This is a genomic window from Methanobrevibacter millerae, assembly GCF_900103415.1.
Taxonomy (GTDB): domain Archaea; phylum Methanobacteriota; class Methanobacteria; order Methanobacteriales; family Methanobacteriaceae; genus Methanocatella; species Methanocatella millerae.
The window spans coordinates 1-81,016 of sequence record NZ_FMXB01000002.1 but is presented as its reverse complement, the minus strand read 5'-3'; the positions used below and the strand labels follow the sequence as shown (position 1 = coordinate 81,016).

78 protein-coding genes and 1 tRNA gene are annotated in these 81,016 nt (G+C 38.4%); 54 read left to right on the top strand and 25 right to left on the bottom strand.

Features of this window, described 5'->3' with window-relative positions:
- Positions 1 to 48: 48 nt before the first annotated feature.
- Positions 49 to 1,551 carry a class I SAM-dependent DNA methyltransferase gene (locus F3G70_RS01555; RefSeq protein WP_149730958.1) on the bottom strand — a complete coding sequence of 501 codons (1,503 nt, stop codon included), beginning with the start codon at positions 1,549 to 1,551 and terminating at the stop codon, positions 49 to 51.
- Between the two features lie 8 nt (positions 1,552 to 1,559).
- Positions 1,560 to 4,586 (bottom strand): type I restriction endonuclease subunit R, encoded by a 3,027-nt coding sequence (locus F3G70_RS01550; protein WP_223165982.1) that lies wholly within the window; start codon positions 4,584 to 4,586, stop codon positions 1,560 to 1,562.
- 244 nt (positions 4,587 to 4,830) lie between these two features.
- Between F3G70_RS01550 and F3G70_RS01545 the strand changes: the two genes are divergently transcribed.
- The 11 genes from F3G70_RS01545 to F3G70_RS01500 all read left to right on the top strand — a co-directional run bounded on the left by F3G70_RS01545 (position 4,831) and on the right by F3G70_RS01500 (position 14,395).
- Positions 4,831 to 5,571, top strand: coding sequence for an SDR family NAD(P)-dependent oxidoreductase (locus F3G70_RS01545; RefSeq protein WP_149730957.1), 741 nt, complete (start codon positions 4,831 to 4,833; stop codon positions 5,569 to 5,571).
- A gap of 79 nt (positions 5,572 to 5,650) precedes the next feature.
- Positions 5,651 to 7,933, top strand: coding sequence for an MSCRAMM family protein (locus F3G70_RS01540; RefSeq protein ID WP_149730956.1), 2,283 nt, complete (start codon positions 5,651 to 5,653; stop codon positions 7,931 to 7,933).
- Between the two features lie 76 nt (positions 7,934 to 8,009).
- Complete coding sequence (gene gatC / locus F3G70_RS01535) at positions 8,010 to 8,222, top strand: Asp-tRNA(Asn) amidotransferase subunit GatC (RefSeq protein ID WP_149730955.1); 213 nt, start codon at positions 8,010 to 8,012, stop codon at positions 8,220 to 8,222.
- A 15-nt stretch (positions 8,223 to 8,237) separates the two neighbouring features.
- Positions 8,238 to 8,723: an amino acid-binding protein gene (locus F3G70_RS01530; protein WP_149730954.1), complete on the top strand. Its 486-nt coding sequence runs from the start codon at positions 8,238 to 8,240 to the stop codon at positions 8,721 to 8,723.
- Positions 8,724 to 8,730: 7 nt separating this feature from the next.
- Positions 8,731 to 9,750, top strand: a complete 1,020-nt coding sequence (locus tag F3G70_RS01525; RefSeq protein ID WP_149730953.1) for a homoserine dehydrogenase — start codon at positions 8,731 to 8,733, stop codon at positions 9,748 to 9,750.
- A 34-nt stretch (positions 9,751 to 9,784) separates the two neighbouring features.
- The gene (locus tag F3G70_RS01520; RefSeq protein ID WP_149730952.1) at positions 9,785 to 11,005 is read left to right on the top strand and encodes a cofactor-independent phosphoglycerate mutase; all 1,221 of its coding nucleotides are present in this window, start codon (positions 9,785 to 9,787) and stop codon (positions 11,003 to 11,005) included.
- A gap of 12 nt (positions 11,006 to 11,017) precedes the next feature.
- Positions 11,018 to 11,656: a flavodoxin family protein gene (locus F3G70_RS01515; protein WP_149730951.1), complete on the top strand. Its 639-nt coding sequence runs from the start codon at positions 11,018 to 11,020 to the stop codon at positions 11,654 to 11,656.
- 2 nt (positions 11,657 to 11,658) lie between these two features.
- Complete coding sequence (locus tag F3G70_RS01510; RefSeq protein ID WP_149730950.1) at positions 11,659 to 13,014, top strand: MATE family efflux transporter; 1,356 nt, start codon at positions 11,659 to 11,661, stop codon at positions 13,012 to 13,014.
- 9 nt (positions 13,015 to 13,023) lie between these two features.
- Positions 13,024 to 13,188: a hypothetical protein gene (locus tag F3G70_RS11955; protein WP_188118021.1), complete on the top strand. Its 165-nt coding sequence runs from the start codon at positions 13,024 to 13,026 to the stop codon at positions 13,186 to 13,188.
- Positions 13,189 to 13,197: 9 nt separating this feature from the next.
- A complete protein-coding gene (locus F3G70_RS01505; RefSeq protein WP_149730949.1) occupies positions 13,198 to 13,605 on the top strand; it encodes a GNAT family N-acetyltransferase in 408 nt (135 codons plus the stop codon).
- A 10-nt stretch (positions 13,606 to 13,615) separates the two neighbouring features.
- Positions 13,616 to 14,395 (top strand): alpha/beta hydrolase, encoded by a 780-nt coding sequence (locus F3G70_RS01500; RefSeq protein ID WP_149730948.1) that lies wholly within the window; start codon positions 13,616 to 13,618, stop codon positions 14,393 to 14,395.
- Here the strand turns inward: F3G70_RS01500 and F3G70_RS01495 are convergent.
- Positions 14,384 to 15,115: a hypothetical protein gene (locus F3G70_RS01495; RefSeq protein ID WP_149730947.1), complete on the bottom strand. Its 732-nt coding sequence runs from the start codon at positions 15,113 to 15,115 to the stop codon at positions 14,384 to 14,386. The two genes, F3G70_RS01500 and F3G70_RS01495, sit on opposite strands and share 12 nt — an antisense overlap.
- Positions 15,116 to 15,168: 53 nt before the next feature.
- Positions 15,169 to 17,139: a hypothetical protein gene (locus F3G70_RS01490; protein ID WP_149730946.1), complete on the bottom strand. Its 1,971-nt coding sequence runs from the start codon at positions 17,137 to 17,139 to the stop codon at positions 15,169 to 15,171.
- 111 nt (positions 17,140 to 17,250) lie between these two features.
- Here F3G70_RS01490 and F3G70_RS01485 point away from each other — a divergent pair, with 111 nt between their 5' ends.
- From F3G70_RS01485 to F3G70_RS01465, 5 genes are all read left to right on the top strand, one after another.
- Positions 17,251 to 18,867: a CTP synthase gene (locus F3G70_RS01485; protein WP_149730945.1), complete on the top strand. Its 1,617-nt coding sequence runs from the start codon at positions 17,251 to 17,253 to the stop codon at positions 18,865 to 18,867.
- A 127-nt stretch (positions 18,868 to 18,994) separates the two neighbouring features.
- The gene (locus F3G70_RS01480; protein WP_149730944.1) at positions 18,995 to 19,864 is read left to right on the top strand and encodes a prepilin peptidase; all 870 of its coding nucleotides are present in this window, start codon (positions 18,995 to 18,997) and stop codon (positions 19,862 to 19,864) included.
- Positions 19,865 to 20,290: a class III signal peptide-containing protein gene (locus F3G70_RS01475; RefSeq protein WP_149730943.1), complete on the top strand. Its 426-nt coding sequence runs from the start codon at positions 19,865 to 19,867 to the stop codon at positions 20,288 to 20,290.
- Positions 20,291 to 20,404: 114 nt separating this feature from the next.
- Complete coding sequence (locus F3G70_RS01470; protein WP_223165977.1) at positions 20,405 to 21,163, top strand: hypothetical protein; 759 nt, start codon at positions 20,405 to 20,407, stop codon at positions 21,161 to 21,163.
- Positions 21,163 to 21,843 (top strand): diphthine--ammonia ligase, encoded by a 681-nt coding sequence (locus F3G70_RS01465; RefSeq protein WP_149731066.1) that lies wholly within the window; start codon positions 21,163 to 21,165, stop codon positions 21,841 to 21,843. Before F3G70_RS01470 ends, F3G70_RS01465 begins: the two co-directional genes overlap by 1 nt.
- A 1-nt stretch (position 21,844) precedes the next feature.
- Here F3G70_RS01465 and F3G70_RS01460 read toward each other — a convergent pair whose 3' ends face one another.
- The 3 genes from F3G70_RS01460 to F3G70_RS01450 are packed head-to-tail and all read right to left on the bottom strand — an operon-like array spanning position 21,845 to position 23,522.
- Positions 21,845 to 22,384, bottom strand: a complete 540-nt coding sequence (locus tag F3G70_RS01460) for an AAA family ATPase (RefSeq protein WP_149730941.1) — start codon at positions 22,382 to 22,384, stop codon at positions 21,845 to 21,847.
- Entirely contained in the window at positions 22,381 to 23,127 is a 747-nt protein-coding gene (locus F3G70_RS01455; RefSeq protein WP_149730940.1) for a phosphopantothenate/pantothenate synthetase, read from the bottom strand. Before F3G70_RS01455 ends, F3G70_RS01460 begins: the two co-directional genes overlap by 4 nt.
- A gap of 11 nt (positions 23,128 to 23,138) precedes the next feature.
- On the bottom strand, positions 23,139 to 23,522 hold the full coding sequence (locus F3G70_RS01450) for a hypothetical protein (RefSeq protein WP_149730939.1): 384 nt from the start codon (positions 23,520 to 23,522) through the stop codon (positions 23,139 to 23,141).
- A 330-nt stretch (positions 23,523 to 23,852) separates the two neighbouring features.
- Between F3G70_RS01450 and F3G70_RS01445 the strand changes: the two genes are divergently transcribed.
- Genes F3G70_RS01445 through F3G70_RS01435 form a run of 3 tightly spaced genes read left to right on the top strand, consistent with a single transcriptional unit; the run spans position 23,853 to position 27,507 of the window.
- Entirely contained in the window at positions 23,853 to 24,896 is a 1,044-nt protein-coding gene (locus F3G70_RS01445) for a ribonuclease H-like domain-containing protein (RefSeq protein ID WP_149730938.1), read from the top strand.
- Between the two features lie 11 nt (positions 24,897 to 24,907).
- A complete protein-coding gene (locus F3G70_RS01440; protein WP_149730937.1) occupies positions 24,908 to 26,431 on the top strand; it encodes a HEAT repeat domain-containing protein in 1,524 nt (507 codons plus the stop codon).
- Between the two features lie 44 nt (positions 26,432 to 26,475).
- Positions 26,476 to 27,507: a M42 family metallopeptidase gene (locus F3G70_RS01435; protein ID WP_149730936.1), complete on the top strand. Its 1,032-nt coding sequence runs from the start codon at positions 26,476 to 26,478 to the stop codon at positions 27,505 to 27,507.
- Between the two features lie 40 nt (positions 27,508 to 27,547).
- Here the strand turns inward: F3G70_RS01435 and tsaA are convergent, their stop codons facing one another.
- Positions 27,548 to 28,033 carry a tRNA (N6-threonylcarbamoyladenosine(37)-N6)-methyltransferase TrmO gene (tsaA, locus tag F3G70_RS01430; RefSeq protein WP_149730935.1) on the bottom strand — a complete coding sequence of 162 codons (486 nt, stop codon included), beginning with the start codon at positions 28,031 to 28,033 and terminating at the stop codon, positions 27,548 to 27,550.
- A gap of 167 nt (positions 28,034 to 28,200) precedes the next feature.
- Here tsaA and F3G70_RS01425 point away from each other — a divergent pair, with 167 nt between their 5' ends.
- The 3 genes from F3G70_RS01425 to F3G70_RS01415 are packed head-to-tail and all read left to right on the top strand — an operon-like array spanning position 28,201 to position 28,866.
- On the top strand, positions 28,201 to 28,407 hold the full coding sequence (locus F3G70_RS01425; RefSeq protein ID WP_149730934.1) for a TOBE domain-containing protein: 207 nt from the start codon (positions 28,201 to 28,203) through the stop codon (positions 28,405 to 28,407).
- A gap of 27 nt (positions 28,408 to 28,434) precedes the next feature.
- Complete coding sequence (locus F3G70_RS01420; protein WP_149730933.1) at positions 28,435 to 28,641, top strand: TOBE domain-containing protein; 207 nt, start codon at positions 28,435 to 28,437, stop codon at positions 28,639 to 28,641.
- A gap of 18 nt (positions 28,642 to 28,659) precedes the next feature.
- A complete protein-coding gene (locus tag F3G70_RS01415; protein WP_149730932.1) occupies positions 28,660 to 28,866 on the top strand; it encodes a TOBE domain-containing protein in 207 nt (68 codons plus the stop codon).
- Between the two features lie 180 nt (positions 28,867 to 29,046).
- Here F3G70_RS01415 and F3G70_RS01410 read toward each other — a convergent pair whose 3' ends face one another.
- Both F3G70_RS01410 and F3G70_RS01405 read right to left on the bottom strand, forming a co-directional pair.
- Positions 29,047 to 29,484: a molybdenum cofactor biosynthesis protein MoaE gene (locus F3G70_RS01410; RefSeq protein ID WP_149730931.1), complete on the bottom strand. Its 438-nt coding sequence runs from the start codon at positions 29,482 to 29,484 to the stop codon at positions 29,047 to 29,049.
- A gap of 52 nt (positions 29,485 to 29,536) precedes the next feature.
- Positions 29,537 to 30,073, bottom strand: coding sequence for a nicotinamide-nucleotide adenylyltransferase (locus F3G70_RS01405; RefSeq protein ID WP_149730930.1), 537 nt, complete (start codon positions 30,071 to 30,073; stop codon positions 29,537 to 29,539).
- A 98-nt stretch (positions 30,074 to 30,171) separates the two neighbouring features.
- Here F3G70_RS01405 and F3G70_RS01400 point away from each other — a divergent pair, with 98 nt between their 5' ends.
- The 8 genes from F3G70_RS01400 (at position 30,172) to F3G70_RS01365 (ending at position 39,168) form a co-directional block, all read left to right on the top strand.
- A complete protein-coding gene (locus tag F3G70_RS01400; protein WP_149730929.1) occupies positions 30,172 to 30,825 on the top strand; it encodes a hypothetical protein in 654 nt (217 codons plus the stop codon).
- 1 nt (position 30,826) lies between these two features.
- Positions 30,827 to 31,348: a DUF367 family protein gene (locus F3G70_RS01395; RefSeq protein WP_149730928.1), complete on the top strand. Its 522-nt coding sequence runs from the start codon at positions 30,827 to 30,829 to the stop codon at positions 31,346 to 31,348.
- A 166-nt stretch (positions 31,349 to 31,514) separates the two neighbouring features.
- Positions 31,515 to 31,661 carry a 50S ribosomal protein L40e gene (locus F3G70_RS01390; protein ID WP_058739021.1) on the top strand — a complete coding sequence of 49 codons (147 nt, stop codon included), beginning with the start codon at positions 31,515 to 31,517 and terminating at the stop codon, positions 31,659 to 31,661.
- Between the two features lie 101 nt (positions 31,662 to 31,762).
- The gene (locus F3G70_RS01385; protein WP_149730927.1) at positions 31,763 to 32,515 is read left to right on the top strand and encodes a geranylgeranylglyceryl/heptaprenylglyceryl phosphate synthase; all 753 of its coding nucleotides are present in this window, start codon (positions 31,763 to 31,765) and stop codon (positions 32,513 to 32,515) included.
- A gap of 55 nt (positions 32,516 to 32,570) precedes the next feature.
- Positions 32,571 to 33,632: a DNA double-strand break repair nuclease NurA gene (locus F3G70_RS01380; RefSeq protein WP_149730926.1), complete on the top strand. Its 1,062-nt coding sequence runs from the start codon at positions 32,571 to 32,573 to the stop codon at positions 33,630 to 33,632.
- A 4-nt stretch (positions 33,633 to 33,636) separates the two neighbouring features.
- A complete protein-coding gene (locus F3G70_RS01375; protein ID WP_149730925.1) occupies positions 33,637 to 35,136 on the top strand; it encodes a helicase HerA-like domain-containing protein in 1,500 nt (499 codons plus the stop codon).
- 121 nt (positions 35,137 to 35,257) lie between these two features.
- Entirely contained in the window at positions 35,258 to 36,415 is a 1,158-nt protein-coding gene (locus F3G70_RS01370; RefSeq protein WP_149730924.1) for a metallophosphoesterase family protein, read from the top strand.
- Between the two features lie 2 nt (positions 36,416 to 36,417).
- Complete coding sequence (locus F3G70_RS01365) at positions 36,418 to 39,168, top strand: AAA family ATPase (protein WP_149730923.1); 2,751 nt, start codon at positions 36,418 to 36,420, stop codon at positions 39,166 to 39,168.
- 15 nt (positions 39,169 to 39,183) lie between these two features.
- On the opposite strand, the gene F3G70_RS01360 is transcribed toward F3G70_RS01365, so the two are convergent.
- Positions 39,184 to 39,585 carry a nuclease gene (locus tag F3G70_RS01360; RefSeq protein WP_149730922.1) on the bottom strand — a complete coding sequence of 134 codons (402 nt, stop codon included), beginning with the start codon at positions 39,583 to 39,585 and terminating at the stop codon, positions 39,184 to 39,186.
- 77 nt (positions 39,586 to 39,662) lie between these two features.
- On the opposite strand from F3G70_RS01360, the gene F3G70_RS01355 reads away from it, so the two are divergent.
- From F3G70_RS01355 to F3G70_RS01345, 3 genes are all read left to right on the top strand, one after another.
- Positions 39,663 to 40,946, top strand: coding sequence for a Mur ligase family protein (locus tag F3G70_RS01355; RefSeq protein WP_149730921.1), 1,284 nt, complete (start codon positions 39,663 to 39,665; stop codon positions 40,944 to 40,946).
- 67 nt (positions 40,947 to 41,013) lie between these two features.
- On the top strand, positions 41,014 to 42,264 hold the full coding sequence (locus F3G70_RS01350) for a hypothetical protein (RefSeq protein WP_223165976.1): 1,251 nt from the start codon (positions 41,014 to 41,016) through the stop codon (positions 42,262 to 42,264).
- Positions 42,265 to 42,286: 22 nt separating this feature from the next.
- A complete protein-coding gene (locus F3G70_RS01345) occupies positions 42,287 to 42,937 on the top strand; it encodes a nucleotidyltransferase family protein (protein WP_149731065.1) in 651 nt (216 codons plus the stop codon).
- On the opposite strand, the gene F3G70_RS01340 is transcribed toward F3G70_RS01345, so the two are convergent.
- Genes F3G70_RS01340 through F3G70_RS01330 form a run of 3 tightly spaced genes read right to left on the bottom strand, consistent with a single transcriptional unit; the run spans position 42,923 to position 47,277 of the window.
- Positions 42,923 to 43,603, bottom strand: coding sequence for a DUF169 domain-containing protein (locus F3G70_RS01340; protein ID WP_149730920.1), 681 nt, complete (start codon positions 43,601 to 43,603; stop codon positions 42,923 to 42,925). The genes F3G70_RS01345 and F3G70_RS01340 overlap by 15 nt on opposite strands.
- 26 nt (positions 43,604 to 43,629) lie before the next feature.
- On the bottom strand, positions 43,630 to 44,823 hold the full coding sequence (locus F3G70_RS01335) for a PD-(D/E)XK nuclease family protein (protein ID WP_149730919.1): 1,194 nt from the start codon (positions 44,821 to 44,823) through the stop codon (positions 43,630 to 43,632).
- Positions 44,824 to 44,835: 12 nt separating this feature from the next.
- Complete coding sequence (locus tag F3G70_RS01330; protein WP_149730917.1) at positions 44,836 to 47,277, bottom strand: UvrD-helicase domain-containing protein; 2,442 nt, start codon at positions 47,275 to 47,277, stop codon at positions 44,836 to 44,838.
- Between the two features lie 154 nt (positions 47,278 to 47,431).
- On the opposite strand from F3G70_RS01330, the gene F3G70_RS01325 reads away from it, so the two are divergent.
- Positions 47,432 to 50,332 (top strand): DEAD/DEAH box helicase, encoded by a 2,901-nt coding sequence (locus F3G70_RS01325; protein WP_149730916.1) that lies wholly within the window; start codon positions 47,432 to 47,434, stop codon positions 50,330 to 50,332.
- Here F3G70_RS01325 and F3G70_RS01320 read toward each other — a convergent pair whose 3' ends face one another.
- Positions 50,333 to 51,478 (bottom strand): aldo/keto reductase, encoded by a 1,146-nt coding sequence (locus F3G70_RS01320; protein ID WP_149730915.1) that lies wholly within the window; start codon positions 51,476 to 51,478, stop codon positions 50,333 to 50,335.
- A 150-nt stretch (positions 51,479 to 51,628) separates the two neighbouring features.
- Between F3G70_RS01320 and hypA the strand changes: the two genes are divergently transcribed.
- From hypA to F3G70_RS01280, 8 genes are all read left to right on the top strand, one after another.
- Complete coding sequence (gene hypA / locus F3G70_RS01315; protein WP_149730914.1) at positions 51,629 to 52,006, top strand: hydrogenase maturation nickel metallochaperone HypA; 378 nt, start codon at positions 51,629 to 51,631, stop codon at positions 52,004 to 52,006.
- 15 nt (positions 52,007 to 52,021) lie between these two features.
- The gene (hypB, locus tag F3G70_RS01310) at positions 52,022 to 52,672 is read left to right on the top strand and encodes a hydrogenase nickel incorporation protein HypB (RefSeq protein ID WP_149730913.1); all 651 of its coding nucleotides are present in this window, start codon (positions 52,022 to 52,024) and stop codon (positions 52,670 to 52,672) included.
- Between the two features lie 12 nt (positions 52,673 to 52,684).
- The gene (locus tag F3G70_RS01305) at positions 52,685 to 53,725 is read left to right on the top strand and encodes a DUF354 domain-containing protein (protein ID WP_149730912.1); all 1,041 of its coding nucleotides are present in this window, start codon (positions 52,685 to 52,687) and stop codon (positions 53,723 to 53,725) included.
- 271 nt (positions 53,726 to 53,996) lie between these two features.
- Positions 53,997 to 54,069, top strand: a tRNA-Ala gene (locus tag F3G70_RS01300).
- A gap of 42 nt (positions 54,070 to 54,111) precedes the next feature.
- Positions 54,112 to 55,194: a hypothetical protein gene (locus F3G70_RS01295; RefSeq protein ID WP_149730911.1), complete on the top strand. Its 1,083-nt coding sequence runs from the start codon at positions 54,112 to 54,114 to the stop codon at positions 55,192 to 55,194.
- Between the two features lie 13 nt (positions 55,195 to 55,207).
- Complete coding sequence (locus F3G70_RS01290) at positions 55,208 to 55,666, top strand: DUF1890 domain-containing protein (RefSeq protein ID WP_149730910.1); 459 nt, start codon at positions 55,208 to 55,210, stop codon at positions 55,664 to 55,666.
- Between the two features lies 1 nt (position 55,667).
- Positions 55,668 to 55,973: a DUF1894 domain-containing protein gene (locus F3G70_RS01285; RefSeq protein WP_149730909.1), complete on the top strand. Its 306-nt coding sequence runs from the start codon at positions 55,668 to 55,670 to the stop codon at positions 55,971 to 55,973.
- A gap of 8 nt (positions 55,974 to 55,981) precedes the next feature.
- Complete coding sequence (locus tag F3G70_RS01280; protein ID WP_149730908.1) at positions 55,982 to 56,923, top strand: methionine synthase; 942 nt, start codon at positions 55,982 to 55,984, stop codon at positions 56,921 to 56,923.
- On the opposite strand, the gene F3G70_RS01275 is transcribed toward F3G70_RS01280, so the two are convergent.
- Both F3G70_RS01275 and cobM read right to left on the bottom strand, forming a co-directional pair.
- Entirely contained in the window at positions 56,907 to 57,986 is a 1,080-nt protein-coding gene (locus F3G70_RS01275; RefSeq protein WP_188118020.1) for an oxidoreductase, read from the bottom strand. The genes F3G70_RS01280 and F3G70_RS01275 overlap by 17 nt on opposite strands.
- A gap of 72 nt (positions 57,987 to 58,058) precedes the next feature.
- Positions 58,059 to 58,811: a precorrin-4 C(11)-methyltransferase gene (cobM, locus tag F3G70_RS01270; RefSeq protein WP_149730906.1), complete on the bottom strand. Its 753-nt coding sequence runs from the start codon at positions 58,809 to 58,811 to the stop codon at positions 58,059 to 58,061.
- A gap of 180 nt (positions 58,812 to 58,991) precedes the next feature.
- On the opposite strand from cobM, the gene F3G70_RS01265 reads away from it, so the two are divergent.
- From F3G70_RS01265 to F3G70_RS01250, 4 genes are read left to right on the top strand one after another with little or no spacing between them, the layout of a single operon-like run.
- Positions 58,992 to 59,327, top strand: coding sequence for a hypothetical protein (locus tag F3G70_RS01265; protein WP_223165974.1), 336 nt, complete (start codon positions 58,992 to 58,994; stop codon positions 59,325 to 59,327).
- Positions 59,324 to 59,824, top strand: coding sequence for a hypothetical protein (locus F3G70_RS01260; RefSeq protein ID WP_223165973.1), 501 nt, complete (start codon positions 59,324 to 59,326; stop codon positions 59,822 to 59,824). The genes F3G70_RS01265 and F3G70_RS01260 overlap by 4 nt, the downstream gene beginning before the upstream one ends.
- A 27-nt stretch (positions 59,825 to 59,851) precedes the next feature.
- Positions 59,852 to 60,235 carry a carboxymuconolactone decarboxylase family protein gene (locus tag F3G70_RS01255; protein ID WP_149730904.1) on the top strand — a complete coding sequence of 128 codons (384 nt, stop codon included), beginning with the start codon at positions 59,852 to 59,854 and terminating at the stop codon, positions 60,233 to 60,235.
- On the top strand, positions 60,236 to 60,604 hold the full coding sequence (locus tag F3G70_RS01250) for a hypothetical protein (protein WP_149730903.1): 369 nt from the start codon (positions 60,236 to 60,238) through the stop codon (positions 60,602 to 60,604).
- Here the strand turns inward: F3G70_RS01250 and F3G70_RS01245 are convergent.
- The 3 genes from F3G70_RS01245 to mtxX are packed head-to-tail and all read right to left on the bottom strand — an operon-like array spanning position 60,601 to position 62,895.
- Positions 60,601 to 61,362: a TatD family hydrolase gene (locus F3G70_RS01245; protein ID WP_149730902.1), complete on the bottom strand. Its 762-nt coding sequence runs from the start codon at positions 61,360 to 61,362 to the stop codon at positions 60,601 to 60,603. The genes F3G70_RS01250 and F3G70_RS01245 overlap by 4 nt on opposite strands.
- Positions 61,363 to 61,364: 2 nt before the next feature.
- Positions 61,365 to 62,129 carry a polyprenyl diphosphate synthase gene (uppS, locus tag F3G70_RS01240; RefSeq protein WP_149730901.1) on the bottom strand — a complete coding sequence of 255 codons (765 nt, stop codon included), beginning with the start codon at positions 62,127 to 62,129 and terminating at the stop codon, positions 61,365 to 61,367.
- Positions 62,130 to 62,178: 49 nt separating this feature from the next.
- Complete coding sequence (mtxX, locus tag F3G70_RS01235; protein ID WP_149730900.1) at positions 62,179 to 62,895, bottom strand: methanogenesis marker protein Mmp4/MtxX; 717 nt, start codon at positions 62,893 to 62,895, stop codon at positions 62,179 to 62,181.
- Positions 62,896 to 63,067: 172 nt separating this feature from the next.
- Here mtxX and F3G70_RS01230 point away from each other — a divergent pair, with 172 nt between their 5' ends.
- The gene (locus tag F3G70_RS01230) at positions 63,068 to 63,343 is read left to right on the top strand and encodes a transcriptional regulator (protein ID WP_149730899.1); all 276 of its coding nucleotides are present in this window, start codon (positions 63,068 to 63,070) and stop codon (positions 63,341 to 63,343) included.
- Positions 63,344 to 63,353: 10 nt separating this feature from the next.
- On the opposite strand, the gene F3G70_RS01225 is transcribed toward F3G70_RS01230, so the two are convergent.
- The 5 genes from F3G70_RS01225 to F3G70_RS01210 all read right to left on the bottom strand — a co-directional run bounded on the left by F3G70_RS01225 (position 63,354) and on the right by F3G70_RS01210 (position 67,163).
- Positions 63,354 to 64,733 (bottom strand): 2,3-diphosphoglycerate synthetase, encoded by a 1,380-nt coding sequence (locus F3G70_RS01225; protein WP_149730898.1) that lies wholly within the window; start codon positions 64,731 to 64,733, stop codon positions 63,354 to 63,356.
- 79 nt (positions 64,734 to 64,812) lie between these two features.
- On the bottom strand, positions 64,813 to 65,100 hold the full coding sequence (locus tag F3G70_RS01220; RefSeq protein WP_149730897.1) for a UPF0058 family protein: 288 nt from the start codon (positions 65,098 to 65,100) through the stop codon (positions 64,813 to 64,815).
- Positions 65,101 to 65,343: 243 nt separating this feature from the next.
- A complete protein-coding gene (locus F3G70_RS01215; protein WP_149730896.1) occupies positions 65,344 to 66,054 on the bottom strand; it encodes a UPF0280 family protein in 711 nt (236 codons plus the stop codon).
- 60 nt (positions 66,055 to 66,114) lie between these two features.
- Entirely contained in the window at positions 66,115 to 66,279 is a 165-nt protein-coding gene (locus F3G70_RS11950; RefSeq protein ID WP_188118019.1) for a hypothetical protein, read from the bottom strand.
- A gap of 62 nt (positions 66,280 to 66,341) precedes the next feature.
- Positions 66,342 to 67,163, bottom strand: a complete 822-nt coding sequence (locus F3G70_RS01210) for a hypothetical protein (protein WP_149730895.1) — start codon at positions 67,161 to 67,163, stop codon at positions 66,342 to 66,344.
- A gap of 210 nt (positions 67,164 to 67,373) precedes the next feature.
- Between F3G70_RS01210 and comA the strand changes: the two genes are divergently transcribed.
- The 7 genes from comA to F3G70_RS01175 form a co-directional block, all read left to right on the top strand.
- Positions 67,374 to 68,144, top strand: a complete 771-nt coding sequence (gene comA / locus F3G70_RS01205; protein ID WP_149730894.1) for a phosphosulfolactate synthase — start codon at positions 67,374 to 67,376, stop codon at positions 68,142 to 68,144.
- Positions 68,145 to 68,166: 22 nt separating this feature from the next.
- Entirely contained in the window at positions 68,167 to 69,417 is a 1,251-nt protein-coding gene (locus F3G70_RS01200) for a methanogenesis marker 16 metalloprotein (protein ID WP_149730893.1), read from the top strand.
- Between the two features lie 11 nt (positions 69,418 to 69,428).
- A complete protein-coding gene (gene hdrC, locus F3G70_RS01195) occupies positions 69,429 to 70,031 on the top strand; it encodes a ferredoxin:CoB-CoM heterodisulfide reductase subunit HdrC (RefSeq protein ID WP_149730892.1) in 603 nt (200 codons plus the stop codon).
- The gene (gene hdrB / locus F3G70_RS01190; protein WP_149730891.1) at positions 70,028 to 70,969 is read left to right on the top strand and encodes a ferredoxin:CoB-CoM heterodisulfide reductase subunit HdrB; all 942 of its coding nucleotides are present in this window, start codon (positions 70,028 to 70,030) and stop codon (positions 70,967 to 70,969) included. Before hdrC ends, hdrB begins: the two co-directional genes overlap by 4 nt.
- A complete protein-coding gene (gene hdrA, locus F3G70_RS01185; RefSeq protein WP_149730890.1) occupies positions 70,966 to 73,266 on the top strand; it encodes a ferredoxin:CoB-CoM heterodisulfide reductase subunit HdrA in 2,301 nt (766 codons plus the stop codon). Before hdrB ends, hdrA begins: the two co-directional genes overlap by 4 nt.
- Before the next feature lie 212 nt (positions 73,267 to 73,478).
- Positions 73,479 to 78,542 carry an Ig-like domain-containing protein gene (locus tag F3G70_RS01180; protein ID WP_149730889.1) on the top strand — a complete coding sequence of 1,688 codons (5,064 nt, stop codon included), beginning with the start codon at positions 73,479 to 73,481 and terminating at the stop codon, positions 78,540 to 78,542.
- Positions 78,543 to 78,560: 18 nt separating this feature from the next.
- A partial coding sequence (locus tag F3G70_RS01175; RefSeq protein ID WP_149730888.1) for an Ig-like domain-containing protein occupies positions 78,561 to 81,016 on the top strand: 2,456 nt, incomplete at its 3' end.

The window sequence follows — 81,016 nt, the reverse complement described above, 5'->3', positions numbered from 1 at the left end:
TAAACTCAAATTTATCCCTCCATTTAATAAAAAATTCCAAACTCAAATTTAGAATTTAAATCCAATCTCCTTTAAACTTTGGCGAATCTTTTGTTCAAGCTCATTAGATTCTTTAAATAGTTCATCAAGCTCTTTAGTTAAATTAACCATTTTCACTTCAAATGGTATTCCATCATCTTCTTCTGGTTTAAATCCAACATAACGGCCAGGAGTTAAAATAAAATCATGTTTTTTAATTTCTTCCATGTCACTAACTTTACAGAATCCTTTTTCATCCTCTAAAGTGCCTTCTCCAAATTTAGTGAATGTATCAGCAATTAATTCAATGTCTTCATCAGTTAACTCACGTAATTTACGGGATACCATTGTTCCCATTTCACGTGCATCAATAAACAGTGTTTTTCCTTTTTGTTTTTTATCTCTGTTTAAGAACCATAAGCAAACTGGAATTCCTGTTGTATAGAATAATTGGGTTGGTAGAGCTACTATGCATTCAACCAAGTCATCTTCAACAATAGCTTGCCTTATTTTTCCTTCTCCTGAGGTTGTTGATGATAATGATCCGTTAGCCAGTACTAAACCAATTTTACCTTTTGGTGATAGATGATGTATCATATGTTGCATCCAAGCAAAGTTAGCGTTTCCTTTTGGCGGAATTCCATATTTCCACCTCACATCATCTTGCAATTGTTCTTGTCCCCATTTTTTAAGGTTGAATGGTGGATTCGCCATTACATAATCTGCTTTTAATGTTGGATGCAGATCGTTTAAGAAGGTGTCTTCTTGATGTTCTCCAAGGTCTGCTTCTATTCCTCTTATCGCTAAATTCATTTTAGCCATTTTCCATGTTGTTGGATTTGATTCTTGACCATACACAGAGATTTTTTTAATATTTCCTGCATGATTTTCAATAAAATTCTTGGATTGAACAAACATGCCCCCTGAACCACAACATGGGTCGTATACTCTTCCATCATATGGCTTTAATACTGAAACTAAGGTTTTTACAACACAGGCAGGTGTATAAAACTCGCCTGCTTTCTTGCCTTCAGTTTCTGCGAACATACTGAGACAATATTCGTATGTACGGCCTAAAATGTCTTTTTTATCTCCTTTTTCAGACATTTGTACATTTGTGAATATGTCAATTACAGCGCCAAGTTTCTTTTTATCCAATTCAGGTCTTGAGAAGTTTTTAGGTAGAATTCCTTTAAGTGATTTATTTTTATCTTCAATTGCTTTCATTGCATTATCAATAGTTAAACCATTTTCTTCAGTATTTGCTTTTTTAGCTATTTCTGACCAACGAGCTTCTGGTGGAACAAAGAATATATTTTCTGATGTGTATTCATCTATATCTTCTTCAAAGCCTTCTCCCTCATCTACAAGTTCCTGATATTTTTCTTCAAATTTATCGGATAAATATTTGAGAAAAATTAAACCTAACACTACATGTTTGTATTCAGCTGCATCCATTGAACCTCTAAGTTCATCTGCTGCATCCCAAATTTGTTTTTCAAAACCAATTTCTGAAATATTGTCTTTTGTCATTTAATCACCTAAGCTACTTCATCTACCCACAATTCACATTGTGCAATAACTTTATCTAAAGCGAAATCCATATCTTCTGGAGGATAATCGTATTTTTTAAGTAATCTTTTAACGATTTTCCTCATATTGGCACGGGAACTTTCTTTTTTCTGCCAATCGATTGTTCTGTTTTTTCTTAATGATTCGGTTAATTCTTGTGTTATTTTAATCAAAGTTTCATTGTCATAGAAGTCATGAATATTTTCTGGAAGTGCAATTGCATTATAGAATGCTAATTCTTCTTCCGTTAGACCTAGCTCTTCTCCTTCTAAATGTGCATCACGCAAACGTTTTGCAATTTTAATTAATTCTTCAATTACCTCATCATTAGTAATATGGCCATTAATGTAACTGTTCATTGTTTGTTTAATTAAATCGGAGAATTCTTCTGATTTAACGATATTTGTACGTTTATATCCGTTTATTTGGTCATTAAGTAATTTTTCTAAAAGAGAAATAGTTAAATTTTTAGATTCCATTGCACGTACTCTATCTAAAAATTCTGGGTCAAATAATGACACTTCATCACTTACATTAATGACATTAATAACACCGGTACTTTTAATGGACTGATTAAGCAGTTCTGTAATTTGTTTGTTTATTTCTGGAACTGTTAATGTATCTTTTGAAGATACCTTGACTAAAACTGTTCTCACGGCTTCAAAGAATGCCGCTTCAAATCTTTCTTCTTCGTTAGCCCTGCTTCTACATAATGATAGTGCTTTTTTAAGGAGTAATGATTCTTTTAAGTAATCTTTTTTTCTATCTTTTTGTGTTATGTCTTCCATGAAGTTTACTCCATCGCTTATGACTTTAGATCGCTCTAAATTACTTTCACCAAAGAATTTTGAGTAATCAAATCCATGGAATAAATCACGACATACTTCTAATTTTTCTCGGAATTTTGGGTAAGCTTTTTTATCAACATCCATGTCTCCATAGTTTTTATTATCTCTTTCTGTGTATTCGCTCATTGCTTTTTTAAGTTCTGATGCAATTCCAATATAATCAACAATGAGTCCTCCTTCTTTTCCTTTAAATACACGATTTACTCTTGCAATTGCCTGCATTAAATTATGTCCTTTCATTGGTTTGTAAACGTACATTGTTGCAAGGGAAGGAACATCAAATCCGGTAAGCCACATATCGACAACAATAGCTATTTTCATTGGGTCTTCATCATCCTTGAATTTGTTTTCAAGTTCTTTTTTGTAGGATTTATCTCCAATAATTTCATGCCATTCTTCCGGATCTTTATTGGAACCACTCATAACTACTTTTACTTTTTCATCCCAATCCGGACGTAGTTCTAATATTTTTTTATACATTTTTATGGCTATTGGGCGTGAATATGCTACAATCATTGCTTTTCCTGTTAATTCGTAAGCACGATTGTCTTCGTAGTGCTGGACAATATCTCTACATATGTCATCAATTATTTCTGGAGCTCCAAGCAATGATTCCATTTTACTTAATTCCCGTTTACTGCGTTCAATATTGTATTCTTCAGCTTGCTCTCGCAATTCCCAGTATTTTTCATCAATTTTTTGTAAAATTGCTTCATCTAATTGAATTTCAGCAATACGGCTTTCATAGCTTATTGGTACTGTTGCTCCATCTTCAACAGATTGTGTCATATCATAAATATCGATATAATTACCAAAAACTTCCCTAGTGCTTTTATCAGACCTTGAAATCGGTGTTCCTGTAAATCCGATGTATGTTGCATTTGGAAGTGCGTTACGGATACGGCGAGCAGCACCTATTTTAATTTCACCAGTTTTAGGGTCTACTTTTTCTTCCAGACCATATTGGCTTCTGTGTGCTTCATCAGAAATTACTATAACATCATCTCTATCGGTTAATGATTCATCATAATCATCAAACTTATGCATTGTTGAAAAGAAAATACCATTGGCTTTTCTATCATTCAATAAGTCTTTTAGGTTTTTCATGCTTGTGGCTTGTTTTGGGGTTTGTCTTAAAAAATCACTACATTTACTGAATTGTGAGAATAATTGGTCATCTAAATCATTACGGTCTGTTATAACAACGAAAGTTGGGCTTTCAAGTTCCTGTTGGAGTTTATTTACATAAAATACCATGGATAAGCTTTTTCCACTTCCCTGAGTATGCCAGAACACTCCTGCTTTATGGTCACTTTCAATTGCTTGGATGGTTGATTTAACGGCCTTATTAACTGCAAAGTATTGGTGATATGCGCCGAGAATCTTAATTTTTTTAGCGGAGTCATTAGAATAAACAATAAAGTTCTTTAATATATCTAAAAACCTATTTTTTTCAAAAATTCCTTCGAAAAATGTGGTAAAATCAGCCCATTGTGTTGATTCATAACTTCCATCGGTAGTTTTCCATTCCATGAATCTGTCTTCCGTTGAAGTTATTGTTCCTGCTTTTGAAATTGACAAATCACTCATAACGCAAAATGCATTATAATTAAATAAAACAGGTATCACTTGCATGTATTTTTTCAATTGTGTGTATGCATAGGAAGTATCGGCATCTTCTCTTGAAGGAGACTTTAATTCACATACAACTAAAGGCATACCATTGACAAAAACAACAACATCAGGAATTTTAGTTTCCTTATCTACAACAGTCCATTGATTAATAACACTGAATAAATTTGAGTCTAAATTATCAAAATCAACAAGTTTAACAAGAGTAGATTCTTCTTTTCCATCTTGCCAGTAATTCACAGAAACTCCATTTTGAAGATAAGACATGAATTTATTGTTAATATCTTCAAGTGAAGCAATACCAAAGTCCTGAATTACTTCAATAGCTTTATCAACTGCATTTTTATCTAAATTTCGGTTAATATTGTATAAATTTTCTAAATCCTGCATAAATAAAGGATTTTTATAGTCACGTTCAACGTCCGGACCATAATAATGGTTGTATCCCAAGGTTTCAAACAACTCAATTATTGATTCTTCATATGAATTTTCATTATAGAATGAAATTTTAACCACCCCGTACAATATTACTCACCTAGAGCAATATTGCTTTAACAATAGATTTATCACAACTTGTTATTAAGGTTAATTAAAAATACCTTAATTATTCCATTAAAAATAAGATTTGGAAGTATTAAAAAGTATAATTTCAATTGTAATTGAAATATGATTAGAAATATTCATTTTTCTAAAAAATTTTAAAAAATTTTATTATATTACAAAAACAAATATAATTATTACCAAAAAAAGGTGATAAAAAATGGCAAAAAATGCAATTATTACAGGCGGTTCCAGAGGAATCGGAAAAGCAATGGCTCTTAAACTTGGTGAACTCGGCTACAACGTAGCAATCAACTACAGAAGTGACTCATCCAAACAGTTGACCGAAGACCTCATTGAAGAAATCAAGTCCGAATACGGTGTGGAAGCTATTGCCGTACAGGCAGACGTAAGTAAATTCGAAGACTGCAAAAAGCTGGTTGAAGCAACCGTTGAAGCGTTCGGCGAAGAAATCGATGCTTTAATTAACAACGCAGGTATTACCAACAACTGCAACTTCATTGACCTTGAGCCTGAACAGTATGAGGCCGTTATCAACACCAATCTCGTAAGTATGATGCACATGTGCCACTTGTGCCTTCCATACATGGTTGACCGTGAAACGGCTATTGTATGTACGGCTTCCGTAGGCGGACTTACCGGTGTTATCAATCAGGCAGACTACTGCGCTGCTAAAACCGGCGTAATAGGTCTCTGCCGTGCTCTTGCTTTGGAATTCGCTCCAAGAAAAGTTCGTGTTAATTCAATAGCTCCGGGTATGATTATGACCGACATGCTTAGAGGCGTAAACCAGGATGAATTGAACGCTCTTGCAGCTACAATCCCTCTCGGCCACATCGGTGAAGTTGAAGAGATTGCAAGCGCTTTAGAGTACATCTTAACGGCCGATTATCTCACAGGACAAGTTATTTCTCCTAACGGAGGATTCGTTTTACAATAAGGTTTTTAAAACCTTATTCATTTATTTTTTTTTCAAATGCCGATAACTTTTTTATACAATCGCCAATAAAACAATTAATATGTTTAAAAGAGTACTCGTAATCTTATTATTTTTTTGTATAATACTATCTCCGGTTTATGCTGAAGATACAAATTTAACAGAACTACAGATATCACCGGAAGATATAATCACTGTTCAATCGCCCGACGATTCATCCACTTTCGTTGAGCTTGCAAACATGTCAAACTGCGAATGCTGTTCTTTTGTGATTCAGGAAAGGGATGAAACTGCTTTCGGATTTAGGCAGGACGGTCCGATGAACGGACACGGTCTGTTGCTTACTGCTACCCAATGGTACGGCGTTAACGTCATGAAACAGGAAATCGACACTCCATACGAGTACTTTTGCCATGCAATCATCACGGAAGACGGCTGGGTTTTCAGTGAAGGGGGAAGCCAATACAATGACTCTTCAAGGGCCATGGAGCAGATTGCCGCCACAATGCGTGCAAACAATGACATTTCAGCAGACTATCTCAATCAGGCAAAAAACATTCTTGCCCGTTATGGCTACGGCCATTTTCTAATCAAGGCTCCTGACGGACGATACGGTGTTGCATTTGCAAACACCTATTTCAAAGGGCTTTTGCAGGTCGGACAGTTCCTTGTGGTTCCCAATTATTATTCATATTACTTTTCAGGAAACTACAATAAATATTCATCAAATCCAATCGATGCAATAATCATCATGTGTTCCTATGAAAGCAGCGGCTATCACAGAAAGAATCTCATGACCTATGACTATAAGGTTCATGAATCCGAAATTGGGGTTTCCTATGGCATAGACATTTTCGCAACCAACGACAACGGACGCAATGTGGGAAGAAGCACTGGGAATATGGTAACTCACTTCTATTACAATGGACAGTACCATTCTCCTAATGAAATCCCTCAAAATCCCGGAAAGGTCTTTGTGGCAACCCATATCTTTAAAACTACCGAATTCAAAAATGTAATCCAGCTCATTTCAAGGCCGTATAATCTTGTAGTCGGAGTGCAGGAATCTATATACTACAGAATCAACTTTATCCATGCAGCAAGGACAATACTCTTTGATCTGGGCGATAACGTCGAGTTCATAAGTGCAGTAACTTCACACGGAAGCTACAAATTTAATCCACAGAATCATGTATTGTACTGGTATACGCCTGCTTCGGGAGATTCCAGGGATATAATAATCAACTTCTGTCCTTTAAGCGATGGAAATCATAAACTCCATGCAGAAATTGAGGCAATGGAGGAATCATATGATTTGGGCTATTACGTATCCCCGTACGGCGCTTACATTTCAACGTCCGACGTCACGAAATATGTTGGCGGATCCGAGGGTCTGGTCGTTCGCCTTGCGGATAAGAACAATTTCATTCCTGACGGTGAAAAGGTAGCTATATCCCTTAACGGAAAGACATATTATCGTGAAATAAACCATGACGGATACGTATCTCTGGCCATTAATTTGGCAAGCGGCGAATACAATGCAGTTGTCTCTTATGACGGGAAACTGGGTAAAAACAGGACTTCGGCTAAAATCACGGTAAAGCCAACTGCATTCGGCAAGGACATTGAAAAGTACTATAAAAACGGCACCCAGTATTACGCATCCTTTTTGGACACCAGCGGAAATCCGTTAAAAAACACTGCTGTCAAGTTCAACATCAACGGGGTTTTCTACACAAGAAATACCGATGCCAGCGGTGTTGCCAAGCTTAACATCAATCTGGCTCCGGGAAAATATGTCATAACTGCCATCAACACCAATAACGACAAGGTGAGCAATACTATTCTCGTCAGGCCGGTGCTCGTTGAAAACCGTGACGTTGTAAAGTACTACAGAAACGATACCCAATACACCTTAAAGGTTATAGACGGTGAGGGCAATCCCTTAAGCGGCGCGAAAGTAACCTTCAACATCAACGGGGTTTTCTACACACGAACGTCTGATGAAAATGCAACGGTTAAATTGAATATCAACCTTGCTCCTGGAAGCTATATAATAACCGCCACTTACGACGGGGCGTCCGTTTCCAATAACATTAGGGTATTGACAAGGCTGTATACTCATGATCTGTTCATGAACTGCAGGGACGGCACCAGATTCAGGGCTGTCGTTTTGAATGAAGGGGGTGGACTGATGCCTAATCAGAACGTAACATTCAACATCAACGGCGTTTTTTACAATCGCACTTCCGATTCAAATGGTGTAGTCAGCTTAAAGATTAATTTAGACCCTGGCAAATATCTTATCACTTCATCATGGAACGATTATGCAGTATCCAATACAATTACCGTAAAATCAAACTAATTTTTTTTAATCTTTAACTTTATTAATATTAAAAAACATAACTATATTTATTATTTACAATTAGGAGTAAAATTTTATGTCAATTGAAAAAGATGCAGAAAAGATTATTGATGAATTTTCAAAAACTTTGGATAATATTCCTGATTCAGAAGAAACCTGGTATATTACCGATAACTTAAATTTAACCCGTGAAGACGTACCTCACGAAAAAAACCCTGAAAAGATTTTAAGAAATGCTCACATTGACAAGGACGGCAATCTTAAAGTTAAAAAAGCGGATTGGGTATAATTAAGGTGATTAAATATGAGAATGAACTTAGTTCTTGAGCTTTTGGATGTCCCTGGACAGCTTGTTTCCGTTTTGGAACCTATAAGCGGCCTCGGTGCAAATCTTGTAACGGTCATCCATAAAAGGGATTCCAAAAATGAAAAAGGAAAGATTCCGGTTCAACTTACTTTGGAAGGCGAACAGGAAAATCTTAGCCGTGTAATCAAAAGATTCAATGATTTGAACATTACAATCATCGAAAAAGATGGCATGATCAACAAGGAATTAATAAGCACCATTCTAATCGGCCATATCGTTGACAATGATGTAAGGGACACTACCGACAGAATCAATAAGCTGGACGGCGTTTATGTGGTCGGATTTGACATCAAGCTTGACGGCGAAGATAAGTCAACTGCACTGATTAATCTGGAAATCGATTACGGCAAAAAACAGTTCGCTTTTGATGAAATAGCAAAAATAGCTAAAGAAAAAGATTTACTTATGATTAACGAGGTTTAGTGATATTATGAAGGAATGTAGAATTATTATAATGGGATTTGGTGCTGTCGGCCAAGGTATAGCACGCGCAATTTCATTAAAGAAGGCTATGATTAAGCAAGATTATGGTGTGGAACTTAAGGTTGTAGCTGCTGCCGATTCATCCTCCTCAGCAATCTGTCAGGAAGGTCTGGATGAAATGATGCTTGTTCACATTAAAAACAGCGAAGGCAGGCTGTCCGCTTACAGGGATTGCGGAACCAACATGAGCGGCCTTGACGTTTTGGATGCCGTTGAATACGATTTGCTGATGGAAGCTACTCCTACCAATATCGAAACAGCTGAACCCGCATTGTCATTAACGCTTAAGGCATTTGAACAGGGCAAGGATGTTGTCACCTCCAATAAGGGACATTTGGCATTGAAATTCTCTGAAGTAACTCAGGCTGCCGAAGACAACGGTGTCGAATTCAAGTACGAAGCCAGTGTCGGCGGAGCAATGCCTATCATCAACTTTACCCGCGATACCCTTTCATCATGCGGCATAGAATCAATCGTCGGTATCTTGAACGGTACCACCAATTACATCCTCTCAAGAATGACTTCAGAAGGATCATCCTATGACATTACTTTAAAGGAGTCTCAGGAATTGGGTATTGCGGAGACAAACCCTACACAGGATGTTGAAGGTATAGATGCAGCATGCAAGACGGTAATTTTAGCCAATTCACTTTTGGGCATTGACGCAACCTATGATGACGTTGAAGTGGAGGGAATTTCCAATATCACTTCACAGGCAATCGAACTTGCCAAAAAGGACGGTTATCTAATCAAGCTGATAGCTGAAGTTTCACCTAAGAATCTGAAAGTGGCTCCTAGGCTGGTTAAGATGGGAAGCTCATATGACGTAAGCGGAACATTGAACATGGCTACCATCAAAACGGATCTGGCCGGTGAAATAACCGTTATGGGACTCGGTGCAGGTTCTTTGGAAACCGCATCTGCGATGTTGACTGACGTAATTAGTATTTTAAAGACCAAATACTAATTATCTTTTATTCTTTTTTTGGGACTTTGATATTATGAAATATGTAATTTTTATTCCTGATGGCGCTAGTGACTTACCAATTGACGAATTAGACGGAAAAACACCATTACAAGTAGCGAAAACTCCAAACATCGATAAATTAGCTGAAAACGGATTTGGAGGTTTTACAAATAACGTTCCCGACGGCTACACTCCGGGCTCAGACGTTGCAAACATGAGCATTTTCGGATACAATCCTGCCGAGTACTACACCGGACGTGGACCCCTTGAAGCGGGAAGCGTCGGAATAAAGACAACGCCAAGGGACGTAATCTTCAGGTGCAATACCATAACGGAAAAGGATGACATGATGGATGACTTCAATGCAGGCCACATCACTTCCGAAGAGGCGGCCGTGCTGATGGATGCATTAAATGAATACTTCAATGAAAAATACGATGACTTCAGGGGAAAATTCTACGCAGGAATAAGCTACAGGCACTTATTCGTATACTCATGCGAGAGTGATGAGGACGCTGAACTGCTTGCAAATTTAGATACCGTACCTCCCCATGACATTTCAGGCAAAAGCCTGACGGAATACACTTCCTGGAGCGAAGATCTTGAAATCAAAATGAGGGACATCATGTATGAAGCCCAGGAAGTCTTAAAAGACCATGAAGTCAACCTTAAAAGGATTGATGAAGGAAAGGCTCCTGCAAACATGGTATGGTTCTGGGGACAGGGTCTGACTCCGAAACTGTCTGACTTCAAGGAAACTTACGGATTATCTGCTGCCGTAATTACAGGCGTTGACCTGCTTAAGGGAATCGGAATATTCGCCAATATGGACATTATAGACGTTCCGGGAGCAACAGGATTTTTCGATACTGATTATAAGGCCAAAGGTGAATATGGAATAGAAGCACTCAAAACTCATGACGTACTCTTTATCCATATAGAAGCTCCCGACGAAGCAGGACACGCCCAACTGATAGATGAAAAGGTAAAGGCAATCGAAAGAATCGACGAGTTCATTGTAGGGCCTGTCATGGAAAGTCTTGAGGGTCAGGACTTCAAGGCAGCTATTTTACCTGACCATCCAACGCCGATTTCAATCGGAACCCACACACGTGACGACATACCGCTGGTTGTTTACGCTTCAGGCAGGACAGGTGACGGATGCACTTCATTCGATGAAGAGGGCGTAAAGACAGGCTCAATCGAAAAGCAGGAAGGCTATAAGTTAATGTCAAGATTAATAAATGAATTTTAAGGAGATATTTTTATGAAGGTAATACTTGTTAATGGAAGTCCTCACAAAAACGGATGTACCTATACGGCATTATGTGAGGTTGAAAAGACCCTAAACGAAAACGGTATAGAAACGGAAATTTTCTGGATTGGCGTCAAGCCCGTATTAAGCTGTACTGCATGCACCAAATGCAGCGAACTTGGAAAATGTGCCTTTGACAACGGCAAGGTCAATGAATTTGTTGAAAAGGCATATGATGCAGACGGATTCATATTCGGCTCACCTGTTCACTATGCTGCAGCCACCGGTGCAATAACTTCATTTTTAGGCAGGTCATTTTACTCAAACGGCCACGGAAAAGGCGCAGACGCATTCAGATTCAAGCCTGCGGCGGCCATAGTATCCGCCAGAAGGTCCGGTACCACCGCAACATTTGACCAGCTGAATAAATTCATGACAATTTCCCAGATGCCCGTAATATCATCAGTATACTGGAACGCCGTTCACGGAAACACTCCTGAAGAGGTAATGCAGGATGAGGAAGGTTTATTCACGATGAGACAAATAGGCAAAAACATGGCTTATTTTTTAAAATGCATTGAAGCAGGTCGTGAAAAAGGTTTAAAACCGGATATGAGTGAGTCAAAACCAAGAACCAATTTTATTAGATAAAAATGAACATATTCAAGACTCCTGAAGGCTACCTGTTCTCAAATAAGGCACTGCTCTATCTCTTCATTCCATTGCTGATAGAGATGTCCCTGGAGTTTTTTGTCGGCCTTGCGGATTCGATAATGGTTGCATCATTGGGCGAAGCCGCAATTTCAGGAGTTTCCCTTGTTGACTTTTTAATGCAGCTTTTAATTTTCTCTTTTTCCGCACTTGCAACGGGCGGTGCGGTAATCGCCGGACAGTACTTGGGAGATAAAAAACCGGATAATGCACGTGACGCTTCCAACCAGCTCGTATGGTTTTCAGCCATTTCATCAGCCGTTTTCATGGTCATTGTCATTCTTTTAAGGTCATTATTCATAGGAGTTCTTTTCGGCCACATTGAAGCTGACGTATGGACGAACGCTGACATTTACCTCACGATTGTGGCATTATCAATACCGTTCATTGCAATATACAATGCAGGCGCAGCATTATTCAGAACCACTAACAACGCATCTCTTCCGATGAAGGTAATGGCGTTCTGTGATATATTAAATGTGATTGGAAATGCATTCTGTATTTATTATCTTGGCTGGGGCGTTGAAGGCGTAGCCATTCCGACCGTGCTTTCAAGACTTTTATCGGCGCTTATAATACTTCATTTCGTTTTGGATGAGAACTATGAACTGCATATCAAAAGGACGCTGAGACATAAATTCGACTGGAAAGTATTGACAAACGTGCTGAATGTGGGAATTCCCTACGGAATCGAAAACGGACTCTTTCAGCTGGGCCGCATTCTGGTGCTGAGCATTGTTTCAACATTCGGAACCATGGCGATAGCCGCAAATTCCGTAGGATACTCCATAGGGATATTTTCAGTTCTTCCAGGTTTTGCAATTAACTTGGGGCTTACGGCAGTCATTTCAAGATGTGTCGGCGCAAACGATTACGAGCAGGCAAAATATTACAACAAAAAGATAATTTTAATAGTGTTCATATCCCATATAATAATTAATGTAGCCATTTTTGTATTGCTGCCGTTTATTCTGGAAGTTTATCAGCTGTCTAGCCAGACGGCCGCAATGACAACGGAGATGGTTATTTGGCACGGCATATTTGCAGTAATAATCTGGCCGATTGCATTTACGCTTCCTTCAACCTTCAGGGGAGCGGGAGATTCAAAATCGGTGATGTACATAAGCCTTGCAGTAATGTTTACATGCAGAATAGCCCTTTCATATGTAATAGCCGACTGGATGGGCGTTGGAGTGTTCGGAACATGGATAGCGATGTTTATCGACTGGTATGTGAGGGCAGCCATTTACGTTTACAGATATTTCTCCGGAAAATGGATGGAATACAGGGCAGTTTGAGGTGAAAAAATGTTTGAAGAAAATGCTGAGGCAATAAACCAAAATTTTGAAACTATAGTGAAAAATCAGGGTTCTATAATCAGAAATCAGAACCAGATAATGAAAAATCAGGTAATCATGGACAAAAAATTAAACGAATTGAACGAAAAACTGGAAAAGTTGCTTAATGAATAAGGCGATATCATGGGTGAAATCGTTTATAAGGACTTTCATGACTTTAAAAGTGATGATTTAAAAGATCTTTTTTTATCTGTAGGGTGGTCTTCAGGACACTTTCCCGAAAAGCTAGTCGTTGCAATGAAAAACTTCGAAACGGTAATTTCCGCATGGAACGGAGATGAACTGGTAGGGTTAATATCAGCGATGGATGACGGAATAATGACTGCATACATCCATTACCTGCTTGTAAAGCCGGAATACCAGTCAAAGGGAATAGGACATGAACTGGTTTTAAAGGTAAAAGACATTTATAAGGATTATCTTCGCATAGTTATCGTAGCATACAATGATGAAGTGGAGTTTTATGAAAACTGCGGATTTGAAAAGGCGGACGACGCAAGTCCTATGTTTATAACCGATTTGTGGACATGAGGTGTTAATAATGGTTCTTTTTAGGGGAGACATCAAATGCAAAAGCCTTCAGAGAAGAACGTCAATAAGCGTTATTCTCCCGGCGGACAACATTCATTTTTTAAATGATACTGAAGAAATCGTTGAAAAGCCTTATAAGACACTGTATCTGCTTCATGGTTTATATGGAAGCGATGACATCTTTTTGGCAAATACTTCGGTTCAGAAATTCGCTGAAGATAATGGAATAGCCATTGTAATTCCATGCGGCGAAAACAGCTTCTATCTTGATGATGTAAAATCACACAGGCTCTTCGGTGAATATGTAGGCCAGGAACTTCTTGACATTACGCGAGGCATTTTCCCTCTTTCAGATAAGCGTGAAGATACCTATATTGCAGGATTTTCAATGGGAGGATACGGTGCCATCAGAAACGGATTGAAGTACTGCGACAACTTCTCAAAAATAGGAATGATTTCAGCTGCATTAATAACCGACGATATAGTCAATTACGGCGATAATACAAACGTTTTATACTCAAAAGACTTTTATGAATCAGTTTTCGGTGATTTGGATAATGTAGCAGAATCCGACAAGGATCCGAAATGGCTGGCTGAAAACTGCGAAAACGTCCCTGAAATATTCATGTACTGCGGACTAGACGATTTTCTCTTTGAAAAAAATGCTGATTTTTACAGGTTCCTTAAATCAAGGGATATTGATGCCACCTTCGTTGGGGCTGAAGGCGAGCATACATGGGAATTCTGTGATGAATTCGTAAAGGAATTCATCAAGACCCTAAAACTTTAGACTGTCGATTGCACGGATAAGCTCCAGCATATGGGAATCCTTCTCGTTTTGTGATGCAAAACTGTATTCCTCAAAGTAAAATGCCGGAACCCCATTCTCATTTAACGGTACGGTCAGGTAAGGTCCGCTTGTTGTTGATTCAGGTGAATAATAGGAAATGTTTTCACATTTGCCTGCAACCTCACTTCCATACTTTTCGCCAGGGCATTCATTGACCGGACTGAACACGAATGTCTTGTATGGATATGCTCCGACGTTTGAGTGAACGTCAACTGCCAGCTTGTATCCGCCCTTTACGATTTGCGGATATACGTATTTGTATGCCAGATTCTGTCCGTTCTGCCTTCCCTGGCTGTTGTCTGATGCGCCGTCACCGTAATAACCTACATCTTCTGTCACGTTAATTATATAGATGTCATAACAGTAATTAAGATTGTCAAGGGTTGGAAGAAGTTTTACCAGTGTTTCGTGGGTTTCATGTTCCAGAGGGTGAAGCCCGACAACGTAAGCTATCTTTTCGCCGTTGGGATTTCCAACGTTTCTTATTACTTCAACGCTTCCCGGATCATCTGAACTGTTTGCAATAACCTCTCTGACTGCTGAAGCACTGTTTACAGATTCAATTGGATTATTGCCTGACATTAAACTCTGATTGAATACAAAAGCTATTCCTCCGGCTAAAATCACGATAATCAGTAATAATATGAGAATTTTCTTCATTTTTAATGCTCCTATAAAAAAAATAAAATGTAAGATAAGTTGAATTATCTTACCTAAAGTTTCAATCCGTCCACAGCATAAAGGAGCTGTCTCATGTGAGCGTCCATGCTTCCCTGCGGTTCATGGCTGTATTCCTCGTAGTAGAATGCAGGAACCCCATGTTGGTTTAAAGGAATGGTCAGGGACGGTCCGCTTGACGTTGTACTTATCTGGTAATAGTTTACGTTTGGACACCTGCTTGCAACGTTTCTTGCGATTTTTTCTCCAGCTCCGCCTGTAACCGGAGAGAATACGAATGCAGGAACTCCATATCCTGTATTTGAGTGAACGTCGATTGCAAGTGAATATCCTCCGTTAACGATTTGAGGATATACGTAGTTACGTGCTATGTATTGTCCGTTCTGTCTTCCAGGACTGTTGTCTGATGCGCCGTCACCGTAATAGCCGATATCTTCGGTTACTGTAATTACGTAGATGTCATAGCAGTAGTTCAGACCAGGAATTGTAGGCAATATCTTAAGCAGCGTTTCGTGGGTTCTGTGTTCCAGCGGGTGAACTCCAACCACATAAGCTATTTTCTTGGCGTTAGGGTTTCCAACGTTTCTGATGACTTGAAGAGTTCCCTTTTCAACCAGCAGCTTATTGGAAATGGTGCTGCCGTCATAGCTTGCGGTAATCGTGTAGTATCCTTTTGTAAGGAATGACAATTGAAAAGTAGCTACTCCCTGTGAATTCGTAGTTGCATAGAATGTCTGGCCGTTGATGTTTGCGGTAATTGTTTTTCCAGCGTCAGGCTGTCCAACGTCATTGACCAGCGTTACAGGATAAGCCTTGCCTTCAGTACAGGTATTGACGTCCCTTCCAGTCAGTTTAGGCAATACCTTAATATTTGATGATTTCTTGAGATGGTTGTCAAGCCTTTCGGCAGTTAATCTGTAGTCTCCAGGCTGCAGGTTGATTGCAAGAGTAGCTATTCCGTCAGCGTTGGTCTGGCGGTTGTAAAAGATTCCGTTGATGTTGAATGAAATCATTGTGTTTGCCAGTGGCTTTCCTTTGTCATCCAATACCTTTACATTGACTTGGGAGCCGTTCCTGAAGTATTTGACTAAATCGTTACAGAAAAGCGTATTTAAAACAGTAACGTCGGATGACATCATAAGGCTGTTATCGTCACGCTGGGCGGTCAGCACGTATTTTCCAGGATCCAGATTTATGTTGAACTTAACTGTTCCGTTCTTATCGCTTGTGCGTTTATATTTAACTCCATTAATGTTAATGGTCACGCCGGCATTGGCTTGAGGATTTCCCTCGCTGTCAAGCAGCGTTGCCTTGAACTGGGTTGCGTTTTTGTAGTATTTCACCACATCTTCACAGAAAAGCGTATTTAAAACAGTAACCTTATTTGATGCCTTGAGGCCGGTGTCTTCACGCTCCAGGGTCAGCACGTATTCGCCAGGATTCAGGTTAATGTTGAAGTTAACCGTTCCGTTCTTGTCGCTTGTGCGTTTATATTTGACCCCATTGATGTTGATTGCTACAGGGACATTTGCTTCAGGACTTCCCGTGCCGTTTAAAAGCGTAGCATGGTATTGTGAAGCGTTCTTGAAGTATTTGGTTAAATCTGAAGAGATAATGGTAGCCAATACCGTGATGTTGTTTGTAACTGTGGCATTGTCATAGCAGCTTTTGGCAGTAATCTGGTATTCGCCGGGATTCAGGTTAATGTTCATCCGGGCTATTCCGTCGCTTACGTTTCTTATGTAGCTATTTCCATTAATCGTAAATTCAACTTGCGTATTGTTCAGTTTTGTATGGTTTTCATCGAAAACCTGAACTTCATATTGAGAATCGTTCTTATAGTATTTCACTAAATCATTGCCGATAATCGTGCTGTTGTCATCTGTTTCCACTTCAATGCCTGAATCATTGTCGTTAGTTAGGGTATCATTCAATTCGTCTGCGCTAACAGCGCTTATTGAAAAAATCAGAATTAACAGCAGAGTCAGCAGATATATCTTTTTCAAAAGAGTACCCCCATTTTTTATATGTTAATATTTTAATTTTTCATGTTATAATTACTTTCTATTTAATTTTATATATCATAAAAGACTAAAAGAATAATATAATATTTTACTATGGAGAGGATTTTTCTGACAAAATATATTATTATTACTGGAGGAGTTGTAAGTTCTATTGGTAAAGGAATTACTTCAGCTTCAATGGGTAGGATTTTAAGATCCTACGGTTTGAAAGTCTCAGCCATTAAAATCGACCCGTATCTGAACTGGGATTCAGGAACTCTCAATCCTTATCAGCACGGTGAGGTTTTCGTAACTCATGACGGTATGGAAACCGATTTGGATTTAGGCCATTATGAGAGATTTTTAGACGTTGAACTGGAAGGTTTTGCCAATATAACTACTGGTAAAGTTTATGAATCTGTTATCAAAAAGGAAAGGGAAGGCGGATACCTGGGCGAATGCGTGCAGGTCATTCCTCACATCACTAACCGAATCAAGGAAATGATAAGGGAAACTTCCGAGAAAAAGGATTATGACGTTGTATTGATTGAACTTGGCGGTACCGTTGGGGACATTGAAAGCCAGCCGTTTTTAGAGGCCTTAAGGCAATTGCGTAACGAGGAAGGCTCTAAAAACGTGATGTTTGTTCACGTTACTTTCATTCCGTACCTTAACGCCGCAGGCGAGTTCAAGACAAAGCCTACCCAGCACTCAACCAAGGAACTGAGAAGTATGGGTATCAATCCGGACGTAATCGTCTGCAGGTCACAGGTCCACATCGACGACGCCCTTTTGGGCAAGGTGGCTCACTTCTGTGACGTGGACGTTGACGCTGTCGTTAATACTCCGGATGCAGGTTCAATCTATGAAGTTCCTCTTGTTTTGGAAGAAAAGAAAATCGGCCAGCTAATCGTCAACAGAATCGGCCTTGACATCGAAGCGGATTCTTCCAAACTGGACGATTGGGCTCGCATCGTCGATTCTCTGAAAATTGACAGTCCAAGCGTAACGATAGGTATTGTCGGAAAATACGTTGAGCTAGAAGATGCCTATATCAGCATACGTGAATCTCTCCAGCACGCAGCAGCCAGCATAGGCGTCAAGGCGAATATCGAATATTTAAGCTCAGACGTTGATGAACTGGACGCTGATGCAATGGCAAACTTCGACGGCATTCTCATTCCAGGAGGATTCGGAGAACGTGGATTTGAAGGAAAACTGGACGCAGTCGAATACGCAATTCAAAATAACGTTCCCCTTTTCGGAATCTGTCTGGGTATGCAGTCAATGGTTACCCAGTTTGCAAGGCGCAACGGATACGCCGACGCCAACAGTTCCGAGTTCGATGATAATCTCACACATCCCGTCATTGACATGATGGAAGAGCAGAAGAAAATCAAGAACATGGGCGGTACCATGCGTTTAGGTTCCTATGACTGTAAGATTGTTGAAGGAACTAAAACGTTTGAGGCCTATGGTGAAACCGACATCGAAGAGCGTCACAGACACAGATATGAGTTCAATAACGATTACAGAAAAGAATTGCAGGATAAAGGTTTAATCATTTCAGGTACAAGTCCAGATGATTTCCTCGTTGAAATCGTGGAATTCCCGAACCATCCTTGGGCTATAGGATGTCAGTTCCACCCTGAATTCAAGTCAAGACCTAACAGGCCACATCCTTTATTCAAGTCATTTTTAGAAGCCATTAACGAGTATTCTAAAAATTAACTTCTTTCTTTAATCTTTTTACTTTCTTTTTGATTTTTACTTTTTTCTTGAATATTACCTTCTTTTTGAATATTACCGAGTTAATTTCTATCTAATTAATATACTAGTTTTCAAGAAACTTTTATTCATGATTTTAGATGATATTTATTTAATTCAGATTGTAACTACAATAACCTTTTGCATTGCCTTTTGCGTTTTTGACATCAAAAAGAACTATGTTCCCGATGAGCTGAACTATATGCTTATCGCATTCGGCTTCACGTCAAACCTGATGCTGACATTAATTACAAGTAACATTAAATTCATTTTGTTCTCGTTTATTTCATGGTTTGTAACATATCTCATCACTTTAATGATGTGGACATTAAACGTATGGGGTGGTGGTGACGTAAAGCTCTTTGCATCAATCGCTTCAGTCATACCATCTGGCATAAACAGTTCATTCTTTAACATTTCTCCCCTGCTGTCATTCTACCCCTTTTCATTTACGGTAATGCTTAACAGCATTCTGGTGTCATTTCCATTTCTCATGTTCCTTCTGGTATATCTCATCAACAAGAAAAACGTATTCAATGAGAATACGGAGATTTTCAAGGGTTTTTTCAACTATAAGAGCCTTAAAATCCTGATTGATTCGACCTTCAACGAGCACATCAACATCCGTGACCTGGAGGAGGGGATGATGGTGAACAACTATTACTTTGACGATGAGCAGATCAAGGAGCTTATCGAAAGCAGTGAGGACACGAACCTGAAGGTTTTCAAAAGCGATGATGACAAGTCAAGGTATTATTTCAAGACGCTGACTGCAGGAGGCGTGACCAAAAGGGACATGTACCAGCTCAAGATCATGAACGCCCAGAAAATAATTTCAAACCAGATTTCAATAAGGCTTGGCTTTCCGTTTGTCCCGGCAATTCTGGCGGGGCTGATAGTGGCAATCTTTTACGGAGATCTGTCTATGCTGATTTTAAAAAATTTTGTTTTGGTGAGTTAAATGGACAGTAAAGGACAGATTTCACTGGAATACCTGATGATATTTGCGGTTTCGCTGATTCTTCTGATAGCCTTTACCCTTCCGTTATCGGAAATTGCAATTCAGGACACGCTTGATGTATCGAACAGTTTAAATGCAAAATCCGAACTTTCTAAGCTTTCAAATGCCATAAATCAGGTCTACAGCGAAGGCCATGGATCAAAGCAGATCCTTTATCTGGACATGGATAACTCATTAACCGTTAAAATAGCTAATTCGTACCTTTCGGCTTCCGTAAGGCTTCATGACGGTAGTTATAAGCAATTGAAGATTTATTACAATTCAAATCTTGATTCGGGAAGTCTGTTTTTGGATAAGGGTATGAACAGGATAATTGTTGAATGGCCCATTAATGAGGAGAATATGCAGTTATACAAGCGATATTGAACCCAAAAGTATTTTTAACCATGACTCTAAATATTTAATATATATTTATATTAATGAGTTGGGTATATGGAAATTATAACTACAATTATTTACATTGTTTTATTTATTATTTTGATGGTGTTTGTTTTTTCTATAGCCATGCTGAAGCCTTTCATGTCTAAAAAAGAGACGCTGCTTATTCTTATTGTTGCTTTTTTCATTGGAGTCATCGGAGGAGCATTTTTCCTAAGTCCGATTTACTCGGATATGCCGGAAATTGCAAGTTCGGTGGGAAGCTTCATGCCAGGCAATGAAGAGACGTTATATCTTGATTTGTCATCATCAACGGACATTAATGCACTTAAAAACGACTTGTCTAAAATTGACGGATTCAAATCCTTTGAAGAGACAGGAATCACGATACCTCTGTGGTCGTTCAATGACCGGGAGTATGAATACTTCAAGTTTGCTGTAGGTAACATTGATTCACACTTTAAAAACTACACGGTAAACAAGACCACAGGTGAGATTTACATCGCTTTGGATAACTATTCATCTTCCGAAGCCTTAAGCTCATTTGCAAACTGGTATAAGCTGGTTTATGGCGGACCAATCTCCTATGCGCAGATTCATGCAAAGATGGTTATATCCTCATATTCCTTAAAAGAAGTACAGGATTTATTGCTTAAAAAGGGTATTGTGGCTTCAAACATTGAAGGAGATATCCAGAACAGTGTTGACAACACTAACTCTTCAATGCTACCTAATTGGGAGTTCACTCTTCTCTGCGGAGGAATTGGAGTTGTCGTTGCAATCATAGGTATTTTCTTTGACACTTTCGCTGTGGGATCAAGAAGATTCAACAGGGCCATGAACAAGAAAAGGAAAAGATGATGAAGGTCGCAGTATTGTTTTCCGGCGGCAAGGACAGCACCATGGCTGTCTACAGCGCTTTGGAAAATGGAGAGGATGTCGAATATCTGCTTTCTGTGAAATCGGCGAATGACGAGTCATACATGTTTCATGTTCCGAACATTCACCTTACCGATTTGCTTGCAGAGGCGATGGATATTCCTATCATCAGCGTTGAAACCGATGGGATTAAGGAGGCCGAACTTGAAGATTTGAAGGAAGGCTTTCAAAAGCTTAAAAGTTTAGGCGTTGAGGCTATCTATACCGGTGCACTTTACTCGGTTTATCAAAAATCAAGGATTGAAAAGCTTGGAAGCGAACTCGGACTTGAAATAGTTTCACCCTACTGGCATGTTGACGAGCTGGAGTACATGCGGATGATAGTTTCCCTGGGTTTTGAAGTCATAATCAGCGGAGTTGCCGCATACGGGCTGGATGAGAAATGGCTTGGCCGCAGAATAGATGACGAGTGTATCGACGATTTGGTTAAGCTCAACGATAAGGTAGGCCTTAATCTTGCCTTTGAAGGAGGGGAGGCTGAAACCCTTGTTCTCGACGGACCGATTTTCAAAAAAAGAGTCAAGATTCTTGAAGACGAAAGGAAATGGCATGTTGACAGTGGTCTTTATATAATAAAAAAAGCAGTATTAGAAGAAAAATGAGTTAAACATCATATTCTTCCATAAATTCATGAATTTCTTTAATGTATGAGTCCAGATCGGACTCGTTAATGAGGAGCTTGTCTGAAAGTGAAATGACATTGCCTATTCCAAAGCCTAATTCATTTTCATCCCTTTCCTCGAATACGGCATAATCATCGGTGTCGTCTTCCCGGTTTCTTGCCTTTATTCTTTCGAAGCGTATTTTTGAATTTGCAAACACCGAAACGATAATGAAATCTTCAAAGTTTTTTCTGAATAATTTGACTTCATGGTGGCTTCTGATGCCGTCCACGACAATTGATGAGTCAACGCCTTCTTCAAGCAGTTTCTTGATTTTTTCGATAGTCCGTTCAGCAACGATTTCGTTGCCGAATTCCTTTCTTAAGTTTTTAGCAGTTTCTTTACTTGGTTCGCCACGTTTTTTAGCTTCTTCACGTATGATGTCGCCCATGCTGACCATAATGGCTCCTCTTTCACAGGCAATATCAGAGATAAAGCTTTTCCCGGAACCAGGCATTCCGGATACTCCCATTATTCTCATTTTACTTCCTCTTTAATTTTAAATAATTCCAAAGATTCCTTCAGATTAATGTCATTGTCAAATTCTTCAATAATTTCCCTTAAAAGCTCTTCATCCTGTAATTTCAAATCGCGAGCTATCTTTGTCATGAATGGTATCGCACGGACCAGATTGTCAACGATTGAGACATCTGACATCTTGGACGTTCTTGAAAGCGGGTTCAAATCAATAGTGATTGTGTTCTTGCCACTTCTGGACAGTATTTCTGCCCTGTCTCCGTCTTCGAGAGGCACAAGCACAGTATCTGCGCTGTAAATTCCATTCTTGCTTGCAGAAGCTCTAGGATTTTTGATTTCATTGATATGCATCATCTCATCATTGTTTGTACCGAGTATTTCCGGATAGTCCCTGTCGTAGAACAGCTTGGCAATCTTGTTTACCCTATCGTCGGTTCTGTAAAACAGGTTGATTTCAATTTTTGCATCTATCTCTCTTGCAAACTCGATTATCTCATCAATTGCAAGGGCTACAGTGTTTCCGTTAACTGAAATCACCGGATTTTTTGATAAAAGCATTATGGCTACCGTCACATACATTGCCCTTTTGGCCGGAAGCGTGGTTTTCTCGCCCAAAAGATAGTCAAAGGCTTCACCTCTTCCGTGAGCAATCATTGCTGAATCGGCCAGATAGCCTGCTTTTGAAGCTTTTACGATTTTATCTCTCAATACTAATGATTCATAACGTGGATGGGACTTTGATAACATATATTACCTCTTTATTTTAACTCTATATTCATCTGCGCTAGATATCCGAGCATCGTGGTTATTATCATCACGATAATTAACATTGAAAGAACATGTGTGGGATAATTGGCCACTAAGTGGTTTTCATTATGGGGAATGATAAATACGATCAAATCCATAATGACGTCGACGATTACGAATATTATTCCAACGGTTATTCCTTCGATTACTTCGTTTTCGTTGATTTCCCTGATATAGAGTATTCCAAAAAATCCTGTAAAGATAATTATGCTTATGGGTGTAACCAGATTGATATACATTACGTTATCCAGAATTATCGGCTGCACAAAGGTTGAAACCAGATACGTTAAAAACCAGATTAATACTCCGTAGACAACGCCTAATTTAATATTCATCAAATCTCCCCAAAACTTTAATTATCATTAATATTATGTTTAAAAATTAATATAAACTTTTCTTAAAAAATAGCAAATATCCAAAAATAGTTATTAAAAGGATGTTAGGCAGACAATGGGCATTATCTGCCTAAAATACTTGTTTGACAAGCTTTTCTAGAGAAATGAATTTTAAAGTTTGGCTGTTTTAATCTACATCTCTAAGCTACTTTTACGTAGCTAAATATTATTATGAATGTTATAATATATAAACTTATTTATAATTTATAAAAATTCAAGTTTGTTTTATTGACAATTTTTATATTTGATGGCTTATATAATAATAAAACAATGCAAAACACAGAACATGAAAATTACTTATTTAAATCAATATTAAAAGATTCACCAAGTTGTGAAAGCTTTTCTTTCGATGAATACAAGAATGTTTCACATTCATATTATAATGATTTCAAGGAAAAGCTTCTGATTGAATATCGGGACAAGGAACTCACTGATATTAAGGGAAGCGAAATAATTGATACTCAATTTGGTCAGACTTTAAGGATTGTTCAAAAGGAAAAGATAGATTTTGAACTGGCAGAAAACAATTTCAAAAGTCGAATGAACCATAATCTCAAGCTGCTTCCGAAAATTGGAATCAAAACGGAAGAAAACCTTAAAAGGAAAGGTTTCAATACAATAGAATCCCTTCTCGACCACGATTCCCACAGGAAAAACGCTGAAAGATTCCTTGAAGATATTGATTCCATGTCATTTTCAGAGATTCTGGACTTGCTGAACAACAATAAGTACGGCAAGGACTGTAAGGATAATCTGATTAGATGCATCAGCTTAAATGATTGCGAAGACTTCAAGTTCATGGATATAGAGACCCTGGGCCTTTCAAACGTTCCAATCATATTGATAGGCGTTGCGGAAATAAAGGACAATAACATTATCTCCTCACAGTATTTCCTGAGGGACATTGAAGAGGAAATTGCCGTAATGGACGCTTATTTCACGCATCTGGATGAAAATTCCGTGCACGTCACCTTCAACGGAAAGACATTCGATGTGCCGTTTATAAAAAACAGGATAAATTACCACCGTATGGACGTTGATTTCAGCTATCCGCATCTGGATTTGATGTATTTTGCAAAGTATCTCTGGCAAAATGAATTGCCGAACTGTCAGCTCCAGACAATTGAGAAATATAAGTTTGGAATTGAAAGGGTTAATGACGTGCCGGGACAGTACATTCCTGGCTATTATAATACTTATCTCAGTCAAGACAACATTGGACCTATGATTCCAATAATTGAACATAACAGGCAGGACATCATCTCTCTTGCCGATTTTCTTTTGAAAATGTATGAAGAGGTTAATTACGAATAAGGTGTTTTAAAATGGGTTTATTTGACATATTTAAAAAGGATAAAAAGGAAAAAAAGGATAAAAAGGAAAAACCTAAGGAAATAAAGGAAATTCCTGAAGACCATAAGGTTTCAGACGTTGAACTGCAGCTAAAGGAAATTGCAATGAACAGCAAAAACAGAAACGAAAGGGCGATTGCAGTCAACAACATCACGGACCAGTACGTTGCCCTTGATTTGGCCAAAAACGTAAAGGACCGTGCAATCCGGCTGATGGCGGCCAACAAGATTGAAGATGAAAAGCTGTTGTGGGACGCCGCACGCAACTCCAAGTTCTATGACGTGAGAAGTTTTGCATACGAACGTTTGGGGGAAAACAACAAATCTATTGCTGAGATGGTAATTAACCAGAAAAAATCAAAAGAGATAACCGAAATATTTGAAAAGATTGAAGATGAAAACACCTTAAAGGACATAGCCCTCGAAGCAAAGGACAAAAGATACAGAAAAGACGCCCTGGAAAAGATTAACGATGAGGAAATCCTTAAGGAATTGGCGTTCAAGGCAAAAGACAATTCCATTCGTAAAGGAGCTGTCCTGAAGGAATCATTTACCGATGAGGAATGCCTACAAAAGATTGCGCTGAATGACTCCGACGGTGAAGTGAGAATCGAAGCCATAAAAAAGATTTCCGATGAGGACAAACTTGTTGAAATAGCCAAAAACGAGGGAAACGCCAAAATCAGAAACGTCATTTTTGAAAAGATTACAAACAGGGATTTATTAAAGGATATTGTTCTGAACTCAGAAAAGTCAGACGTAAGACTTGATCTGGTCAAGATAATTGATGACGATGACATATTAAGGGAAGTCGTCATCAACGATTCTGATAAAGTCGTAAGATCAGAAGCAATCAAGAAAATCGACGATGAGGAGACATTAATCATGGTGGCCAAAAACGACTCCGACAGGTTCGTTCGCCAAACCGCAGTCAATAAGATTAAAACGCCTGAAGAGTTAATAGACATCGCATTAACCGATGAAGATTCATTTGTCCGCACCCGTGCGGTTTCAAATTCGAATCTGACTGAGGAAGGGGACTTCGTCAAGATTGCAATAAACACCTCCCATGAGGACATCGCCCTTGAGGCCATGAAAAACATCAAATCCGAAGACTCATACGAAAAAATATTGCATGAGGCCAAGCTGGCGTCTGTTAGAAAGGATACCCTTGACAATATCAACGACTTGAGGGTTCTAGTTCAAATCATACTTGAAAACAAGGACCTGGAATTCAGCCTGAGGGCTCTTGACAAGATTGATGATGAGGAAATCCTTCTTAAAATCTATGAAAAGGATATTCATGAGGACATTTCAGTCAAGTGCGTTTCAAAAATAAGAAGCCAGAAAGAGCTTACAAGAATTTTGGAAACGGACAAATCATGGAGAGTAAGGGAAGCCTGCGTTAAAAAGATTGTCAGCAAGAAAGTCCTCAAGGACGTTTCCATTAACGATGAAAGTGAATATGTAAGAAACGTTGCAAAAAATAGGATTTAAGATAATTAATATATAATAAGAAATTCAAAATTTAAAACGGTGATATGATGCAATTAATGAGAGAACTCTCTTTGGCACCTGGAGTATCCGGGTCTGAAGAGGAAATCGCTAAAATTATTGAAAGAGAATTAAAGGATGTAGCTGACTCCATTGAAAGGGACAGTATGGGAAACTTGATAGCCACTAAAAAAGGTGCAAAAAAAGCCCCTACTGTTATGTTGGCTTCACATATGGATGAAATTGGTTTAATGGTCAGATATATTGATGATAAAGGTTTTATCAAATTCTCAAATATCGGTGGAATTAATGATCAGATGCTGATGAATCAAACCGTAACCATCCACAGCAGCGTAGGAGAGCCTGTGGTCGGCGTTATCGGTTCAAAGCCACCTCACGTTACCAAGCCTGAAGAGAAAAACAAGGTTGTCAAAGCCGATGACATGTTCATTGACATCGGTGCAAAGGACAAGGAAGATGCGGAAAAGATGGTTCGTATCGGGGACAAGATGACCTTCAACGCATTATTCGAGGAATATCCTAATAACTTGATTATGGGTAAGGCTCTGGATAACCGTGTTGGCTGTTATGTAATGATTGAAGTCCTCAAAAGGGTAGACACCAGAGCTACAGTTTACGGTGTCGGTACCGTACAGGAAGAAGTCGGCCTTAAAGGAGCTAAAACATCTTCATTTAAATTGAATCCTGACTTGGCCATCGCCCTTGACGTTACCTTATCAGGTGACCATCCTGGAATCAAGCCTGAAGAGGCACCTGTTGTAATGGGAAAAGGTCCGGCAATCATTTTGGCTGATGCAAGCGGACGTGGAATACTCACCCAACAGTCCGTTAAAGATTTGCTCATTAATGCAGGGGACGAAAATGACATTGACTACCAGCTTGAAGTCAGTGACGGCGGAACCACCGACGGTACAGCAATCCATCTGACCCGTGAAGGTATTCCTACCGGTGTTTTATCAGTTCCTACAAGATATATCCATACTCCTGTAAGCGTTTGCAGTATGGATGATATCGAATCAACAATTCAATTGATTGTTGCTGCCATTAATGGCTTATAATATTAAAAAAAGAGTTTAAGGGAAGTTTTTTAAAACTTTCCTATTTAAATCTGTCATCTGATTTTTGGGATTTTGCCTTATTGTGTTTTGTTTCAAACCATCCTATTTTTAATTCATCTATGGTATCTTCGTATAATTGAGGTACATAAGGTTTTATATCCAGAAGTGGTGTTTCGTCCAGTACGTCGATATTTGATACGTATACGGTATTTCCTTCAACCTTATCTATTTTGACAACGGATGAGCCGATTCTATTTGGCCTTTTCGGTGATCTTGTTGCGAAAACTCCATGCGTATCGTTATCCATGAATGGTTTCACTTCAAGCAAGTAGCCTTCGACCTTATGAAGCAAATACAATATATTGATGTGTGAAAAATCTTCCAAATCCTTTAAGCCGTCAACATATTTGTCTTTTATTACTAATTCGCCCTTAACACCTTTAGCTCCTGTTGGCTGGATGGGCATTCCCTCAATTTCTGTAAATTCTGTATGAATTGTTCCGATTGATTCAAGTTCTACTTTCATGTTATTATTTTATGTTTTTACTCTTTAATATATTATTTCATTTCGTGTTTAGCGATATGAATGATTTTCGGTAATCGTTTTAAAATTTCTTTATTCATCAAAAAACGAAAGATTTATATACAATTCGATACAACATATTAATTGTCAACTAATGTGAGATGATATAAATGGAACTTAGTGCAAGAAATCAATTAAAAGGTAAAGTAGCTAATGTCGATTTAGGTGCTGTAATGGCAAATATCAAAATCGAAGTGACCGAACCTTCAGTTATTACTGCTGTTATTACTAAGGAATCTGCTGAAAGGTTAGGTTTAGCTGAAGGCGATGATGTAGTAGCTTTAATTAAATCTACTGAAGTTATTATAGGTAAATAGATCTGAAAAAATTATGGTGTGATTTGAATGGAACTTAGTGCAAGAAATCAATTGAAAGGAAAAGTAACAAATGTCGAATTAGGTGCTGTAATGGCTAACATTAAAATTGAAGTGACCGAACCTGGTGTTATCACTGCTGCAATTACTAAAGAGTCTGCTGAAAGGTTAGGTTTAGCTGAAGGCGATGATGTAGTAGCTTTAATTAAATCTACTGAAGTTATTGTAGGTAAATAGATTAAAAAGGTGTTTTTAATGGAACTTAGTGCAAGGAATCAGTTAAAAGGTAAAGTAGCTAATGTCGATTTAGGTGCTGTAATGGCAAATATCAAAATCGAAGTGACCGAACCGGGCGTTATCACCGCAGTTATTACTAAGGAATCTGCTGAAAGGTTAGGTTTAGCTGAAGGCGATGATGTAGTAGCTTTAATTAAATCTACTGAAGTCATTATAGGAAAATAAACTGGATTAAATCCAGTTTTCAATTCTCTTTTTTAAATTAAATTAATGCCTAAAAGATAGGCAGGAAAAACAGAACAATCACCAATAAAATTAATACCACTATGAATTTCCAATGCTTGATTGTGAAATAAACAGCAAAAAATAGTATTAAAAGTTTGATGAGAAAGATAACGCTTATCATTATCCTCCTGCCAGGATTGTTTTAGTTCCCTGTTTGGAAATCTCTTCTTTTTTAAATTCAACGTCGAATTTAACATTTTCAATAACTTCTTTTAAAGCGTCCAGGCTTTCTCCCCTGTGACCACCTAAAACAGCAACCAAAAAGAGGCTGTCTCCGGTGTAGAATTCTCCAAGATAGTGGACAACGGATATTTCAGCGACGTTGTATTTGATTTTTGCGTTTTCAACGATGGCTTCAATCTCTTTTAATGTCTTTTCCTTGTCAGGTGTGGTCAATATGAGTTTTTCCAAATCCATATTTTCTTCTTTTCCACGTACTATTCCTTCAAAAGAGAAAATAGCTCCGCAATAATCAACTTTAGAATTCTTCTTTAAATCTGCGAGTAAATCAGGCATTGTTACCTTGTCTTCTTTACCTTCTATAACTTTAACAACCATAATTATAATCTCCTTTATATTATTAATATCTTTATCATATTTATAACTATTGTTATATGTCACTGATTTCCTTTACAGATAAATTTTTAAGCCTTAAGACACCATCGATTTCTTCCATGACATCAACAGTGGACTGGTTTACAAGTTCCTGCCAGTTTTCATCAGCCAGGATTCTTCTTCTCACTTCACTGCCTGATAGGTTGAGTCTGTCGTATAACGGTGGATTTCTAACCTCATAGCCCTCTTCCGAGAAGAGTTGCTTAACCAATGAATTTCCCGAATAAACGATTGAAAATGGAGGAGTCATCATTTTTACATGAGCGGTCCAGATAGCATTATAGTTAATGTCTTCCAGAGGAATAATATAATATTTGCTCGGATCGATTTTTTCTTCCGCAAGAGCCTGCGCAACCATAACAACACGCTCGCCGGCAGTAAATGGATTTTTCAATTCATGACTTAGCTGAGCGCTTCCTATGCAGATAATGATTTCGTCAACTTCCTCTAAAATCTTTTTAATAACTTGCATGTGGCCTTTGTGGATAGGCTGCATCCTGCCGATTAAAATTCCGCGAACTTTATTATCCATAAATAATCACCAATGATTCCTATTAATATATTGAAGTAAACCTATATTAAATACTTCCATTATAATATTAAATGTTAAAAAATTAACGGAGTTTTATAATGGAAAAGAAATATTTAATAATTATCGCAATCGTCGTATTGGTTGTGGCTGTCGTAGGCGCTCTTTTCGCCACTGGCTTTTTCAACAATGCCCAGACAACACCCTTCGATACCGAGTTCATGAGCGGAGCCTTTACGGGCAATGTTGCCCAGGGCGAAAGCAATGAATCATTTATGGCTACATATCATGATGATGCCAACAATATTACTTATAACCTGACGACCATGGACAATTCATCCGAACTGATGGAATTGTATAAGTTCCAGGGAGTTATGGGTCCTGAAAAACGTTCATTCAACGGTCAGGAATGGAACATCTACTTTGGTGAAGCGTTGCCTGTAGTCAACAACACTACGGTTTCAAACACATCAAAGGCAATGGGAATCGTAATCTGTGAGGCCCATACCGGCCATCAGGGATACGTTATCTACACCATATTCTCAGACCTGTCCAAAGTGAACTTCACATTGAACACTTTCGGTGATTCATACGTCAAATTCATCGAGCCTCTGCTCAAGTCAATCAAATTGAAAGATACCGATAACATCGCATCAGTAAGTCAGCAGTTTGGATTAAGCAACGATGAATTTGCACAGCAAATCGAGCTGATACGCCAGATCAATGCAGGAAACTACTCAGGTCTAGAAGGTTAATATGAGAATTACGGTTTTTCATGCGGATGAGTGCGACAGAAAGAAATGCACCGCAATCAAGATGGAAAGGCTTGGAAAGTGCAGGCTGGTTCACAGCATAAACAGGATTCCTGGCGGTGCTATAGTACTTAATCCATATGCTGAAAAGGCCGTTTCATATGAGGACTACAAATATGTTCAAAGAAGGGGAATTGTTGGACTTGACTGCTCATGGAATGAGGTGTCACGTTCCAAGAAATTCTTCTCCCTATCCAAATACCACAGATCCCTTCCATTTTTAATCGCAACGAATCCGGTTAACTATGGAAAAGCATGTATTTTATCAACCGTTGAGGCTGTAGCCGCCACATTATATATAACCCGCTTTAAGGACGAGGCCAGGGATTTGATGGACGGCTTTAAGTGGGGTCACACATTTCTTGAGCTTAACCATGAGCTACTTGAAGCGTACTCCGAGGCCGATACAAGCTCTGAGGTCGTTAAAATACAGAACGATTTTCTCGAATCCAAAAATTCAGAGTGATTATTTTAAAATTAATGTTATTTTTTCATTGAAATCAGTGAAAATAACTAAACCTTTAAATACTATTAACATTAAATAATTTATTAATAGTTATGATTATGGTATAGTCTCATTTTATTCATAACGATTATTTATTTGATTTCATTATTATAAGGAGGAGTTATTAATGGCAAGATTTGAAGAAGCAGAAAACAGAATGTTTAATATTAAAATCTGCTTAAAATGTAACGCTCGTAACCCTGCTGGTGCAACAACTTGTAGAAAATGTGGTTACAAAGGCTTAAGATACAAAGCCAAAGAACCAAGAGGATAGATTCATTCCTCTTTTTTCACCATTTTTAATTTTACTAAACCATCGAATTATTATTTTTTCTATCAATAAATTAATATACAATTTTAAATAAACTTATTTTTATGAAAGATGTTGAAGCATATATTAAAAATATATTAAAAGAAAGGAAAGTTCATTTCACTTTAATCGATCCCGATGAACAGACCCCTGAAGAAGCTTTGAATATCGCAACTGAAGCTATTGAGGGTGGAACTGACGGTATTATGATTGGTGGATCAACTGTTGATAATGTTGGCGTTGACGAAACCTGTAAAATACTCTCTGAAAACATAGCTGTTCCAATAATCATATTTCCAGGAAATACTAGTAGCGTAAGTAAATATGCTGATGCAATATTTTTTATGAGTTATCTTAATTCCAATAATCCTTATTGGATAATTGGCGCACAAGCTCTTGCTTCCCCTGCTGTTAAGAAATCTGGCCTTGAAATATTGCCTATGGGTTATATGGTTGCAGAACCTGGCGGAACTGTAGGCTGGGTTGGAGAAGCAAAACTGGTACCTAGAAACAAGCCTAAAATCCCTGCCGTTTATGCAATGGCATCAGAATTTTTGGGAATGAGATTCTTCTATATCGAAGCCGGTTCCGGTGCGGATCAGCCTATTCCTCCTGAAATGGTTGCATACACCAAAAGGGCTACCGATGACATGATTGTAGTTGTCGGCGGAGGTATTCGTGATGCAAAAGCAGCATACACTGCAGCCAAAGCAGGCGGAGATATTATCGTCACAGGTACTGTTGTAGAAGAAACCACAGACGTTAAAGCTAAAATTCAAGAGTTAACTGGAGCTATTAAAAAGGCTTCAATCGAGTAGTTATCAGCTGCTCTACCACTACTTTTTTTTATTATATATTTACATATTAACTATTATGTTAAAATCACTATATTATAAGGCTCTCAACAATAAGCGATATCTCAAGCCGGAGCCGGAAAAGCAGGACAAATCATTTTTGGACGGAAAATGGTTTGACAAGCCCTTTGCCAAAAGCAAAAAGGACTTCTGCATTGCAGCAGGTGACGGAAGCTTCAACATTAAAAAATTCCTCATGTTCAATTATTGTCCTGTAAGTGCGGAGGCTTTAATTTACGATAACGAGCTGGATTCAATCGAGCAGTCAGAGATTTTCGAAATTGACCATGTGCCTTTCATAAAGGAACTGGTTCCAAATTACATGTCCATATTCGAGCTTAAATGCTGCCTTAAGGCAATCAGCGAATATGACGTTGATTATTATCTTTTTGACGGATCCATTTTCGGGGATTTGCAGAACCATTATCCAAAAGGCGCAAAGCAGCCTGCCGACATTAAGGAGAAATTAAACGGCGGCGTTTTGAAAATGTTTATAGACGACATCAACGATTTGTCAAGTCTGGATTTGTCATTTCCCGAAATAAAAAACAAGGTCTTTGTCCACGCATCCGATGAAATGGATGACGTTTATGACTTGTATTTATCTTCAATCGAAAAGCTATTGGTTTTAGGCGAAATCCTTAAGAAAAACAAAAAGCTGATTTCGATTTCCAAGTCATCCTCAAGCAATGATTTGTTTCACTACAAGGCTCCGGACATCGGCATTTTAGACCAGTTCACGCAAAAGCAGGGAATTTCAAAAATCATCTATAAGAAAGTGGAAGATTCCATTGCGGTTCCCTTCCCTGTAGCCAATGACTTTTTCAATAAGTTATGGTTTACAATCTTTTATGTGAGGCTGGAGGAAAACAAGAGCGTTTTAAAGATTGAGCTTCCTTACTATGCCGAAGAGGATGAAATAGCTGAAATAATTGAAATCATAAAAAGAGACGGGGCAGGAGGATATCCGTATCTGCTTAACAAGGCACATAATAATGTTGTAATAACGAACAGTAATGTTGAAGAACTTTTAAAAATCAGTAGAATTTATGAAACCACAAACAGGGAACAATTAAGGTGATAATATGACGGTAGGTTACTGCGTAGGAGAAATTTCATTATCGGAATTAACGTTCATTTCAGACAAGATGCCGCAGGTCGGCGAATACGTGACTGTCGAATATGACGGCAAAAAGGTTTTGGGAATGGTTGAAAGTTTGGTTCGAGGAAACGATGCTTTAAACATCGATTTGCATGATGTTGACGCAATTCAAACGATTTCCCGAATCGGAGGAAACGACTATTACATTAAGGGAAAGGTAAAGCTTTTGGGAGACGTTGACGATAAATTAAGGCTTCCGAGAACCCCTGCCCTGCCAGGAACTCCAATCAAGCTGGCAGATAAGGAGATTCTGGATAAGGTTTTCAAGGTTAAAAACCCTATCAAATTAGGTACTCTTGTCAATCAGGAAGACGTCGAAGTCAATGTGGAGGCAAACCCGATGCTCAACAGGCATTTGGCTATTTTGGCCATGACCGGTGCAGGAAAATCCAACACTGTGGCGGTACTGATGGATCAGCTGTTGGCCTATAGCGTGCCTATTTTCGTTTTTGACATGCACGGCGAATACCGGGATGCAGAGTTTCCAAACGGTAATGTTAATGTAATAGCTCCTAAAATCAATCCGACTTACATGTCATTTGCGGAAATTAAAAGACTGGTCAACATTTCAGGAAATGCATATATTCAGGAGAGATACTTCAGGAAAGCTTTCCATCATGTCAAAAGGGAGATTGACAGTGGTACCGAAAGGGATCATAAGTTTCTGGATGCGATGTATGATTATCTGGCTGTTCTGGCCAGTGAAGAGGGCTCAGACAAGCAGATTATCGATGTGATGAATAAAATTGATGATGCAAAAGACAAATACAGCAATCTCTTTGACAATAACAAGGGCAATATTTTAACCGGCATTAAGATAGGCCACGTTAATGTCCTTGATTTAAGCCAAAGCGATGAATATGTAGCAGAAGTGCTTGTAAGCCACATTATGAGAAACGCTCTTCGAAGAAGAAAAAATGCCGTTCACGGAAATACTGGCGATACCTTAGACCACCCTGTATTTTTCGTCATTGAGGAAGCCCATATCCTGGCTCCGAACAGAAGGGATTCACAGTCAAAGCATTGGATTCAAAGGGTTGCAAGGGAAGGACGTAAATTCGGTCTGGGACTCTGTCTGGTAAGCCAGTCCCCTAAAACCGTTGACCATGACGCCCTGTCACAGATGAACAATATGATAATACTGAGGCTTGTCGAACCTGAAGACCAAAGGCACGTACAATCAGCTTCAGAAAGCCTATCAAGGGATTTGATTGAACAGTTGCCTTCACTTAATGTCGGTGAAGCCATTGTTCTAGGTTTAATGAGCAAAGTGCCTACATTAGTTAAAATAGACGAGTTTAAAGGTCGCCGTACCGGTGGTGATTTGGACATAATCGGAGAGTTTAAAAACTATCGGGAAGCTGAAGAAGCAGAAATTAGACGTCAGGAGCAGGAGAGCCTTGATTTGGGTTACGATTACTAGGTGGGGTCAATATTGCTCTTGAAAATGCATAAAGCTTAAATAATTATAAATTTAAACTACTACATAATTAAATATTTTATAAGTGTTTAATTGGTTATATACGAAGATTAGAGGTAATATAATGAAATTTGCACATTTGGCAGACACTCATTTAGGTTATCGTCAGTTCGGTTTATACGAACGTGAAAAAGACTTTTATGAAGTGTTTGAGAGGATTATTGATAGAATAATTGAAGAGAAAGTTGATTTTGTAATACACAGTGGAGACCTGTTTGACAATGCAAGACCATCTCCTTTAGCTCTGTTTACAGTTCAAAAAGCGTTAATTAAGCTTAAAAATGCAAACATTCCAATATTTGCAATTGCAGGTAACCATGATACTGTAATGCGTAAGGGAGCTATTCCTCCACAGGTATTATTCAAGAAGTTTGGTTTAAAGGTAATAAGTCCTATCAATACCAACTACATGTTTGAAGATGTTTTTATAGCGGGTCTTCCGTTTTATCCGTCTTCACAGGATAAGAATCTTAAGAATAAATTGTCCGAACTGTCCAAAAAGGCAGCAAACCATGAAAAATCCATTCTGGTATTGCACCAAGGCATTGATAAGTATTTCAACCTTCAGTATGAACTTGAAATAGGCGACGTTCCGGATAACTTTAATTATTATGCGATGGGTCACCTTCACAATTACATCAATGATGATTTTGGGAAAGGTAAACTCGTTTATCCTGGATCTAGCGAAGTCTGGAAAACGACGGAACTTGGAGACTACAGAAAAAACGGAAAGGGCTTTGTCATAGTTGATTTTGATTCAGCAAAGCCGTCCGTTACAAGAATAAAAATAGACCTTCCAAGGGAATTCATTGAAAAAACTTTGGATTATGACACCCTGGCTCACGGTGTTGAAGAGATAAAGGAAACGATTAAGGATTTTGACAAAAAGCCGATTCTCAATCTCACAGTTGAAAACGTCACTTCAACTACAGCCGCATATGATCTCATAACCGAAGAGCTGGATGATTTGTCACTGATGGTAAGGCCTAAATTCATCACTCCAGGTGAAGAAAACATAGATTTAATCATCGACAAGGAGAATGCTTTGGGTCCTATTGAGGTGTTGTCTTCCAGATTAGAGTCCTATGATGATGAAGACATTACCAAACTGGCTATTGAATTGTATAATCTGCTTTCAAAAGATGAAATCGAAGAATCCAGACAACTGATTGATGAATTCTATAAAGAGAGATATCCTGTTGAAGAGGAAGAGGAGGATTAAAAATGATTTTCAAACGCTTAAAATTAAAGAATTTCAAATCCTATGCAAATGAAGTTATCAAGTTTGACAAGGGAATCACTGTTATTGTGGGAGAAAACGGTGCAGGAAAATCCTCTATCTTTGAAGCCATGAGCTTCGCCTTATACAAGCAGCATACTGCAGGAAGAATTGGAGACCTGGTTAGAAACAATGCCGATATGATGGGCGTTGAGCTTGATTTCGTATCAAGAGGCAAGGAATACAGAATCATTCGTGAAAAGACCAAATCTAAAATGTCTTCACGACTTTTAACCAAAACGTCAAGCGACAGCGAGTTCATGTCACTGTGTACTGGCGAAAAGGAAGTGGCTAATAATATTGAAGCCATACTGGATATGGATGCCAATTTATTCCTCAACGCAATATATGTAAGGCAGGGCGAAATCGCAGAGCTTGTCGATAAGCAGCCTGCTGAGAAAAAACGCCTCATTGCTAAATTGCTTGGATTGGATTCACTGGAAGTTGCATGGAAAAACTTATCTCCATTAATCAATGAATATGAAAACAAACTGGCTGAAATCAAGGGAAAGCTTTATTCCAAGGATGCTCTAAAGGAAGAATATGACACCAAGACTTCAGAGCTCAATGATCTTAAGGAAAGGGGTCATGAACTGGAATCCCAAATTAAAGAGGTCAAGACCCTAAGGGAAGAGATTGCTGAAGACAAGCGCAATATGGAACGTGAAAAGGAAATTTACGAAACCCAAATAAATAACTTGGAAAATGAAAAGCAAACCCTGGAAAAACTTGAAAACGACAAGCACATGCTTCAGGAAAATCTGGACAAGATCCGTGAAGCCGAAGAGCAGATTGGCCGTTTAGAAAAATACGTTTCCAAATTGGATGTCTATCTGGACTTTGAAAAGTCAGTTGTCAGCATTCAATCCTTAAAGGAATCAGAAATAGAACTTGAAGACAAAATTGATTCAATTAAGGAACAGAAAACTCTGATTCATGCTAAAAAGCAAGGATATAACGATTACTTGGCATCAGATGAAAAGATTTCCAAATTAACCAATCAGAAAATCGAGTATGAAAAGCAGCTGGCCACGTTGACCCAGCTTGAAAATGACAAGAAAGTCCTTCTTAAGGGAATTGAATCCGACAGGAACGAAATCGAGAAATTCTTCGTTCTTACCAAGGAAAAGCTCCTTGACTTTGGAATGTCACAGGATATACTGGCAAATGTCGATGACTTAAAGAAACTGGGCGATGTAACCAATGAATACATCGATGAGATTTCCACAAAGATTGAAGACCTGACAAGCGACATAAACTCCAAAAAAGAGGATATTGTTGCATTCAAACAGGCAATTGCGGCCAATGAAAAGCCTCTTGAGGAACTGGCCAACGTTGACAACAAATGTCCTGTATGTCAGTCCGACATCGATGAAGCCAAAAAGGTTGAGCTTACCTCACAATACAAAACGGAAATTGAAGAGAATACCAAAGCCATCGGTGAAAATGAGGAAGCCATTAGGATGTTTACCAAAAACAGGGACAGCTTTAAGGAAAAACTGGATAAGGTAAAGGCAATTTCCGAAGAAATCCTGGAGCACAAGTACAAGTTCTCCAATCTGGAAAAGGACTTGCAGCGTTTAAGTGAAATAGACCAAAACCTTGACTCCAAGGAGCATATAAGCGGAAAGCTCGGTGAACTGATTCTTGAAATAGCCAAGGAAAAGGAAAACCGTGACAGCTATAAGCAGGATCATGATGATTATAATCAGTCAAAAGGAGCTTTGGATGTACTTGGAAGCCAAACAGAAGCCGAGTACAAATTAAAGCAGGTTAAAAATGAAATTGACGTTCACGTTAAGAATATCAAGCTGGCCATTGACAGCGATCCTCATTTAAGTGGGGATATGGATACTCTGGAGCTTAAAAACCGTATTGATGATTTAAAAGCCAAAAATGAAGAGTATAATCAGCTTAAAGGTTTTGTTCAAAATAAGAACACGATAACGACCCAGTTCGATTCAGTCAAGGAGGACATCGGTGTTTCCAACAATCAGCTGGATATCATTCAAAACAAGATTAACGCATCCACTTACGATAAGGAAAAATACGAACAAATCATTTATCGTGACGAGATGTACGGCAGAAGATACGAATCATTTACCAATGAACTGTCTGAGATTAAGGGAAGAGCCAGGGAACTTATCGCCCAGCACAAGTCTTTGGCTGAAAAAATCAAAAACAACGACAGGTTCCAAAGGGAACATGATAACATCACACATTATCTTGTCATATTGAAGGATATTCGTGAACTTTACGGCAAGAACGGTATTCAAAAAGAATTGAGAAACAATTCAAGGCCGATCATTCAGAAAAATACCAAAGAGTTCTTTGATGACTTCAATTTCAATTACTCCGATTTGACATTGGATGAAGACTATAACATTGTCGTATGGGGTCCTGAAGGTGAATCATCAATGTCTATGGTTAGCGGTGGTGAAAAAATAGCTATCGCGTTGGCTTTAAGATTGGGTATCACAAAATCCATGGCTAAAGGTGATTTGGAAACTATCCTCTTGGATGAACCTACAATTCATTTGGACAGCGCCAGAAGACAGGAATTAATTAATCTGTTAAAAGAAATGTCTCTGCTGCCTCAAATGATTATTGTAACACACGAAAATCAGCTTGAAACGGCTGCTGATAATCTGATTAAAGTAGAAAAAGAAAATGGAATATCAAAAATAGTAAATTAATTTTTTACTATTTTTCTATTCTTCTAAAAATTCGTCTGAGCCTTTTATGGCATCAACAATGCAGTTTGCGTTCCATCCGACAATCATCGCCGCCTTTTCTTCAAGGTTTACCGGAACTTCTTCAAGTCCGTAGGGCCTTACAAGTATTATTGGAATATTGTATTTTTCCCCGGCTTCAATCAAGTCGTCAAAGCTTTCCTTGTTGTTTTTGTATAATCCTGCAAGCAGAATGATTCTATCGACTTTTCCATAGAACTGTTCTCCCGCAGTTGAATATGAAGATGAAATCGATTCTTTCCATAGGAAATCAGTTTTTGAAAATAACTTTTCGGTAAATTGGGCATATTCCCTGTTAAAATCGGTACCGTTACTAATTATCAGATTGTAAATCTTATCATCCTTATCCTCTTCAAACATTTTCTCACCTAATCAAAAAATATATTTTACTAAATATTTAAATTATATATATAATTTAGTTCATGGTATTGTTTTTTATGAAAGCGGCAGTAATAGGATTAGGTGTTGAAGGTAAAAAGGCAGTAAACTCTCTTTTAAAACATGGTTGGGAAGTTTATGCAAGTGATTTAAACAGTAATGTTGATTTATCCGATTTAGAACTTGGAGGCATTTCATTAAACTTTTTGGATGGTGGAGAATCATTTTCAATCGTTTCAGATTCCATAACTCTTGATTTGGGATTTACAAATTCGGAACTTATCGATGAGTGCGATGCGATAGCCATCAGTCCAAGCATGTTCGGAGGATCATTTGCAAATAAGCTCTTATCAGAAGGAAATCTCTTAAGCGACGTCGTAACCAATCACAAACGGATGTTTACTATCGGAATTACCGGAACAAACGGGAAAACCACCACTGTCCACATGCTGAAATCCATTTTGGAAAACGCCGGCAAAAAGGTTTTGGTCGGCGGAAATGGTGGGGGAGGCTTTTCAGGATATTACGATTTGATGCTTGAGGCCGAAAACGGCGAATATGACATTCTTCTTGTAGAGGTCTGTGACATGACCCTTGATTTCTGCCGTTACGCCTTTGATTTTGACATGATCGGCCTGACCAATATCGGAAACGACCACATGGACGTTCACAAAACCATAGCCAACTACAAGGATTCCTTAGTCCGCTTTTTCGACGGCAAAGAAATTTTCACAGCTTTCAATCAGGATTTCAACAGCAATTTCAAGGAAGTTGCCAAAAAGCATATCTCTTATTTTGAATATCAGGATTCGCTTAAGGTTTTCGGAAAGTTCAATAAGCTTAATGCAGGTTTGGCCATGGCAATCGCAGGTGAGCTGAAGGTGCCTAAGGACATTATCAGGCAGTCATTGTATGACTTTGAAGCTGTTAGCGGGCGTCTTGATGTTTATAAAATAAATGATGCGCTGGTTTATGTCGGAAAAACTGATAACTCAGATGCCTTGAAATCCGTTTTAACCGAAAGGGATTTCTATGCTATATTCATCGGCACTCCAAGATCCCATGAAACCCACAGGCTTGAAATTATAGACGAGGCCGTAAAGTACAATCCCGAAGTAATCGTCGTTTTCCCAGGGCTTGACGATAATCTGGATTTGGCAATTTATCGCCTAAATTACCTAAGATATCGCGGCAGAGTATTAACCGCCACGTCACTTGATGACATCATCGCCCTGGTCGCAGAGTTTTCACATGAAGAGGCAATGCTCATCGGCGGTAACGGTCAGGAAGCCATTATCAACATTCAAGAGAGAATTAAGTTAATCTCCGAAAAACTCCAATGAATCATTACATATAAATATTAATAACTTATATATATTTCAATATAATAATTTGTTAGGTGTTTGTGTAATGAGTAAAAAATGGAGAAGTACATCAGTTAAAATTGTTTTAGTTTTATTTGTTGTATGTATTATGTTGTTTGCATTTTCATTTGTAAGTCACACTAATTACACTGGAAAATCATTTGCTGAAGCTTATAACTTGCCTGTAGGTCAATCAATGTTTTCAGGCGATTCCGTAATGGATGACCGAAATCCTGTTGAAGTTCCATTACTTTCCTACCCATCATTCCTTGCTCATCAGTTATTTACTCTTGATTTGAAGGGGATTCTGACAACGTTGACGACTGGTGCGGTTCCATTTGATTTTTCAACAATTTCGGCTGAAGGCATTGATTCTAATGGAAATGTTTATGGAATTGAAGGTCCGGGCTATTTGCGTTTAGAGGGAGATGCTTTGGCTGTTAAATCTCCGGATACTTATGTTTGGGGTTACAGCGCTCCGTATAAGGTATTGACAAAAACTGAAAATGGTGTAGACGTTGTTGAAAACGGTACTGTAATCAAATCAGTTCCTACTGAAGAAATCAAAAACCTGCCGTACAGCAATGATTTCTATAATGCCACTTCAATTGTAAACTGGTATAATTACGATTCAGTCGTTGGTTCCAACTTCACTTTGGAAAACGGAATTGTAGGATTTTCCGACGGCAGAAACAATATCGACTATAAGGATATAGAACGTATTTTCGGTAAAAATGTTTCAGATTATGTGGATGCCTATCCGTCATATTCCCCTATAGTTTTATACATGGGAAACACTACTGAAGTTGACGGGGAAACATTTTATACTTATCTGGATTCTCACCCTGAATATGGTGATTCTGTTCGTGAATTCAATGCAAGACAGTTCGTTGAAGCCTGGAACAATACTATTATCCCACCTAACTGTACAGGTAACGGACACGATTATGTTTCATTTGGATCAGCTGCAGATGCTTCCGCTCCTGGAGGAAGTGCCGCTCACGGTGTCTGTCCGCCGGCCAGGGCATTAAGGTCAGCTGTTCTTGCTGAAGGATTCGGCATGCCTGTAGGTATGACTGGTGATGAGAATGCCGTATTGTACGGTTACAATCCTGCAAGTGACATTAAAGTAACCAATGACCACAATTACCCTGTTAAAATCGTAATGTGGACGGAAGGTGAAGGTACTGGAATGTGTATTCTCGCTAAAATCGTTCGTTACATGCCGGATGATCAGCTTAACTCAAGTAATTTAACTACTGGGGGAAGGGTTGGAATCGGTAACGGTTCCGGTTAACCCTATTTCTTTTTTTATTATCATGTCTTATTCAGCTATCATTACTGCAGCGGGAAAGAACTCCCGGATGCGCAAGGATCAGATTTCAAAAAATCTTGAAGTTAGAAACAAACTCATTTTGCCATTTAACAATAAGACCGTCCTGGAGACAACCATTGACAATACGTTATCTGCAGATATTGATGAATGCATTGTTGTACTTGGACATTACAGTGATGAAATAATGGATGCCATCTCCAATAATTATGAAGGCTCTGTAAAGTTCATAATAAACGATCCGTGTGATGTAGGTTTATCGACTTCATTATTCAATGGTCTTTCAAATATCACTTCGGATTTTGCGCTGTGCGTCACTGGAGACCAGCCTACGGTATCAACTGAAACCTTCAACAAAATGATTGAAGTGTCTCGAAACTCGGATGATCCCTTTAAGACAATAGCTATTTTAAGAAGGCGAAAAACGGGTCTTTTGGATACTGCCGAAGGCCTTGGAATGCCCTTTGTCACTCCAAGGGAGAATATGATGAAGTATCTTGAAAACGAGGATGACAATCTAAATCCGATACTTAGAAAGATATTCGCTGATGGCTACACGTTTTATGGTATAAAAGAAAAAAATAAAAAGGAATTGATAAATATCAATTACTATGAGGACTATTTACATAGCCTCTAGGCCGGAAATAACTTCGTCAATCTTAGCTGCACTGATACCGATGGTCATTTCATTATCCTTGATGTCAGCGGCTTTTCTTGAACCGTCACAGCCCAATGTAAAGTTAACTCCATTTTCGATATACGGATTTGCGAAAGCGTCACCGCACAATGACTGAATACCGGCAAAGCTAGGGTTAATTTTCTCGCCTGTTGCATAAACGATACTTTGAGCAAGTTTCATTCCACCAACAGGTTCGGTTATTACCTGAATGACGTCAGCTTTGAAATCTGCCTCATCCAAAGGAGCGTAAATCATTCCCCATCTTTTATCTTCAACGATTGAAAGCTTGGCTGTAAGTTTTTTGGCGGTTTCCAGGTCTTTAAATCTGCCTAAAGAAAAGTATTTTTCACCGTTTGCCAGTTTTTCAGGCATTTCCATAAGGCCGATTGCTCCGGCTCCGCCAAGGCACATCTGTTCTTCGGCAGTGCTGTAGAATTTTTCACCTAAAGAAGCTTTTCTGACCATTTCACAGTGTCTGACCTTTTCTGAAATCAATTCAAAGCCTTCAGGAACCTCATCCTCACTTTCGATTAGTTTCATAGCTACAGGCTTGCAGGTCAATTTGACCTTTGAAGCTATAGCTTCAGCATATTTCTGATTTTTCTCTAAATCTGTACTACTCATAATACTCACCTATTAATTAATATGTATTAAGGAATCTTAAAAATTTTTGTTTTGTTTTTGCTGTTTTTGCAGAATGTCTTGAAGTCGCAGGCTTCACATGTTCTCTCTTCTGCTTCCGCTTTCCAGGCATCCTGAATCTTGCAGCCGTTGATTTCTTTTATCAATGAGCTTTCAATGTTTTCTACAACAACATCGAATTTTTCAAGTGCGTCAGCTATTTTTTCGTCATTAATTGGAATTATCCTTATTGACCTGTCCATCTTGAATTTTTCGCTTAATTTGGGCATTTCAGAGCCTTCATCCCAGTTTTCAATCACTTCAATGTCTTTTGCAAATTCCTCGTCGTCGCCGGCATCGGTTAAATGGTAATGCAGGTCGTCCTTTATCATCATAAGGTCCTCTTTTGAAGGCACAAGTTCGTTTAGATAAAAAATTATTCCTGCAACGGGCTTTTTGGATTCCTGCTTTTGCCTGAGCCATGAATAAGTGAGAATCTGCCTTTCATGATAATCCCAGGTTTCGTTGCCGCTTGCCTCAACTTCCATCGGAGGCCTTTTCATTCCCTTATAGTCGATGATTACTTCATACTCATCCTCGCCGTACTCTTCAACGATTTTTCTGAACTCCTCGTTTTCATTCAGGTATCTGACAATCTTGTTGTCGTCTTTTATGTTGACGAGGCTCAACACGTCAATGACTCCGTTGATGCCGTAATAGTTCGAGCGTTTGTCGGTTCCGGTGTATGGCATTTCCCGCAGTCCCTTAATCAATACCTCTGCAGACTCCATCATCGGAAACAGGTCAGATCCCCACACGTTAATGGCCTTTTCAGCCCTTGCGCTTGCAAGCTTCTTGTGGTCGTATTCATTCAAATCGTCGATGGTCATGTTTAAATCCGGATGATTGATTGTAAAGAAGTGATCTTCCCTTGGATAGAGGCCTCTTACCTGTAATCTCAAATCAATAATGTCTTCAATTGGCCTGATGTCCCTTTTCCAGTCCCATGGGAATTCCGTGTGGTCGTTTTCCCATTTCAGATAAGCCTCTTCCATTACTCCGTGAATGAACTCTCCGAACCACAGCTGAATCGGCATTGAAGGCGGAAGGGTTCCCTTGTTCTGATACCGGTACTGCAGTCCGCAGGTTAGATAAGACAATAAGTCTCCCGTCAGACTGTATTCGGGAATCATGTATGATTTTGATCTTGATGATAACTTCATTTTTTCGTCTCCTTATATTAAATAAATCTCCTTAAATCCTTTTTGACGTTCGTTCCTGCTCCATCCAAGGGCAACGTTCGGAATGGACTTGTGCTGCTGATTGAATGAATAGCCGTCTATTGCCTGATTCAGGCCAACCAGTATTAATATGTTCTCTGCCCTTGAAAAGGCAACGAAATAAAGTCTTGTCAAGTCATCAAAGGATTTGTCCTTTTCGCTTCTATCGGATTCTCCAAGTTCGCTGTACTTTCGAATGCTCTCTTCCATAATCGTGTATTCAGGTTCCTTTTTGGGAAATCTCAGGTTCTGGGTTCGGATGTCGTTTTTCTTGAACTTGGATCCGACATCAACGATAACCATCGGAAACTCCAGTCCCTTTGACTGATGGATGGACATTATGTTCAGTCTGTTTGCCGGAAGGGTTTCAAGAAGCTCCTCATCGATTGAAACGTCTCCTGTAGCTATCGGAAGGAAAATGTTCCAGATAGCTTCCAAAACGGATTCCCTTTCTGTATCTGGGTCGGTAAAGACGATGTTTGCAGAATACTTGTTGAAAAAGCCGGTTTGCGTAATTGACTGTGTTATGGCTTCCAGATATACGACCCCTTCCGCATCTTCCTGCAGGAAGTCAAGCCATGTCACCAGCTTGTATGCAAGTTCCATTAAATTGGCTCTTTGCGGCCATTTGTCATATCCTCTTGGGTTTCTGCGTTGCCAGTCAATGACGAAAGTGTTGAGGTCAAATGGTTCATGGGGTTCGGGATTCAGCTTGATGTAATCCCTGGCTTCATATCTCCATCTCTGCATATTTCTTTTACCTAAAATAGGAATCTGCTTATCGGAATTCTGTATCTTGGATTCGGGATCGATGCATTCAAGCATCAGTCCGCAGAATATTGCAACTTCCTTGATTTCCTGCAGGTCACGTCCCCTGGGATTGAATACTTCAATAGGATTTCTCAGCCTTTTAAGCTGATTTCTCAGATGGCCGTTAAATGTATGGTTTCCGGACTTCATCTCTTTTGGAGAGTATGTCAATACGGCCATATCCGATGCGGAGCCTTCCTCCTCGTCCAGACTGATTTTAATGTTTTCAATTCCTCTTGCCTTGGCGCTGCTTTCCTGCTTCAATAGCTTTAAATCTTCAGGGCTTTTGCATCTTTCAAGCTTTTTGAAATACTCCTCGTCAATGACCCTTCTGATTTTCAGGGTCGTTTCGCCCTTATTGATTAAATCGTTGATGAGGCTTGCGAGATCCTTGGAAAGCATCTGAGTATTGTTTCTAAACATTCCCAGAATGGGCATATTGTACTTTTCCAAATCCGGAGCTATGATTTTAGGCTTGTCCTCAACTCTGGCGTTCTGGTATTCGCTGTCAAGCTCGACAAACTGATTGCAGTGATTTATGATGTTTTTGCTTGAGCGGTAGTTGGTTCTCAGGTTGATTTCTGTAACGTCAACGCCCAGCTTGGCTTTTACCCTGCTTTTGAAATTGGTAAACAAATCAACTGTCGCTCCCCTGAAGCGGTAAAGGGACTGATCGTCGTCCCCCACAACTGAAATGCTTCCTTCGTTTTCAATGGCGGATTTGGCCATGGTAAAGTAAATCTCTTCCTGAATAAGGTTTGTGTCCTGATATTCATCAATTAATATAATCTTCAAATCGTCCAGAAAGATGTCAAGCTTATGGCTTCTAAGGGAGTCAAGGAATTTGGACTCAAGCATTGCAAAGTCAATGATGTTTCTCTTTTTAAGCTCGTTTTCATAGTCGATGATACAGTCAAGAGCTATTTCTGCTCCGCTTCCTTCACCGACATCATTATAGAATTCATCAAAGTCAATCTGGTCAAAATACATCCTGTTTTTCATGTTCAAAAGAATCTCGCTCATCTGGGATGCTTCCTTTAATTTCTCCCTTCTGTCAAAGCTTTCAAGATATCCCTGCAGGTTCTCGTTGAGGTATCTGTTATCTCTTAAGAGTATTTTAACCATTGCAAACTTGGCAACGAACTCCTCAATGACAACTTCCTGATTTGTTCCTGGCTCCTTGTGAACACGCAGGAGCTCCTGTGCAATGCTGTCTGTCGTTCCGATTGTCAGCTGGTTAAAGTCAATTCTGTTGATTTCCATTAACAAATCAAAGTCATCTCCGGCCTTGTCAATAAGATAACTCTTGATTTCATCTCCCCAGCCAAGGATACGTGAATAGAGCTCGGCAGCAGCCTTTTTGGTAAATGTTGTTGCAAGTATTTCATGGGGGCTAATGCCATCTACAAAAATGTATTTAAGTATTTTAAGAACGATAACGGTTGTTTTACCTGATCCCGGTCCCGCCACGATAAAAAGTCCCTCATTCGCTTTTGAAAGAATAGCCTTTTTCTGGTCATGGTTGGATGAAATATCTCTTTTCAAAATATTCACGACTATATCTTCAAATTCCTCATAACTAATCATTTCAATCCCTAAAATTTTTATTATATTTTATTTATTTCTTTAATAGTTTATAAAGTAATTGAGAGAGCAATTGATAAGTAATATTGTTTGACGAATAATTTAAATATTAAATTAAATTAAAATAATATCGTTAAAACTAATTTTAATGATTATTATGTTAGATTCTCCAATTGATACATTTAAAAACGATATTAGGTTCAGGGATCACATCGCCCATATCGAAACGATTCCCGCCAAAAAGGCCAATTATAAAAGGATACCGGATTTAAATGACAGGATTGTTGAATATCTTGATTCAAAGGAAATCAAACTCTATAATCATCAGGCCGATACTTATGAAGCGGTCAAAAAAGGCGATAACGTTATCCTGACAACGACAACCGCTTCGGGAAAGACCCTGGCATTCAACCTTCCGATTATGGAATCGCTTATTGAGGATGAAAAGGCTACCGCCCTTTACATTTACCCGGCAAAGGCACTATCCAATGACCAATTAAACGTTTTAAAGGAGATGGAAAGCGACCTGGATATAAATATCAATCCGAGAACCTATGACGGTGACACTCCAAAATCCGAAAGGTATGGAATCAGGCAAAAATCCCGGGTTATCTTAACGAATCCCTATCAGCTGCATCTCATATTGTCCTGGCACCATCAGTGGGAGCGCTTTTATCGCAATTTAAAGTATATCGTAATTGATGAGGCCCATTATTACCGCGGTGTTTTTGGCTCAAACGTTGCATTTTTAATCAGAAGGCTTAAAAGGATAGCCAATTTCTACGGATCAAATCCGATATTCATTCTTTCATCCGCAACGCTTGCAAATCCTTTGGAACTTGCCAATAAATTAACTGGGGAGAATTTCACGCTGGTGGATAATGACACCTCACCGAGCGGAGAAAAGGACTTTATTTTATTCAATCCATTTAAAAACTATAGGAATTCTGCTGAATCGTCCGCTCCATCAATCCATGTGGTTACTGCAGACATTTTCCGTTATCTGATGCTTAAAAACATTCAGACATTATGCTTTACAGTTTCACGTAAAATCACGGAGCTCATTGCGATGTGGTCTAAAAAGGATGCCAAGCTGACCGAGGGAAAGCTTGACAATTCACGAATCGCCGCATACAGGGCAGGATACAGGCCTGAAGAAAGGCGTGAAATTGAAGACGGTCTGAAATCAGGCAAATATCTGGGAGTTACCTGTACGAACGCTCTGGAACTTGGAATAGATATAGGATCTCTTGATGCCGTAATAATATCCGGCTTTCCGGGAACGATGATGTCCACCTGGCAGCAGAGCGGAAGGGCTGGAAGAAGCAATCAGAAGTCTTTAGCCATTTTGATTGCATTTGAAAATCAATTGGATCAGTATTACATGAACAATCCGAAGGCATTCTTTGACAAGCCCCAGGAAAAGGCCATAATCGATTTGTCAAATCCGATTCTGCAGGAAGCCCACATTTTATGTGCCGCAAACGAGTTGCCTCTTAAAAAAGGGGAGGCATTAACGTATTTCAATATAAGTGATGATTTTCTGGATGAGCTTGTTTCAAATGATGACTTGTATCTGTCCCGTACCGGCAATTATACCTATAAGTATGACGATAATCCTGCATTTGACCATTCATTGGACCAAATATCCTCGGAGGAATTCAAGATAATGAATAACGGCAGGCTTCTTGAGACCATGGAACGCTCACAAGTATACCGCGAGGCTCATGAAGGTGCAATATTAATCAATAAGGGAGAAACCTACACCGTAGACAACGTTAATCTGAAGTCAGGCTATGTTAATGTATCCAAAAAGAACGTTGATTATCACACGATGGTATTAAACGATACAGAAGTCAATATCGTTGCCCACGAGTCCAAAAAGAAATACGGCGATTTGACGATTCACTTTGGGGAAGTAAACGTTAAAAAAGATTATTACAAGTACAAGAAAATGCAGCATTCCAAGGTTTTGGGCATGTATTCTCTGGACTTGCCTCCATTGAAGTTTAAAACGAAAGGATTATGGTTTACGATACCTAAAAGTCTCAAAAAGGACTTGAAGGACATGTATCCCGATGACGATGAAGTCTTTGAAGGAGGTCTTCACGGAGCAGAACATGCATTAATAGGTCTTTTCCCGCTTCAGGTTATCTGTGACCGCTTTGATATAGGAGGTCTGTCAACGGCATATCACAAGGACACTGAGGAAGCCACAATATTCATTTATGACGGCTATGAGGGTGGTATTGGAATCTGTGAAAAGGCTGTTGACGTATTCGTGGAGCTTTTGAAATCCACACTGGAGCTTATTAAGGGCTGCAAATGCAGAAACGGCTGTCCGTCATGTATCTACTCACCGAAATGCGGAAACGATAACAAGCCACTTCACAAGAAGGCAACAGAATACATTCTCCAGTACATGCTTGATGAAGCACTAAACGGCAAGACGGAAACTGTTGAAGAGATAATTGAAGAGGAGCCTCCCGAAGATTTGGATTTATACTCTGAAGCGCTGGAGCTCTACACTGATAGGGAGTACAGCCAGGCAAAGGACATTCTCCATGAGATTTTAAGTTCTCAGCCCAATCACATTAATGCCAATCTGCTGATGGCGCACGTATTGTCTGAACAGGGAATAGAGGATGTTGCAATATTTTATGCCCGAAAAACCCTTAAAGTCAGCCCATCCAATCAGAACGCCGCTGATTTGCTTCAGAAGCTACAGTTTGCACCGGCCAAAAAGGAATTTGTTCATGAAAGCGTTTACTATGAAGAAGAAAATGTTGCCGTTAATGAGGATGTATCCTTTGATGATGTAGATACGCTCTATGAAGAGGCTTATGACTTGTTCAATCAGGGTGATTTGGATACGGCCTGTGAACTGCTTGAAAAGCTATTGGAAATCGATGACACTCACGTGGAAGCCAACGCATTAATGGGTTTTGTTTACCGCATGGGCGGAATGTTTGATAAGGCCATGCAATATGCGCGCAAGGCCTCCAAACTGGATAAGAATAATGAGATGGTTAGGGAATTAATTAAGGAATTGTATTAATTAATCGCTTGGATATGCACTGAATCCATCTTCAAAATGTTCGCAAACCTTCTCCAGCTCGTCGGGGATCTCTATTTTTTGAGTGCAGTAATCAACGCATGTTCCGCAGTATGTGCATTCGTCTGCAGGGACTTTTTCGTCTGCTAATTTATCAAAGTAATTTCTGTAGATGTTTGATTCCGGCTGGTTTTTGCTGCGGTTGTATAGTGAGAAATACTCTGGGATAGGTATCATTTCAGGACAGGCCTTAATGCAGTATCCGCATTCGCTGCATGGAACGGCAAGTCTTGAATTTAATTTTTCAGCCATCTTTTCCAGAAAGTCGCTTTCCTCATCCGTTAACGCTTCAAAATTCTCAAAGGTATTGCAGTTATCAAGCATATCATCCATTTTGCTCATTCCGCACAAAACGATTTTAACGTTTTCTAAGGATGCGCAGAACCTTAACGCCAAGCTGGCTATTGACTTTTCTGGATTGAAGTCATTGAAATCATTTTTAATGTCATCGGGAAGGTTTACAATCACTCCACCCTTTAAAGGTTCCATTACATAAACGTCAAGGCCGAATTCGACGCACAAATCGTAGCATTTATGGGCTTCGATTGATGGATCTTCCCAGTCAAGATAGTTCAGTTCCAGCTGGACAACATCCAGGAAGTCACCGTACTTGTCTAAAACCTCTTTCAACAGTTTTGAGTTGTCATGAAAGCTGAATCCTATTTTTTTTGCTATTCCGTCTTCTTTCATCTTTTTGACGTATTCAAAGGCTTTGGCATTTTCGGCCAGTTTGTACCACGGCACGTTAATGTTATGGACAAAAAACACATCAAAATAGTCTATTCCCAGTCTATCAAGCATTTCGGCTACAAATTTGTCATTGTCCTCTTCACAGGTCAGTGCCCATGTCGGCATCTTGTCACAGATTAAGTATGATTCCCTTGGATATCTCTCGACTACGGCTTTTCTTATGGCCTCTTCGGACATTCCGTTATGATATGCGTAGGATGTGTCAAAGTAATTGAAACCCTTTTCCATGTAGATGTCGACCATCTGATTGAATAATTCCTGGTCTACGCTTGCAGGATTGTCCTTGTCGGTTAAAGGAAGCCGCATGCATCCGAATCCGAATTTCTTTTTGTATTCCATATTTTCCCTCTCCTTATGGTTAAGTAATACTTTTTTCCTTTAAATATATAAATGTTGACATTTGCAACATTTCTTTTCGAAAAAATTTATTAACACATTGCTCTAAAAAATATAATATTAATAATTTCATTTTGTTTTTAGGTGAAATAAATGCATGAATTATCGATGGCTCAAGGAATAATTAATGCAGTTCTCGAGACTGCTGAAAGTAATAACGCAACGGATGTCAATGAAGTAACTATTGAAATTGGAAGACTCGCCATGATTAACCCTGAACAGCTGGAGTTCATATTGGGTGTTCTGGTTGAAAATACTATTATTCAAGATGCTAAAATAGTAATAGAGGATATTCCTGCTGAAATTGAATGTTATGACTGTAAATTTCATGGAAATGCAGTAATTGACGAAAAAGATCATTATGCGCCTCTGGTTAAATGTCCTGAGTGCGACAGTTTATCCGTTGAAATTTTAAACGGTAAGGACATCGTTGTTAAGAATATCGTTATTGAAAAGCCGGATGATAATTAATTTAAAGGTGATTATATGCATCAAGTAGCAGACGTAGAAGTAGCAAAAAATATTATGGACGCTAACAAAAAATTAGCTTTCAGAAACAAGAAAAATCTTGAAGAAAAAGGAATCTACTGTATTGATTTTGTCGGAGCAATAGGATCAGGCAAAACAACACTTGTAGAGGAAATCATTGACAATACCGATTATAAAATTGGTGTATTGGCAGGAGATGTCATCTCCAAGTTCGACGCAGGAAGAATTGAAAAGCATAACGTTCCTGTTGTAGGCTTAAACACAGGCAAGGAATGTCACTTGGATGCTCATCTTGTAGGACACGGAATCGAGGACTTGCCATTGGACGATTTGGACATGCTCATCATTGAAAATGTCGGAAATCTCATCTGTCCTGTGGACTTTGACTTGGGTTCCCATTTGAGAATGGTTGTCGTAAGCGTTACCGAAGGTGACGATACTGTCGAAAAGCACCCATTGATATTCCAGACTTCCGATGTTGCAATCATTAATAAAGTAGATCTGGCTGATGCCGTAGGGGCTGACGCCGACAAGATGGTTGAAGATGCCAAGAAATTGAATCCATACATTAAAGTAATCAAATCAAGTCTTAAAACCGGTGAAGGATTACAAGAAATTATTGATACAATTGAAGAATTTAAAAACTAATTATCATTAAAAGTGATAAAAATGAAAATTTGGATAGATATTTCTAATGCTCCTCACGTAAGGTTCTTTAAGGACGTAATAAAGTACCTGGAGGCCGAGGGTGAGGATTTGATTGTTACCGCAAGGCAATTCGGTGATATCCATAAGCTAATGAACATGTATGATATAGACTTCATTTCCGTTGGAAAGCACGGAGTGAGTTTATATGACAAGTTGAAGGAAAGTACTTCAAGAGTTTATAATCTTGTTGATATTATAGCTGACGAAAGGGTTGATGTCGCCCTTAGCAAGCATTCTATAGAACTTCCTAGAATCTCATTCGGTTTAGGAATTCCTAGTTTGTACGTTTTAGACAACGAACATGCTCTTGCAGCTAATAAATTGACATTGCCTTTGTGTGACAGAATTATCACTCCAAGAAAAATTGACTTCTGGAAACTGATGAAATTCGGCGCTGATCCGAATACAATCATTCCATACAACGGTACTTCCGAATTGATGCATTTTAAAAGCTTTAAATATAATGATGATGTTTTCAAGGACTTGAATTTAAAGCTGGAACATCCGAAAACTATTTTAATGAGGCCGGAACCTTCCCTTGCGTCATATCTTGATGCAGATTGCAGAAAATCTGTGTTGTCTCCAATTGTGGATGACCTTAAGGAACATGCAAATATCCTTATATTGCCTAGATTCAAGGAACAGGCAGACATTTTCGAAGGCATTGACCACGTAACGATACTCGAGCCTCCGGTTGACACCTCAAGCCTTATCAAAAAATGCGATTTGGTTATCGGTGCCGGTGGAACAATGAACAGGGAAGCCGCAATCCTTCAAACTCCTGTTATCTCATGTTATCCTGGCGAAACATTGTCTGTAGATCAGTATTACATTGATTATGGATTGATGTACAGGTCAAACAATGTCAATCAGGTAATTACGAAGGCTCTGGACTTTCTGGAACATCCTCATGAGAAAATAGATTTGAAAACCGATGACCTGTTCCAAATCATTATAGATAATCTCTATGATTTGGGCAAAAACGGCAAATAGTTTTCCACATTTAAGTGTCATGAATTTCACCGTAAAGTGGAATTTCATGCCAATACTTTTTAAATGTATAATCAAATTTAAATAGTAAAACGACTAAAAATTAAACTGTCGATAAAATATTTAATTGAAACATTCCACTCGGAAAAAAATCAAATTGGATATTATTGTCTGAACCCTTGGTTTGAGGGGGATTGCCTGGAAAAATCCTTAGGGAATGCAATTCAGGAATTCGTGTCTTTAGGGGCACGGAAGTTCAAAACAACTTTTTTAAGGGCTGGTAGCTCAGATGGTAGATCGTCGCCTTGGCATGGCGGAGGCCCCGGGTTCAAATCCCGGTCAGTCCACTATAATTTTTTTATTAAAAAGTTTTTAATTGTGATTCAAATATGATGTTAATAGCTCAAAACCATTTACAGCTAATTGTAGAAGTCGGGATAATGCTTTTTGTCACGATGGTTTTTTTCCTTAATTTACTGCCGTTGTCTTTAAGCGTTGTAACCTTTTTATCTCTCTTCCTGGCTGGAGGTTTTACACTTCTTTTCGGTGCAGATATCGTATTGCTTGTTATTTCTTCAAGTCAGGCGGAATTTACGCACCCGTTCGGACCTATTGCGCTTTTAGGTGCCGTAGCTGCTTTGGCATCGCTGAAGGTGATGAAGAACTCGGGAGTCGATGTCAAGCCCCTGCGAAGATTCGTAATACTGTTCATTGCAGGTATTACTATTTTCGGCGGATTAATGCACAGATCCTTTTTGCTGTTATGGATTTTAGGTTTGTTCATGGGTTATTTAATCATATCAAAATCATTCAGAGAAAAATCTTTCTTGACATTTAAAAGAATCTTTATTTTCTTGGGACTTGCTCTTGCAGGATTTTTAGGTCTGGAAGTTATATCCAGAATTACAGGAATGACAATCTTTTCTCCAATGTTAAGGTTATCAAGAATTGAGCAATATTCATTGTCCAGTGTAAAGATGGTGCTGAATAACATACAACTGATAGGACACAGCGGAAACGCATCCTACTGGGGTGCTGAAGGAACTGCATTCGCTGAAGGTTACATTACCCTTCCGATGCAGCTGGTTTTATTCTTCGGCCTTCCTTTCCCGATGTTTTTCGGTGTACTGGTTAACCAGAAGGATACTGTTGACTACATGCTTCCAGGTATTATGGGATACGGTTTCGATTTCGGATATCTGGGTCTTGTCGGATTGGTTGTATTTGTTTTGGGAACCATTATCATTGGGTTTAAAGTATTGACAATGTATAGAGAAAAAAGAGAGAGAAACAGTAAAAAATACTTGGGAAAAGAAGTATTATTAACCGGTGCACTTGCTGCGTTCTGTTCACAGGCATTAATCGGTCTGTTTATTTTCAACAGGACAATCAATGGTACTGCACTTTTAACGTTTATCTTCCTTGGAGCTATCATTCTTGCAAATGCAGTTACATTGAAGTCAAGAACATAGGAGAGTTAATATTATGAAAGCTTTAATTTTATTGGGATGTCCTGAAACTCCATCTCAAACTCCAATGGCAGTTTATGCATTTAGTAAATTATCAAATTTAGGTTATGACGTTACTATAGCTGCTAATCCTGCAGCTTCAAAGCTTGTTAAGATTTCAGACCCTGAAGGTTATTACAATCTCAATCTGGTGGATTTGGAAAGGACTTTGGGCGAAGTCAGTCCCGGCGATTATGATTTACTTGTAGGATTTGTCCACAAGGATGCCGCAGCAGCATTTTTCGTAACATTCGACCAGATACTTGACACCAAGTCAATCGCCCTGGTATTTGAAAGGGATCTTGATTTGGTTGGTGAATTCGTTGAAATGATTGAGGAAAGCGGAAGCAAGGCCAAGATTTATGCTGTAAGAGCATTCCACAATCCTTCCCCAATTAAGATTAATTTTGATAAGGCATTAAAGGAGCTGGATTAAGATGTCATTCTGTTTAGATACATACCTTCAGCAATCTGACAATTATGAAATTCACGCCGCAAGGGCTGGATTTAAGGACTGTGCAATGATTATTCGTTTCAAGGCTGAGGAAGTCGTTTATGTCAAGCCAGGTGATCAGGTACTTGGCGTTCGGGTAATCGGAATCCCTCCAATTCCAATCGGAATTGACGAAAAGAAAGGAACAGTTTTCATTCCATACACAAAGCCATGTCACGGTACTTCAGTTGTCGAACTTCCAATTGATGAAGAGGAAATCAATAATATAAGAAAACTAAATACAAAATAAGTGATTTTATGCGTTCAACAGTCGTCGGAAGTTTTCCTGTTGAAACTAAAGAGGCTTCCAATACCAAAGATAAGTTGCTTAAGGTTCTAGGTTCATATGACCCATTTAAGGGCGCAATCCGCCAGGCGGTATACTCCCAGCTTGACGCTGGCGTCGATATAATCTCTGACGGTCAGGTCAGGGGAGACATGGTTTCAAGCTTTTCAAAATACATTCCCGGATTCAAGATTGAAGAGGGAAATTCATTTATTATATCCAAAATCAAAAAGCCAACCGGCGAAATCTCCGTAAAGGATTTGCTTTATGCAAAAAGCCTGATTAAGGAGTATTACAATGGAGACATTCCTGAAGGAAAGGGAATCAAGGGAATCATTACTGGCCCTTCCACAATAGTTCATTCTTCTAGGATTACTGCTTTTTATAAAAATAAGGATGATGCAATAATAGATTTGGCTCACAGCCTTAAAGAAGAGGTCAAAGCCATTGAAAAGAAAGTCGATCCCGTTTACATTCAGGTGGATGAGCCGTTTTTATCAACGGGCATGGTAAACATGAAAGTGGCTCGCGAAGCCATTGGCATTCTTCGTGATGATTTAAGCATTCCTCTGGCCATGCATGTCTGCGGAACCCTTGACGGAGCTTACAAGGACATTGCCAATTTTGACGTTGATATTTTAGACTTTGAATTTGCCGGAAACAACGTCAACCTGGACATATTGAAAAAGAATATTGATTTGTTCAAAGGCAAGAAAATAGGATTCGGATGTCTTGACTCTTCAAAAAACATTGTTGATTCACGAGAAGACACCGAAAAGCTGATAGCCGAAGGTGTTGAAATCATCGGAGAGGACAATATCCTTCTTGATCCGGACTGTGGACTTAGAAGGGCTCCGATGGATGTTGCCTTTGACAAATTGAAGTTAATGAACGATATTAAAAATCAGTACTAGAAACGTCCCACGTCGCAGGCCTGTTGATGTGGCACGTGCTTGTTTTTTTCCAGTAGCAGTTATTGCACATTTTGCATTTGCTTTCACCGTCATCTTCCATCTGCCATTCAATCAAAAAGCTTGGATCAGCCACAAAGGGCCTCTGCATTGAAACGAAATCGATTTTTGAATTGTTCAGTATGTGGTTGATTTGTGATTTGCTGTTGACCCCGCCGCCTAAAATGACTGGAATGTCAACATTGTCAATGATTTTCTCACATTCCCCAATCAGAGGATTTATCTTTTTGATTTTTCTTGAAACGAATTCCGGAGGAGTTCTGTCAATGTTTTCCTTTGAAAAGTATTGTGGAGAGCGTGGCCTTGTAATCTGAAGGCTGTCGGCACCGAACTTTTCCAATAGCTTGGCTATTTCAACTGTATCGTCCATGGTCATTCCGCCTGCCTGTATGTCAAAGGCATTCAGCCTGCAGTTAACGTGCAGCTTTGTGGTTTCTTTAATTACCTTAATCATTTCCAGAACGATTCGCAGGCGATTCAGTGTATTTCCACCATACTTGTCTTTTCTTTTGTTGAAGTATGGGCTTATAAACCTTGTCAGGAAATAATAGTTGCCCAAAGCTATCTGAACACCGTCAAAACCTGCATAATCTATCTTTTGACAGGCGATGATGAAATCGGTCTGGATTTTCCGGATATCCTCGATGGATACGTCTTCAACGCGCATGTTCTGCTCAGCATGCTTGTTGAACTGCACAAAACCCAGCTGAGCGAATATCGGAACGTCATAAAGATGCACCAGATCGGTGAGGTCCTTTGCTTCACGGACAAACTGCTTGAAATGTGTTGTATGTGAGTATTTTGAAAATATGTCTCTTGGATATAGTGATATTAATTCTGTTATTATTAAGCCAACGCCGCTGGCTGCTATGTTTTCGTAACGGTTGTAGATTTCCGGCGTGAAATTGCCCGGCTGTTCCCTTTCAGATTCCCACAGTCCCGTTCTCACGATACGGCTGTTGAGATTCAAATCTCCAAATTTACAGTTATCGAATAAGTCTTTCATGATTAATATTATTGGTGAAAAGGTATATAAAAAAGTAAGTTTCCCGAAAGTTACCATTCGGGATAAAAAAATCTAACGATATTCATGTTTGAAGTTGGCGTCATATAGCTTGGATGGTGTAAAATCACCTGGGTCCAATACATCTCCCACCACAATCATTGCAGTCTTCGTTATATTGGCATCTTTAACTTTGCCTGCAATATCCTTTAAGGTTCCTCTGATTATTTCCTGATCTGGCCAAGTTGCCTTTTTCACAACCGCCACAGGGGTGTCTTCGGTGTATCCTTCAAGAAGTTCATCGACAACCTTGTCAATCATGGATATTCCAAGGAATATGCACATTGTTGCCTGATGCTTGGAAAAGCTTCTGATGCTTTCAAGTTCCTTTTTGGGAGTTCTTCCTGCGGGGCGTGTGATGATGACGCTTTGTGAGACTTCAGGTATTGTCAGTTCGGCTTCGAGTACGCTGGCGGTACCGAAAAGGGAGCTTACGCCGGGAATGATGTCATATTCGATATCCAGCTTTTTCAATTCCCTGATTTGCTCACCTATAGCTCCGTAAATTGCTGGGTCTCCGGTATGAACGCGCGCAACGAGCTTTCCTTCATCAATTGCCTTTGCCATGATGTCAATCGTTTCTTCAAGATTTAAATAAGCGCTATTGTGGACTTCGCATTCTTCTTTTCTTGGAGCCAGCACGTCTTTGTTTACTAGAGAACCTGCGTAAATGATTACGTCTGCCTTTTCAATCACTTTCCTTCCTTTGACAGTTATTAAGTCAGGGTCTCCGGGACCTGCTCCAATAAAAATAACTTTAGATGTCATAAATATTATTTTATTCCAACTCATATTTATTTTTACCAGTTCTTTGAAAATTACTCTTTGAGTGCAATATTGCTTTTAAAAATGGGTTAACTATATTAACTGTCAAGATAATCTAAAATCATGGATAATAAAGGTTTTATTTCAGTTGAATTTTTATTTTCAGTATTTATTATATTAATTATGGCCACTGCATTACTTGTTTATTCAGGCAATGCTATCAATTCAAGTCTCAATGTGGAATCGAACCTGAATCACAGGCTGATTTTAGACAGTGTTTCAAATGCGATAAATGAGGTTGATTCACATGGTGAGTTTTATTCCAAATCCATAAAGTTACCTGATACTGGCGAATACTACGTTATAGTGCTTGAAAAAAACAGGCTAACAATAGAATATGATGGTAAAAAAGGAGAAAGTTATGTTCCTTTCATTGACCCTTATTCTACTTATAAAATGTATCCCGGCCACATATATGATATTGAAAAAACACAGGAAGGAAAGATTTTGATAACATGATAAAGGAAAATAAAGGACAGGCAAGTGCAGAGCTTTTACTGCTTGTGGGCGTTCTGGTAGTAATCATACTGCTTTCGCTTTCATTCATTGCAGGGGAAAACGAACTGACGGTGGCCATGGCAGCCGCAAGAAACGGCGTTAACGAGGGAAGCCTCTACACGGCAGGCGCAATCTATCCGTCTGATACCTACAGGGATTATTCCGAATCGGATTATATGCTCCTGATTCCATCAAGCGTTGAAATAGTCAACATCTCATATACGGATATGGGATATGATTCGAAATTTGAAAAGACCAAGATACAGTTTAAGGTTTATGCGCATGCGTCCAAGGATTTCGATAAAAAGGAACTGGACTCCATCGGGGACAGGATTAACTATAATTTGAGAAAATCACTTGCCCAGACATTCGAGACTTCAAAATCAACAAACAAATTATATAATCCTGTATTCTCGCCCCATTATGTTTTCACAACAGCAAATGTTAAGTGGATTTAAGATATAATATTAATTAATGGTGATAATATGGAAGACAGGTACGAGAAAGGAATGAGTATTTTAAGAATTACGAATGAAGATACCATTGAAGAGATTTTTAAGGAACTGGAGGATATAGCTCCTGATTTGGGCAGGTTCATTGTTGAATTTCCATATTCGGAAATTTACACGAGAAAAGAGGTTGATTTGAAAACCCGTGAACTGTGTACCGTTGCGGCCCTCACAACCCTTGGAACGATTCCCCAGCTAAAAGATCACATTAATGCTGCTCTGGCGGTTGGAAACACTCCCCGTGAAATCGTTGAGATAATAATGCAGATGACAGCCTATGCAGGATTTCCAAAGGCAATCAATGGCGTAATGGCTGCCAAGGAAGTTTTCAAAGAAAAAGGATTGCTTCCGGTGGAATAAATGTATTCTGAAGACGAAAAGGCTAAATTAATGGAAGAACTGAAGGAAATGGAAGCCCTTAAGGTCGACACCGGCGATGAGGGCGAGATTCTTCAAAGGGACCTGATTGACTTTATCGTTAACGGTAAGGGCGACAGGGATGATTTGATATTTCGAATCGAATTATTCACCTATGCCTTTAAGCTCTTTTCAAGAAAGGAAGTCAAACTTGAAAACAATCAGTTCACGGTTTATCTTAACGATTCAATTCTTGAATATGAAAAAATAGACTTGATTAAAAGGGATTTCGATAAATTCGAACTGGTTATTGAGGCAGTTGAGGATAAAGGTGAAATATTGCAGAATCTGGTATTTTCATATCATTACTAGATTTTGAAAATTCTGCGGGCGTTGGCGGTGGTAATACTGTCAACGGTTTCAACATCCTCATTTTGAATTTCAGCTATTTTTTTAACTGCATTAACGACGTTTGCAGGTTCATTTCTCTCCTCTTTGGTCATGGCAAGATAGGGACTGTCGGTTTCAGTCAGGATGTTGTCAAGAGGAATGTTTTTAATCAGTTCCTGATGCTGTGTTGAGTAGCAAAGCATCGTGGAAAAGCTCATGAAGTAATTGTCGTTTTGAATTATTCTTTTTGCGGTTTTCTTGCTTCCGCTGAAGCAGTGAAAAACCACGTATGGAATGTTTTCGTATTCAAGAACCATATTCAAGGCCTTTTTCTCGCAGTCACGAACGTGCATCAGTAATGGGATTTTATACTCGTCGGCAAGTTCAATGAATGTTTGAAAGATTTCCCTTTGCTTTTCACGAAGGGCCTTGTCCTTGACGTAAAAGTAATCCATTCCTACTTCGCCGATTGCAACTATATTGTCTCTGTTTTCGATGATGTCTTGGTGGGTGAGCTTAAGCTCTTCTTCAGTGCAGTTCTGTGATGAAACCGGATGGTAACCTAAAGAGGGATATATGAAATTTTCATATTTGGAGCATAAGTCTAAAACGCCTCTGTTGCTTTCATACCCTATTCCTGAAACTACAACAGCATCCAAAACCTCTTCGGCTCTTTTTATAATCTGGTCTCTGTCTTCATCGTACTCTTCAAAATCAATGTGGCAGTGAGTATCTATCATTTTTATACACCGAATCTACGTTCTCTTGCCTGATATGACCTGATGGCTCTTAAAAAGTCGACTTTTCTAAGTTCCGGCCATAACGTTTCACAGAAATAGAGTTCTGAGTATGATGATTGCCATAATAAAAATCCGCTTAAACGCTCTTCTCCGCTTGTCCTTATGATGAGGTTAGGATCGTCGATTCCTCCGGTGTAGAGGTTTTTGCTTACCAGTTCCTCATCAACGTCGTCAATGGTAATCTTTCCATCCTGGACTTCTTTAATTATCTTTTTGAATGAATCTATGATTTCCAGTCTTCCGTCATATCCGATAGCTAGATTCAGCACTCTCTTGTTGTATTTTTCCGTTGCCTTTTCAGCATCAAAAATCGCCTGCTTTACCTCTTCGGGAAGCAGTTCGACCCTTCCGACAACCTGAACCTTAACTTCGTTCTTGTGAATCTTTTCATGATCGACCAGTTTTTTAAAGTTTTTGATGAAAAGCTGCATCAGCCCGTCGACTTCGTGTTTTGAACGGTTGAAGTTTTCTGTTGAAAATGCGTAAGCGGTAACGATTTCTATTCCCAGTTCAATACTCCAGTCCAGTACCTTCTCCAGTGTGTCTGCTCCGTATTCATGTCCCTTAAGGACATCAATTTCTCCATGGAGCTTTGCGTATCTTCTGTTGCCGTCCATGATGATAGCAACATGTTTTGGCATTTTGTCCGGATCCAGATTCCTGGATATGTACCAATCATAGATTCTATAGATTATATTTTCTCCCATTATCATTACCCGAAATTATTAGTATATTAATATTTGTAATTTTTTATTCTTAAATATTCGCTAAATTGTATGCCAATTTTAGGCTTCTTAAATATCCCTCGGTGTTTTGGTCTCTGCTGGTGTCGATGTAAATGCTATCAATTCCGAATGTTACTGCTCCGCAGCTCGGCCAGGAATCAACCAAAACCAATGTCCTAAAGATAATGTTTCCTATAATTCCGTCAGGAGCTATTATAATGTTGCATTTATCCTTTATGGCTTGTTCAATCAGAATGTAGTGATTGACGACTTCAAAATCAGTGTTTTCCTTAATCATTTTTGCAAGCTCTTCGCTGTCGTCAATGGATTTGGATATTTCAGGACTTCTTCCGTAATCTCCCTTGCGCCCGCAGGCCATGACGCATATTTTCGGAGTCTTTGACTGTTTTTTAAAGAATTCACCGCAGTTTTTGGCAATCTTTAACTTGTCTTCAAGGGTTTTGCCTTCATCGATTCCAACTGGAGTCAATAGGAATTCCGCTCCATCTCCGTTGATGTATGTGGCTCTTGAAATGTCAGGATAGCTCTTTTTAAGCTCCTTCATGACATCCGATGCCGGAAGCGATCCCCTTATCACGGCATCAATATTGTCATTTAATATGGCTTTTACCAAATCCTGGTCATTATCCACCTGTTCAATTTTAACATTTTCATTATTTTTCTCAAAAATATTGCACGCTTTTACAATATTTTTGTTCTTGCCCATTCCTACAACAATTCTTTTCATTATGGACTTATTTATTTTATATGATTAATAAAGATTCTTTTTGTTTTTTTGAATGCATTTATAATATTTAAGTTTAAAATTTAAATTGTATAGTTGAACATATATGTACATAGTGCTTAAAAATGTGTATGTTGTATAATGATTTATAATATATTAATTATAAAATATAATTATGAATGAAAAGGATATATTAGATTCTCTAGGATACGTTATGGCCTCCACATACAGGCTGAAGGTATTGCAGTACATCGGAAAAGGGGTTAGAATACCTTCAGATATCGCAAATGAAGTGGGTGTTAGAACGAATCATATTTCAAATGTTTTGGCTGATTTAAAACGCAACAACTTGGTTATATGTCTAAATGAGGATGCCCATAAAGGAAGATTATATAAAAATACTGAACTTGCGTTGGATATTCTCAAATACCTTGAAGAAACAGATAATTAAAAAAATAAAATTATGATGATTGGTTAAAATCATCAATGGCACTGTCAACTAATTTAATAACGCTTTCACTTAAATCCGGATACTTATCACTTATTGCAACAGGGATATTATCACAGTACACTACTTCTAAGCCGGCATTAATTGCGTCCTTTGTTGCAACATCAACGGCAGCGGCTTTCAGTTCCGTTAACATCACGTCAACCTTATCCATGTATTTCGCCATATCTTCTTTTAAAAGAGGCCTGTTTGAGAGATGAGCCGTTGTTCCAATGACTTTACAGCCGTAATTCTCTTCAAGATAATCGACAAGCTTTTCTTTTACCTCTTCGGGTGCGGTGGTTGCAAAGAGAACCTTTTTGCCGGAAATGTCATCAAGTGGCTTTGGCCTGAATACCGTTGAGATTACGGTTGCGTCGGGATTGATTTCACCCACAAATTCCTCGATTTCAGCTATTTTTTCCGGACTGGTCATAGGCTCTTCACACATTGTTAATATAACCAGATTGCCCAATCCTATTCTGTATGGTCCGAAATAACTTGTAAGGTTTGATAAAGGCTGATTTGCTCCAATCAATGAAATCTTTTTGTTGGTTTTAATCGGCGGTATTGCAGCGCCGCTTCCTTCAAAGATTGCAAATTTGGCATCGACTTCATTGGCGAGGCGAGCACCTTTTTTCATATTGGTCAGGAATACTTCACCGGCCATTCCTCCGCCGCAGCGTCTGCATCCTATGGTTAAAATCCTGCTCATCAATGCGTCTTCCCAATGGTCACTGGCTGCATGAACTCCCTTTTCAGACTGTTCAAGCAAAAATTGGGCGTTGATTTCAAGCTCTTCTCCATGGACGATTTCTGGCTCTTCAGGACCTCCCCTTCCCATGGCTATTACGCAAGGCTCATAGCCGTTCTTGTCAATCAGTCTTGAGACAAAACCTGAAACGGCAGTCTTTCCAATGCGCTTGCCTGTTCCTAGAATGGTGATTGAAGGTTTTTCCATGATGTCATATTCGCTGTGAGGCTCAAAGGTGAAATCAGGACCTTTGTAGGTAATTCCCTCATTAAGGACACGGCATGCTATCTTGAACCTTTTCGGATAGTCGAGAATAGGCTCGTCGCTCAAGTCCATGACAGTATCTATGTCGTATTCACGGATCATGTCTACAATGATGTCATATGGAATGTCCTTGTCCTTTGCAAACTGAACTGGAACTCCTAAAACTTTAGAATATGACTCTTCGCTATCGTCACGTAATTTTTCTGTTCCGCCAATAAAAACAACGGCGGTAATGTCAATGTGTTCCAAATTGTTTAAAGTATCGATTGCCTCTTGCGTAACGGGCAGGTAATGTTCGCCGTCAACAAGACAGAGCATTTTAGTTAAATTAGTCATAATCTAATATCTTTAAATAAAAGTTTATATAATTTTTTGGTCATGGTTTTTGTGGTGAAAAAAGGAGAAAAGAAATTTTTTAAGCCATTTTAATTTCTTTTTCAGAGCGTGTAACCAAATCTGATAATGAATTGCGAACGTTATCAGGAATGGAGTTGTTGTCTTTGTCAGCTATTACTTCTGAAATAATCTTGCAAAGAACAAAAATTGCATGTTTATGTTCTGCTTTAGTTTTATGGATGTGGTGAGGACTTATTTTTAGTGAGATGTATTCGCTGCAATCGTGAGTAATTTTATCGTCTTCAGATAAGTATTTTAAAACATATACCAAAAATTGATGTAATTGTATCATTTCATCCTTGTACATAATAATCTAACCTTAAATTAAATAAAAATTGATTCAACATTAAAGTTGAATATACTTATAAAGTTTAGCTCTTTTTATTGAATATTAATAATATTATTTTTAATCATATTTAAAGATAAGTATTAATTCAAGTTCTTTAAATATAATGATTTTTATTTGTTCAAAATTGATTTAAATATGTAAATTGGCCTTATTTTTTTTGAAGTTATAATTGATTGTAAATTGTCTTTTAATTCGTATTAATTAAATATTAAAGTCTTTACTCTCCACGATTTTTGGCAATTTTCCAATGCTTCCTACATTTTCATCGGATATGATTAATACGCCTTCAAAAAATTCCTTAAAATTTTCACATGTTTCAAGCGCATTTGAAACTTTGCTTTCGCTGTCGGGGCCTGTAACGTCATTGGCTATTCTGGTTGCAAGACCGTCAGCCAGTGAAGGGCTTTTTGATAAAACTGTAACGCTGTCGGAGCTTCCGAAACTGATTGAATGGCCGATTTTTCCTGAAGACGTGCAAATTCCAAGCGGCCTGTTTCTTGCCTTTATTTCAAAGGCGATGTTGTTGCCTAAAATCTCGTTGTTTGAATAGATTCCGCATAATACTTTCCTATCATTAATAATGGCAATGTCTCCGCCGTTTTCCACAATGGAATATGTGGAATCCTTATTGATGAGATAATCCAGTGACATTTCGGAAATAGTTCCGGCAACGCAGGCCATAGGACCCACATCAGCCTTTTCGGATGATTCATACATCTTTAAAACAATGGGACTTAAATTATCAGAATCGTATTTTAAAGGTTCCAGAGAAAGTAAAAAGTCCCTGTTTTGGGAAATGTATCTTTTCAAATCGTTTCTGATGCTTAAAATGTATCTGCTTAAATTGTGCTCTTTTAAGTCAGTACTTAGGCGGATATGTGTCTGATCAATATTAATTTCTTCAAAATGCATATGTTATAAGTTATTTGTCTGGTTATTTTTAAATATTGCCTTTGGATTAGTTTAATTAACCTAGAGTTCTTCTACTGTTTTTAGGTCTAGTTTTGTTATTTTTGCGATTTTTTCATTTGACAAATCACCATATTTTTTGAGTTTTTTAGCTATTTCTATATTATTCTTATTGATTCCTTCGGATACTATTTTTTCTCCGTATCTTTGAAAGTAGGTGCATTCCATTTTTTTCTCCTTTTTGTGTTGGTTAATTTTGTTTTTTAGTGTGATGGTTTTTTTGATGGTATTTAGAGTTGTTCTACTGTTTTTAGGTCTAGTTTAGTTATTTCTGCTATTTCTGTATTTCCAATTTCTCTTTTTTTGAGTTTTTTAGCTATTTCTATAGCTTGTTTTTTAAGTCCTTCGGTTACTATTTTTTCTTCGTATCTTTGAAAGTAGGTGCATTCCATGTTAATCAATCCTTCCAATTCATGCATTTTTTCATCGTCTTCGCCGAAATAAATTGCTAAGATGATTTTTTGGCATTGTTTAATGTTAATTTTTTGTTCTTCAGTCAATGGTACGAAATTGGTTAATTCAAACATCTCCTCAGCCATTTCCTCATCGCTTCTTTGGTGGGAAGTGAACGGAAGAAAGACCAGGAAGAATAAGTCTTCACCAGTGATATCTCTTTGATTATACATTTTGTCTTTTAATGTATTTAAAATTTCATCCCCATCATATTCCCTTAAAAACTCACAGTCTGGAGTATAATGGATATTTTCCATTTTCAACTCCAAAACAGATTTGTCCTTGTCGCCTAAACTGATTATAAATGACCTAACATCTTTTTTAGTTATGTTGGCCAAGTCTGCGGAGTAAGCATTGTTTCTGTATAATGTTGATTTTCTGATATCTCCTGAGTGAAATTCAATATGGATTAACAAATCATCAACGGTCTGAATTAACATATCAACAAATTTGGATCTGTTGTCTATTGAAATGATTTCGGTTGATAGAAATTCCTTTACTTCACTGTCAATTTTTAGGAATTTCAGTGTTTCATTACCGAACGCCCTTGTAAATGTTTTCTGTAGCTTATCGTAAGGCTGTTGAATTTTTTTACTCATTTCAATAAACACTTCCAAATTAATTTTAACAATTATGTTATTTGTTTTTATTATTTAAATATTTTTACTTGCGTTTTATGGCAATTTAAGCCTTCTAAAGCAATATTGACCTCATCGGGTAATATTCAAAAACCCGGTAATAATACGAATAATTTAATAAGGAGGTGTATAAATTATTATTAAGAATTAATTTTTTGAGATTGTGATATTTTGAAAGCATTTGAATTTCTATTAAATAAACGTCCGGAAAAACCAAGAAGTAATGGTATTACTATGGTTTTGGATAAGGGTTTAGGACTTGAAACCGCAAGCAGCCTCATGGATATCTCAGGCGAATATGTTGATTATCTGAAATTCGGCTGGGGCACTTCAATAATTCATGATGAAGACATTATAAAAGCAAAGGTTGAAATGTATAAGGCTCACGATATTGTTCCATATACCGGAGGAACGCTTTTTGAACTGGCCTTTATGAATGGCAAGCTTGATGAATTTTTCACCCGAGCCCATAATTTGGGTTTTCCGGCCATTGAGATATCAGACGGATCAATTGAACTTGCCCGTGAAGATAAACTGGAATCCATCAGAAAAGCAAAGGATGAGGGCTTTGAAGTATTGTCTGAAGTGGGAAAGAAAAATCCCCTTCTGGATAAGGATTTGTCCCTTGACGAGAGAATCGAGTTTATGCAGGAAGAGCTTGACGCAGGTTCATCCCTGGTGATTGTAGAGGCAAGGGAAGGCGGCAAAAACATAGGCATCTTCGATTCGTCAGGAAATGCCAAGGATGATGAGGTGGACTGCATTTTAAGTAAAATAGACAATGATAAAATATTATGGGAAGCTCCTAACAAGGACCAGCAGGTTTATTTCATTTTAAAGCTTGGAAATATTGTCAATTTGGGAAACGTGTCAAGCGATGACATCACTTCTCTTGAAACCCTAAGGCAGGGCCTGAGGGGAGACACTTTAGGAAAGCTATAATATAATATATAATAAGAAGGTAATGACATTGCAAAGAAGCATTGAGGAAATCAATAAAAAAATTGAAGACGGCGAGGCCAACATCTACACCGCAGAGGAGTTTAAAAAACTCATTAAAGAGCAGAACGCTCCAAGTTTCGAGGAAGTCGATGTTGTAACCTGCGGAACGTGCGGCGTAATGAGCGGAACCGCAGCAATACTGAACTTTATTGTCAGCCCGCCTGGCGAATTCATAAGGGCGGAGAAGGTTTACTTTAATGGAGTTCCGGCCTTTGCAGGACCATGTCCGAATGAATGGCTGGGGGAAGTTGATGTAATACTGCACGGAACGACACACTCAATTGATGATGAAAATTACGGCGGAGGATTCCTTTTAAAGGAAATAATGGAAGGAAAATCCGTTGACGTGGTCGTTGAAAGCGTTGACGGCAAGACTATTGAAAACACGATAACGATTGATGACATCAACAGGGCTCAGATAGTGGGCTCACGCATGGCATTCAAAAACTATACGGCATTCACCAATCCCGGAAAAGCTCCCGTATCCTCAATATTTGCCGCAATACCTCTTGAAGGCAATTTCTCAGGTTTAACATTTTCCGGATGCGGAGACATCAATCCACTTCAAAACGACATTCCCCACAACGTCATTAATGAGGGCAAAAGGGTATTGCTTAACGGAGCCTGCGGATATATCCTGGGTGACGGCACAAGGTCAAATGCGGAAAAGCCAAACCTGATGATTTCAGCCGATTTGACTAAAATGAATCCATATTACTTCGGAGGATTTAAAACCTCACAGGGTGGTGAGATTTTCAATACCGTAGCCATTCCTATTCCGGTATTGTCCGAAAAGATTTACAATAATTTACTTATAACTGATGAGGACGTTAAGCTGCCTGTTGCTGATATTAAGGGCCGTCATTTGCCTTTGTGTGAAACAAATTATCATGAACTGTGGAAAGATTATGACCTGAGGCCAAAATACGATGAAAATAAATGCTCAAGCTGCGATGATTGTATTGTGGAAAGGGTATGCCCTACGAATGCCTTCAGCAAGGGAATTGACTTGTCCAGATGTTTCGGCTGTGGAATGTGTGCAAATTTCTGCAGGCACGATGCCTTTGACATGAATACCGGTGACGTTAATCTGGAAATCGACAAAAGAGAAGTTAATGTTCCTATAATCTGCAGGCAATCAGACAGGCTAAGGGCAAATAAGCTGGCTTTGGAACTTAAGAAAATGATTAAAAATCAGGAATTTAAATTGTGAGGTAATTTCAAATGACTTCAAAACAGAACCTTGACGATTCACCGATTGATTTTGCAGAGCAAATCATTAGAGACGTCAAGAACTCAAAAGAGGAAGGAGTATTGAAATGCGTGCAGTGCGGAATGTGCACGTCAACGTGTCCTGCAGCAAGGCATTCCGACTATAATCCCCGTGACATCATTGAAAGGGTTCTGGAAGGCGACACTTCCATTTTAGCCGACGATTTAATCTGGAACTGCTTTTACTGCTATACCTGCCACAGCGTATGCCCTGTCGGAAACAGTGTCTGTGAAGTCAACCAGATTCTAAAGCAGATTGCAATATCCAATGAAATCGGCTACGATAAGCTCTACGAATACATGGGATTTGCGGATTCATACTTCACGGCAGCCATAGGAGCCATTCCGGAGATATTTTTCGAAGACATCGGCCGTGATGTTCCAGGATGGTGGGAGTTTAGAAACAACCTTGCCGACATTCGCGAAGAGCTTGAACTGGACCCTCCGCTAATGCCTCCGAAGGATGTAATTGATGAGGTAAGCCATATTTTAACGATAACTGGATTTAAGGATAAAATTGAAAAGATAAGAGCTTCACAGGAGGCGGAAAAATGAAATCCATACCTGATAAGGATATCCTGCTTTTCAGGAGCTGTCTTGTAAGTGTTGAATATCCTGGAATTGAAGCGTCAACCAAATTCGTTTTCGATAAGCTTGGAATTGACTATGAAATATCTGAAAAGCAGACGTGTTGCACAGGTTTAGGCCATTATTCAGATGTTTTCAATCAGATTGACACATCAGCTATTGGTGCACGTAATTTTAAAATAGCCAAAGAACTTAACAGGCCAAATCTTGTAATGATGTGTGCTACATGTTATGCAATCAACAAGAAATCAGTCAAATTATTGAACACCAAGGATGATTTGAGAAATCACATTAATCAGCTGTTTGAGGATAACGGTTTAAGTCATTTGAAATATGAAAAGGATGACTTGAAACCGACCGAAAACATCTTTCATGTAGTAGATATCCTTTATGCAAAAAAGGATGAGTTTAAAAACCATATAAAGTATGATTTGAGCGGTTATACGATAGCAACCCATCATGGATGTCACTATTGCAAGGTTCACTATGAAGACACCATTGCAGGCTTTAGAGATCCAAATATTTTAGATGAGCTAATAGAGGCATGCGGATGCAAGACTATCGGATGGTATGACCACAAAAGGGCTACCTGCGGAACGGGCTTTAGGCAGAGATATTCCAACCCTGATTTGTCATTTACGGCCACTGCAGACAAGATGAACGCCCTGGGCGATGAGGACGTTGAGATTCTGGTTCATCTATGTCCTAACTGCCATATCCAGTTTGACCGCTATCAGCATTTAATCGGCGAGAGGGAAGGCAGAAAATTCAGGGCAATACATTTGAATATTGCACAGTTCATTGCAATTGCGATGGGCGGTGATTTTGATAAGGTAATCGGTGCCAAGGCCCATACCGTACCGATTGATTCAGTAATAAAGGAATTGAAGGAGGTTAGCGAATGAGAAATGATTTGAAAGTTGGCGTGTTTTTATGTGAATGTGGAGGAAATATTTCAGATACAATCGATTTGGATGAAGTCAGAGCCTCCCTTGATGTTGAATTTGTTGGGCAGTTCGAGAACTTATGTTCCCTCAATGGCCGTAAGATTATCCGTGATGCAATATTCGATTACGACCTTGACCGTGTTGTTGTAGCGGCATGTTCACCGATAAGCCATGAAAAGACATTTCAGGATTACGTAAAGCCTCTAAATCCTTACCTGATGGACATGGCCAATGTACGTGAACAGTGCTCATGGGTTCATTCCGATTCAAAAAAGGCAACCCACAAGGCAATAACGTTAATTAACGCCTCAATCGAAAAGGTTAAGCAGTCAGATGCGGTCGATCCGATCTATTGCCAGACTCCCGATGACGTGGCAGTTATCGGCGGCGGAATTGCCGGTATGAACGCTGCTTTATCATTGGCAAAGCAGGGAACCAAAGTCACTCTGATTGAACAGTCACCGTCAATCGGAGGACACATGGCCAAAATCGGTAAGGTTTTCTCCCCTGTAAAGATTGCTGAAGAGTGCGGAATGTGTCTTTTGAATCCTATCCTTAATGAACTTGTCTGGAATGACAACATTGAGGTTTTAACCAATGCAAAGGTAATTGAAGCCGAAAGGCGTGCCGGAACATACAATTTAATCGTTGAAAAGTCACCGAGGTATGTCGATACCGAAAGATGTATCGCATGCGGAAAATGCGCACAGGCATGTGAAGTTGAAGTTCCCGATGACTGGAATGATGGATTATCCATGAGAAAGGCAATATACAGACCATTCGGTCAGTCATATCCTGAATCTTATGTAATTGATATGGATAACTGTACAAAATGCAGCAATTGCGTAAAGGTCTGCAATATGCGTGCCATAAAGCTTCGGGGCAGAAGCGAAAAGATACCTCTCCAGGTAGGTTCAATCATTGTTGCAACCGGCCATAAGCTATTTGACATGGATAAAAGACCAGAATACGGATATACCCGCTATGATGATGTTATAACACAGTCAGAATTGGGTCGTATCACAGGAGTTAACGGTCCGACAAAAGGCAAACTCCTCAAATCCAACGGCGAAGTTCCGAAAAGGGTCGTGATGATACAGTGCGTAGGTTCAAGGGATGAAAAGCCTGACGGACACAGGTACTGCTCTAAAATATGCTGTACAGTCGCCCTTAAAAATGCAAATATCATCAAGCATAAGAATCCTGATACCGATGTCGTAATATGTTATACCGATGTTAGGACTCCCGGAATGTTTGAAAAGTACTATAAGCATACTCAGGAAAACGAAGTTAGATTTATCCGTGGAAGACCTGGTGAGGTCGTTAAGAAAGGGGACAGCTTCATAGTCAGAACTGAAGATACCCTTAAAGGTGATTTCATTGAAATCGAAGCCGATATGGTGGTATTGTCAACTGCCATGGAGCCTTCAGACGGTACCCGTGAAATCGCCGAAATCCTGAATATAGGAACAACCGAAGACGGATTCATTAAGGAATCACATCCCAAAATCAAGCCGGTCACAACAGACGTTCAGGGAATCTTTGTCTGCGGAACCGCACAGGATCCAAAGGACATTACCGAATCCATAATGCAGGCAACAGCCTCAGCATCAAAGGTTTGTGAATATAACTACGGTGGTGTTGAAATCGAGCCATTCATTGCAGAAATCGACAAGGAAAAATGTATACTTTGTGGAGACTGCATTGAGAGATGCAAGTACAAATCCATGAGCATTCAGGATGATGAGGTCTACATTGACCCGATGGCCTGTACAGGATGCGGAAAATGTCTGGTCGGATGCATGCAGAAAGCAATTCATGTCAACGGTAACATCGATGAAAAGATTATGGCCACAATCAATGGCGTTTTAGCCAAAAAACAGCCTGATGAGCGCATGATTTTGGTCTTTTTAGATAATATTGGCTACACTGCGGCAGACAATATTGGAGTAAACAGATTATCCTACCCTGAATCAATTCATATCATAAAGGTAATTTCGGTTAATCGAGTAAGGCCGAACCACATTAAGTATGCCTTGGAAAACGGTGCTGACGGCGTATTCATTGGTGAATTTCCTGGTGATTTGATGTACGATGAGGTTGAACGTAAAGTCGAGAGGGTTAAGGAAACTTTAAGTGAATTAAATGAGGATCCTGAAAGAATAATGTTTTCAAAAGTTTATATTCCATATTTCACTGGACTTGCACGTAAATTAACGGATTTCGACAAAAAAATCGAAGAATTAAATCTTTGATTTTTATTCATTTTTTTTTCATTTTTTTTTACATTTAAGATTATTTGTTCAATTCAGCTTTTTTTTCCAATATCTATATATATACTTAAAACATATATTAAAGACATTAGCAATTGTAATATTTTATTATAATCTGTTATAATAAGTTATATATTGGGGGTTTATTTATTAAATTCAAAAAATTGATATTGATTTGTTTAGTAATTTGTGTCATGATGTCTATATCTAGTGCATCGGCTACACATAATGATGAACAATTGACTGAAAATTTAACAGCCAATATTGATGCCGGCAACATTGATATTTCTGCTGATGACATTAAAATTGACGAAATATTATCATTGTCTCAAGAGGATGATGATATCTTAACTGCATCCGGAACGTTCACTAATTTATATGATGATATACGTACTGCTTCCGGTCCGGTTATTTATTTGTATAAAGATTATGAATATACTAGTTCTTATATAAGTGGTGTACCCATTACCAAGTCAAATGTTATAATTGACGGTCAGGGATATACGATTGACGGAAAGAATTCCGCCAGAATATTCCAGATTGCATCAACGTATCAAAACATAACATTTAGAAACATTAATTTTGTAAATGGTTATTCTACGGGTAGTGGAGGAGCCATTAATGCACAAACTACAATTAATATAATAAACTGTACATTTGACTCAAATTCCGTTTCTTCTACTTCAACTGGTGGGGGAGCGGTTTATATAAAATCTAGAGAGGATAGTCTGGTAACTATCGCTGATTCTATTTTTAGAAATAACACTGCTAATGTATTTGGTGGTGCTATTCAAATAGCTTCGCCTACTAATTATCAACATGGATATGATGTTAACATTGAAAATTGTACTTTTGCGGATAATTCAGTATCCACTGATGTAAATGAGAGGGGTGGTGGAGCTATAATAATTAATAAATATGTTAGAGTAAATATTACCTCTTCAAAATTTGTAAATAACTCCGCTCCTACTTCTGAAGGTGGATCCATTAGATATTCCGGACCATTGACAATCAGAGATTCTGAATTCTATTCAAATCATGCGATTCATGGAGGAGCCTTATGTTTTGGTCAAGGCGAGCTTTTAAAAATTTATAATTCTGTATTTGAAAATAATTATGCGACAAGCGAAGGTGGAGCAATTAAATCTCGTGACTATGAAATGGAAAATGTAAATTTCACAAATAACACTGCCGGTACATTTGGTGGTGCGATTTTGTCCAGATCAGGTGTTTCATCTCTTACGAATGCAAACTTTGACAGCAACACCGCAGTGGATGGGGGTGCTGTTTACCTTCATCGTGATTTAAGTAGATTGACAGTTTCAAATTCCCTTTTCACTAACAACAATGCTACCAACAATGGTGGTGCAGTCTATTCAAACACACCAAACTGGGTATCCATGACGGGACCTACATTTGAAACTAACAGGGCTAATAAAGGAGGAGCTGTCTACTTTGCAAATGGTAAATTTACTTTATCTATTTCCAATTTTAAAAACAATAATGCTACTGTTGAAGGTGGGGCAATATATGTCGCATCCAACGGTCAAGTTTATAATTCCGTATTCACAGATAACGAGGCTGTATTGGGTGGAGCTATATATTGGAATGGTGCCGAAGGTAAAATCCAAGGATCAACTTTCAATTCAAATGACGGTATAACGGGCAGATCCATTTACTGGAGAGGAAACTCAGGAATCATTGAAAACAGCATTTTCTATGACACAGTCGCTCATTTGGGTTCCGTTTACTGGTATGGTAATGACGGATTAATCGAATCTTCCACATTCTCAGGAACCAAGGGGGTTTATATTGACGAACATGCTTCCCTAACTTTAAAGTCCAATAATCAGTTTGGTCCGAAAAACGGCGATTATGTTGTTTATAACAATGGTACTGCCAGCTTCAATTCAAACAATTTCGATAGTTTAATCCTCAACAACGGAACTATCACATCTCAAACTTATGTAAATTCTTTAAACAATAAAACGATATTAATCAATACAAGCAGCATGATAATCCATACTGCCGTTTTGGATGATAACGGAAACTACATTAAAGTGAATAATAGTGTAATTAACGTATATGATTCCGCTAATTTGACTACAACATTCAACAATACCCATTATGTGTCCTATATCAGCAATATTGCTCTTGGAGAGCATGTTGTCACTTCTTTAGGATATGAAAACTGTGGTTTGGCAAATTGCCATGTTGGAACCGGTGGAATTATTTATTTATTATTAAATCTGACAATCAACCAAACAAACTATGGTGAAAAGGTAGTATTTACAACAACTGTTGTCAACACTACATACAATGGTACAATTGATTTGGCTGTAAACGATATTCATTATAATGTAACTCTTATTAATGGTACTGCTGTATTAACATTATATAATATGGCTCCAAATACATATAATGTAGTTGCATCATATCATGAGTATAATCAAACTGTTTCTGCAAATATGGAAATTGAGGTACAACTTCGTAATTCAACTATAATTGTTAATGCATCTGATATATACTATGGTGATATAGCTACTATTACCGTTAATACTACTAATGGTACTACTGGTAATGTATTCCTATTTGTAAATAATGATATGTATATTGTTAAGTTAGTAAATAGTACTGGTTTAGTTAATCTATCTGGCTTAGCTGGTAATAACTATACTGTATATGGATATTATTCTGGTAATGCATACTTTAGTGACAGCTATAATTCTACTAAATTTACTGTATATAAATATCAGCCTGAAATAAATATCACTACTACTGATGTTAAAGCAGGTGAAATAGCTACTGTTAAAATAGACTTAAGTAAGGATATTACTGGTAAAGTACTTGTTGGTGTTGATGATAAGGTATATACTTTTTACAATAAATCTTCCATTGTCATATATTTAAGTAATTGTACTGCAGGTAATACTAGTGTAAGGGTACATTATTTAGGTGATGATAAGTATTATGAAGCTAATAAGACATCTTCATTTTTAGTAAGTAAGAAGAACATGACCATTATTATTCAAACTGCACCAATTACTGTAGGTGCCAATGAAACCATAAGTGTTATCCTTCCACGTGATGCACAAGGTATTGTTTTACTTGATGTTAATGGAACAAGATATTACGGCTATGCCAATAACACTGTAGCTACATTCACTATAAGTGATCTTCCAAGAGGTCTCTATAACGTAATTGCTACATATGCAGAAGATGATATATATAACACAGCTACAAATACATCATCTTTCATGGTAAATTATGTTGCCGAATATTCATTCAATGTAACTGCAACAAGTGATGAAGACTTAAATGTATATGTCAACATCTCACTTCCGAAAGATATTGATGGAGATGTTTATGTTGAAATAGATGGCAAGAACTACACTGCACATATGAGTAAAGGTAAAGATACTGTCATCATTCCAAATCTTTTAAGTGGTAAATATGACGGTATAGTATATCTGGTAAATGATAGTAAATATATGAATGGTAACAGAACATTCACTGTCAACCTTGAAAGGGTATCTCCGAATATGATTGCTGAGTATAATCATACGATATATGTTGATGACGATGCAATAATAACAGTAAAGATTGATGATGAAGCAACAGGTAACATTACCTTAAGAATAAACAATACCAATTACACTGCAGAAATTGATAGGGGACTGGCTACTTTCAACATCACAGGTTTGGAATGGAATACCTATCGGTTCAATGTAACTTATGAAGGAAACAGAAAATTCCTCCCTGCTAAAAAGGAATATACCTTGGAAGTCAGTAGAATCCACAATTATTACTCAAATTTAGTCGCTAAAGACATATATGTCGGTGATAATGCGACGATTATAATCACTTTCGAAGATGATACAACAGGAAACGTAACATTGCTGATTAATGGTTCAAAATATAACATAACCCTTAAGAATGGAACCGGTTCCATAAACATTTCAGGATTGCCTGTTGGAAAATATTCGATTAACGCAACATACGGTGGAGATAGGAAATACGAGCCATACAACAGGTTATTTGAAGATTTCTATGTAAGAAAAATCATCAACTATGATTTCATACCTAACGGAGTCGCAAATGCTACTCATGCAAACATTACAGTAACTTTCCCTGCTGATGCAGACGGTCATGTTAACATTACTATAAATGGCCAAACATATATAGGTGTTCCTGTTAAAAATGGGCATGCTAATTGTACTGTTGGCGGTTTGTCTCCAAATACTAAGTATCCGGTTAAAATAGACTACAGCGGAAACTATAAATATGAACCGGGATCAAAGAATATCACCTTAAACAGTAATAAAACTTCTGATTATGTCTTTATTGTTAAAGGGGACGATATTCACGTCGGTGACATTGCTTATGTGGAAGTATATTTACCTAACGCTACCGATGGTGATCAGGTAACCATTAAAGTTGGAAACAGAACTCTTGAATATGCAAGCGTAGTTAACGGAACCGTATATCACCCAGTTATCGGCTTGGCTGAAGGTGAATACTTCTGTACTATTACCTATTTAGGAAATGACAAGTATGAAGAATCCGCGAAATCCGGAAACCTTTATGTATCCAAAATATCATCCTACAAGTTTGACGTTGAAGCAAACGAACCTAAAGTAGATGAGAACTTAACTATTAATATTCAATTGCCTACCGATGCGACAGGTAACGTAACCGTAACTGTAAGCATTAACAACACAAACTACACAGCAAATGTCACAAACGGCTCCGCTCGCGTTATCATTCCGGGCTTGCCTCATGGAGTATACAATACGACCGTATTCTTCTCAGGTGATGACAAGTATCATAACGGAACCAAAGTAATTGAAGTAATCGTTAAAAAGGTTTCTGAATATCCGTTCACGGTAACTCCAACTGACATTTTCGTCGGTCAAAACGAAACAATCAGAATCACCTTGCCAACAGACGTTTCAGGCAACGTAACAATAACGATTGACAATACCCCATACGTTAATCAGGTCGTTACAGTTGTAAACGGAACGGGCTGGTTTAATGTAACTGGTCTTGCTGAAGGTCAATATCAGTTATCAGTATCATTAACTGATGACAGGAAATATGAAGACGATACTGTTTACGGAAACTTCAAGGTATCCCCTGTAAATGATTATCTCTTTAACGTAACCGTAACTGATCCGAATTACGTAAGGGACAACATTACATTCACCGTCAAATTGCCTACTAATGCAACCGGAAACGTAACAGTTACAATCTTCTAGAAGGAATTCAAGGGAGAAGTGAATAATGGTGTGGCCGTTATCAACATAACCGCTCCATATTACGGTACATTTCCATATTTAGTAAGCTTTGAAGAAAAAGGAAAATATGCTTTAAAAACTCAAACGGGTTCCGTTGTAATTTCCAAACTGGACGTTGTTTTGGATCCTGAATACAAAAACCCTGTTGAAGTGGGAGAAAACGTAACGTTTAAAGTTCAGTTGCCTAAAGATGCAACAGGAACTATTACATTTGTTTCACGTGGTGTTTCTACAACCAAAAATCTGGTAAACGGTTCAGCTAATTTAACGATTATTGGATATCCTGTAGCACAGCAATACTCCCCGTCAATTTCATACAGCGGAGACGACAGATATAACCCTGCCAGTTTAGCCTTAAACATTACTGTAGTTAAGGTAAAAGACTACATTTTAGACTTCAACGTATCCGACATTAACGTCGGCCAAATTGAAATTGTCAACATTACCCTTCCTGAGGATGCAACCGATGACGTGCTGATTTTCGGAAACTTCTCTCAAAGAACATACTCGCAAGCGATAAACAAAGGTTTTGTATCATTCAATATCGCCGATTTGGCTGCCGGAACATACAACATTACAGTATTGTATCAAGGTTACAATAAATATGAAAGCAAAAACCTGACTAAAACATTTAAGGTAAGTAAAGTCAATTCCACAATAGCCATTGAATTTGTAAACAACACTATTGTTGTAAGTGTTCCTAAGGATGCGACTGGAAATGTATTAATCAACATAAAGACTACAATCAGTAAAAACGTAACGATTGATAACGGCAAAGCCACTTTGGATGTCAGTAATGTTTATCCGGGTCCATATGTAGTTTATGTCAATTACTACGGCGACGGAAAATACTTTGCAAACACTACGAGCAAATCAATTGTTATTCCTCCAACAAATGACTATTTATTAAACGTAACTGTTGAAGACATCATTATTGGCGAAAACGCAACAGTCATTGTCAGACTTCCGAAAGACGCAATAGGATTTGTGAATATTACAATCGATAAGGGCAATCCTCAAAAGGCTGAAGTTAAAAACGGAATCGCAACATTGAATGTCCCTGATTTAAAGGTTGGAGACCATGATGTTTCAATCAATTTCACTGATGCAAAATATCGGTTTAAATCAAATTCAACTGTATTTACCGTATTTAAAATCAAAACAGTTTTATCTCCTTCAGTCAGCATAGAAAACCGATCAGTTAATATTACCGTATACATAACTGACGGCGCAACCGGAAATATCACAATTTATGTTGATAATGTTCCTCATTCCTGTGAAATCATAGGAAATAAAGCTGTTTTACCTATTGAGCTAATGCCTGGAGACCACAGTAGTCGTGTAAATTATGCAGGTGATGAAAACCATACTGATGCAATCACTTCCGCATTTATCATTGGCATTGATAAAATTAGCGATTATGAACTGTCAATCGATTTGGAAAATTTGATTACTGTAATTGAAAACAATACCATTACAGTTACTTTCCCTGAATATGCAAAAGGTGAAGTGACCATTTATGTCAATGGAGAAGAATTTGATGTCACGATTAATACAAATACTCATAAGGCAGTTTTAATACTTCCATGGATGAAAGAAGGTAATTACACAGTTTACGTTCCATATTCTGATAGTATATATGACTTTAAGGAAGCAACCAACAATTTTACTGTAATTAAATTAAATACTACTGTTGATGTTGATGTTGATGACATAACAAAAGACATGTCTGAAATCATCAATATTACCTTAAATGAAAATGTAACCGGTGAAATGTTAATTAACGTAAGCGGAACTGTATACTACAAATATCTCGAAGGAGGAATCACCAATTTAACATTAAGCAACCTTGAAGAAGGTGTCTATAATGTCACTGTAATGTATCTCGGTGATGATTTCTTCAATGAAAACTTCGCAGTGGTCAATTTCACGGTTTACAAATTAACTACAGATATAATAATCAACGCTTCAGACATTATTGTAGGTCATAATTTAGACATGACTATAACATTGTCAAGCAATATTACGGATTTAATCATTGTGGATGTGGGCGGAACTAACTACACCACTTTTGCATATAAAGGAATAGCTAATTTAACCGTAAGCGGATTGGCTGCAGGCGATTATAACATTACAGCATACTATGCAGGTGACAATAATTATTATCCTGCCACCAATGTCACTAATGTCACTGTATTCAGTAAAAAATCATCTAACATTACAGTTAGTGTTGCCGACATTACAGTTGGTGACAACATCACCGTTAATGTGAACACTTCCGAGCCTATTAATGGTCCTGTTTATGTAACTATTGCTGGTGTCGCCTATACTGAAACGTTAGTTGACGGTAAGGTTAGTTTCAATGTTTCAGACCTTATTGCCCGTGATTATCATGTTTCTGCATTCTTCATGGGTGATGATGTCTATGATTTATG

What these genes read in the sequence shown, in the direction of transcription:
- F3G70_RS01555 (WP_149730958.1), bottom strand. Translation starts at nt 1,551, where the DNA reads ATGACAAAAGACAATATTTCAGAAATTGGTTTTGAAAAACAAATTTGG.
- F3G70_RS01545 (WP_149730957.1), top strand. Translation starts at nt 4,831, where the DNA reads ATGGCAAAAAATGCAATTATTACAGGCGGTTCCAGAGGAATCGGAAAA.
- F3G70_RS01540 (WP_149730956.1), top strand. Translation starts at nt 5,651, where the DNA reads ATGTTTAAAAGAGTACTCGTAATCTTATTATTTTTTTGTATAATACTA.
- gatC (WP_149730955.1), top strand. Translation starts at nt 8,010, where the DNA reads ATGTCAATTGAAAAAGATGCAGAAAAGATTATTGATGAATTTTCAAAA.
- F3G70_RS01530 (WP_149730954.1), top strand. Translation starts at nt 8,238, where the DNA reads ATGAGAATGAACTTAGTTCTTGAGCTTTTGGATGTCCCTGGACAGCTT.
- F3G70_RS01525 (WP_149730953.1), top strand. Translation starts at nt 8,731, where the DNA reads ATGAAGGAATGTAGAATTATTATAATGGGATTTGGTGCTGTCGGCCAA.
- F3G70_RS01520 (WP_149730952.1), top strand. Translation starts at nt 9,785, where the DNA reads ATGAAATATGTAATTTTTATTCCTGATGGCGCTAGTGACTTACCAATT.
- F3G70_RS01515 (WP_149730951.1), top strand. Translation starts at nt 11,018, where the DNA reads ATGAAGGTAATACTTGTTAATGGAAGTCCTCACAAAAACGGATGTACC.
- F3G70_RS01510 (WP_149730950.1), top strand. Translation starts at nt 11,659, where the DNA reads ATGAACATATTCAAGACTCCTGAAGGCTACCTGTTCTCAAATAAGGCA.
- F3G70_RS11955 (WP_188118021.1), top strand. Translation starts at nt 13,024, where the DNA reads ATGTTTGAAGAAAATGCTGAGGCAATAAACCAAAATTTTGAAACTATA.
- F3G70_RS01505 (WP_149730949.1), top strand. Translation starts at nt 13,198, where the DNA reads ATGGGTGAAATCGTTTATAAGGACTTTCATGACTTTAAAAGTGATGAT.
- F3G70_RS01500 (WP_149730948.1), top strand. Translation starts at nt 13,616, where the DNA reads ATGGTTCTTTTTAGGGGAGACATCAAATGCAAAAGCCTTCAGAGAAGA.
- F3G70_RS01495 (WP_149730947.1), bottom strand. Translation starts at nt 15,115, where the DNA reads ATGAAGAAAATTCTCATATTATTACTGATTATCGTGATTTTAGCCGGA.
- F3G70_RS01485 (WP_149730945.1), top strand. Translation starts at nt 17,251, where the DNA reads ATGGAGAGGATTTTTCTGACAAAATATATTATTATTACTGGAGGAGTT.
- F3G70_RS01480 (WP_149730944.1), top strand. Translation starts at nt 18,995, where the DNA reads ATGATTTTAGATGATATTTATTTAATTCAGATTGTAACTACAATAACC.
- F3G70_RS01475 (WP_149730943.1), top strand. Translation starts at nt 19,865, where the DNA reads ATGGACAGTAAAGGACAGATTTCACTGGAATACCTGATGATATTTGCG.
- F3G70_RS01470 (WP_223165977.1), top strand. Translation starts at nt 20,405, where the DNA reads ATGGTGTTTGTTTTTTCTATAGCCATGCTGAAGCCTTTCATGTCTAAA.
- F3G70_RS01465 (WP_149731066.1), top strand. Translation starts at nt 21,163, where the DNA reads ATGAAGGTCGCAGTATTGTTTTCCGGCGGCAAGGACAGCACCATGGCT.
- F3G70_RS01460 (WP_149730941.1), bottom strand. Translation starts at nt 22,384, where the DNA reads ATGAGAATAATGGGAGTATCCGGAATGCCTGGTTCCGGGAAAAGCTTT.
- F3G70_RS01455 (WP_149730940.1), bottom strand. Translation starts at nt 23,127, where the DNA reads ATGTTATCAAAGTCCCATCCACGTTATGAATCATTAGTATTGAGAGAT.
- F3G70_RS01450 (WP_149730939.1), bottom strand. Translation starts at nt 23,522, where the DNA reads ATGAATATTAAATTAGGCGTTGTCTACGGAGTATTAATCTGGTTTTTA.
- F3G70_RS01445 (WP_149730938.1), top strand. Translation starts at nt 23,853, where the DNA reads ATGCAAAACACAGAACATGAAAATTACTTATTTAAATCAATATTAAAA.
- F3G70_RS01440 (WP_149730937.1), top strand. Translation starts at nt 24,908, where the DNA reads ATGGGTTTATTTGACATATTTAAAAAGGATAAAAAGGAAAAAAAGGAT.
- F3G70_RS01435 (WP_149730936.1), top strand. Translation starts at nt 26,476, where the DNA reads ATGATGCAATTAATGAGAGAACTCTCTTTGGCACCTGGAGTATCCGGG.
- tsaA (WP_149730935.1), bottom strand. Translation starts at nt 28,033, where the DNA reads ATGAAAGTAGAACTTGAATCAATCGGAACAATTCATACAGAATTTACA.
- F3G70_RS01425 (WP_149730934.1), top strand. Translation starts at nt 28,201, where the DNA reads ATGGAACTTAGTGCAAGAAATCAATTAAAAGGTAAAGTAGCTAATGTC.
- F3G70_RS01420 (WP_149730933.1), top strand. Translation starts at nt 28,435, where the DNA reads ATGGAACTTAGTGCAAGAAATCAATTGAAAGGAAAAGTAACAAATGTC.
- F3G70_RS01415 (WP_149730932.1), top strand. Translation starts at nt 28,660, where the DNA reads ATGGAACTTAGTGCAAGGAATCAGTTAAAAGGTAAAGTAGCTAATGTC.
- F3G70_RS01410 (WP_149730931.1), bottom strand. Translation starts at nt 29,484, where the DNA reads ATGGTTGTTAAAGTTATAGAAGGTAAAGAAGACAAGGTAACAATGCCT.
- F3G70_RS01405 (WP_149730930.1), bottom strand. Translation starts at nt 30,073, where the DNA reads ATGGATAATAAAGTTCGCGGAATTTTAATCGGCAGGATGCAGCCTATC.
- F3G70_RS01400 (WP_149730929.1), top strand. Translation starts at nt 30,172, where the DNA reads ATGGAAAAGAAATATTTAATAATTATCGCAATCGTCGTATTGGTTGTG.
- F3G70_RS01395 (WP_149730928.1), top strand. Translation starts at nt 30,827, where the DNA reads ATGAGAATTACGGTTTTTCATGCGGATGAGTGCGACAGAAAGAAATGC.
- F3G70_RS01390 (WP_058739021.1), top strand. Translation starts at nt 31,515, where the DNA reads ATGGCAAGATTTGAAGAAGCAGAAAACAGAATGTTTAATATTAAAATC.
- F3G70_RS01385 (WP_149730927.1), top strand. Translation starts at nt 31,763, where the DNA reads ATGAAAGATGTTGAAGCATATATTAAAAATATATTAAAAGAAAGGAAA.
- F3G70_RS01380 (WP_149730926.1), top strand. Translation starts at nt 32,571, where the DNA reads ATGTTAAAATCACTATATTATAAGGCTCTCAACAATAAGCGATATCTC.
- F3G70_RS01375 (WP_149730925.1), top strand. Translation starts at nt 33,637, where the DNA reads ATGACGGTAGGTTACTGCGTAGGAGAAATTTCATTATCGGAATTAACG.
- F3G70_RS01370 (WP_149730924.1), top strand. Translation starts at nt 35,258, where the DNA reads ATGAAATTTGCACATTTGGCAGACACTCATTTAGGTTATCGTCAGTTC.
- F3G70_RS01365 (WP_149730923.1), top strand. Translation starts at nt 36,418, where the DNA reads ATGATTTTCAAACGCTTAAAATTAAAGAATTTCAAATCCTATGCAAAT.
- F3G70_RS01360 (WP_149730922.1), bottom strand. Translation starts at nt 39,585, where the DNA reads ATGTTTGAAGAGGATAAGGATGATAAGATTTACAATCTGATAATTAGT.
- F3G70_RS01355 (WP_149730921.1), top strand. Translation starts at nt 39,663, where the DNA reads ATGAAAGCGGCAGTAATAGGATTAGGTGTTGAAGGTAAAAAGGCAGTA.
- F3G70_RS01350 (WP_223165976.1), top strand. Translation starts at nt 41,014, where the DNA reads ATGAGTAAAAAATGGAGAAGTACATCAGTTAAAATTGTTTTAGTTTTA.
- F3G70_RS01345 (WP_149731065.1), top strand. Translation starts at nt 42,287, where the DNA reads ATGTCTTATTCAGCTATCATTACTGCAGCGGGAAAGAACTCCCGGATG.
- F3G70_RS01340 (WP_149730920.1), bottom strand. Translation starts at nt 43,603, where the DNA reads ATGAGTAGTACAGATTTAGAGAAAAATCAGAAATATGCTGAAGCTATA.
- F3G70_RS01335 (WP_149730919.1), bottom strand. Translation starts at nt 44,823, where the DNA reads ATGAAGTTATCATCAAGATCAAAATCATACATGATTCCCGAATACAGT.
- F3G70_RS01330 (WP_149730917.1), bottom strand. Translation starts at nt 47,277, where the DNA reads ATGATTAGTTATGAGGAATTTGAAGATATAGTCGTGAATATTTTGAAA.
- F3G70_RS01325 (WP_149730916.1), top strand. Translation starts at nt 47,432, where the DNA reads ATGTTAGATTCTCCAATTGATACATTTAAAAACGATATTAGGTTCAGG.
- F3G70_RS01320 (WP_149730915.1), bottom strand. Translation starts at nt 51,478, where the DNA reads ATGGAATACAAAAAGAAATTCGGATTCGGATGCATGCGGCTTCCTTTA.
- hypA (WP_149730914.1), top strand. Translation starts at nt 51,629, where the DNA reads ATGCATGAATTATCGATGGCTCAAGGAATAATTAATGCAGTTCTCGAG.
- hypB (WP_149730913.1), top strand. Translation starts at nt 52,022, where the DNA reads ATGCATCAAGTAGCAGACGTAGAAGTAGCAAAAAATATTATGGACGCT.
- F3G70_RS01295 (WP_149730911.1), top strand. Translation starts at nt 54,112, where the DNA reads ATGATGTTAATAGCTCAAAACCATTTACAGCTAATTGTAGAAGTCGGG.
- F3G70_RS01290 (WP_149730910.1), top strand. Translation starts at nt 55,208, where the DNA reads ATGAAAGCTTTAATTTTATTGGGATGTCCTGAAACTCCATCTCAAACT.
- F3G70_RS01285 (WP_149730909.1), top strand. Translation starts at nt 55,668, where the DNA reads ATGTCATTCTGTTTAGATACATACCTTCAGCAATCTGACAATTATGAA.
- F3G70_RS01280 (WP_149730908.1), top strand. Translation starts at nt 55,982, where the DNA reads ATGCGTTCAACAGTCGTCGGAAGTTTTCCTGTTGAAACTAAAGAGGCT.
- F3G70_RS01275 (WP_188118020.1), bottom strand. Translation starts at nt 57,986, where the DNA reads ATGAAAGACTTATTCGATAACTGTAAATTTGGAGATTTGAATCTCAAC.
- cobM (WP_149730906.1), bottom strand. Translation starts at nt 58,811, where the DNA reads ATGACATCTAAAGTTATTTTTATTGGAGCAGGTCCCGGAGACCCTGAC.
- F3G70_RS01265 (WP_223165974.1), top strand. Translation starts at nt 58,992, where the DNA reads ATGGCCACTGCATTACTTGTTTATTCAGGCAATGCTATCAATTCAAGT.
- F3G70_RS01260 (WP_223165973.1), top strand. Translation starts at nt 59,324, where the DNA reads ATGATAAAGGAAAATAAAGGACAGGCAAGTGCAGAGCTTTTACTGCTT.
- F3G70_RS01255 (WP_149730904.1), top strand. Translation starts at nt 59,852, where the DNA reads ATGGAAGACAGGTACGAGAAAGGAATGAGTATTTTAAGAATTACGAAT.
- F3G70_RS01250 (WP_149730903.1), top strand. Translation starts at nt 60,236, where the DNA reads ATGTATTCTGAAGACGAAAAGGCTAAATTAATGGAAGAACTGAAGGAA.
- F3G70_RS01245 (WP_149730902.1), bottom strand. Translation starts at nt 61,362, where the DNA reads ATGATAGATACTCACTGCCACATTGATTTTGAAGAGTACGATGAAGAC.
- uppS (WP_149730901.1), bottom strand. Translation starts at nt 62,129, where the DNA reads ATGGGAGAAAATATAATCTATAGAATCTATGATTGGTACATATCCAGG.
- mtxX (WP_149730900.1), bottom strand. Translation starts at nt 62,895, where the DNA reads ATGAAAAGAATTGTTGTAGGAATGGGCAAGAACAAAAATATTGTAAAA.
- F3G70_RS01230 (WP_149730899.1), top strand. Translation starts at nt 63,068, where the DNA reads ATGAATGAAAAGGATATATTAGATTCTCTAGGATACGTTATGGCCTCC.
- F3G70_RS01225 (WP_149730898.1), bottom strand. Translation starts at nt 64,733, where the DNA reads ATGACTAATTTAACTAAAATGCTCTGTCTTGTTGACGGCGAACATTAC.
- F3G70_RS01220 (WP_149730897.1), bottom strand. Translation starts at nt 65,100, where the DNA reads ATGTACAAGGATGAAATGATACAATTACATCAATTTTTGGTATATGTT.
- F3G70_RS01215 (WP_149730896.1), bottom strand. Translation starts at nt 66,054, where the DNA reads ATGCATTTTGAAGAAATTAATATTGATCAGACACATATCCGCCTAAGT.
- F3G70_RS11950 (WP_188118019.1), bottom strand. Translation starts at nt 66,279, where the DNA reads ATGGAATGCACCTACTTTCAAAGATACGGAGAAAAAATAGTATCCGAA.
- F3G70_RS01210 (WP_149730895.1), bottom strand. Translation starts at nt 67,163, where the DNA reads ATGAGTAAAAAAATTCAACAGCCTTACGATAAGCTACAGAAAACATTT.
- F3G70_RS01200 (WP_149730893.1), top strand. Translation starts at nt 68,167, where the DNA reads ATGACATTGCAAAGAAGCATTGAGGAAATCAATAAAAAAATTGAAGAC.
- hdrC (WP_149730892.1), top strand. Translation starts at nt 69,429, where the DNA reads ATGACTTCAAAACAGAACCTTGACGATTCACCGATTGATTTTGCAGAG.
- hdrB (WP_149730891.1), top strand. Translation starts at nt 70,028, where the DNA reads ATGAAATCCATACCTGATAAGGATATCCTGCTTTTCAGGAGCTGTCTT.
- hdrA (WP_149730890.1), top strand. Translation starts at nt 70,966, where the DNA reads ATGAGAAATGATTTGAAAGTTGGCGTGTTTTTATGTGAATGTGGAGGA.
- F3G70_RS01180 (WP_149730889.1), top strand. Translation starts at nt 73,479, where the DNA reads ATGATGTCTATATCTAGTGCATCGGCTACACATAATGATGAACAATTG.